Source organism: Azoarcus sp. DD4, from assembly GCF_006496635.1.
GTDB lineage: Bacteria > Pseudomonadota > Gammaproteobacteria > Burkholderiales > Rhodocyclaceae > Azoarcus.
This window is the reverse complement of the sequence record NZ_CP022958.1, coordinates 1,012,512-1,125,980: the sequence shown is the minus strand read 5'-3', so window position 1 is coordinate 1,125,980 and position 113,469 is coordinate 1,012,512. Positions and strand designations below refer to the sequence as shown.

Sequence of the window (113,469 nt, the reverse complement as noted above, 5' to 3'; positions counted from 1 at the left end):
CATCAGTTCGAGCGCACCCTGCACCGTGCCGTCCTCGCCGCCGCGGCCATGCAGCGCGATGAACACGCGGTCGTAGCCCTCCTCCTTGAGGATGTGGAGGTCGCGCTCAGCCGGATCGAAGGCATGGGCATCGACGCCCGCGCCCTGCAGCGCGGCCAGCACCGCCGCGCCCGACATCAGCGAAACCTCGCGCTCGGCGGACGATCCGCCGAACAGCACCGCAACCTTTCCGAACCGCTGCTTCACACCTGCTCCTCATTGCTGGCGAGCTTGCCCGGCACCGCGCCGATGCTGCCCGCACCCATCGTGATCACCACATCGCCGTCGCGCACCGTCTCCAGCACCGCCTGCGGCATGCCGGCGATGTCCTCGACGAAGATCGGCTCCACCTTGCCCGCCACCCGCAGCGCACGCGACAGCGCGCGGCCGTCGGCCGCGACGATGGGCGCCTCGCCGGCGGCATAGACCTCGGCCAGCAGCAGCGCATCCACCGTCGACAACACCTTGACGAAGTCCTCGAAGCAGTCGCGGGTACGGGTGTAGCGGTGCGGCTGGAAGGCCAGCACCAGCCGCCGCCCCGGGAAGGCGCCGCGCGCCGCCGCCAGCGTGGCCTCCATCTCGACCGGGTGGTGGCCGTAATCGTCGATCAGCGTGAACGTGCCCCCGGACGGCGCCGCGACCTCGCCATAGCGCTGGAAGCGACGACCCACGCCGCCGAACTCGGCGAGCGCCTTGACGATGGCCTCGTCCGGCACCTGCACCTCGGTGGCCACCGCGATCGCGGCGAGCGCATTCCGGACGTTGTGCAGGCCGGGCAGGTTGAGCACGACGTCGGACAGACGGCTGGTGCTGCCATTGACCCGCAGCACGTCGAAGACCATGCGGCCGCCCTCGGCGCGGATGTTCTCGGCGCGGATGTTGGCGGTCTCCGACAGGCCGTAGCGCACCACCTGCTTGGACACCAGCGGCATGATGGAGCGCACGTGTGGATCGTCCTCGCACAGCACCGCGACGCCGTAGAAGGGCAGACGCTGGAGGAAATCCACGAAGGCCTGCTTGAGGCGGGCGAAGTCGTGGCCGTAGGTGTCCATGTGGTCGGCGTCGATGTTGGTCACCACCGAGATCACCGGGCTCAGCATCAGGAAGGACGCATCGGACTCGTCTGCCTCGGCCACGAGGAAGTCGCCCTTGCCCAGACGCGCATTGGCACCGGCCGCGTTTAGCCGGCCTCCGATCACGAAGGTCGGGTCCATGCCGCCGGCGGCGAGAATGCTGGTGACCAGCGAGGTCGTGGTGGTCTTGCCGTGGGTGCCGGCGATCGCGATGCCGCTCTTCAGGCGCATCAGCTCCGCGAGCATCTGCGCGCGCGGCACGATGGGGATGTGACGGGCACGCGCTGCGATCACTTCCGGGTTGTCGTTCTTCACCGCGGTGGACACCACCAGGGCGTCGGCACCGTCCACGTTGGCCGCGTCGTGACCCTGCACGACCTTGGCGCCCATCGCGCGCAGGCGGCGCGTGGCCGCGCTGTCGCCGAGATCCGAACCGCTGACGGCATAGCCGAGATTGACCAGCACCTCGGCGATGCCGCTCATGCCGGCGCCGCCGATCCCCACGAAATGGATACGCTTGACCTTGTGTTTCATGCCTTGCCTCCCGCCGCCAGTTCCTCGCAGACCCGGGCGACCGCCTCGGTGGCGCGCGGCTTGGCCTGCGCGCGAGCGTGCTCGGCCATCTGCAGCAATTGCGGACGGTCCAGACTGGCGAGAATGCCGGCCAGTCGTTCGGCGTTGAGTTCGTTCTGCGGCAACAGGTAGGCACCGCCGTGCTCGGCGAGGAAACGCGCGTTGCCGGTCTGGTGGTCGTCCACCGCGTGCGGAAAGGGCACCAGCAGGCTGGCTACGCCGACCGCCGCCAGCTCGGCGACAGTAAGCGCGCCGGCGCGGCAGATCACGAGGTCGGCATCCGCATAGGCGGCAGCCATGTCCTGAATGAAGGGGCGCAGATCGCCCTCGACCCCGGCCGCGTTGTAGGCCGTGCGCAGCGCATCGATCTGCTTCTCGCCGGCCTGATGCACCACGGTCGGCCGGCACGCCAGCGGAATGCGCGCGAGCGCCTGCGGCACGGTGTCGTTGAGCACCGCCGCACCGAGGCTGCCGCCCACCACCAGCACGCGCAGCGGGCCGCTGCGTCCGGCGAAGCGCACGGCCGGCGGTGCCACCGCGGTGATTTCCTCGCGCACCGGGTTGCCGACCCAGCCCGCCTTCTTCAGCACCGACGGAAAACCGGACAGCACGCGGTCGGCCACGCCGGCGAGCACGCGGTTGGCCAGTCCAGCCACCGAGTTCTGCTCGTGCAGCACCAGCGGACGACCGATCAGCGCCGCCATCATGCCGCCCGGGAAAGTGATGTAGCCGCCCATGCCCAGCACCACGTCGGGCTTGATGCGACGCAGCGCTCCCAGCGCCTGCCAGAATCCGGACAGCAGGTTCAGCGGCAGCAGCAGCTTGCGCACCAGGCCCTTGCCGCGCAGCGCACCGAAACGCACCCAGGCGGTGTCGTAGCCGCGCGCCGGCACGATGCGCGCCTCCATGCCATCCGGGTTACCCATCCAGACGATGCGCCAACCCTTCGCGCGCAGCGCTTCCGCCACCGCGATTCCGGGGAAGATATGGCCTCCCGTTCCGCCCGCCATCACCAGCAGGGTCTTCATGTGGCCCCCCGCTTCATCTGGCGGACTTCCCAGTCGATCCGCAGCAGGATCGCCAGCGCCACGCAGTTGGCGACGATGCCCGACCCCCCGAAGCTCATCATCGGCAGGGTCAGGCCCTTGGTCGGGAGGAGCCCCATGTTCACGCCCATGTTGATGAAGGACTGCACCCCCATCCACAGGCCGATGCCCTGTGCGACCAGCCCGGAGAAGTAGCGTTCGAGCTTGATCGCTTCGCGGCCGATCGCGAAGGCGCGCTGCACCAGCAAGGCAAACATGGCTACGACCAGGACCACGCCGGCGAATCCGAGTTCTTCCGCGATCACCGCCAGTAGGAAGTCGGTGTGTGCTTCCGGCAGGTAGAACAGTTTTTCGACGCTGGCGCCGAGGCCCACGCCGAACCATTCACCGCGGCCGAAAGCGATCAGCGCATGCGACAGCTGGTAGCCCTTGCCGAACGCATCCTGCCACGGGTCCATGAAGCCGAAGATGCGCTCACGACGGTAGGGCGAGGTCCAGATCAGGATGATGAAACCGATCACCGCGACCACCGCCAGCAGGGCAAAAACCCGCACATTGACGCCACCGAGGAAGAGCACGCCGAAGGCGATGGTGGTGATGACGACGAAGGCGCCGAAGTCGGGCTCGCGCAACAGCAGGAAGCCGACGAAGAGGATTACCGTCATCATCGGCAGGAAGCCGCGCATGAAGCTACCCATCGCGTCGAGCTTGCGCACGGTGTAGTCGGCGGCATATAGCGCCGCGAAAACCTTCATCAGCTCGGACGGTTGCAGATTCACCGGCCCGAGCGATAGCCAGCGCTGCGCGCCATTCACTTCACGCCCCAGTCCGGGGATCAGCACGACGATCAGCAGCACCACGCCGCCGACGAAGAGCGCCGGCGCCAGGCGTTGCCACTTGGCCATCGGCAACTGGAAGGCGGCCAGGCCGGCACCGATGCCGATCGCCAGGAAGATCGCGTGGCGCAGCAGGAAGTAATGCGACTGATTGCCGGTGAAACGGCTGCCCTCGGCGATCGCGATCGAGGCCGAATACACCATCACCAGACCGATCAGCAGCAGGCCGACCGCCGACCAGATCAGCAGCAGGTCGAGCTCGCGCGCCGGCGCCGCGGGGCGTGCCAGACGGCTCACGACGCGCGCGGTCTCGCCACCGCCTGCCACCGCGGGACGCGAGGCGGGAGAGAACAGGCCGGAGAACATCGCAGCGAGCCTCATCGTGCGCTCACCCCCGGCAGACGCCGCACGGCGGCGATGAACACCTCGGCGCGATGGGCGTAATTGCGGAACATGTCGAGGCTGGCGCAGGCGGGCGACAGCAGGACCGCATCGCCCGCGTTTGCAAGCGCATTCGCACGGGCGACCGCAGTGTCGAGGTCGGCGGCGTGCTCCAGCGGCACACCGCGGCCGGCGACGGCGGCTTCGATCAACTTCGCGTCGCGGCCGATCAGCACCAGTGCGCGCGCGTGCTTCGCCAGCGCCGGTGCCAGCGGCGTGAAATCCTGCCCCTTGCCATCACCGCCGGCGATCAGCACGACCTTGCCGCGCAGTCCGTCGAGCGCGGCCACGGTAGCGCCGACGTTGGTTCCCTTGGAATCGTCGTAGTAGCGCACGCCGTCGGCGCGCTCGGCGACCAGTTCGACGCGATGAGGCAGACCGCGAAAGGCGCGCAGGCCGGCCAGCAGCGTGGCGGGCGACAGGCCCAGCCCGCCTTCGCACAGGGCGAGCGCCGCCAGCGCATTGGCTGCATTGTGGCGGCCGGCCAGGGCCAGTTCGTCGAGCGCCAGCAGCCGGTCGGCAGCGCGAACCAGCCAGCAGCGACCGGCATCTTCCACCAGCCCATAGCTGTCGCTCCCCCGGGGGACATCGGTACCGAAGTCGATCACCCGGCGCCCGGGCAGTGCCATCGCGGCGACACGTGCGTCGTCGCGGTTGAGCACCTGCACGCCGCGGCCCTGGAAGATGCGCGCCTTGGTCGCGGCATAGTCGGCCAGGTCTGCGTAACGGTCGAGGTGGTCGTCGGTGACGTTGAGCACGGTGGCCGCCTCGGGGTCGAGCGCAGCCATGGTCTCGATCTGGAAGCTCGAGAGTTCCAGCACCCAGCACTGCGGCAACGGCTGGCCGGCGTCGACGCGTGCCATCAGCACGTCGAGCGCGGCCGGGCTGATGTTGCCGGCCGCGACGGCATCCAGCCCTGCCGACTGCGCCAGCGCGGCGGTGAGCGCGGTGGTGGTGGTCTTGCCGTTGGTGCCAGTGATCGCGAGGATGCGGGTTGCGCCACGCGCGTCGAGTTCGGTCAGCGCCTCGGCCAGCAGCGTCATCTCGCCCGTCAGGGGCAGACAGCGGCGCTGCGCCTCGGCGATCACACCGACGCGCGGATCGAGCCCCGGGCTGACGGCCACGATGTCGACACCGTCCAACACTTCGTTGCCGAAGCTGCCAGTGACGAGTTCGGCCTGCGGAGCGGCCGCCTGCAACGCCTCCAGCCCCGGCGGCGTGGCGCGGCTGTCGGCCACGCGCAGGCGGGCGCCGCGACGCGCGCACCAGCGCGCCATCGCCAGACCGGACTCGCCCAGCCCGAGCACGAGCACGTGGCGGCCGGCAAGCGAGGAAGAAAAGGACGGCTGTGTCATCTCAGTTTCAGCGTCGAGAGGCCGAACAGCACCAGCATGAGGGTGATGATCCAGAAGCGGACGACGACCTGCGTCTCTTTCCAGCCGCTCAGCTCGTAGTGGTGATGCAGCGGCGCCATGCGGAAGATGCGCTTGCCGCCGGTCGCCTTGAAATAGAGCACCTGCAGCATCACCGACAGCGTTTCGGCGACAAAGAGTCCGCCCATGATGAAGAGCACGATCTCCTGACGTACCACGACCGCGATGGTGCCGAGCGCGGCGCCGAGCGCGAGCGCGCCGACGTCGCCCATGAAGACTTCCGCCGGATAGGCGTTGAACCACAGGAAGCCCAGTCCGGCACCGCAGATCGCGCCGCAGAACACCGCAAGTTCACCGGCACCCGCGATGTAAGGAACGCCGAGGTACTTGGAGAATCCGGCATGGCCCGCGACATAGGCGAAGATTGCCAGCGCGCCGGCGACCATCACCGTCGGCATGATCGCCAGGCCGTCGAGACCGTCGGTGAGGTTGACCGCGTGGCTGGTGCCGTTGATGACGAAGTAGGTCAACGCGATGAAGCCGTACACGCCCAGCGGATAGGCCACCGCCTTGAAGAAGGGCACGATCAGCTCGGTTTCGGCCGGAGTGGTGGCGCCGATGCCGAGGAAGACGGAGGCGCCCAGCGCGATGGCCGAGGTCCAGAAGTACTTCCAGCGGCTGGCGAGTCCCTTCGGGTCGCGGTGCACGACCTTGCGCCAGTCGTCCACCCAGCCGACTGCGCCGAAACCCAGCGTGACCAGCAGCGTCACCCACACGTAGGCGTTCTTGAGGTCGCCCCATAGCAGGATGGTGATGCCGATGGCGATCAGGATGAGCGCGCCGCCCATGGTCGGCGTGCCGGCTTTGGTCAGGTGCGACTTGGGACCGTCGTCGCGCACCGCCTGGCCGATCTTCTTGGCGGCGAGCCAGCGGATCACGCCGGGGCCGGCCGTCAGCGAGATCGCCAGCGCGGTGAGCGCAGCCAGCACCGTACGCAGCGTGATGTAGCCGAAGACGTTGAAACCGCGGATGTCCTGGCCGAGCCAGAGAGCGAGTTCGAGCAGCATGTTACGAGCCTGTTTCCTTGCGAGGGGCGCCATTGTGCAGTGCCGCAAGCGCGTCCGCCACCCGCTCCATCTTCATGAAGCGCGAACCTTTCACCAGCACCACCGCGTCGGCATCGAGCCGCTCGGTCAGCGCCGTGACCAGCGCATCGACGCTGTCGAAGTGGTGTGCCCCGTCACCGAAATTGCGCACCGCGATCGCACTCGCCTCGCCCAGCGCGTAAAGGCCGTCGATGCCCTTGCTCTTGGCGTAACCACCGATCTCGTCATGCACCTGGGCGCTGGTTTCGCCGACCTCGCCCATGTCGCCGAGCACCAGGAAGGTATGGCCCGGGGTCGAGGCGAGTACGTCGATGCCCGCGCGCATCGAGTCCGGATTGGCGTTGTAGCTGTCGTCGAGAATGACCGCGCCGCGCGGCCCGGCCCGACGCTGCAGGCGTCCGCGCGTGCCGGTATAGCTGGCGAGGCCTTCGAGCACCGCTTCGAAGCTGACGCCGGCGGCGAGGCAGGCGGCGGCTGCACCGACCGCATTGCGGGCGTTATGCAGCCCCGGCACCTGCAGATCGACCTCGCCACGGCCCTGGGCCGCATCGAGCGCAAGCTGGGCACCGAGCCCGTGCAGGGTACACCGGCCGGCGACGTCGGCCGGCTGGTCGATACCAAAGCTCACAATCCGGCGACCGGCATTGAGGTCGCGCCAGTAGGCCGCATGGGTGTCGTCGGCATTGACTATGGCGACGCCGTTCTCGCCCAGCCCTTGGTAGATCGCGCCCTTTTCCTGTGCCACTTCGGCCAGCGTCCCCAGACCCTGCAGATGGGCGCGCTGTGCGTTGTTCACAATGGCTACGGTGGGCCGCGCCAGCCCGGTGAGGTAGGCAATCTCGCCGGGGTGATTCATACCCATCTCGATCACCGCGGCGCGATGGTGATCGCGCAGTTCCAGCAGCGTGAGCGGCAAACCGATGTCGTTGTTTAAATTGCCGCGGGTGCCGAGCACCGCGTCGTCGTCGGCACCGTCGCTGCGCGCCTGGGCACGCAGGATGGCGACACACATTTCCTTGACCGTGGTCTTGCCGTTGCTGCCGGTGACGCCGATCAGCGGAATCGGGAAACGCGCACGCCACGCAGCCGCCAGGCTGCCAAGTGCGAGCCGGGTATCGTCGACCACCACCAGCGGCAGGCCGGTGTCGCCATGCTCCGCCGCCCAGCGGCTATCGACCAGCGCCGCCGCAGCGCCGGCTTCCCCGGCCGCGGCGACGAAGTCGTGGCCATCGAAACGCTCGCCGCGCAGGGCAACGAAGAGCTGGCCCGCGGCAATCGCACGGCTGTCGGTACCGACGCAGGAAAAGCGCGTCAGACCCGTCGCGCGCGCGCCGTGGGCGGCGAGGGCGCGCACGGCATCGACCAGACTCATCATGCTTGCGTCCCCCTGTCGTTCCATGCGGCGAGGGCGGCACGCGCCTGCTCGATATCTGAAAAAGGCAGCCTTTGGCCGTGGATTTCCTGGTAAGGCTCGTGTCCCTTGCCGGCCAGCACCACGATGTCGTCCGGCCCGGCCTCGCCGATGGCGACGCGGATAGCCTCGGCGCGATCGACGACCCGATCCGCCGCCGGCCCTGCCCCGGCCATCACCGCGTCGATGATCGCTTGCGGATCCTCGCTGCGCGGGTTGTCGCTGGTGACGACGACACGGTCGGCAAGCTGGCGCGCGACCTCGCCCATCAGCGGCCGCTTGCCCGGGTCACGGTCGCCGCCGCAGCCGAACACGCACACCAGCCGGCCGCCGCGCGTGCGCGCGGTATCGCGGACCGCTTCGAGCACTTTCGCCAGCGCGTCGGGGGTATGGGCGTAGTCGATCACCACCAGCGGTTCGCCGATGCCGCCGAGCAACTGCATACGACCTTCCGGTGGAGTCAGGCGGCCAACGACGGCGAGCACATCGTCCAGCGCCACGCCGCGCGCGATCAGCGCACCGATCACTGCCAGCAGGTTGGAAACATTAAAGGGCGCGACCATGCGCACCTGTACCTCGGCCTGGCGCCCGGCCCAGTGCAGCGTGAACTGAAGTCCGGAGGGTGCGGCATGGAGGCGATCGGCCACCAGCACGCGCGCGCCTGGCACTGCACCGGCATTGGAAGCCACGCGGGTGTATCCGATCACGTCGACCAGCCCACCGTCGACCAGGCGGCGCGCCTGACTCATGCCGAAGGCGTCGTCGAGGTTGATCACCGCCCGCGTCACCCCCGGCAACTGGAACAGCCGGGCCTTGGCTGCAGCGTAGGCTTCCATGGTCAGGTGGTAGTCGAGATGATCGCGCGTCAGGTTGGTGAACACCGCGACGTCGAACTCGGCGCCGTTCACCCGCCCTTGGTCGAGCCCGATCGACGACACCTCTATGGCCGCCGCGCCGGCGCCGTCGGCCAGGAAAGCCGCCAGCATGCGATGCAGCTCGAGCGCATCGGGGGTGGTATTCAAGCCGGCGGTCAGCTGATCGGGGAAACCGCTGCCCAGCGTACCGATGATGCCGCAACGGGTGCCGAGTTCGGCAAGCGCACGCGCCAGCCACTGGCTGACGGTGGTCTTGCCGTTGGTCCCCGTGACACCGGCGAGCCACAGGCGGGACGACGGACGCTGGTGGATTTCGTGCGCCAGATGGCCGGCGAGATCGCGCAGGCCGACGACGGGCAGCGAGGGCACCGGCAGACCATCGACACGGAAGTCGTCGCCACTTTCCCACAGCACCGCCGCAGCACCGCGCTCGACCGCCGCCCGGATGTAGCGGCGGCCGTCCGTCGCGTAGCCGGGCCAGGCAGCGAACACCTCACCGGGAGCGATCCGGCGCGAGTCGGCGGTGATGCCGGTGGGGCTCACGCCCTGGGCACGCAACTGGTCGAGCAGCACGAGACCGGGATTGCTCACATGCTCTCCCGTACCGGCGCCGGCGCCGGGCCCTCGTTCGACTTGCGGGCGAGCTGCAGCGGCGTCAGCGGTGCATCCGGTGCCACGCCGAGTGCACGCAACGAGCCTTCCATGATGCGGGAGAACACCGGCGCCGCGACCGTGCCGGCGTAGTAGCTGCCTGCGCTGGGTTCGTCGATCATCACCGCCACCACCAGGCGCGGGTTGGAAACCGGCGCAAAGCCGACGAAGGAGGCCACGTAGCGCTTGGTGTAGCGGCCGCCTTCAAGCTTGAGCGCAGTACCGGTCTTGCCGCCGACCCGGTAGCCGGGCACCTGGGCCTTGGTCGCCGTACCGCCCGCCAGCGTCACCGTTTCGAGCATCGCTCGCAAGCTCTGTACCGTCTGCGGCGAGAAGATGCGTTGCCCGTTGGTCGGCGGACCGTCGAGCTTGGTGAGCGACAGCGGTACCAGCTCGCCATCGCGGGCGAATACCAGGTAGGCGCGCGCCATCTGGATCAGGGTCACCGAGATGCCGTGACCGTAGGACATGGTTGCCTGCTCGATCGGCCGCCAGGTCTTGGCCGCGCGCACCTTGCCTCCCGTCTCGCCGGGAAAGCCGAGATTGAGCGGCATGCCGAAGCCGAGCTGGTGGAACAGCTGCCACATCTCGTTCGGCGTGAAATACTGCGCCATCTTGACGGTGCCGATGTTCGACGACTTCTGGATCACCTCGGCCACGGTCAGCGGACCACTGCGGTGGGAATCCGAAATCGTTGCGGTGCCGATGGTCAGGCGGCCGGCCGAGGTATCTATCACGGTCGTCGGCTTGACCTTGCCCTGGTCCAGCGCGAGGCCGGCGATGAAGGGTTTCATCACCGAGCCCGGCTCGAAGCTGTCGGTAAACACGCGGTTGCGCAACTGCGCACCGGTGAGATTGGCCCGGTTGTTCGGATTGTAGGTCGGCGCGTTGGCAAGCGCGAGGATCTCGCCGGTACGTGCATCGAGCACCACGGCGGCGCCAGCCTTGGCCTTGTGGAGCTGCATCGCGTCGCGCAATGCGGTGTAGGCGAGATACTGGATCTTGCCGTCCATCGCCAGCGAAATGTCCTCGCCGTCGCGCGGCGGACGAATGGACTCGACGTCCTCGACGATGCGTCCGCGCCGGTCCTTGATCACCCGGCGGGATCCGGGCACGCCGGCCAGCAGCTTCTCGTAGGCGAGCTCGATGCCTTCCTGGCCGCGATCCTCGACGCCCGTGAAACCCAGCATGTGGGCAGTCACTTCGCCGCCGGGGTAGTAACGACGGTACTCCTGCTGCTGATGCACGCCAGGCAGCTTGAGCGCGGCAATGCGGTCGGCCACCTCGGGCGGCAGCTGGCGCTTGAGATAGACGAAGTCGCGCCCCGGCGCCAGCTTCTCATTGAGCTCGCGGACATCCATTTCCAGGAGCGTGGCGAGCTTGCGCGCGTCCGCCGCTTCGAGCCGGGCATCGGCCGGGATCGCCCAGATCGAACGTACCGGCGTACTCACCGCGAGCATGTCGCCGTTGCGGTCGGAGATGCGCCCACGCGTGGCGGGCACTTCGAGGACACGGGCGTAGCGCATTTCGCCCTTGGCCTGCAGGAAGCTGTTGTTGACGCCTTGCAGATAGAGCGCGCGGCCGACCAGCGCGAGCGAGCAGCCCATCAGCATCACGAGCACGAAGCGCGCACGCCAGGCCGGGAGCTCGCGCTTGAGCAGGGGATTGTGATTGAAGGTGACGGTACGCTGCTTCTTCACGATTGCGGCTCCACCACCACGACCTGACCGGGCGCCGGCGGACGCATTCCGAGCTTTTCGCGGGCGAGTTTCTCGACGCGGGCATGCGCCGCCCAGGTGCTCTGCTCGAGCTGCAGCTGCCCCCACTCGACTTCCAGGCTGTGGGCACGCGCCATCTCGCGCTCCAACTCGATGTAGAGCTTGCGCGACTGGTGCTGGGCCGCCACCACGCCGAGCGCGCTGGCCACCGCGAGTGCGACCAGCATGGCGTCGAAACGGATCATACGGCCACCCCGCTGCGTTCGGCCACCCGCATCACCGCGCTGCGCGCGCGCGGATTGGCGGCCACTTCAGCCGGACCCGGACGCTGCGCCTTGCCGACCAGCAGCAGCCGCGGCGGCGGCAGGTCCGCAGCCCGCACCGGCAAGCGCGCCGGCAGCTGCGGCGGACGCGCTTCGTCACGCATGAAGCGCTTGACGATGCGGTCTTCGAGCGAATGAAAGCTGATCACCACCAGCCGGCCGCCAGCACGCAGGCGCGCCACGCAGTCCGGCAGGACGCGGCTCAGCTCCTCGAGCTCTTGATTAATGAAAATCCGTAAAGCCTGGAAGCTGCGCGTCGCCGGGTGCTGCCCCGGCTCGCGTGTCCGGACCGCTTTTTCCACGATCGCGGCAAGCTGTCCAGTGGTTGCAATAGCCCCCCTGTCCGAGCAGCTGCAATCGCCTTTGCAATCGCATGAGCAAACCGTTCTTCCCCATATTCCCTGATGACCTCCGTGATTTCGGCGACGGAGGCTTCCGCCAGCCAGTCCGCCACGGTCTGGCCGCGGCTGGTGTCCATGCGCATGTCGAGCGGCGCGTCGAAGCGAAAGCTCATGCCGCGCGCAGCGTCGTCCAGCTGCGGCGACGAAACGCCCAGATCGAGCAGCACGCCATCGATCTCGGTCACACCCAGCCGGTCGAGCACCTCGGCCAGCTCGCTGAAAGGCGCATGGACCAGTTCGAGACGGGGGTCGGCGATGGCACGACCCGCGGCAATCGCCTGCGGATCGCGGTCGAAAGCGATCAGGCGGCCGGTCGCGCCGAGGCGCGCCAGCACCGCACTGCTGTGACCGCCACGACCGAAGGTGCCATCGACGTAGATGCCATCCGGCTTCACCGCCAGGGCGTCCACCGCCTCGCCGAGGAGCACGGTGACGTGCTGCAGCGGAGCGTTCACTGAACTACCCTCCGGTCGCTGCGCGACATCCTCCCCGAGAGAGGGAGCGCCCCCTTTGGGCGGCCGTGCGGGGACGCTCATAGGACGAAGTTCTCCAGGCCGGCAGGCAGAGGATTGTCGGCCAGCGCCAGCATCGCCTCCTGCTGCTTCTGCCAGCCGGCATCGGACCACAGTTCGAAATGCGTCCCCTGACCGACCAACCAGACCTGCTTGTCCAGCCCCGCGAACTGACGCAGCGACTGCGCGACGAGCACGCGTCCGGCACCGTCCAGGGTTTCTTCCTGGGCGAAGCCGACCAGCATGCGCTTGAACGTGAGGGTGCCCTGGTCCATGCCGGGCAGATTGGTGATCTTCTCGCGGATCGGCTCCCAGGCCGTCAACGGATAGACGAGGAGGCAGCGATGCGGATGCACCGTCATCACCAGTGGCGCACCGTCAGGCGTCAGGGCGTCCCGATGCCGAGCCGGAATCGCCAGGCGACCCTTCGCATCGAGACTGAGCGCTGCGGCTCCCTGGAACATCCTTCCCCCTGAACGGCTTGGCAAAGCGTCGGAAATGACACTTTGCCCCACTTTTTTCCACTTGCCCCCACTCTAGTTGAAAGGAAAAACCCGGTCAAGCCTGCCTCCCTGGCTTTTTCTTTGTTACACAATGACTTACCCAAAGCAGGCAGCCTTGTATAAATCCTGAAAAATCAAGGCAAATAGCGTCGCCTCATGCGAAACGGCATGAACCGGTGGCGCACGGAAACATCGAAGTGGGAGGAAGTGGGAAAATTCAGCCGGAATCGGCCCGTCATTGCCCAGAACGGATAGGAAGCCAGGAATGCAGCCCCCGCGCCGCGAAGATTCAGCGCATCAGAGCGGGGTCAGCCCAGCCAAAGCCGGCATGCACCGGCGCATTGCCGGAAAATCGAAGGGAATCGGGAAGTTCGCCGATAAGCCGGGTTCTGTCGAACAGCCCCGGCGCAAACCGGAACCATCGGGCAGTCATTCCTCTGGGCGCCGCGTTACCACGGCGCTCTAGCAGCCTACCCGGGAGCGACGCGAGCCACGCCAATGCTCCCCTATTTGGCCTTGCCCCGGATGGGGTTTGCCGTGCCAGTCCTGTTGCCAGTCCTGCGGTGGGCTCTTACCCCACCGTTTCACCCTTGCCTGTGCGCCCGAAACGCAGACTCCCCGTTTCCGGAGAACCCACGCTTCGAAAAGGACCTTGCAGCCTTGCGGCAGCGAAGCCCATGCCATCGGCGGTCTGCTCTCTGTTGCACTTTCCGTCGCCTCACGGCGCCCGGCCGTTAGCCGGCATCCTGCTCTGCGGGGCCCGGACTTTCCTCCACGCACACGAGGTACGCAGCGACTGCCTGGCGAACTTCCCGCTGCGGATTATACCCGGGGCGGCTCACCCTACCCGGAAAATCAGTTCGCCGGCGCAGACGCAGCAGCCGCTTCGAAGACCGGAACGCCATCGCGCAAACGGAAGCTGCCAACTGCGGGACCGAGCGGGGCATCGGCGGGTTTGTCCCAGTCCTGCACCAGACAGCGTTCGGTACTGGCGAGATACCAGCGGTTTCCCTGCTGCAAGGCCCAGAGCCGGTCACCCGCTTCGTAGATGGACATTTCGACCAGCACCTTGCCGCCCGGATGGATAGCCACCCGCTTCTGGCACTGAGGCAGGCGCGACGCCACGATCGCCTGCTTGACCTGCGAATCCCAGAAGTAGCTCTGCTCACGCACCAGGATGAGCGCGTGCTGGCTGCCCTCTATCGAATAGGCAGTCGCCGAGTTCTCGCATGCGGAAAGCGCGGGAAGCAGTACGAGCGGTAATAACCGGCGCAGGGTACGGTAGCGCATCAGGCTCGTTCCGTCAGGCCAGCTTCCAGGCAACGCCTTCACCGGCACGCAAAGGCACCAATGGGTCGTCGCCGAAATAGTCGTAGCTGGCGGGCACCGTCCAGGTCTCGCGCACCAGCGTGATCTTGTCCGCATTCGGCTTGAGTCCATAGAAGGCCGGCCCGTTCAGGCTGGCAAACGCCTCCAGCCGATCAAGCGCATTGGCAGCATCGAACACCTCCGCATAGAGCTCGATGCCGGCGTGGGCGGTGTAGCAGCCGGCACAGCCGCAGGCTGCTTCCTTGGCGCTGCGCGCATGCGGCGCCGAATCGGTACCGAGGAAAAAGCGCGGACTGCCCGACGTCACCGCCTCGACCAGCGCCACGCGATGGGTCTCGCGCTTGAGCACCGGCAGGCAGTAGTGATGTGGACGAATCCCCCCCGCGAAGATGGCATTACGATTCAACAGCAGATGATGGGCGGTGACCGTCGCTGCAACGTTGGCGCCCGCCGCACGCACGAACTGCGCCGCCTCGGCGGTGGTGATGTGCTCGAACACCACCTTGAGACCGGGGAAACGGCGCACCAGCGGCGACAGGATCTTCTCCATGAACACCCGTTCGCGATCGAACACGTCGACCTCGCCGGCGGTCACTTCGCCATGCACGCATAGGACCATGCCGCATGCCTCCATCCGCTCCAGCACCGGATAGACCTTGTCGATTGCGGTAACACCGGCATCGGAATTGGTGGTGGCACCAGCCGGATAGAGCTTGGCGGCGATCACCGCACCCGAGGCGCGCGCGCGCTCAATCTCGTCGGGCGCCATGTTGTCGGTGAGATAGAGACTCATCAGCGGCTCGAAGCCCATGCCCTGCGGCACGGCGGCGCGGATGCGGTCGCGGTAGGCCAGCGCCTGGCCGGTGGTGGTCACCGGCGGACGCAGATTGGGCATGATCAGCGCGCGGCCGAAGCGCTGCGCGGTGTGCGGGACGACAACACCGAGCGCGGCATCGTCGCGCACGTGCAGATGCCAGTCGTCGGGACGGGTCAGGGTAATCGAATGCATACGGAAGTTCTCACGTCGGACACGCAATTATAGGCGCGATCGCGCTGGCCGCAGCCGTCGCTGCCGGTCGCCGCCAGCTTCACCCTACCCGCCCTTGAGTTCCAGTGCCCGGGCATACAGCGCATTCTTCGCCACACCGGTAATCTCCGCAGCCAGCCGCGCTGCGGTCTTGACCGGCAGTTCGGCGAGCAGCAGGCCCAGCACCCGTTCGGCTTCCCCATCCAGGCCGTCGCGCGCCGGCGCCCCGTCCACCACCAGCACGAATTCACCCCGTTCCCGATTCGGATCCGCCGCAAACCAGGCTTCCGCGTCGGCAAGAGGCATGCAGGCGATCTCCTCGTGCAGCTTGGTGAGCTCGCGAGCCACCAGCAGACGGCGCTCACCGCCGAGCTCAGCCGCAAGATCGGCGACACAGGCCGCGACGCGGTGCGGCGCCTCGTAGAACACCAGCACCGACGGATCGTCGCGCAGTCCGGCCAGCGCCGCCCGGCGCGCAGCGGACTTCGGCGGCAGGAAGCCGACGAACCGGAAACCGCCCTCGGCAAAACCGGCCACCGACAGCGCGGCTACCGCAGCGCAGGGGCCCGGCACCGGCACGACCGGATGACCCGCGGCTCGCACCCGCGCTACCGCGCGGGCACCGGGATCGGACACGGCCGGCGTGCCGGCGTCGGTGATCAGCGCCACGTTCTCTCCCGCAGCGAGGCGTTCTATCAATTGACCGGCGGCGGCCTGTTCGTTGTGCTGGTGCAGCGCGAAGAGCCTGGTGCGGATGCCGCAGGCATCGAGCAGGCGCTGGCTGTGGCGGGTGTCCTCGGCGGCAATCACATCCACCGCGCGCAGCACCCCCAGCGCCCGCAACGTGATGTCCTGCAGGTTTCCGAGCGGCGTCGCCACCACATACAATGACGGCGTCCTGGACAACGATACCGCCGCGGCGGAGGAAGAATCGGTCATGAAGGCGGATCGCAAGGCGGAAGAATCCCGGATTGTCGGCGTTCGCACGACGGCGGCGCAAGCCCGCGGCCGGCAGGCCGAAGCGCTGGCAGCCGCGCACCTCGTCAAGCACGGCGTGCGCCTGATCGCCCGCAACCTGCACTGCCGCGGCGGCGAGGTCGACCTCATCGGTCTTGAGCGCGACACCGTGGTCTTCGTCGAAGTACGCCTGCGCGGCAACCCGCGCTTCGGCGGCGCGGCAGCGAGCATCACCCCGGCCAAGCAGCGCCGCGTCATCCTTGCTGCGCAATGGTGGCTGAACGGCGAAGGCCGGCGCTACGCGCAGCACGCCTGCCGCTTCGACGCCGTACTGCTGGATGCCCTCGATGCGGGTGCGCTGTGCTGGCTGAAAGGCGCATTCGACGCTGCCTGAGCCGTGCCGAAAGATTCGTCCAAACGTAAAAAGGTGTAAGGTCACACCGCCCGCCGAATGCCGCCAGCAGGCCGCCTTCCTGTCGCATGCTAGACTTCAGCCCCCTTACCAGCACACCGCGAGCACCGGCAAGAATGGACCTGATCGACCGCATTTCCCGTCAGTTCGAAGACAGCGCGCAGACCAAGCTCGCCGCCGTAGAGTGGATGGCGGCGCCGATCGCCCAGGCGGTCGAACTGATGACCGGCAGCCTGATCAACAACGGCAAGATCCTCGCCTGCGGCAACGGCGGCTCGGCGGCCGACGCCCAGCACTTTGCCGCCGAACTGGTCAACCGCTTCGAGATGGAGCGTCCGCCGCTCGCGGCGGTAGCGCTCACGACCGACTCGTCCACGCTGACCTCGATCGCCAACGACTACGACTACACCCAGGTCTTCTCGAAGCAGGTGCGCGCGCTGGGCCAGCCCGGCGACGTGCTGCTGGCGATCTCGACCAGCGGCAACTCGCCCAACGTCATCGACGCCATCCACGCCGCGCACGAGCGCGAGATGCACGTTGTTGCACTTACCGGCAAGGGCGGCGGCCAGATGGGTGAACTTCTCGGCCCCGGCGATGTACATCTGTGTGTGCCCGCCGATCGCACCGCACGCATCCAGGAGGTCCATCTGCTGACCCTGCATTGTCTGTGCGACGGCATCGATTGCCTGTTACTCGGAGTGGAAGAATGAAGAACGCAAACCACCACACCCCTGCGTCCCGACGACAAGGACGCCGCACGCTGCTGATCGGCCTATTGACGGCAGCCACGCTGCCCCTGTTGCAGGGCTGCTTCCCGGTCGTGGCCACCGGCGCCGCCGCTGGCGCTGCAATGATCGCCGACCGGCGCACCTCAGGCGCCTACGTGGAAGACGAAGGCATCGAGTGGAAGATCACCAACCGCCTGCGCGAACGCTTCGGCGACGCCATCCACGTGAACGTCACTGCCTACAACCGCAATGTGCTGCTCACCGGCGAAGTGCCCAATGACAACATCCGCGGCGAGATCGAACGCAGCGCCGCAGCGGCTGAGCATGTGCGCGGCATCGTCAACGAAACCGTGGTTGCCGGGAATTCGGCGCTGTCCGCACGTGCCAACGATTCGCTGATCACCTCCAACGTAAAGGCCCGCTTCGTCGATGCCCAGCGCTTCAGCGCCCACCACGTGAAGGTCGTTACCGAAGCCAACGTGGTCTTCCTGCTCGGCCTTGTCACCCGCGAAGAGGCGGATGCCGCCACCGAAGTTGCGCGTACCAGCCAGGGCGTCCGCCGGGTGGTACGAGTATTCGAGTACATCAGCCAGGCTGAAGCCAACCGGCTGGACAACAAGAACCGCAATACCCAGTAAGACAAACGCCGGCCCGGCACAGCCCGGGCCGGCCTGCGATCAGACCTCGCGCCCGACCGCCAGCGCATCCAGCAGCTTCTGGTGCACTCCGCCAAAGCCGCCGTTGCTCATCACCAGCACATGATCGCCGGCGCTCGCCATGCCGGCGACCTCCGCCACCAGCACATCCAGATCCTGATAGGTCCGCGCCCGCTCGCCGAGCGGCGCCAGCGCCTCGGCTGCATCCCAGCCCAGCCCGCCGGCGTAGCAGAACACCGCGTCCGCCTGCGCCAGGCTGCCGGGCAGCTGTGCCTTCATCACGCCCAGCTTCATCGTGTTCGAACGGGGCTCCAGCACCGCGAGAATGCGGCCGCCGGGTTCGCGCCGACGCAGCCCCTCCACGGTCAGCGCAATCGCGGTCGGATGGTGGGCGAAGTCGTCGTAGACGGCGACGTCCCGCACGCACCCCCGCAACTCCAGCCGCCGCTTGATACCCTCGAAGCGGGCCAGACTGGCGATCGCGTGCTGCGGGGTGATACCGACGTGGCGAGCAGCCGCGATGGCGGCCAGGGCGTTCTCGCGGTTATGGCTGCCGGCGAGCGGCAGATCCACCCGACCGAGTTCGCGCCCGCCCAGCCGGAACACCGCCTCCGCGTCGCTCGCGCCGCTTGCGGCCGACCACCCGGCCTCGTCGTTGAACCACTCCAGCTCGGACCAACAGCCGCGTTCGATCACGCGCTTGAGACTATCCTCGCGCGCATTGGCAACGATGCGGCCGCTGCGCGGCAGGGTGCGGACCAGGTGATGGAACTGCGTTTCGATCGCCGCGAGGTCCGCGAAAATGTCCGCGTGGTCGAACTCCAGGTTGTTCAGGATAGCGGTGCGCGGCCGGTAATGGACAAATTTGGAGCGCTTGTCGCAGAAGGCGGTGTCGTACTCGTCGGCCTCGATCACGAAGAAGGACGAATCGGTCAGGCGCGCGGAAACACCGAAGTTCTTCGGCACCCCGCCGACGAGGAAACCCGGATTGAGGCCGGCATCCTCCAGGATCCACGCCAGCAGCGAGGTCGTCGTGGTCTTGCCGTGCGTGCCTGCCACCGCCAGCACCCAGCGTCCGGCGAGCACATGTTCGGCCAGCCACTGCGGCCCGGACACATAGGGCAGGCCACGATCGAGGAGGGTTTCGAGCAGCGGATTGCCACGTGAAATCGCGTTGCCGACCACGAACACGTCCGGCGCGAGATCGATCTGCGCCGGATCGAAGCCCTCGGTAAGCCTGATGCCCTGCTCTTCCAGCTGGGTGCTCATCGGCGGATAGACATTGCTGTCGCAACCGGTCACTGTGTGGCCGGCAGCACGCGCCAGCAGCGCAATGCCACCCATGAAGGTGCCGCAGATACCGAGGATGTGGATGTGCATGAAGACTCCGAAGAAACCGCCATCCGGGCCGTCATCTGTTTTCCGGCGGCCCGTGTAGAATGGCCGGCATTCTAACCGATGGCGCCTCACCCTCCCGGCTGACGGCGCCCCGGATCGTGCGTTGTCCGACTGGTCCTTCATCCGCCGCCACCATGCCTTCACGCACCAATCTGACCCGTTCCGGAAATCTGCGCCGTGAAATCGCCGCGCTCGCCGCCCGCATGATGGCCGAAGACGGCATCAGCGACTTCGGCTTCGCCAAGCGCAAGGCGGCGCGCCAGCTCGGCGCCAGCGAATCGGAAGCACTCCCGAACAATGCGGAGATCGAGGCGGAGTTGCGCGCCTGGCAGGCGCTCTACCAGGACGAAGAGCAGGCCGAACGCCTGCTCGAGATGCGCCAGGCGGCGATCAGCGTGATGCGGATGCTCGAAGACTTCCGCCCCTACCTCACCGGCGGTGCGCTGGACGGCACCGCCGGCCGCTATTCCGAACTCGAAATCGAGCTGTACCCCGAAAGCGCAAAGGAAGTCGAGATCTTCTTCCTCAATCGCGACTTCCCCTACGAACACCGCGAACCACGCCGCCCGGCGCCGGGCACACCGGAAGCCATACTCAGTTTCGACTGGGACGAGGTTCCGGTACGGCTCTCGATTTTCCCGTCTGGCGCCGAACGCAGCGCGCGCCGCCAGGACCGCGCCCGTCTCGCCCAGGTGGAAGCGCTGCTCGAAGCCTCCGCCACCCCGAGCGGGGACTGACCGCATGCATCGTCTCGCACAGTACGCACTGATCGCCGCGGTCGCGACGGCTGCCGCCGGCGCCGGATATCTCGCCAGCCGCAAGCTGACGCCGGAAGCGAGCCAACTGCCGGCTTCCGCGGCGGCCGCCACCGACGAACTCTTCGCCCTGCAGCTGCCCGACACCACCGGCACCCCGCAAGCCCTGTCGCAATGGCGCGGGAAGGTCCTCGTAGTCAACTTCTGGGCCACCTGGTGCCCACCCTGCCGCAAGGAAATCCCCGACTTCGTCGCCGCCAGCCGCAGCTTCGCCGGCGAGCCGGTCCAGTTCGTCGGCCTCAGCATCGACTCGACCGAGAGCGTCCAGGCCTTCACACGGGAATTCGACGTCCCCTACCCTCTGCTGATCGCATCCCCGCAGGTGCTTGGTCTGGCCGCACGCTTCGGCAACCCGGCGCAGGCCCTGCCGTTCACCGTCATCACCGATCGCAACGGAGCGGTCCGCCACATCAAGCTCGGCACCTTGAATCGCGCCGAACTCGAAGGCAAAATCCGCAGCCTGCTGACTGCCACCGCCGACTGAGATACATTGCCGCGCTGGACAACTTGCCGCCAACTGCGGCAAACTTGCCGCCATGACGCGCTCAAAACGCAGCCAAAAGCCGGAAACGCCCCCGCCGCCGCAAGGCCGCATCCTGGCGCTCCACGGCCCCAACCTCAACCTGCTCGGCACGCGTGAGCCCGACATCTACGGTCGGACGACGCTTGCCGATGTGCACGCGGCGATGGAATCGCGCGCGCGCGCCGAAGGTGTTGTGGTGGAGTCCTTCCAGAGCAATCACGAAGGGCAGCTGATAGACCGCGTCCAGGCCGCCGCATCGGAAGGCGTTGATTTCATCATCATCAACCCCGCTGGCTATACCCATACCAGCGTGGCACTGCGTGACGCCCTCGCGGCGGTCAACGTCCCCTACGTGGAAGTTCACCTCTCCAACATCCACGCCCGCGAACCCTTCCGCCATCACTCCTATTTCTCCGACCGGGCCGTCGGAGTGATCTGCGGGCTCGGCGCGTACGGCTACCTCGCTGCGACCGAGTTCGTGCTCGGCCGTCTGCGGGAACTACACAATTAATCATCCACAGCGGCGCCCGCCCCCCGGCGGCGCCGTCATGTCCGGAGTACAGCATGGATCTGCGCAAGCTCAAGAAACTCATCGATCTCGTCCAGGAATCGGGCATTTCCGAACTGGAAGTCACCGAAGGTGAAGAGAAGGTCCGCATCGCCAAGCACCTTTCCACACCGGTGCAGGCCACCTACTACGCGCCACCGCCGCAGGCCGCCGCCCCCCAGGCCGCGCCTGCCGCAGCGGCTCCGGTCGAAGCCGCTGCCGACGCACTGCCCGCTGGCCACATCGTGAAATCGCCCATGGTCGGCACCTTCTACCGCTCGTCCGCCCCCGGCGCCAAACCCTTCGCCGAACTCGGCCAGTCGGTCAGCGAAGGCGACGCACTGTGCATCATCGAGGCGATGAAGCTGATGAACGAGATCGAGTCCGACGCCAGCGGCACGGTCAAGGCCATCCTGGTCGAGAACGGTCAACCGGTCGAATACGGCCAGCCGCTCTTCATCATCGGCTGAACGCCACCATGTTCGAGAAGATCCTGATCGCAAACCGGGGCGAGATCGCCCTGCGCGTATTGCGGGCCTGCCGCGAACTCGGCATCAAGACGGTCGCGGTGCACTCCGAAGCGGATACCGAGGCGAAGTACGTCACGCTGGCGGATGAGTCCGTCTGCATCGGCCCGGCAGCCTCCGGCCTGAGCTACCTCAACGTGCCGGCGATCATCTCGGCCGCCGAGGTCACCGATGCCGAAGCCATCCACCCCGGCTACGGTTTCCTTTCGGAAAACGCCGACTTCGCCGAACGCGTCGAACAGTCCGGCTTCGTCTTCATCGGCCCGCGCCCGGAAACCATCCGCCTGATGGGCGACAAGGTCTCCGCCAAGGATGCGATGAAGGCCGCCGGAGTTCCGTGCGTGCCCGGTTCGGACGGAGCGCTACCGGAAGAACCGAAGGAGATCGTCAAGATCGCGCGCGCCATCGGCTACCCGGTGATCATCAAGGCGGCCGGCGGCGGCGGTGGTCGCGGCATGCGCGTGGTGCATACCGAAGCCGCCCTGCTCAACGCCGTCACCACCACCCGTGCCGAAGCCGGCGCCGCCTTCGGCAACCCGACGGTGTACATGGAGAAGTTCCTCGAGAACCCGCGCCATGTGGAAATCCAGGTGCTGGCCGACCAGCACGGCAACGCGGTCTACCTCGGCGAACGCGACTGCTCCATGCAGCGCCGCCACCAGAAGGTCATCGAGGAGGCCCCCGCGCCTGGCATCGACCGCAAGCTGATCGCCAAGATCGGCGAGCGCTGCGCCGAAGCCTGCCGCAAGATCGGTTACCGCGGCGCCGGCACCTTCGAGTTCCTGTACGAGAACGGCGAGTTCTACTTCATCGAGATGAACACCCGTGTCCAGGTCGAACACCCGGTCACCGAGATGATCACCGGTATCGACATCGTGCAGATGCAGATCCGCGTCGCCGCCGGCGAGAAACTGCCCTTCCTGCAGCGCGACATCCCCTTCCGTGGCCACGCCATCGAATGCCGGATCAACGCCGAGGATCCGTTCAAGTTCACGCCATCGCCCGGTCGCATAGACAACTGGCACACGCCGGGTGGCCCTGGCATCCGGGTCGACTCCCACGTGTACAACGGCTACACGGTGCCGCCACACTACGACTCGATGATCGGCAAGGTGATCGCCTATGGCGACACCCGTGAGCAAGCCATCCGCCGCATGCGCATCGCGCTGTCGGAAATGGCCGTGGCCGGCATCAAGACCAATATCGCGCTGCACCAGGAACTGATGATGGACGCCCGCTTCGTCGAAGGCGGCACCAGCATTCACTACCTGGAACACAAGCTGGCAGACCGCAGCGAAGTGAAGAAGGGTTGAACGGACAGGATCATGTGGATTTCGGTCACGCTGCAAGCTGACGCCGACAAGGCGGAAGCACTGTCCGAGGCCCTGATGGACGCCGGCGCACTGTCGGTGTCCATCGAGGATGCCGATGCCGGCACCGAGGCCGAGAAGCCGCAGTTCGGCGAGCCTGGCCATCTGCCCTCCAGCCTGTGGGATCACAGCCGGGTGATCGCGCTGTTCGACGCCGATGCCGATCTCGCCCCCGCGCTTGCCCAGGCTGCCGGTGCTGCCGGCTTCGATGCGGTGCCGCTTTTCACCACCAAAGAGGTGGCCGAACAGAACTGGGTGCAGCTCACCCAGAGCCAGTTCGACCCCATCCGCATCACCGACCGCATGTGGATCGTCCCGTCCTGGCACGAAGCGCCGGATGCGGGCGCGATCAATATCGAACTCGACCCGGGCATGGCCTTCGGCACCGGCTCGCACCCGACCACCCGGCTCTGCCTGGAATGGCTGTGCGACACCGTGCAGCCCGGCATGAGCGTACTGGATTACGGCTGCGGCTCCGGCATCCTCGGCATCGCTGCGGCGCGCCTGGGGGCAGGCGACGTGCTAGGCATCGACATCGACGAGAAGGCCGTCGAGGCTGCCCGCGACAACGCCGAACGCAACCGGGTGACGATGCGGCTGCAGCACTCGGGCGTACCGGTGGGCGACACCTTCCAGGTAGTCGTTGCCAATATCCTGACCAATCCGCTCTGCGTGCTCGCTCCGGCAATCGCCGCGCGTGTCGCCCCCGGCGGGCAGATCGCGCTCTCCGGCGTGCTGGAAACGCAGGCCCAGCAGGTGATCGACGCCTGGGCCCCCTATCTCGCCCTGACGGTAGGCGCCACGCAAGACGGCTGGGTCCGCCTCGAAGGGCAACGGTAGGGCGCAATGCTGACGCGCTGCCCGTCCTGCCAGACGGTCTTCCGGCTGCGTCCGGAACAGCTGCGCGCACGTCACGGCGAAGTACGCTGCGGCCATTGCTTCAATCCGTTCAACGCCTTGGAGCATCTGTTGGAAAGCCGTGGCGACGGCCCGTCGGCGCACGCTCCCGTAGCTCCCCCGGCGACGGATGCAAGCTCGCAGCCTACGGCCGCGGCCATCGAGCCGGCTGCGGGGCTCCCGCCGCCAGCGGCGCCGTCCGGATCTGCCGACTTACCTGCAAGCACGCCGCAGGAACCGCTGCCCGCACGCCCGTCGTTCAGCGACCTCGAATTCGATATCCCCGACAGCGTGCCGACGGTCGAGTTGACGCTCGATCACGACGACGTTCCCGCTTTCGGTCCCAGCGCCGTCGCGAGCTTTTCTCAGACGCCAGGCGCCTTGTCCGGCAGGCTGGAGCCTTCCACCTCGCCGCAGGCGCCCAACGCCGAACCGGCGATCGCCCCTGCCCTGGGCGCAACAGGCGCCGGAGATCTGCCGGAAACCGGACCACGCGTGGATTTCTCCGCCATGGTCATGGCAGCAGGGAATCGCCTCGGCGCCGCGAATGCCGTCGAAGCGCCCGTCTTCGCGCACGACGAACCGGCCCATCCGGCGAACTCGCCGGCACCGGACGTCCGCATCGAACCTCAGGACGCAGCGCAGCCGCTGGAGTCCGCCGCCGCGACCGCCGCGCCGGACGACACGGAATCGCGCGCCGACACCGGGCACCTCGACGCTACCTATGGTCCGCCCCCCGCCCACGGCCAGACCCACAGCGCCCTCTTCAGCGTCGGCATGATCGTGCTGGTACTCGGCCTGGCGCTGCAATCGGCCTACTTCTTCCGCGAAAGCATTGCCCGGCAACTACCCGGCCTGCGTCCGCTGTACGTCGCCGTGTGCACGCAGCTGGGTTGCGACATGCCCTTGCCGCGCGACGCGATGCTGATCAACATCGACAGCCCCGATCTGCAGTCGGAACCGGGACGCCCCGGGCGCTACATCCTGCACGCCACCATCCAGAACCGAGCCGACTACCCTCAGGCCTGGCCCCATCTCGAACTGACCCTGACCGACGCCAACGACACACCGCTGGTGCGGCGCGTGCTGGCACCGGCGGACTGGGTCGCGACGGACAAGCGGCAAGGGGAATTCAAGGCCCGCAGCGACGCCACCGTGCGCCTGACTTTCGACGCCCCCGACATCGCGCCGACCGGTTACCGGGTCTACGTGTTCTACCCTTGACCGCCGCCGTCACCGGCCGGTAACCCCGGCTGGCGATACTGCCCCGCTGCTCTGCCCACTCCTCGAACCGCACAGCCCCTGCGGCACCTGCCAGGAAGCCATGGAACCCAACGCCGACACCAAGCATGCAGAGAGTCCGTTCAAGGGCAAGACCGGCCTGCGCCGCATCTGGAACGCCTTCCGCTACTCGCTGGACGGATTGCGCGCGGCCCTCCGCCACGAGGACGCCTTCCGTCAGGAGTGCCTGCTGGCGATCGTGCTGATCCCGGCCGCGTTCTTCGTGCCGACCGATGGCACCGGCAAGGCGCTGCTGATCGGCAGCACCCTGCTCGTACTCGTCGTGGAACTGCTCAACTCGGCGATCGAAGCGACGGTGGACCGCGTGTCGCTCGAACACCATCAACTGGCCAAGCGCGCCAAGGACATCGGCAGCGCAGCCGTGCTGATCGCGCTGCTCAATCTCGCCCTGGTGTGGGGGCTGGTGCTGTTCGGCTGAAACGCCCCACGACGCCTGCTCAGCGCGTCACGCGCGTCGTGCCGGCATCACGCAGGATACGCACACGCTCGCCCTGCATGAAGCGCTCGCCTTCGTCCTCCTGCACCACGGCAAGATACTGACCGTTATCCATTTGAACGGTGACTTCGATACCGGGCTTGCGCGTCACACCCTCTTCGATGGCCGACCCGGCAAGGCCGCCGGCGACCGCCCCCAGCACGGCGCCGATCGCCGAACCGCGGTTGCCGCCGACCGAGCTGCCGGCGATACCGCCCACCGCAGCGCCCGACAGGGTGCCGACCGGCGACTTGGTGCCCTCGAGCTGCACCGGCCGCACGGATTCGATCGTGCCGAACTGGACCACCATCGCGCGGCGTGCCTCGCCGCGGGAATAGGTGCCACCCCCCAGGCCGGACGCACAACCGGACAAGGCCAGCGCGGCCGCTACCGCGATCGCGACGCTGCGCAAGGACAAAGCCTGTCTGCTCACCATAGGGATTCTCCGAAGGCCGCCTGATAACGGGCGGCAATCTCTCCACGCGTCGGGGCATGATTCTGACCGCCACGATGGGCGATCTTGATCGCGCCCATCACCGCCGCAAGCCGCCCCGTCTTGACCCAGTCCCAGCCCTGCGCCAGGCCATGCAGCAGGCCCGCGCGGTAGGCATCGCCGCAACCGGTCGGATCGACCACCGCGTCGGCTTCCACGACCGGGATGACCACCGCCGCCCCGTCTGCATGGATGCGCGAACCTTCCCCGCCCAGCGTCACCACCAGCGCGTCCACCTCGCCTGCCAACTGATCGATCGAGCGCCCGGTCTTCTCGCTCATCAGGCGGACCTCGTAGTCATTGACCGTGCAATAGGTGGCCAGTTTCAGGCAGCGCAGGAGTTCCTCTCCCGACAGGATGGGCAGCGCCTGACCGGGATCGAAGATGAAAGGCACCCCGGCAGCGGCGAGACCTTCGACGTGCTGCAGCATGCCGTCGCGCCCGTCGGGCGACACGATCGCCAGCCTGGCATCGGTTGCCTCGCGCGCATGATTGAGGTGCGACTGCATCATCGCTCCGGGATGGAAAGCGGTGATCTGGTTGTCGTCCAGGTCAGTGGTGATAAAGGCCTGCGCGGTGAAGGTGCCGGGTACATGGCGGACATGGTCCTGACGCAGACCGAGCGCCTCCAGACGCTGACGATAGGGGCCGGCGTCGTCGCCGACGGTGGCCATGATCAGCGGCTCGCTGCCGAGCAGCTTCAGGTTGTAGGCGATGTTCCCGGCGCAACCGCCAAATTCGCGCCGCAGATCGGGCACGAAAAAGGACACGTTGAGAATGTGGATCTGCTCGGGAAGGATGTGGTTCGAGAACCGATCCTGGAAAACCATGATCGAGTCATAGGCCATCGAACCGCAGACGAGTATGGACATGTGAGACCTTGCTGGACACAGGACACCGCCATTATAGGCGGGGCACGCCGACGACCGCAGGGGATCAGGCGGTCGCGACGCGGGTGGCGGCGGCGAGCCGTGACTCGTGACGCTGCACCACGCCCTCGATGACGCCGGCAAGGCGCTGGGCGATCATGCCCCAGTCGGCGTCGATCACGCTGGCGCGCGCATTGGCCGCCAGGCGGGCGCGCAGGTCGGTATCGCACCCGAGGCGAACGACCGCCTCGACGAAGGCGGGCTCGTCGCCCAGTGCCGCCAACCAGCCGTTATGACCGTTGCGCACCCGCTCGGCCGCAGCCGCGTAGTCGAAGCCGACCACCGGCAGACCACTGGCAAGCGCCTCGGTGGTGACGTTGCCGAAGGTCTCGGTCATGCTAGGAAAGAGGAACAGATCGGCCGAGGCATAGTGCGTCGCCAGATCGACGCCGGTACGCATGCCGGCGAACACGGCATCCGGACACGCAGCCGCCAGCTGCTCACGCGCCGGCCCATCGCCGACGAACAGCAGCCGGACGTCCGCCTGCCGTGCCCGCAGCACCTCGAAAGCGCGGATCGCGAGCGCGAGGTTCTTCTCCGGTGCGACGCGCCCCACCACCACCGCCACCAGGGTCTGTGGCGTCGCCCCCCAGGCCGCGCGGAGCGCTTCGCTGCGGCGATCCGGCGCGAACAACCCGGTGTCCACGCCACGCGCCACCACATCCACCTTACGCACGCCGCGCTCCCCCAGCTGCGCCGCCAGCTCCGCTGTCGGCGCCAGGCACAGATCGCCCTTGTTGTGGAAGCGGCGCAGGTAGGCCTCGACCGGCTGCTTCAGCCAGCCCATGCCGTAATAGCGGCTGTAACTGTGGAAATTGGTATGAAACTCGGTGATCACCGGCAGGCGCAGCTTGCGCGCCGCCGCCACCGCCGACCACCCCAGCGGCCCCTCGGTCACCACCTGCACCACGTCCGGCCGCCGCAGCGACCACATGCGGATCAGCGTGCTGCGCGCCGGCAGGCCCATCTTCAGGTGGTTGTACCTGGGGATCGGCAGACCACGCGCCAGCACTTCCTCGTAGCCCTCGCCGCTGGCCGGCTGGTCGTCCGCATTCTGGCGCGGCCTTACCAGCTGCAGGCGATGACCGAGGCGCAGCAAGCCGTCGACCAGGCGGCCGGTGGTCATGGCGACGCCATTGACCTCGGGCGGAAAGGTTTCGGTCACCAGCGCAATGCGCAACTGGCGGTGGGAACGGGCGAGATCCTGCAGGCTGAGCGGCGCATCCATGCGCGCATCCTGACCAGCGCAGGCGACAGGCGCGTGACTACCGGGTGACAGTTGAATGAATCACGTACGGCCGCAGGCGTCATCGCACCGTAACGGACGTGTCACCGCGACGCAATGCCGGCTTTCGAGAATGGCGCCATCCAGCACAGGGGACATGCCATGCTCCAGAAGAACCAGCAGCTCGCCACGCGCCCGGGACGCAACCTCCATGTCGGCCTTGCCAGCTGCGAGACCGAGATACTCGAAGCACAGAAGCTGCGTTATCGCGTGTTCGCCGAGGAAATGGGCGCCCGCCTGAACACCCGCACGCCGGGTGTCGACCGCGACATCTACGACCCCTTCTGCGAACACCTGATCGTGCGCGACGAGGACGCCGGCCGCATCGTCGGCACCTATCGCATCCTGTCGCCGGCAGCGGCGCGCAAGGTCGGCGGCTACTACTCCGAAAACGAGTTCGACCTGACCCGCCTGCACCACCTGCGCAACCGCATCGTCGAGATCGGCCGCTCCTGCATCGACGCCGATTACCGCAGCGGCGCGGTGATCACCCTGCTGTGGTCCGGCCTTGCCCGCTACATGCAGGAAAATGGCTACGATTACCTCATCGGCTGCGCCTCGGTGAGCATGGCCGACGGCGGGCATGCCGCGGCCAGCTTGTATAATCGTCTCAAGGACACCCATCTGGCACCGCTGGAATACCACGTGTTCCCGCGCTGCCCGCTGCCGCTGGATCTGCTCCGCTCGGACCTGCCTGCCGAAGCCCCGCCGCTGATCAAGGGCTATCTGCGCGCCGGCGCCTGGGTCTGCGGCGAGCCGGCCTGGGATCCCGACTTCAACACCGCCGATCTGCCCATCCTGATGCCGATGAGCAAGGTCGACGGCAAATACGCCAAGCACTTCCTGGGACGCAAAGACTGAACGCCATCACCCATGATCGCAGTGCCACCGGCCGCGCTGCCAGCTCATCGCTGGTGCGCAGCTGGCGCCATTTCCGCCTCGCCACCCACGTCCTGCAGGGCGTGCTGACGATCGCGCTGTGCTATCCGCTCTGCTCGGCCCACGTACACCGGCGCCTGCGCCAACGCTGGTCACGCCGTCTGCTCGGCATCGTCGGGGTCGAAGTACGGATCGATGGCCATGCCGTCACACCGGGCGCCTTGCTGGTATCCAATCATATTTCGTGGCTGGACATCTACGCGATCAACACGCTGACGCCGTCGGCCTTTGTTTCCAAGGCGGAGGTGCGCGACTGGCCAGTGATCGGCTGGCTGGCGGCAAAGAGCGAGACGGTATTCCTGCGTCGCGGCAGTCGCGGCCACGCCAGGATCGTCAACGGCGAGATCACCGCCCTGCTCGATGCCGGCCGCAACGTCGCGATCTTTCCCGAAGGCACGACCACCGACGGCAGCCATGTGTTGCCCTTTCACGCCGCACTGCTGCAGGCGGCGATCGAATCTGGCCATCCGGTGCAGCCGGTTGCGCTGTCCTATCACACCGAAGATGGTCGGCACACCACAGCCGCCGCCTACGACGGCGATATCAGCCTCGGACGCTGCCTGGCCAACATCGTGTCGCATCGCCGGTTGGTCGTCCGCGTGCATGTCGCCAGCGCCCGCGCGACCGGTCCGGCCACCCTTCGCCGCGAACTGGCGCATGCCACCCGTGACACCATCGCCGAACTCGCCAGCCGACCACTAAGCGCCCTCGCCCCCGCGACGGCGGTTGCGACCGGCTGCCAAGCGGCGTCGCAACAGCGCGACGCCGGCTGAAGCCCGAGCTAGCCCTGCACCTGGAAGACCGCGCCGCTTTCGAGCTGGACAGCGGTCAGCTTGCCGCCCCAGACGCAGCCGGAATCCAGTGCGATCACACCATTGCCCCGGTAATAGCCGAGCGCCGACCAGTGCCCGCAAACGATGGTGTGGGTGCGGCTGTAGCGGTCGGGCGCGAGAAACCACGGCACGGTGCCGGCCGGCGCCCGGTCCGGCGGCCCCTTGGCGCGCAGCGCCATGTGGCCGCCCGGCGTACAGAAGCGCATCCGGGTAAAGGCATTGACGATGACACGCAGGCGATCCCAGCCCTTGAGATTGTCAGCCCAGCGTTCCGGCCTGTTGCCGGCGAGATGAAGGAGGAACTTCTGCGCATCCGGCCCGGTTAGCGCCGCCGAGACTTCAGCCGCCAGTTCCTGCGCACGGGTGATGGTCCACATCGGCAGCAGGCCCGCGTGCAGCAACGCATAGTCGCCTTCGACGTGGATCAAGGGCAGGCCCGCCAGCCAGGCGAGCAGACTGTCGCGGTCGGACGCCTCCAACACCTGGAACAGCGTGTCGTCCTTGTCTCGCCGGTCGAAACCGGCAGCCACCATCAGCAGGTAGAGATCGTGATTGCCCAGCACCACGGTGGCGGCATCACCCAGGCCCTGAAGATAACGTAGCACCTGCAGCGACTCCGGCCCGCGATTGACGAGATCGCCCACGACCCACAGCCGATCGTGCTGCGGATCGAACGCCACCCGTTCGAGCAGTTGCAGCAAGGCCGAATGGCAGCCCTGGATATCGCCTATCGCGTATGTCGCCATCTGCCCCAGCTACCGTCGTGACCGCAGTCCCCGTCCGTCCGCCTCAGACCCGGTAATAGGCCCGATACCACTCGACGAAGCGGCTCACGCCGTCGGTCACGCTGGTCGCGGGGGCGAAACCGGTCCAGGCATTGAGTTCGTCGGTATTCGCGTAGGTGGCCGGAACGTCGCCGTCCTGCAGCGGCAGGAAGTTCTTCTCCGCCTTGCGGCCGAGGGCAAATTCGATGGCCTCGATGAAACTCATCAGCTCGACCGGATCGTTGTTGCCGATGTTGAACACCCGATACGGCGCCTTGCTGCGGCCAGGGTTGGGCCGGTCGGAGTCGAAGGTGGGATCGGGTTCGGCGACACGGTCCATGGTGCGCAGCACACCCTCGACGATGTCGTCGATATAGGTGAAGTCGCGCTTCATCCGGCCGTGGTTGAACACATCGATCGCACGGCCTTCGAGCATGGCCTTGGTGAACAGGAACAAGGCCATGTCGGGCCGTCCCCAGGGACCATAGACGGTGAAGAAACGCAGGCCGGTGGTCGGCAGGCCGTACAGATGGCTGTAGGTATGGGCCATCAGCTCGTTGGCCTTCTTGGTGGCGGCGTAGAGACTGACAGGGTGGTCCACGCTGTCGTGTTCCGAGAACGGCATCCGGGTGTTGCCGCCGTAGACGCTGGAGCTGCTGGCATAGACCAGATGCTCGACCTTGGTATGGCGGCAGCCTTCCAGGATGTTGGTGAAGCCCACCAGGTTGCTGTCGATGTAGGCGTGCGGATTCTGCAGCGAATAGCGCACCCCGGCCTGGGCGGCAAGATGGATCACGCGGTCAAACTTCTCCGCGGCGAACAAGGCCTCCATGCCCGCGCGGTCGGCGACGTCCATCTTCACGAAGCGGAAGGCGGGGTGGGGGGCAAGGCGCGCCAGCCGGTCTTCCTTCAGGCGCGGATCGTAGTAATCGTTGAGGTTGTCCAGTCCGACGACCTGGTCCCCCCTGGCAAGCAGGCGTTCGGAAGTGTGCATGCCGATGAAGCCGGCAGCTCCGGTAACGAGTATCTTCATGGGATAAGCCGCAAGAAAGGATCGCGCGGATTATCGCATGGCAATACCGTCTCCAGCATGACGAAAGCCGCGCAAACGCTATACTCGTCGCGCCGAATCGTAACCGGTTGTCGACGTTGCCCCCCACACCCCTCGCTTACCTGGCGTACACGCTGCCCTATTCCCTGCTCTGGATGCTGGCCTTGCCGCTGGTGCTGGTCCGCTTGCTATGGCGCGCGCGGCGCCAACCGGCCTACCTCGCGCATCTTGGCGAGCGCTTCGGCCACTACCGGGTGCGCGCCCCGGGCCCGGTGATCTGGGTGCACGCCGTGTCGGTAGGAGAAACACGCGCAGCGGAACCGCTGGTGCGCGCCCTGCTCGAGCACTGGCCGGCGCACACCGTGGTGCTGACCCATATGACGCCCACCGGCCGCGCCACGGCGAAAAGCCTGTTCGGCGGCGAATCGCGGGTCTTGAGCGTCTACCTCCCGTACGACCTGGGCCTGCTGGCCCGCCGCTTCCTGCGCCGCTTCCGCCCGCATTTCGGCGTGATCATGGAAACCGAACTGTGGCCCAACCTGCTGATGGCCGCCCACCGGCACAAGGTGCCAGTGATGCTGGCCAACGCGCGGCTGTCGGCCCGCTCCGCCAGCCGCTATGCACGCTTTCCGGCCCTGACCGGCCTGACGCTGGGGGCCCTCTCGGCCATCGGGGCCCAGACTGCAGCAGACGCGACACGGCTGTCGGCGCTGGGTGCCCGACGCGTGACGGTGACCGGCAACATCAAGTTCGATATCGCACCGCCGCAGGCCATGGCAGCGCTCGGGCGCGACTTTCGCAGCCGGATCGGCGAACGGCGGGTGCTGCTGGCTGCGAGCACCCGCGAAGGTGAGGAGGCGCCCCTGCTCGACGCCTTCTCCCGGCTCGCTCCCGTGGATACGTTGCTGATCCTGGTGCCACGCCACCCACAGCGCTTCGACGAGGTCGCAGCGCTGGCGGCGGGCCGTGAACTCAAGCTGCAGCGTCGCTCGGAAGCGGACCCGGTCGCCGCCGATACCCGCGTCTGGCTGGGCGACTCGATGGGCGAGATGTTCGCCTACTACGCTGCGGCCGACGTCGCGCTGATTGGAGGCAGTTGGCTGCCCTTCGGCGGTCAGAACCTGATCGAAGCCTGCGCGGTAGGTACGCCGGTCATCCTCGGCCCGCACACCTTCAACTTCGAACTGGTGGCGGACCAGGCCATTGCCGCTGGCGCCGCCCTGCGGGAAACCGACATCGACGCCGGCATCACGCGCGGCGTCGCATTGCTGCAGGATCCCGCTCGACGTGCGGGGATGGCAAAGGCAGGACGAATGTTCGCGGAGTCCCATCGGGGCGCGACTGGCCGAACGATCGCGGTGCTCGGCGCAATCGCATCCGACGGCGAAGGCTGAACGGGGCAGCGCAAGACTGCGCCGCGGACTACTGCTGAACGAGCAGCGCGTTCACCGCCTGCACATCTTCCTCGCCCAAAGTTCCCGCTGCCGCTTTCAGGCGCAACTGGGCAAGCAGGGTGTCGTAACGCGCGCGGGCCAGGCGCTGCAGCGTATCGGCCAGTTGGGTCTGGGCGTTGAGGACGTCGATATTGATGCGCACACCGACTTCGTAGCCGAGCTTGTTCGCCTCCAGTGCCGAAGCCGAAGACACGCGCGCCGCCTCAAGGGCGCGCACCTGCGCCATGCCGCTGGTCACGCCCAGGTAGGACTGGCGCGCCGCCAGCGCGGCGCTGCGCCGTGCATCCTCCAGATCGGCATCGGCCTTGATCTTCAGCGCCGCCGCCTCGCGCTCGCGCGAGGAGATGCCGCCACCCTGGTAGAGCGGCACGCTGAGCTGAAGACCGATGGAGGTGCTCTCGCTACGTTCGGTCGAAATGGCCGGCCGGTTGTTCAGGCCGTGCGATGCGACGAGGTCCAGCGTCGGCAGATGGCCGGCGCGGTTGCGCTCGACCTCGCGGGTCGCGATTTCGCGCGTCAGCTGCTGGGCCTGGACGCCATAGCTGCCTTGCTCGGCAGCGCTCACCCAGTCGGCGATGCTGTCCGGCTGCGGCCGCTGAAGCTCGATGCCGGGACGCAGGCCCGCCAGCGCCTCGGGCTCCTTGCCGATGATCTGGGCCAGTGTCTGGCGGCGCACGTCGAGATCGTTGCGCGCCGCGATCTCCTGCGCCGAGGCGAGGTCGAAACGCGACTGCGCCTCGTGCACGTCGGTGATGGTCACGGTACCGACTTCGAAGCTCTTGCGCGCGAGCTCCAGCTGCTCCGCCGCAGCCGTGCGCAGCTGCGTGACCGCATCGAGTGCATCCTGAGCATTGAGCACGTTGAAATAAGCCTCGGCCACCCTCAGGACCAGATCCTGCCGCGACTGGCCGTATTGGCTTTCGGACAACGCGGTCTGCAGTTCGCCCTGCTTGTACTGCACCCAGTTCTGCCAGCGGAACAGCGGCTGGGTGAGCTGCACGGCATAGCCGTTGCTGTTGTAGCGGCGCTCCAGCGAAGCAGCAGAGGTACGCGCTTCGCCATCGTTCCAGGCGGTCGACGCCGATGCCCCGATGTTAGGCAGCAAGCCGGCGCGCCCCTGCACCACCTTTTCCTGGCCCGCCTCGCGCTGGGCGCGGGCCGCGGCGAACCGAGCGTCGTTGGCGAGCGCATCACGGTACACCTGCATCAGGTCGGCCGCGGCTGCACCGCCTGAGCACGCCGCCGCCAGACACACCGCCAACACTCGCTTCATGCGCACGCCCCGACTCTCAGTAATGCGGCATCTTCGGATCGACGCGCGCGGCCCATTCCGCTACGCCGCCAGCAAGATTAATGACCTTGCCGAAGCCCTGGCGCTCCAGGAACATGCCGACCTGAGCGCTACGCCCGCCGTGGTGGCACACCACCACGGTGACGCGCTCGGGATCGAGTTCCGCGATACGTGCAGGCACCGCGCCCATCGGCATCGGCGTCGAACCCTCGATGTGGCAGAGTTGAAATTCCCAGGGCTCCCGCACATCCAGCAGCAAGGGCTGGACCTTGGCCGGATCGGCGAGCCATTCGGCGAGTTCGACGGGGGTGATCTGGTGCATGGCGGTCCTCAGAAACGGAAGCTGTCGTGGCGCGGTGCGTTCTTCAGCATCGGCACCAGGGTTTCGAAAATATCCTCGGTGCGAAAGCGGCCTTCGGCCTCGCAGGTAACGAGGCGCGCCTTCATCACCGGCGCTTCGCCGACGAAGGCGAACAGGCGACCACCGACCTTGAGTTGTTCGAGCAGCGACTGCGGCAAGGAGGGCAGCCCGCCGGACACGACGATGACGTCGTAGGGCGCGCGGCTCGCCCAACCCTGGGCGGCATCACCTTCCTCGACGATGACGTTCTCGACACCGTTGCGCGCCAGGTTGGCGTGGGCGAACTTCACCAGCTCCGGTTCGATGTCCACGGTGCGAACCCACTCGGTACGAGCCGCCAACAAGGCCGCGAAGTAACCGCTACCGGCACCGATCTCGAGCACCGAATCCGAACGATGTAGCTGAAGCGCCTGCAGGATCTTGCCTTCGATCACCGGCTTGAGCATCACCTGCCCCTGGCCGAGCGGGATCTCGACATCGGCAAAAGCCAGCGAACGCGCGCTGGCGGGAACGAATTCCTCGCGCTTGACAGTCATCAGGAGGTCGAGCACGACAGGATCCAGAACGTCCCACGGACGGATCTGCTGTTCGACCATGTTGAAGCGCGCTTTCTCGAAGTTCATCAGTCACTCCCGGCTGAATATTAGCACACGCTAATTAATAGCGTAATCGAATGCAAAACTTTCGTATTCTAGCGCTTTGCTGCGTCGCGATGTTCGCCCGCCCCTGCCGCGATCCCCCTCATCCGCCTGCCTGCTGCGCTGGCCGCACCCGATACCAGGCGGCATACAACGCGGGCAGGAATAGCATCGTCAGCACCGTGGCCACGGTCAGCCCGCCCATGATCGCCACCGCCATCGGCCCGAAGAAGGCCGAGCGCGACAGGGGCATCATGGCCAGAATGGCCGCCGCCGCGGTCAGGACAATGGGTCGAAAGCGGCGCACGGTCGATTCCACCACCGCATCCCAAGGCTCGCGGCCGGCCCCGATGTCCTGGCAGATCTGGTCGACGAGAATCACCGAGTTGCGCATGATCATGCCGGACAGCGCAATCGTGCCAAGCATCGCGACGAAACCGAAGGGCTTGTTGAAGATCAGCAGGAAGAGCGTGACGCCGATCATGCCGAGCGGCGCGGTAAGCACCACCAGCAGCGTGCGCGAGAAGCTCTGCAACTGCAGCATCAGCACCGTGAGCACCACCAGGACGAAGAGCGGCACACCGGCCGCCACCGAACCGCCGCCCTTGCCGCTTTCCTCGACCGAGCCGCCGACCTCGATGCGATAGCCGAGCGGCAAGCCGGCGCGGATCTCGTCCATCCGTGGCGCAAGCTGCTGCACCACCACCGCCGGCTGCACGGTGCCATACAGATTGGCCCTTACCGTCACCGTCGGGACACGGTTGCGTCGCCAGATCACGCCTTCCTCGAAGCCGTACTCCGGCGTTGCCAACTGAGCCAACGGCACACTGCGCCCGCCGCTCACCGGCACCGCCAGATCGGGCAGCAGGCCCAGATGCACACGCTCCGACTCCGCCCCGCGCAGCACGATCTGTATGGTCTCGCTGCCCTCGCGGAACTGGCTGACGGTCGTGCCTTGCAGCGATGTCGCCAGCAAGGTGGCGAGATCCTGGCTGGACACCCCCAGCAGGCGCGCCTTGTCCTGATCCACCTTCAGGCTGATGGACTTGGACGGCTCCTCCCAGTCGAGCTGGACATTCGACAGCTGTGACTGGGCCCGCATGGCCTCCGCGACGCGATGTGCGATGCGGCGCATCTCGCCGATGTCCTGGCCACTCACCCGGTACTGCACCGGGAACCCGACCGGCGGACCGTTCTCCAGCCGGTTGATCGCGGCGCGCAACGGCCAGGGCTCATCCTCGAACAGGCGGATGAGCCGGGCGCGCAGCGCCTCGCGTTCCGCGGTACCGCGGGTCAGGATGACGAACTGGGCAAAATTGGTCTGGGCCAGCTGCTGGTCGAGCGGCAGGTAGAAACGCGGGCTTCCCGCTCCCAGCCAGGCGACGTAGTTCTCGATCCCGTCCTGCTTGTCCAGCCAGGCCTCAAGCCGCTTCACCGATGCTTCCGTCGCCTGGTGGGATACGCCTTCGGCCAGCCGCAGATCAACCAGCAGCTCCGGCCGCGTCGAGTCGGGAAAGAACTGTTGCGGCACCAGCCGGACGAAGGCCACCAGCGACAGCGCGAAGATCCCCACGGTGAGCAGGATCACCAGCCAGCGATGCGTCACGCACCAGCCGACCAGCGCGCGAAAGCGGGTATAGAAGGCGGTGTGGTAGATCGCGTACTCGTCGTGCTGTTCGTGTGCGTGCACCGCGCGCTCGGCGAGCCGCCGACCGAGCGCCGGTGAAAGGCGGGCCGCGATGCGCGCCAGTACCGATGGCCGACCGTTCTTCTTGCGGAAATCCGGCAGCAGATGAAAACCCAGGTAAGGCACGAACAGCACCGCCGCTACCCAGGACACCAGCAGCGCAATCACCGTCACCTGGAAGATCGACCGTGTGTACTCGCCGGTGGAAGACGCCGCCGTGGCGATGGGCAGGAAGCCGGCCGCCGTCACCAGCGTGCCCGACAGCATCGGCATCGCGGTCGACGTGTAGGCGAAGCTCGCCGCCTTGGCGCGCTCCCAGCCCTGCTCCATCTTGGTCGCCATCATCTCGACGGCGATGATCGCGTCGTCAACCAGCAGTCCGAGCGCGATGATCAACGCACCGAGCGAGATCTTGTGCAGGCCGATGTCGAACAAGTCCATGAACAGGAAAGTGATTGCCAAAACCACCGGGATGATGATCAGCACCACCACGCCGGTACGAAAGCCCAGCGACAGGAGGCTGACCGCCATTACGATGATCACCGCCTCGGCCAGCACCCGGACGAACTCCCCCACCGAACTGCGCACCGCGCGCGGCTGATCGGCCACCCGTTCGAAGCGGATGCCGAGCGGCAGTTGCGCCTCGATGCGCTTGACCACTTCGTCGAGCCGGTGACCGAGGGCGACGATATCGCCCCCCGCCTGCATCGACACGCCGATGCCGAAGGCGTCTTCACCCATGAAGCGCATGCGCTCGCCCGGCGGATCGAGATAGCCGCGCTTCACGTCGGCCACGTCGCCCAAGCGGAACACGCGCCCCTTGGCTCGGATCAGCGTGTCGCCGATGGCGTCGAGATCGTCGAACTGGCCAGACGGCCGCAGCCAGATGCGTTCGTCCGTCGTCTCGAAGAAACCCGCGCCGGTCTTGGCATTCTGCTCGGACAGCGCACTGGCGATATCGGCAAGGTTAAGGCCGAAGGTAGCCAGCTTGGTGTTGGAAAGCTCCACGAACACGCGCTGCGGCTGTTCGCCGAAGAAACTCACCTTGGCGACGTCGGGCACCCGCAGCAACTCGTTCCGGATGGCGTCGGCATGTCGCTTGAGTTCGGCGTGCGACACACCCTCGCCCACCAGCGCGAAGATGTTGCCGTAGGTGTCGCCGAATTCGTCGTTGAAATACGGACCCTGCACGCCGCTCGGCAAGGTGGCGCGGATGTCCCCCACCTTCTTGCGCGCTTGGTACCACACCTCCGGAATCTCGAGCGCATGGGTCGAGTCCTTCGCCAGAAAGAACACCAGCGACTCGCCCGGCTTGGAATAGCTGCGGACCACGTCGATCTGGGCGATTTCCTGCAGCTTCTTCTCGATCTTGTCGGTGACCTGCCGCTCGACCTCTTGCGCACTGGCGCCCGGCCACTCGGCCCGCACCACCATGACCTTGAAGGTGAAAGGCGGATCTTCCGATTGCCCCAGCCGCGTGTAGGCCAAGCTGCCGATCAGTGTCAGCGCCACCAGGAAATACAACACCAGGGACGGGTGCTCCAGCCCCCACGCCGAGACGTTGAAACCGCGCTTGAAGCCGCGCCGCCCGCTCATCGTTGCACATCCAGCGCGACCGGCGCGCCCTCTTCGACGGAACGCACCTTTTCCCCCGCCACCAGCTTATGGACGCCGGCGACGACCACCCTCGCCGCATCCGGCAGATTCGCCCGCAGCACGGCGCCGTCCTCGCGGTAGGCAATCACATCGACCGCCTGCGGCCTGACAATGCCATCTCCATCGACCAGCCAGACCACGTCACGCCCCGCATCGCGACTGAGCGCAGCGCCGGGCAACACCACGGTGTCCGCGCTGTCCGTGGCGAAAGCCGCAGTCGCAGTCGCGCCGAGCTGCAGCGCGGCGTCAGCCGCAGGAACACTGACGCGCACGGCAAAGGTTCGCGTCGCCGCATCGGCCATCGGGGTCACTTCACGGACCACGCCCGGGTAGGCCTGGTCGGGCACGCTCCACAACCGCACGACCGCCTTTACGCCGGGCACAAGCTGGCGCACCCGGTTCTCCGGCGCATGGATCAACACTTCGCGCTCGCCCGGGCGTGCCAGGCGGAAAACGGCCTGACCGACTGCCACGACCTGGCCGACTTCTGCAGCCTGCCCCGTCACCACCCCGTCGCTGTCCGCCACGAGCTCGGCGTAACCGGCCTGGTTGCGTGCGGTTGCGGCCTGCGCGCGCGCCTGGCGCAGGCGCGCAGCAGCGGCATCGTGCGCGCTGCTGCGCGTGTCCAGCGCCGATGCGCTGATGAAATTCCGCGCGCGCAAACCTTGAGCACGCTCCAGCTCGGCTCGCGCCAGCGCCACATCCGCCTCGGCTGCGGCCACCTGCGCCACGGCTGCCGCCGCGGCCAACTCGGCATCCTGCGGATCGAGCCGGGCAAGCACTTGGCCACGCCTGACGACGGCACCGACATCGACCCGGCGCTCGACCAGTTTGCCGCCGATCCGGAAACCGAGATCGCTTTCGAAGCGGGCCCTGACTTCGCCGGTATAGACCTGCATCGCCGCAGCGCCACCGGCCTTTCCGACACTGCGGACGAGCACCGTAGGCAGCACAGCCTGAGGCGGCGCCGGCGGCGAACACGCGGTGAGGGAGAGCGTGACCAGAACGGCCATTGCAGACTTGCGCTTCATCTGACATCTCCCGCCCGGCCCGGCTGGGCTTTCAGTCCGTGCAAAACCAGATCGATGTGCGCGGCGACATAGGCCCGCGGCTCGATACCCTTGCCGCAACAGGCGGCGAAGGAATGGCGCCACATCGTCAGGTGGATCAGCGGCGCGATCAGCAGGGTGCCGATCAGGTCCGGATCGACCGGCCGGAACACGCCGATATCGATCCCGCGCTGCACGGCAATCCGCAGCAGACCGAGGCCGCGCTCGATCACCGCGTCGTTGTAGTAGCTGGCCACCTCCGGGAAATTGCCCGCCTCGGACATCATCAGCTTGGGAATGCCGCCGAATTCGGTCGACCCGATGCGCTCCCACCACCCTAAAAGGAAGGCGCGCAGCAGGCCGACCGGATCATTAGCGTAGTCCGCCAGCAGTGCTTCGGCCGCATCGATGGCCGGGACGATGCCTTCGTTGATGACCGCCTTGAACAGGGCTTCCTTGTTGTCGAAGTAGAGGTAGAGCGTGCCCTTCGACACCCCCGCGCGCGCCGCAACCTCATCCAGCCGGGTGGCCGCGAAGCCCTTCTCCACGAACAGTGCAAGCGCCGCCGCGGTCAGTTCCTGCGGCCGCGCCTCCTTGCGACGGCGCCGGACGGGCGCATTCCCGCCTGTGTCGGCGACCACTGCACCAGCTTGCTGCTTCCCGCCTTCCCTCCGACCTGCCATTGGATGCCTCGCCTTCCGCGCTAATAACTAACCAGTCAGTCATTAAATACGGAGATGGAACCTGGCGACAATAGATTTTTTCGATCCCTCTCAGGGCAGCGAGCCCTTTTCGGTCCGCACGAGCGCCACGCCTGTACCGCAGACGCCCCGGACCCTCGTCACCGCCAGGCCTCTACGTACCACGTCAGCCATGAGCACAGCATCTTCCGCATTGCTGCCCCACTGCCCGACGACGCGCAAGCTGCGACTGTCGACGGCGACACCTCCTTGGGCGCCCCACACCCACATCCTGCCGCCCGACTCATCCAGCGCCATGGCCTGCGGGCAGTCCAGCGACAACGGCACGCTGCCCAGCGGCGCCACGCCGCCGCGTATCGAATAGGCCTCCAGCCGCAGCGGCTGCGCCACCAGCCGGAACACCACCTGCCGCTCGGGCCATTCGAGATCGCCCAGTGCGCCGCCCGGCGCGCCTGCCGGGCCACCGCAAGCCGACAGCACAGTGCCTGCCAGCGCCGCGGTCACCACGGCCACCGCTCCGCCATGCCACCACCTCAACAACCGCGGCGCCACTTGCTGCGTGCCAACCGCCCGGTGTCCGTCCCGTCTGGTATCCATCCCTTGCATCCTTGACAATGCCTAACCTGGAACCAGACACTACCTGACACTTTTCAAATGAAAATGAACAGCTGCGTCAGCAACGGAGGCACCGTACCGGTGGAACGGGCAGTACAGTCCGCCCCCGCCGGACATGCACCGCGACGATGCTGGGAAAGGACATTGCCATGCTGATGGTCAGCCTAGACAGCAGCCACCCGACACCGCTGGTCGAGCAGATCGTCGAAGCCGTGCGCGGCCAGATCGACGACCGCATCCTGCGTCCGGGCATGCGGCTGCCACCGATCCGCAGACTGGCCGAAACGCAGCGCGTGAGCCGTTTCACCGTGGTCGAGGCCTATGACCGGCTGGTCGCGCTCGGCTACCTGCATTCGCGCCGCGGCTCCGGTTTCTATGTCGCACCGCGCCGCGACCCGGCAGGCGACCGCAGCACTGCCGCCACCGATCGCGCGGTCGACGTCGCCTGGCTGATGCGCCAGGTGCTGGACGACAAGCCGGGCGTGATCAAGGCGAGTACCGGCTGGCTGCCGGAATCCTGGCTGGACGAGGAAGGACTGCGTCGCCACCTGCGCACGCTGTCGCGGCGCGCCGACGCCCGCCTCACCGGCTACGGCACGCCGCAGGGCTATCTGCCGCTGCGCCGCCAGTTGCAGGTGAAGCTGGCGGAGTTCGGCATCGGCGCGCCGCCCGAGCAGATCGTGCTGACCGAAGGCGCAACCAGCGCGCTCGACATCGTTGCCCGCCACCTGGTGAAGCCGGGCGACACCGTGCTGGTGGACGATCCGGGCTATTTCAACTTCTTCGGCAACCTGCGCCTGCAGGGCGCCAAGCTGATCGGCGTGCCGCGCGGCAGTGACGGCCCTGACATCGCCGCGCTCGAGGCCTTGCTGGAGCATCACCAGCCGCGGGTCTTCTTCACCCACTCGGTGCTGCACAATCCGACCGGCGCCGACCTTTCGCCCAGCGCCGCCTTCCGCATCCTTCAGCTCGCGGAGAAGCACGACTTCCTCGTCATCGAGGACGACACCTACGCCGACTTCCATCCACATGCCAGCACGCGGCTGGCGACGCTGGACCAGCTGAATCGCGTGATCTTCGTCGGCAGCTTCTCAAAGACGCTGTCAGGCAGTCTGAGGGTGGGCTTCTTCGCGGCGCGGCCCGATCTCGTTGCCGAACTCACCGACGTCAAGCTGCTCACGACGCTGTGCTCCTCGGAATTCAACGAGCAGCTCGTCTACCAGATGCTCACCGACGGCCACTACCGCAAGTACCTGGAGCGTCTGCACGGCCGCCTCGCCCGCGCGACCGAAGCCACCCTGCGCATGCTGGAACGCACCGGACTCGAAACTTTCATCGAACCGCGCGGCGGGGTCTTCCTGTGGGCGCGGCCGCCCGGCATCGACGACGCCGCTGCGCTCGCCACCCGCGCCGCGACCCAGGGCATCATGCTGGCGCCGGGCAAGGCCTTCCGCCCCCAGATGCAGGCGAGCCCATGGATACGCTTCAACGTCGCCTTCTCGACCGACCCCGCGGTGGAGCGCTTCCTGGGCGAACACCTGGGCGCGGGCTGAAACCGCGCCAGCCCGGACCCCGCCGCCTCAACGCGATTCGAGGATGAGACGGCCGTTTGCCGGCTGGATGGGGCGGGAATTGCGAGGGTAGAGCCGCGCGAAGATGCCGAGCTGCTCGTCCGATACCGGTACCGGCGTCTTCATCACCACCCACAGCACCCCTTCGGTGCACGGCGGCGTCGTCTGCGAGCCCATGTAGAGGAAATGCGCCGGACTGGCCGGCAGAAAGGCGCCGAGATCTATCGTCGTCGCCGGCATGTAGCCGCTGCCCTTCTCCAGCGGCAGGTTGTTCCACAGGGCCTGCAACAGCGGATTGGCCTCGGCGCCGCGCTCCAGCATCACCGCCACCGTCGCCAGCCGGCCGTCGAGGTCGCGGTGGTGGAAATGCGCGGACATGTCGGCTGCACGTCCGCCGACGCGTTCTTCCGACGGCCGGTGCAAGGTGAGGTGGGTCAGCTCGTAGCGCCGCCCGCGCACCTCGATGCCCATACCTTCGCCGACATTGACCTGCAGCGTATTGCCGGTATCGGTGATGCGGAAGCGCGTCGTGCGGTAATCGAACCTGACCGGCTCCAGGTCCACGGCCACGCCTTCGCGCAGATCGACCGGCGACTGCCGGCTGCCCTCGCTGCAGAGTTTCCAGTCGGGCCGCAACTTCGCCCAATGCTCCGGGCCTGTGTCGCCTTCGTAGCTCCAGCGCGAATCGGTCAGCGCCGCAGCGGCACGCGCGGCCTGCGCCGCCGGCGTCGGCCGCGAGCTTTCGGCACGCGCCGGACTCGTCGCCGGCACACTCGCCGGCGGGCTCGATGACGCGCTGACCGCCGGACTGAGCGGCCGGGGCGCAGCGTCGGCCACAGACGCCGACTGCGTCGCAGGCGCCGGACGCTGGACTGGCATGGGCGCAGCGGCCGGTGTGCCGCCGCCCGCCGGCACCGCAACGGCCTCGGCCACCTTGTCGCGCGACGGCACAGACCCGGCATCCGCCGGCTTGTAGTCGGCCGCACGCACCGCCGGCTGGGGAGTCGGCGCAGGTTTGGCGGGCGCCGCAGCCGGTGTCGCAGCGGCGACGCCCGGCGCTGCCCTGACAGGCCCGTCCGGCTTGATCCCGGCCGACGCCTGCGGCTTGACCGCAGGCGCTGCCTTGGCCTTCGCCTCCGCAGCTACAGCAAGCTTTTCCAGGTCGCTCACCGTCGGCGGCCGGCAGACCTCGCGCCACATCCGTTCGTCCACCGAATTGCGCGCCACCAGCACCGGACTGGCATCGGTCACCGCCTCCTCGCGTATCACCCGTCCGGCACCGTCGAGATACACCCGCTTGATGGTGAAGAAACTGCGGTTGGCGCAGTCGTATCGATTGAGCGCGCGTATCGTCGCGTAACCCGACTTGCGCGCCTCGTCCGGCGACAGCACGACACGGCCCCACGACACCTTGGTGCCGCGATCCGAATCGAAGATGCTGGCGCGGTCGATCTCGACCCTGCGGTCGCGATCGCTGAGAACGAGCTGCCATTCGTCCGCGACCGCGGACGGAACAAGGCCCAGGCTCAAGGGCACACTCAAGGCGGCGACGATCAGGCGGAGCTTCATGGCGCTATCCGGGAGGCTTACATGCCTTGTTTCGGCACGGCGCGCGATATCTTGAGCCCGTCGTCCTCCCCGCAACGGGATCGCCGCACCGCTTGTCAGTCGCCGCACCATCCAGTATCTTCGGCCCCTTGCCGTTAGGGGTGCCCGAGCCGAGGTCGGCCACGGGCTGAGAGAGTCCCTCAACACCTGATCCGGATCGTGCCGGCGTAGGGAAACGCGTTCATGAGTTCATCCAGCACCAGTCCCCGTTCCATTCCGAATGTCCTGTCCATCGCCGGTGTCGATCCGAGCGGTGGCGCCGGCATCTTCGCCGACATCAAGACCTTTTCCGCGCTCGGCGCCTACGGCTGCGGCGTGATCGCCGCGCTCACCGCGCAGAACACCCAGGCGGTCACCGGCGTGCATGTGCCGCCGACCGACTTCCTGCGCCTGCAGCTCGACACCCTGTTCGCCGACGTCGCGGTGCATGCCACCAAGATCGGCATGCTCGGCAGCGCCGAAGTCACCGCCACCGTGGCCGACCGCCTGGCCCACTGGCAGGCGAAGAACGTGGTGCTCGATCCGGTGATGGTGGCCAAGAGCGGCGACACCCTGCTGGCGAAGAACGCGATCGCGATGATGCGCGAGGCGCTGTTCCCGCAGTCCTTCATGATCACACCCAACCTGCCCGAAGCCGGAGTGCTGCTGGAGCAGCGCGCGCCGGAATCGGTCAAGGAGATGTACCGCGCCGCCGAGCGCCTGCGCGAGTTGCTGCCACTGTCGAGCGAACGCTGGGTAATGCTGAAGGGCGGCCACCTGCCCAGCAGCGAGGTGGTCGACCTGCTGTTCGACGGCGACCGCATGATCGAACTGCCGGCGCCGCGCATCGACACAAAGAACACTCACGGCACCGGCTGCACGCTGTCGTCCGCGATCGCTGCGCTGCTGCCGCAGGCCGCCGGCGCGCAGTGGGGTGCCCTCCGCCCGGTCGAGGCGGCGGTACGCCAGGCTCGCCAATGGCTGCTCGGCGCCATCGCCCACAGCGGCGAACTCGCCGTCGGCAGCGGCCACGGCCCGGTGCATCACTTCCACGCGCTGTGGCGGCGCTGACGCCCACCATCCACACCGACAAGAAGCAGCCGCGAACCTGCCTCGACACCCCCAGCCCCGAATTCCCCAGGAGACCCGTATGAACGCCAAGGAACACTTCATCGCCACCCAGGCCAAGGTGGATGAAGCCGCCATCGCCCCGCTGCCCAATTCGCGCAAGATCTACGTCGAAGGCTCGCGCCCCGACATCCGCGTGCCGATGCGCGAGATCAGCCAGAGCGACACCCCGGCCTCCTTCGGCGCCGAGCCCAATCCGCCGATCTACGTGTACGACTGTTCCGGCCCCTACACCGACCCGCAGGCGAAGATCGACATCCGCTCCGGCCTGCCGGCGCTGCGCGCCGGCTGGATCGCCGAACGCGGAGACACCGAGCAGCTCGCCGACCTCAGCTCCGAATTCGGCCGCCAGCGTGCCACCGATCCGAAGCTGGACGAACTGCGCTTCCCCGGCCTGCACCGCAAGCCGCTGCGCGCCAAGGCCGGCGCCAACGTCACCCAGATGCACTACGCCCGGCGCGGCATCGTCACGCCGGAAATGGAATTCATCGCCATCCGCGAGAACCTGCGCCGCAAGGAATACGTGGAGTCGCTGAAGGCGGCCGGCCCCACCGGCACGCGCATGGCCGAACTGCTCGCCCGCCAGCATCCGGGCCAGCACTTCGGCGCCGCCATCCCGGCGGAGATCACCCCGGAGTTCGTGCGCGACGAAGTCGCCCGCGGCCGCGCCATCATCCCCAACAACATCAACCATCCGGAATCCGAGCCGATGATCATCGGCCGCAACTTCCTGGTGAAGATCAACGCCAACATCGGCAACTCGGCGCTCGGCTCCTCGATCAGCGAGGAAGTCGACAAGATGACCTGGTCGATCCGCTGGGGCGGCGACACCGTGATGGACCTCTCCACCGGCAAGAACATCCACGAGACGCGCGAGTGGATCATCCGCAACTCGCCGGTGCCGATCGGCACGGTGCCGATCTACCAGGCGCTGGAGAAAGTGGACGGCAAGGCCGAGGATCTCACCTGGGAGATCTTCCGCGACACGCTGATCGAGCAGGCCGAGCAGGGCGTGGACTACTTCACCATCCACGCCGGCGTGCTGCTGCGCTACATCCCGCTCACCGCCAAGCGCATGACCGGCATCGTCTCGCGCGGCGGCTCGATCATGGCGAAGTGGTGCCTGGCGCATCACAAGGAGAGCTTCCTCTACACCCACTTCGAGGAAATCTGCGAAATCATGAAGGCCTACGACGTGGCCTTCAGCCTCGGCGACGGCCTGCGCCCCGGCTCGATCTACGACGCCAACGACGAAGCCCAGCTCGGCGAACTCAAGACCCTGGGCGAACTCACCCAGATCGCGTGGAAACACGACGTGCAGGTGATGATCGAAGGCCCGGGCCATGTGCCGCTGCACATGATCAAGGAGAACATGGATCTCCAGCTCGAGCAGTGCCACGAGGCGCCCTTCTACACCCTGGGGCCGCTCACCACCGACATCGCGCCGGGCTACGACCACATCACCAGCGGCATCGGCGCCGCCACCATCGGCTGGTACGGCACCGCCATGCTGTGCTACGTGACGCCCAAGGAGCACCTCGGCCTGCCCAACAAGCAGGACGTCAAGGAAGGCATCATCACCTACAAGCTCGCCGCCCACGCCGCCGACCTCGCCAAGGGCCACCCGGGCGCGCAGATCCGCGACAACGCGCTGTCCAAGGCGCGCTTCGAGTTCCGCTGGGAAGACCAGTTCAACCTCGGCCTCGATCCGGACAAGGCCAAGGAATTCCACGACGAGACCCTGCCCAAGGAATCGGCCAAGGTCGCCCACTTCTGCTCGATGTGCGGCCCGCACTTCTGTTCGATGAAGATCACCCAGGACGTGCGCGACTTCGCCGCCAAGGAAGGCATCGCCGAAGAAGACGCGCTGAAGAAGGGCATGGAGGTGAAGGCGGTGGAATTCGTCAAGAGCGGTGCCGAGGTCTATCGCAACGTCTGAAACGCCCGCCGTTCAGTGAAGCAGGGGCCGCCCGCAAGCGCGGCCCTTTTTTCGTCCACCGCGCCACCGCCCCGTCCGCGCACCAAACCTACGCCGGCAAGCTTTCCGAATTCAGCCCGCGGCCCTTCAGCCATTCGTCCAGCAGCGGCATCACCCGCAGGTACTCGCCATGCCCCTGCCGGTACAGCAGGCTGCGATTGACCAGCCGCCGCAGCGCCTGCTGGGCGACGCCGCGGGAAAAACCCAGCCGCGAGTAGATCGCCAGCGACTCTTCGGAAAACAGATCCCTGCCTTCCAGCAGGCGCAGGTACACCGCCTTGTCCGACAGCGCGAGTCCGGCCCACAGGCGCTCGCACCAGCCGTCCTGGCCCACCAGGCTTTCCTCGATCTGCGCCCACACCAGGCGCCAGTCGTCGGTGGCCAGCAGCACCATGCGCTCGACCAGGCCGGTGACCAGCTGGGCGTTGCGGCCGACGCGCTCGAACAAGGCCCACAAGGCGTCGCCGTCGCAGGCGAGACCGGTGATGTGGCGGTGGATCGCGACCAGATGCTCGACGAAGGGCCGCTCCAGCGGCGGGAAGTCGAGCACCGTGGCGAAATTGAAGAAGGGGGCGCGCTGGTCTTCGAACAGGCGCTGCAGATCGGCCAGCGACGAGCCGGTGAACACCACCCGCATGGTCGACGGCGCCGTATCGAGCAAGGTGCGTAGCGAGGCGGCGAAGGTGGCGAACTGGGCCGACGTGGCGAGATGCTGGATTTCATCGAGCACGATCAGCGCGCCGCGGCCACCGAGGTGGCGCACCCAGGCGTCGAACAACCCGGCGACGGCCGTGAGCTGGTCGGGCGGCGCCGCCTGAGGCCGATCGGCGCGTTCCACCTCGGCGCTGAGATCGAGTCCGGCTGAGAAACCCAGGCGCAGCTTCGGCTTCCAGCGGCTTTCCGGCATGGCCGCCTGCAAGGCACGGGCAAAGGCCAGATGCGGCTGATCCTTGTTCTCCCAGAACGAGCAGTAAAGCGGCACTACGCCCTTGGCCTCGGCCGCGGGCAGCAGGTCGCGTTGCAGGAACTCGGTCTTGCCGATGCGCCGCCGCCCGAAGAAGGCCAGCCGCGCAATGCCCTGATCGAAGAGCTTCTCGAGATAATCGGAAGCGAGCCCGGTGCGCGGAAAGTGCCAGTCGATCGGCTGCATTCTTATACACCTCATGTATATAAACGTTTATATACACACGATGTATACTTCAGCGGCAAGGCTTGTCAAGCCAGCCGCCCCACCCCGGGGGTACGAAGCAAGACAGGCAAGCGCGCATTCCCGCGCGCAGCGCGGACGTCAGCCCCCCAATGCGGCTAAACTGGCGGGCTGACGTATCGATCCCGCCGCTTGCAAGCGGCGGGATCATCGAAATCCGCTTTCCGCCGAATGACCTCACCCGACAGCTACACCGAAGCCGACATCATCGGCTGGCTAGGCCAGCACGAAGTCGACAAGGGCCGCGCCTACCTGCCCGCCGTCTCGCAGCTCGAATGCAGCGGCGACATCCTGCATGCCCGCGTGCGCGGCACGCGCGCCACGCCCTATGCCGTGACCGCACAAGTGCGCTCGGACCCGTGGCGCGGGCCCTTCCTGCTGTCGCACTGCACCTGCCCGGTGGGCGACAGCTGCAAGCACGTCGCCGCCACCCTGCTCGCCTGGCTGGCCCGCCGCGAGGGCCCGGAGCGGCCGCGCGAGCAGGTGCTGGCCTGGATAGACGCCTTTCGCGAAGCCGCTGCCCCGCCCGCTGAAAAAGAAGCGCGCGCGCGCAAGGCGGCCAGTGCCGTCCACGCCCTGCGCTATCTGATCCAGCACGCCGGCAGCGGCGAATACCTGGTGAGCTGCCACAAGGTGCGCCTCGACAAGCACGGCCAGATCCGCGGCGCCGAGAGCTGGACCAACTTCGAACGCGCCTTCGAGGCGCCGCCCTCCTTCATCGACGATGTCGACCTCGACATCCTTGGTCTGCTATGGGCGCAGCGGCCACGTGGCCGCCATCTGCCGCATGCCCTGCCACTAGACGGCCGCCACGCTGCCACCCTGCTCGACAAGCTCGTCGCCAGCGGCCGCGCCCACCTCGATGCGCTCGACAAGCCCGCGCTCCACGCGGGCGGATCCCGCCCCGGCATACCGGAGTGGCACACCACCCGCGAAGGCCTGCGCGCCGCCAGCCTCAAGCTGACGCCGCCGGCCGACTGCGTGCTACCGCTGCAACCGCCCTGGTATGTCGACCGCGCCACCGGCCTTGCCGGCCCTGTGACGCTGGAGGCCCCCGTCGAACAGATCGTGCGCCTGCTGCGCCTGCCGCCGCTGACGCCGACCGAGGCCGAACTCGTCGCCGACGCCCTGCACGATCTTGCCCCCCAGCTGCCGGCCCCGCTCGCCACCGGCGAACCGCCGCTCAAGCTCGACGGCAAGCCGGTGCCGGTGCTGCGGATCGGCACCGTACCGGTCTACAGTGTCAATTTCCGCGACTACCCGGCCTACGGCGTCACCCGCTTCGATTACGCCACGCTGGCCTTCCGCTATGGCCCGCTCACCGTCGAGGCGGCCGACACCGCGCTCTTCCACGTACTCGACGACGGCCGCAGCGCGCGCCTGACGCGCGACCACCCGGCCGAAGCGGCCGCTGCCCGGCGGCTGACCCACGCCGGCTTCGCCAAGGTCGCGCCTGCCAAGGTGCATGCCGGCTATGCCGGCGCCCCGCCCCACATGCTCGGGCTGGCGTGCGAGTCCGACTGGGCGCGCTTCACCGCCGAGGACGTGCCGGCGCTGCGCGCCGAGGGCTGGGCGGTGGAGATGCCGGAGGATTTCCGCCACCACGCGATCGACATCGACGAACTGCTGCTCGACGTCGACGAGGGCGAAGGCGGCTGGCTCGACATCTCGCCCGGCATCGAGGTCGAAGGCCGCCGGTTGGCGCTGGCACCGCTGCTCGCCGAGCTTTTCGCCCAGGACCCGCGCTGGCTGTCCGGCGGTCTGGAGCGCATCGCCGATACCGAACCGGTCATCCTGCACCACGACATCCTCGGCCGCCTGCGCCTGCCGGCCGGACGCCTCAAGCCGCTGGTGCGCGCGCTGGTGGATCTCTTCGACCACGCTGCCGGCCCCAGTCTGCGGCTGTCGCGGCTCGACTCGGTGCGGCTGGCCGAACTCGCGCTGCCCGGTCGCGGCGCCGCCACGCTCGCCGCCTACGCCGCCCGTCTGCGCGACAGCAGCGGCGTGGCCGCGGTGGCGCAGCCGGCGGGGTTTCGCGCCGAATTGCGGCCCTACCAGCTCGAAGGCCTCGCCTGGCTGCAGCACCTTGTCCGCAACGATCTCGCCGGCATCCTGGCCGACGACATGGGCTTGGGCAAGACCGCTCAGACGCTCGCCCACCTGCTCGCGCTCAAGCAGGCCGGCAGGCTGGACCGGCCGGCACTGGTGATCCTGCCGACCTCGCTGGTGTTCAACTGGCAAGCCGAAGCCGAGCGCTTCACACCCGACCTGCGCGTGCTCAAGCTGCACGGCAGCGACCGCCACGGCCTCTTCGAGCAGCTCGATGCCGGCAAGCGCAAGTCACGCATCGACGTCGCCATCACCACCTATCCGCTGCTGTGGCGTGACGCCGAAGCCCTGCAGGCACGTGAATGGAGCCTGCTCATCCTCGACGAAGCGCAGACGGTGAAGAACGTCGCCAGCAAGGGCGCCCAGGTAATCCGTCAGCTGAAGGCGCGCCATCGCCTCGGCCTCACCGGCACGCCGCTGGAAAACCACCTCGGCGAACTATGGGCGCAGTTCGATTTCCTGCTGCCCGGCTTCCTCGGTGACCAGAAGCACTTCGTCAAGACCTGGCGCACACCGATCGAGAAACACGGCGACACCGTGCGCCGCGACCTGCTCGCCGCCCGCCTCAAGCCCTTCATCCTGCGGCGACGCAAGGAGGACGTGGCCAAGGAGTTGCCGCCCAAGACCGTGATCGTGCGCAGCGTCGGCCTCGAAGGCGGCCAGCGCGACCTCTACGAGACGGTGCGGGCCGCGATGAACGGCAAGATCCGCGACGAGATCGCCGCCAAGGGCTACGCGCGCAGCCAGATCGTCATCCTCGACGCCCTGCTCAAGCTGCGCCAGGTGTGCTGCGACCCGCGGCTGCTGAAAACCACCGCGGCAGCCGCCAAGGTCAAGGAACGCGCCAAGCTCGACCTGCTGATGGGCATGCTTCCGGAGCTGATCGACGAAGGCCGCCGCATCCTGGTGTTCTCGCAATTCACCCAGATGCTGGCGCTGATCGCGGCCGAGCTGGACAAGGCGAAGATCGGCTGGGTGGCGCTCACCGGCGATACCCGCGACCGCCGCATCCCGGTGGAGGACTTCCAGAAGGGCCGCGCGCCGGTGTTCCTGATCAGCCTCAAGGCCGGCGGAGTCGGCCTCAATCTCACCACCGCCGACACCGTGATCCACTACGACCCGTGGTGGAATCCGGCGGCCGAGAACCAAGCCACCGACCGCGCCCACCGCATCGGCCAGGACAAGCCGGTGTTCGTGTTCAAGCTGATCTGCGCCGGCAGCATCGAAGAGCGCATCCTCGCCCTGCAGGAAAAAAAGGCCGCGCTCGCCGCCGGCGTCCTGTCGGAAGACGCCAACGCGCTGGCGAAATTCGGCGAATCGGACATCGCCGCGCTGCTGGCGCCGCTGCCGGAAGCGTAAACGCCCACGGCCCGGAGGATTTCTCCACCGGGCCGTGGGTGTGCTGCGCGCAGCCGATCAGCGTGCCGCGGCAGGCTCCGCGACGAAGATTTCCACGCGTCGGTTCATCGCCCGGCCGCTGCTGGTCGAATTGTCGGCGACAGGCTCGCGCGAACCGCGACCGTCGATCGCAATCCGGCTGGACGCCACGCCGCGCCCAACCAGGTAGTCACGCGTCGCCGATGCCCGATTGACCGACAGCGGGTTATTCACCGCGTCGCTGCCGGTACTGTCGGTGTGCCCGATGATGGTCACCGAAGTCACCGTGTGCTGGTTGAGGCTGGTGGCGAAGCGGTCGAGCACCGGCCGCATGTTGGGCTTGATGTCGTAACGGCCGGTATCGAAGGAGATATCGCTCGGGATGTCGAGCTTGAGCCGGTTGTCGGCGGTCTGCGACACGCTGACGCCGGTACCTTGGGTGGCCTGCTCCATCGCGGCCTTCTGTTCCTGCATGCGCTTGGACCACAGGTAACCGCCACCGGCGCCGATCGCCGCACCGGCCGCCGCGCCGATGGCGGTGGCTTCGCCGCGGTTGCCCTTGCCCGAGGTCGCCGCACCGAGCACGGCACCGGCCACCGCGCCGATGGCGGCGCCCGTTCCGGTATCGCGCTGGGTTTCGTTCATGCCGGCGCAGCCGCTCAGGCCGGCGGTGGCAAGGGACAAACAGGTCAGGGAAATGATGATGCGTTTCATGGCAGCGGGCCTCCGTTCTTGTTCATTGCGATTCGTTCGACCACGGGTCGGGGCATAGATTCTCGAACGCTCCGGCACCAAATGCTGCCGGCCGAATGCAACAAAGCTTGAAGGCCGCCGCGACCTCAGCCGCGCATCGCGTTGAAGAGGCTGTACCCCGCCCAGGTCATCAGCACCGAGCCGGCAACATGGGCCAGCAGGTGCAGCGTCAGCCAGCCCCAGGCGCCGCGCTGAACGAAATGGAAAGCTTCCGCCGACCAGGTCGAAAAGGTGGTCAGCCCGCCGAGCAGGCCGGTGGTCAGCAGCAGCTTCAGGGCCGGCGACAGCGCCGGCCAGGCCTGGATCACGGCCAATGCGAGCCCCATCAGAAAACCGCCGATCAGGTTGGCGGCCAGGGTGCCCAGCGGCATCGCCGCGAACAGCGGATTGAGCCATACGCCCAAACCCCAGCGCAGCCAGGCGCCGACGGCAGCGCCGCCGCCGACGGCCAGGAAAGCGGATGCGTGCATTACCCCTCCGGAATGATTCAGCCGCCGCAGTTTAGCCGAGGCCTGTAACCCGGCGTCACAAAACCGGGGGGGCCGGCACGCCGCTCAGCGCCGGCAGGTGCTCGCCCAGCGCGCGCATGTCGGCGCCGCTGGGATGCTGGAACACCCGCAGGCCGAATTCCGGCAGGATGGCCAGCAGGTGGTCGAAGATGTCCGACTGTATGCCCTCGTAGGCCACCCAGGCGGTGGTGTTGGTGAAGCAGTAGAGCTCCAGCGGCAGTCCGTCCGACGTCGGCGCGAGCTGGCGCACCATCAGCGTCATCTGCTGATGGATGCCGGGATGCTTGCGCAGGTAGCGATCCACGTAGGCGCGGAAAGTGCCGATGTTGGTGACGCGGCGGCGGTTGACGATGTCGCGCTCGCCGCCCGGCAGGCTGGCGTTCCAGGCTTCCAGCTCGGCCTCCTTGGCCGGCAGGTAGCCGTCGAGCAGGGCGAAGCGGTCGAGCCGGTGGCGTTCCTCGTCCGTGAGGAAACGGATGCTCTGCTGATCGAGGAAGAGGCTGCGCTTGATGCGCCGCCCGCCGGCTTCGCGCATGCCGCGCCAGTTGCGGAAAGAATCGGAGATCAACCGCTTGGTCGGGATGTTGGTGATGGTCTTGTCCCAGTTCTGCACCTTCACCGTGTGCAGCGCGATGTCGATGACGTCGCCGTCGGCGTTCAACTGCGGCATTTCTATCCAGTCGCCGACGCGCACCATGTCGTTGGAGCTCAGTTGCACACTCGCCACCAGCGACAGCAGCGTGTCCTGGAAGATCAGCAGCAGCACCGCCGCCATCGCGCCCAGGCCGGACAGCAGGATGAGCGGCGAACGATCGACCAGGCTGGCCACCACCAGGATGGCGGCGATCACATAGACCGCGATCTTCACCACCTGGATGTAGCCCTTGATCGGCCGCAGATGGGCGTCCGGCCGACGCTGGTAGAGCGCGTTCACAAGGTTGAGCGTGCCGGACAGCGCCAGCGCCACCGTGAGCACGATGAAGGCGCTGGCCACGTTTTCCACCACCGTCGCCACGGCGGCCGGCAGCCCCGGCACCAGTCTGACGCCGATCGCCAGCACCAGGGCGGGGACCACGTTGGCCAGGCGGCCGATCACGCCCAGCGGCGTCAGCTCCGGGCTCTTCGCCAGCGCCGTGGCGCTGACCAGCCGGCGCAGGCCGCGCAGCAGGATGTGGCGCGTCACCCAGTTGGCCAGCCAGGCGGTCAGTACCAGGCCGGCGAGCGCAGCCAAGGTGTAGGTCAGCGGATGGCCTTGCAGCCATGCGAGCACTTCGGTGAGTTCATCGTTCATGCGTGATTCCTTGCCGCTTCCGGCCACGACGGGCATTCATTCGGCCAAACATTATAAACACGCAGGTTCGGCACCCCCGGCGGCCGGCCGGGACAGGGCATCGGCTACAATCACGCCCATCCGCATGCAACCCGGCTCAGTGCCGTCTTCCAGAATCTCACGAACCGATGAACCCGAACGACAACAAGGACGGCGCCCCCGTCGCCCCGAGCAACTTCATCCGTAACCTCATCGACGAGGACAACCGCAGCGGCAAGTGGGGCGGCCGGGTCGAGACCCGCTTCCCGCCCGAGCCCAACGGCTACCTGCACTACGGCCACGCCAAGTCGATCTGCCTCAACTTCGGCCTGGCCGAGTCTTACGGCGGCACCTGCCACCTGCGCTTCGACGACACCAACCCGGAGAAAGAAGAGCAGGAGTACGTCGATTCCATCATCGAGGCGGTGCAGTGGCTGGGCTTCGAATGGCGCGAACACCTCTACTTCGCCTCCGACTACTTCGACATCATGTACGCCTGCGCCGAGTCGCTGATCGAGGCGGGCAAGGCCTACGTCGATTCGCTGTCGGCCGAAGAGATGCGCGCGCTGCGCGGCACGCTCACCGAAGCGGGCAAGGACAGCCCCTACCGCAACCGCAGCGTGGACGAGAACCTCGACCTCTTCCGCCGCATGCGCGCCGGCGAATTCGCCGAGGGCGCGCACATCCTGCGCGCGAAGGTCGACATGGCCAGCCCCAACATCAACCTGCGCGACCCGGCGATCTACCGCATCCGCAAGGCCACCCACCACCGCACCGGCGACAACTGGTGCATCTACCCGATGTACACCTTCGCGCACCCGATCGAGGACGCGATCGAGAACATCACCCACTCGATCTGCACGCTCGAATTCGAGGACCAGCGCCCGTTCTACGACTGGCTGCTCGACGCGCTCGCCGCGGCCGGCCACTTCCCGCGCCCGCTGCCGCAGCAGATCGAGTTCGCCCGGCTCAACCTCACCTACGTGGTGCTCTCCAAGCGCAAGCTGATCCAGCTGGTGGACGAAGGCTATGTGAACGGCTGGGACGACCCGCGTCTGCCCACCTTGGTCGGCGCCCGCCGCCGCGGCTTCACCGCCGAGGGCTTCCGCCGCTTCGCCGAACGCATCGGCGTGACCAAGTCGGATTCGTGGATCGACATGAGCACGCTCGAGGAATGCATGCGCGAGCACCTCAACGAGGCCGCCGAACGCCGCGTCGCGGTGCTCGATCCGCTCAAGCTCATCCTCACCAACTACGCAGAGGGTGCCTCCGAGCTGTGCCAGGCGCCGAACCACCCGCTGAAGCCCGAACTCGGCAAGCGCGACATGCCCTTCGGCCGCGAGCTGTGGATAGAACGCGAGGACTTCATGGAAACGCCGGTGAAGGGCTTCCACCGCCTCTACCCCGGCAACACCGTGCGCCTGCGCTACGGCTACGTGGTGAAGTGCACCGGCTGCGAGAAGGATGCCGACGGCAACATCACCGCGGTGCTCGCCGAGTACATGCCGGATTCCAAGTCGGGCACCCCCGGCGCCGACAACTACAAGGTCAAGGGCAACCTGCACTGGGTATCGGCCGCCCACGGCTACGGCGCCGAGATCCGCCTCTACGACCGCCTGTTCGCCCATCCGCACCCGGGCCAGCGCCGCGAGGGCGATGTCGAAGGCGTCGAGCGCAGCTTCATCGACGACATCAACCCGGACTCCAAGCGCGTCATCCGCGCGTGGCTCGAACCCGCGCTGCGCGCCGCCAAACCGGAGGAACGCTTCCAGTTCGAACGCCACGGCTACTTCGTCGCCGACCGCCGCGACTCGATGGACGGCGCGCCGGTGTTCAACCGCACGGTGACGCTGAAGGACTCCTGGGCCAAGGGCGGAAAATGAGCGAGCGGTTGGCGCGGCAAGCAGTCTGCACGCAGCTGCGACGGCCCGCCGCCCGCGGCTGAAACCGGGGCGCGGGCATGGTCATTCACGCCATATGGATCAGACTTCGCTGATACACTCGCCGACATGACATTCGCCCGTCGCCTGCTGCCGTTCATCATCGTCCTCGCCGCCCTCAGCGCCGCCGGCTGGTGGTTCACCCGCCCCAAACCGGTGGCGGTAGTCGTGCATGAAGTCGGCCGCGGCCGGGTCGAGGCCAGCGTCGCCAACACCCGCGCCGGCGAGGTGGAGGCCTGCCAACGCACCAAGCTCGCCACCATTGCCGGCGGCCGCATCGATTACCTCGGCGTCAAGGAAGGCGACCGCGTCGAGGCCGGCCAGGTGCTGATGCGGCTGTGGCATGGCGACCTGCGTTCGCGCGCGGCCGTCGCCGAAGCCCAGCTCGCCACCGCCCGCCAGCGCAGTACCGAAGCCTGCACCGTAGCCGCCAACGCACACAGCGAAGCCGAACGCCAGGCCGCGCTCGTGAAACGCGGCTTCGTCTCGGCCAGCGTCGAGGAAAAGGCCCGTACCGAGGCCGCCGCACGCGCCGCCAGCTGCGCCAGCGCGAAATCCGACGTGAAGACGGCCGAACGCCAGCTCGAATCGATCGGCACCGACTTCAACCGGATCATGATCGTCGCGCCCTTCGCCGGCACCGTCGCCAAGATCACCGGCGAGCTCGGCGAGATCTCCACCCCGTCGCCCCCGGGCGTGCCGACGCCGCCGGCGATCGACCTGATCGACGACTCCTGCCTCTACGTGAAGGCGCCGATGGACGAGGTCGACGCCCCCAAGATCCACCCCGGCCAGCCGGCACGGATCAGCTTCGAGGCGCTGCCGGACAGAACCTTCGCCGGCAAGGTCAAGCGCATCGCGCCCTACATCACCGCGGTGGAAAAGCAGGCGCGCACCGTGGAGGTCGACGTCGACTTCGCCAACGCCGAGGAAGCACGCGGCCTGCTGGTCGGCTACAGCGCCGATGTCGAGATCGTGCTCGACACCCGCGAGGACGTGCTGCGCATTCCCACCGCGGCCATCCGCGAAGGCAACCGCGTGCTGGTGCTCGGCGGCGACGGCATCCTCACCGAACGCACGGTGAAGCCCGGGCTTGCTAACTGGGAACAGACCGAGGTGCTCGACGGGCTCGCCGCCGGCGACCGCATCGTCACCTCGCTCGAACGCGAAGGCGTCAAGGCCGGCGCGCGCGCCACCGTCGAAGGCACGCGCTGAGCGGAGCGCAGGCCATGGCGCAGATCGAGCTCGACGGCATAGAGCGCACCTTCACCCTCGGCGACAGCCAGGTGCACGCCTTGTGCAACGTGTCGCTCGCCATCGAGGCCGGCGAATACGTCGCGGTGATGGGGCCGTCCGGCTCCGGCAAGTCCACCCTGCTCAACCTGCTCGGCCTGCTCGACCGCCCCGACGCCGGCCACTACCGACTGGAAGGCCGCGACGTCACCACCCTGTCGGCCGACGAACAGGCCGAAGTCCGCCGCAACCGCATCGGCTTCGTGTTCCAGAGCTTTCATCTTGTGCCGCGCCTGACCGCTGCCGAGAACATCGCGCTGCCGCTGATGCTGGCCGGCATGCCGCTGGCCGAGCGCAATGCCCGCGTCGCCCGCGCCTTGAAGGCTTTCGGCCTGGAGACGCGCGCCGGCCACCGCCCGGACGAATTGTCCGGCGGGCAGCGCCAGCGCGTGGCGATCGCCCGCGCCACCATCATGCAGCCGGCGATGCTGCTGGCCGACGAACCAACCGGCAACCTCGACCGCGCCACCGGCCAGGAAGTCACCGAGCTGCTGGAGGCGCTCAACGCCGGCGGCACCACGCTGATCGTCGTCACCCACGACCCGGTGATGGGCAACCGCGCCCGCCGCCGGCTGATGATGGAAGACGGCGCGCTCCGGCAGGACCTGCGCGGCGAAGCGATGACGACCGCCGCTGCGCCCGCCTCATGACCCCCGCCGACACGCTGCGCTTCGCCACCCGCGCCGCGCTCGGCTACCCGCTGCGCACCGCGCTGATGGTGCTGGCGATGGCGATCGGCGTGGCGGCCGTGGTGGTGCTCACCGCCTTGGGCGACGGCGCGCGGCGCTACGTGGTAGGCGAATTCGCCTCGCTCGGCGCCAACCTCATCATCGTGCTGCCGGGGCGCAACGAGACCGGCGGGGTAAACGCCGGCAGCTTCATCACCAGCACGCCGCGCGACCTCACTGTCAACGATGCCAGCGCACTGCTGCGCGCGCCGCTGGTGAGCCGCATGGCACCGCTGTCGGTCGGCAACTCCGAGATCGCGGTAGGCGGCAAACTGCGCGAAGTGATGGTGCTCGGCACCAGCGCCGACTACGTGGACATCCGCCACTACAGCGTCGCCCAGGGCCGCTTCCTGCCGCGCGAGGATCTCAATCGCGCAAGCGCGGTAGCAGTGATCGGCGACACGCTGCGTGCCGAACTGTTCGGCTCCGAACCGGCGGTCGGCCGCATGGTCCGCGTCGGCGACACGCGGCTGCGCATCATCGGCGTGATGGCGCCCGGCGGCCAGGGCCTGGGGCTCAACACCGACGAACTGGTGATGGTGCCGGTGGCCACCGCCCAGGCGATGTTCAACACCAACACGCTCTTCCGCATCATGGTCGAGGCGCGCAGCCGCGAAGCGCTGGGGCCGGCGCAGAAGCAGCTGGAAGACATCCTGCGGAGCCGCCGCGAAGGCGAACTCGACGTCACTCTCATCACCCAGGACGCGGTGCTCGGCACCTTCGACCGCATCCTCGGCGCACTGACCATGGCGGTGGCCGGCATCGCCGCGATCAGCCTCGCGGTGGCGGGCATCCTGGTGATGAACGTGATGCTGGTGGCCGTCACCCAGCGCACCGGCGAAATCGGCCTGCTGAAGGCACTCGGCGCTACCGGCCGCAACATCCGGCTGGCCTTCCTCACCGAGGCGGCGCTGCTGTCCATCGCCGGCGCGATCGTCGGCTACGGCCTCGGCCAGCTCGGCGCCTGGGCCATCCGCCTCGCCTTGCCCGTGCTGCCGGCATGGCCGCCCGACTGGGCGGTGATCGCCGGGCTGGGCACCGCGCTCGGCACCGGGCTGCTGTTCGGCGTGCTGCCGGCCCGCCGTGCCGCCCGGCTCGACCCGGTGCAGGCGCTGGCCAAGCGCTAGCGGGAGCACGGCACATGCTCTGGCGCGACTTCCTCCAGCTCTCGCTACGTTCGCTCACAGCGCACCGCCTGCGCAGCTTCCTGACCCTGCTGGGCATCGGCGTCGGCATCGCCGCCGTCATCCTGCTCACCTCCATCGGCGAAGGCCTGCACCAATTCGTGCTGCAGGAATTCACCCAGTTCGGCACCAATATCATCAAGGTCACCCCCGGCCGCCAGGGCGCCCGCGGCGGCCCGCCCGGCCTGCCCTCGACCACCCGCGAGATCACCCTGGACGACGCTGCGGCACTTGAACGCGTACCCTTCGTCACCGGGGTGACGCCGGGCGTGTCGGGCAATTCCGAGGTCCGTGCCAACGGCCGCACCCGCCGCACCTTCATCCTCGGCGTGGGGCCCAGGATGGATCGCATGTTCTCCATCCGGGTGAAGAGCGGCCGCTTCCTGCCGCCCGACGCGGCGGGCAATGCACGCGCCTTCATCGTGCTCGGCGCCACCCTCAAGCGCGAGCTCTTCGGCAACGACAACCCGCTCGGCGAGCGCGTGCAGATCGGCAGCGAACGCTACCGGGTGATCGGCGTAATGGAGAGCAAGGGCCAATTCCTCGGCATGGACCTCGACGATGCCGCCTACATCCCCACCGCCCGCGCGCTGGCGCTCTACAACCGCGACGGGCTGATGGAGATCAACCTGACCTACGACGAGAGTGTGCCCGCCGCGCGCGTGGCCGCGGAGGTCAAGAAGGCGCTGATGATCCGCCACGGCCGCGAGGACTTCACGCTGACCACTCAGGAAGACATGCTCGCCACGCTGTCCAACATCCTTGGCATCCTCACCGCGGCGGTCGGCGCACTGGGCGGCATCTCGCTGCTGGTGGGCGGCGTCGGCATCGTCACCATCATGACCATCGCGGTGGCCGAACGCACCAATGAGATCGGCCTGCTGGTCGCACTCGGCGCCCGGCGCCGCACCATCCTCGGCCTCTTCCTCGGCGAGGCGGTCGCGCTCGCCGCCATCGGCGGCCTGCTCGGCCTCGCCATCGGCGCCGGCCTGGCGCAAGTGGTCGGGATATTCGTTCCTGCCCTGCCGGTGACGACACCCTGGCATTTCGTCTTCGTCGCCGAGGCGGTAGCGGTATTGATAGGCCTGACCGCCGGGGTACTGCCTGCCCGGCGTGCAGCCCGTCTCGACGCCGTCGACGCGCTGCGGGCGGAGTGAGCGATGCTCACGAAACCGGCCCGCGCCCTTGCCTTGCTCCCACTGCACCGGCTCGCCTGCATCCTGGCCCTCGGTTGTACTGCATCGGCGCTGGCGGCACCTGCACCGTGGTTCGTATGGCGCAGCAAACTCGACGGCCGGGAACACTGTGCGCAGACCTCGCCCGGCCAAGGCTGGGAACGCGTGCGCGGCCCCTATCGCGACCTTCGTTGCAGCCAGCCGGTCTCACCCCCGACTGCGCCTCCCGGCCTGCGCTGATCGCACCGCATTTGCGCTGGATCAAGCTTTCTCGATTCCGGCCGGCAAACCAGCGATGACCAGCCTAACTTGAAAACGAACAGTGGCGTCCGGTCCTGCGGCCGGTCGCAGCAGGGTCGTGGACAAGAAGCTTGACCACGCCCGAGCCGGGCGCCCCCGCCAAAAGAGGAGACCATCATGACATTCATCGACTCCCCGATCGGACGCTGCGAAGCCGTCAAGGAGATGGTTCTGCTGGACGAGACGCAGGCCGAATGCGCGCGTGAGCACAACTGTCCGCCAGGCCGCGTCTGCCCGCTGGAAGCTTGCTTCACACCGGTAAGTGGTATCTCGGAGGAACACGCGGTCGAGCTTGCCAAGGCAATGCGACGCACCGCGGCGAAGATGAGGCGGGAGCAGGCCAGGGCGGCCTGAACATCGAGCACTGCGCGAAAGAGGCGGATGGCGGGCGGGTGGAACCTCAGCCCGCCATCCGCCATTCGCAATCTCTACGACCAGACGACCGAACTCTGCAGAGCGAGGTTCAGAAGGCCTCGTCCTCGCGCAGATAGCGCCATTGGCCGAGCGGCAGGTCCCCCAGCTTGACGCGACCGATCCGCACCCGCTTTAAGCCGACCACCTTGAGGCCGACCAGCTCGCACATCCGGCGGATCTGACGCTTGCGGCCCTCGCGCAGCACGAAGCGCAACTGGTCGTCGTTGATCCACTCCACCGTGGCCGGACGCAGCGGCTTGTCGTCGAGCCACAAGCCATGATTGAGCAGCGCCAGGCCGTTTTCGGCGAGTTGACCTTCGACCCGCACCAGGTATTCCTTCTCGACCTTGGAATCGTCGCCTATCAACTGGCGGGCGATACGACCGTCTTGGGTGAAAACCAGCAGACCGGTGGAGTCGATGTCCAGCCGCCCGGCCGGCGCCAGCCCCTTCAGCTGCGAGGGGTGAAAGCGCTGCGCGGTGTCACGGTCGAACTGGGTGTCACTCCCGATCAGCACTACCGCCGGCTCGTAGCCCGGCTCCGGCTGGCCGGAAACATAGCCCACCGGCTTGTGCAGCAGGATGCTGACCCGTTGCGCCTGCGCCCGCTTCGCCTCGGGTGCGAGCACCACGCGGGCGTCGGGATCGATGCGGGTGCCAAGCTCGGACACCCGCTTGCCATCGACGAAGACCCAGCCGCGCTCGATCAATTCGTCGGCCTCGCGGCGCGAACAGATGCCGCGGTCGGCCATCACCTTGGAAAGACGGATGCCGGTGGGCGCCTCGCCCTCACCATGCCGCGCGACTGGCGCCGGACGCGGCCTCACCGTTGCGGGCGTTTCCTCGCGCCGGCGCGGGGCGCGGTCCGCGTCGGCTTGACGCGGTCGCGGCTTGCGCGCCTCGTCGGCGCCGGCGCGGTGCGACGCCCGCTCTTCCGCAGGACGGCCGCGACGATCGCCTTCCGGCGCGGGGCGGCTGCGCGGCGCCGGGGCGCGCTCGCCGCCACGCTCGACATTACCGCGTCCGCCGAACGGACGGGGGTCGGAGCGCTCGGTGCGACGGCCTTCGGCGCGCGCAGGCGCGGCATCGCGCCGCGGTTGCGAGCCATCCTCGCGGCGGCGCCGCACCGGCGCGCGCGCCTCGTCGGTCTGGGCCGAACGCGGTGCCCGCGCCCGCTCGCCATCGCGTGCCGGCCGTTCGCGCTTCGTTTGCGGGGCAGCTTCGCCCCGGCCGCCCGCCCGCGGGGCGCGAGCGCCCTCGCGCTGAGGCCTGGCACGCACGCCTTGGTCCGCGACGGGCTTCCCCACCGCGTTCTTGCCCGCGTCGACGTCTGGCCCCGCCTCGCCCCCTGCGTCGGATTCAGCTGCTGCCTTGCGCAGCTTCAAGGTACCGGCAATGCGCGACGGCGCCGGCTGGGGCGGATTCTTGCGGATGGAGCTCAAGGGAACCTCGGTGCGCCGGACGGCGCGATGCGGAAACAGGCGCGATTATGCGCCACCGGCCAGTGCGCGGGCCAGCATGCCCGGAAAGCAAACAGGGCAGCCCGCTGGCTGCCCCGTCCGGTTTCGGCGACGGCGACTCAAAGCACCTGGAAGGCCAGGATAGCCACAATGGTCGGCGGCAAGGCGGTAACGAACAGGCCCAGCGGGTTGATCGACTCGTCGTCGAAGTGACCACGCAGGATGGCGAAGCCCGCCGGGTTGGGCGCGTTCGCGATCACCGTCAGGCCGCCGCCGGTCACCGCACCGGCCACCAGCGAGTATTTGAAGGCATCGTCGGTACCTTCGACCAGCGAGCCGAGGTAGGTCAGCGCGGCATTGTCGGTGATCGCCGTCAGCGCGGTGGCGCCGAAATAGAGCGCAGTGTTGTCCATGCCCGCCAGCGCAGTCTGCAGCCACCACTGCTGCTGGGCACCAAGCGTGACCAAGCCGGCCAGGAAGAAGCCCACCATCAGGCCTTCGCGCAGCATCAGGCGATCGTGATAGTGCTTGTAGCCTTCGGCCACGCCGAGGAAGAGCAGGAAGAGGCCGACGAACACCACCGGGTGGTGGGCAAAATAGACGATGGCGACGAGAAAGAGCACGTGCAGCAGGATCAGTGTCCGCGGCACGGTGCGGTCGGCGGTACGCGCATCGACCTTCAGTGCCGTCAGCTCGCGGGCGAACAGCAGGGTAGCCACGCCGGCATTGATGAAGACGGCGATGGCCGACTTCCAGCCGAAATGACCCAGCATGTACCACATGTCCCAGTTCCACTTGGAAGCGACCATCAGCACCGGCGGTGCGGCGAAATGGGTCAGCGTGCCGCCGATCGATACATTCACGAACAGCGCACCGAGGGTAACGTACTTGAGCCGGTGCGAGATGTTCTTGCTGTAGAAGTTGTCGCGCAGCATCAGCGCAGCCAGCGTCATCGCCGCCGGCTCGGTGATGAAGGAGCCGAGCAGCGGGATCACCGACATGCAGACAAAGTAGAAGGCCAGGCTGTCGCTGACCGGGATATAGCGCGCCAGCATGCGCGCGCCCGCCTTGCACAATTCCAGCACCGGCCGGCTGGCCGCCACCACCATGATGATGAAGACGAAGGCGGGTTCGGTGTAGTTCAGCCCTTCCAGATAACGCGTGGCATCGGCCGCACTGCCCGACACGGCCATGAAGGCCAGCAGCACGAAGGCCCAGAACCCGAACACCACCTCGACCTCGCCGAGCAGGTGCCAGATGCCGGCATGATTGGGTTGAAGGTGGGCGAGATGCTCAAAATACTTGGTCAGGAAGGTGTGTGCGACCGCGACCGCGAACAGGCCGGTGCCGACCACCTCGAGCAGGGTGGGGTTCATTGTGAGTCCTTGCTGCAACAGGTACTGGGGTTGGGAATAGGGTTATGGGCCCGAATATAGGCGATAGGGTATAAACCGAACGTAAAAAAACGGCGCCTCGCGCCGTCGTCCGCCTCCCGGTGGCGCGCCTTATGCTCCACGCACCAGGATCAAGTGTACCCGATAGGGCCCGTGCGCCCCCAGCACGATGGTCTGCTCGATATCGCCGGTGCGCGACGGACCGGAGATGAAGTTCACCGCCCGCGGCAGGTCGCCAAGTTCAGCGCGCACCAGCGCCCAGCCCTCCTCCATGCCAGCCACGATGCGCGACGCCGGCACTACCGCGATATGGGTTTCCGGCAGCAGGCTGGTGGAAGCCGGTGCATCCGGCGCCGAACAGGTCATCAGCGTGCCGGTCTCGGCAAGCGCGCAGAAGCAGCCAGTGATGCCGACCAGGTCGGCATCGCGCGGCGCCCGGGCATGCACCGCGACACCCGCTTCCACCCACGGCAGACCGGCGAGCCGGGGCCAGACCACCGCCTCGCAGCCGAGCGCGTTGGCCTTGAGGTAGCGCGCGACGGCCGCCGGCACCTCGTCCAGGGTGGCGACCTCGTCCACCGTACTCGACATGACTTCCGACTCATGCCGGAAGCGAGCGCAGAGTTCGCTCCCGAGCTGCGGTCGCGGTCCCTGGCTGTGCGTTGCGAAAGCGGCCTGGACGTCGGCTTCGGCACCGGCGCGGTTGTGGTCGTTGCGGCCGAGCCCGGCACGAACCCGGCCGAGAATGTCTTCACGTGCGTTCATGGCATGCTCCGGATCAGGCCAAGCGGTTGCGCGGGGCGCCGGCAGCGAAGGCTTCGATGTTGTCTATCACCTGGTCCGCCAGTGCCTGCATGGCCTCACGCGAGGCCCAGGCCACATGCGGGGTCACGATCAGGTTGGGGATGTCGTCGGCCAGCAACGCATTGCCGTTGCGTGGCGGCTCGGCCGACAGCACGTCGGTCGCCGCGCCGGCAAGACGCCGCCGACGCAAGGCATCCGCCAGCGCCGCCTCGTCGACGAGTCCGCCGCGCGCGGTATTGACCAGAACCGCCGTCTGCTTCATCGCCGCCAGCTCCGCCGCGCCGATCAAGCCACGCGTCGCCGGGGTGAGCGGACAGTGCAGGGACAGCACGTCAGCCTCGGCAAGCACCGTCTCGAAGGCGGTATAGCCGCTTCGCACCGCGACCGCGCCTTTGTGCTCCGCATACAGGATACGCATGCCGAAGGCGGCGGCGAGCCTCGCGACGCCGTCGCCTAGACCGCCGCGGCCGACGATGCCCAGGGTCGCGCCGTGCAGGTCGCCGATAGGGTGATCCAGCAGGCAGAAGCTGTCGCTGCGCGCCCAGCGCCCGGCACGCACGTCGGCCACGTAATCGAGGAGCCGCCGACGCAGCGCCAGCATCAGCATCAGCGCGTGCTCCGGCACGGCATGCAGCGCGTAACCACGCACGTTGGAGACGACGACGCCGCGCGCGCGGCAAGCCTCGAGATCGACATTGTCCGCACCGGTGGCGGCTATCGCCACCATCTTCAGACGCGGCAGGCGGGCGATGTCGGCAGCGCCCAGCCTGACCTTGTTGACGATGGCGACATCGGCCTCGGCCAGACGGGTCAGGATGTCGGCCTCGGTGCTGACCGGGAACTCAGTCCAGCGATGATCGATCGCGGGGCGGCGGAAGGACGCATCCACCGCGTCGCGCTCCAGACACACGATATCCATGCTCATGCCCGCCCCCGTTGCCGCTCGGCATACAAATCGCGAAAGCTCCTGCCCTCGGGCGCCGGGAAATCCCGACCTCGCGTCCATTCCTGGGCCATGCCCAGCACCTGGATGCGATCGCTGCCATCGGCCAGCCACTTGAGGTACTTGATGCCGAATTTCACCGCCAGCGCGTACCACCTCGGCCGCGCCGCCATCCGGCCCCAGACGCGCAAGGCAAGCCGCTCGCCCCACGGCCGCAATGCAAGATCGACCTGCTTCTCGCGCAGGCTGCGCAGCAGGTCCGGCAGCGGGATCTTCACCGGGCACACCACGCCGCATTGATTGCACAGCGTGGCGGCATGCGGCAGGTCGAGCGCGTTGGCGATGCCGGTGTAGAGCGGCGTCAGCACGGAGCCCATCGGCCCCGGATACACCCAACCGTAGGCATGACCGCCCACGGTCTGGTAGACCGGACAATGATTCATGCACGCACCGCAGCGGATGCAACGCAGCATCTCCTGGAATTCGGTGCCGACCAGGCCGGCACGGCCATTGTCGACCAGGATGAAGTAAAGGTGCTCGGGTCCGTCGAGCTCGTCCTCGCGCTTCACCCCGGTGAGCACGGAAACGTAGTTGGAGATGTGCTGCCCGGTCGCCGAGCGCGGCAAGAGCCGCATCAGCGTGGAGAAATCCTCCAGCGTCGGAATCACTTTCTCTATGCCGGTGACCACCACGTGCACCTTGGGCATGGTCGTCACCATGCGGCCGTTGCCCTCGTTGGTGACGAGACCGACCGAGCCGGTTTCGGCGATCAGGAAATTGCCGCCCGACATGCCCACCTCCGCTGACAGGAAGTGGCCGCGCAAGGTCTCGCGGGCCTCGCGCGTCATGTCCTGGATGTCGGTCTTGCGCGCAGTGTGGTGGGTCCGCTCGAACAGCGCTGCAACCTCTTCCTTCGACTTGTGGAAGGCCGGCGCGATGATGTGCGAAGGCGGCTCGTTGTCGTTGATCTGCAGGATGTACTCACCGAGATCGGTCTCCACCGGCTGGATGCCGGCCGCTGCGAGCGCCTGGTTGAGTCCGGCCTCCTCGGACAGCATCGACTTCGACTTCACCACCTTGGTCGCGCCGTGCCTGCGGGCAATGTCGGTGACCAGCCGGCAGATCTCTTCGCCGTCGCGCGCGTACATCACCTGCGCGCCACGCGCCGTCGCCTTCGCCTCGAAGGTCTCCAGCCAGACGTCGAGATTGGCGAGCGCACGGTTGCGGATCGCCTTGCCCGCCTCGCGCAGCGCTTCGAAATCCGCCCCGTCATCCTCCTCGTACTCGGCGACGGCACGTCTGCGCGCGTCGACGAACTTACTCTTGGCCTTGCCCAGGTTTTCCTGCAGCACCCGGTCGGCAAGCTTGTCGCCGACCCGTGCCTTGAAGAACATCGCCTGGCTCTGCATCAGCGCTCTCCGGCAAACACTTCGGCGACATGCAGCACGCGGGTGCGTTCGTCCCCCATGCGCCGCAGCTTGCCTTCGATATTGAGCATGCAGCCGAGGTCGCCGAGCACCACCGCATCGGCGCCGCTCGCCTGGATGTTGCGGCATTTGCGTTCGGCGATCTGAGCCGAGATGTCGCCGAACTTGACCGCAAAGCTGCCGCCGAAGCCACAGCATTCCTCACAGGCATCCATTTCCTTCAACAGCAGGCCCGGCACCTTGGCGAGCAGTGCGCGCGGCTGCGCCTTGACGCCGAGTTCGCGCAGACCGGAACAGGAATCGTGGTAGGTGACCGTCGCCTCGAAGCGGCCGGGGACGGACTCGATGCGCAGCACGTTGACGAGGAAATCGGTGAGCTCGAAGGTGCGCTGCGCCAAGGCCTCGGCACGCGCCAGCCAGGCGGGGGCGTCCTTGAAGAGTTGCGGATAGTGCGCACGGATCTGGCCGCCACAGGAGCCCGACGGCGCCACCACGTAATCCAGCCCCTCGAACTCGGCGATGGTCTTCTGCGCCAGCGTCCGTGCCAGTCTGGTGTCGCCGGAGTTGAAGGCGGGCTGGCCGCAGCAGGTCTGTCCGGTGGGCACCACCACCTCGCAACCGGCTCCTTCAAGCAGATTGAGCGCCGCAAAGCCGATGCGCGGACGCATCATGTCGACCAGGCACGTCACGAACAAACCGACCCGCATCACCGCCCCCTGTGCCGGCTCTTGCCGTTTCATTTCACTAGGCGAAATTAAGCCAGCCGGTTACCATTCGCAAGTTACGGAAAACCCGCAGGGCCCAAGTGTCCGCCAGAAAACCAGAAAACGCACCCGCCACCGGCGAGGGCAAGAACCCCATCCAGGTCATCGAGCGCATGATGAAGCTGCTCGACGTCCTCGCTCACCATCCCGATCCGGTGCCGCTCAAGCAGCTGGCGCTGGAAACCGGCCTCCATCCGTCGACGGCCCACCGCATCCTCGGCGCGATGACGCAAAGCGGCTTCGTCGAACGTTCGGACGCCGGCGTGTATCGTCTCGGCATCCGCCTGCTCGAACTCGGCAGCCTGGTGAAGTCGCGCATCTCGCTGCGCGAAACCGCGATGCCGGCCATGCTCAAGCTGCACGCCGCCACCGGCGAAAGCGTCAACCTCGGCATCCGCGCCGGCGATGAAATCGTTTATGTGGAACGGACGTCCAGCGGTCGCTCCTCGGTGCGGGTGGTGCACATCGTCGGGGCACGCGCGCCGCTGCACACCACCGCCACCGGCAAGCTCTTCCTGGTCGAGGACGGTAGCGAAAAGTTACGCGACTACGCCAGGCGCACCGGCTTGCCGGCATCCACGCCGGCCTCGATCACGACGCTGCCGCTGCTGGAAAAGGAACTCGACAAGGTCCGACGCCACGCGGTGGCCTTCGACCTCGACGAGGTCGAAGCCGGCGTACGCTGCATTGCCGCCGGCATCCGCGACGACAGCGGCGAACTGATCGCCGGCCTGTCACTCTCCACACCGTCGGAGCGCTTCAACCCGGACTGGGCGCCGCTGGTACGCGACACCGCCGACGAGATCTCGAAGACGATGGGTTACATCAAGCGCTGAGGCGCCCCGCAGGGCGCCTCACAGGTTCAGCTTTCGCTCTTGCCGGCCGCGGCCGCGACATGCGGCACCGCGTGCGACTCGATCCACTTGCGCACACGCTGAGCGTCGGCCGTCCTCGTGTAGCGCCCGACCGAATCCATCAGCACGATCACCACCGGCTGATGGTGCATCCAGGCCTGCATCACCAGGCAACGCCCTGCCTCGCTGATGTAACCCGTCTTGGAAACGGCGATCTCCCAGTCGGGGCTGCGCACCAGGCTATTGGTGTTGGCAAAGCGCAACTGCCGGCCACCAACCTCGACGTGCCGCTCGGAGGTGGTCGAGAACTCGCGGATCAGGGGGTAGGTTGCCGCCGCCGAGACCATCTTGGCCAGATCGCGGGGGCTCGACACATTGCCCGGATTGAGGCCGGTACTGTCGTAGAAACGGGTATCCCAGGCGCCGAGCAGCCGTGCCTTGACGTTCATCGCCTCGATGAAGGCCTGCTCACCGCCGGGGTAATGGCGCGCCAATGCCGATGCCGCACGATTCTCCGACGACATCAAGGCCAGCCGCAGCATCTCCTCGCGAGGCAGACGGGTACCGAGGATCAAACGCGAACCGGTGCCCTTGAGCGTGTCGATGTCGGCATCGGAGATGGCCAGCTCGTCGCTGAGGCTCAAGCCGGCATCGAGCACCACCATCGCGGTCATCAGCTTGGTGATCGAGGCGATCGGCAGCACCGTGTTGCTGTTCTTCTCGAGCAACACCTCGCCCGTGGCCTGATTGGCCACGTAGAAGGCGGCCGAACGCAGCTGCGGATTGCCGCGCGCATCGAGCACCAGATCCGCCGGTTCGTCGTCGATGCTGGGCGGCGTGGGCCGCAGCGCGACCTTCTTCACCGACTGCTTGGACACCGGCTTCTTGGCAGTGGCTTTGCTGACGGCCTTGCGCGGCGTCTTCTTTGCGACCGCCTTCTTGGGCGCCGCCTTGACAGCCTGCGTGGATGACTTTGCTGGCGGCGTGGCGGCACTCGCCGCAGCGCTCCAGCCCATGTGGGCGAGCGACAGGCTGAGCAGTGCCGCGATCAGGATTCTGGATTTCATCGGACGAAGAACGCGAGGAATGTTCTTGGTGTAATTTTTAACAAAAATAAACAGATAGCAAGTTTTTTTGAAGCAAAGTGCAAAAAACCGTCACCTATTGTCACACAACGGCCGGCGGCTGCCGCGGGATGACGCGAATTGCGGTCCGCCAGACCCGACGAACGGCACTTTCGTCCCTCCTACAGACGCAGGAAATGCTCGACCTCGGCGCGACGCGCCATCGTATCGGCATGGCCGAGTTCCATCAGCGCACGGGTAAATCCCGGCTCGAACAACAGGTAGGACAGCAGCGTCGAACCCTCCCGCCGCATCGCGCCTATGCTGCGGAAGATCGCACGCAGCAGCGGCGGCAGGGCCTCGCGGTGATGGCCGGCAATCGTGTCCAGCCGCTTGGAGGGCAAGATCACCAGGGTTTCGATGGGACGCAGCGGAATGCCGGCGGTCGCCCTTTGCTCCGGCGTGAAGGCGCCCAGCGTCGCATTGATCCGCTCCATGCGCTCGAGATCGACCGCCAGACCATCGAGGAAGATGCTGGACATCGCATGGCCGGCGATCTGCGCCGGTGAAGGATAGCTTTCGGTACGCTGGCGTCCTTCCTCGTCGAGCCGGCCGGCACCCACGACCAGGATGCGATCCGCGCCGAGATGGATAGCCGGACTGATGGGCGCGAGCTGCCGCATCGACCCGTCGCCGAAGTACTCGCGGTTGATCTTCACCGCGGGGAACACGAAAGGAATGGCACTGGACGCCAGCAGATGCTCGACGCCGATGCCTGCACGCACGCCCACGCGCTGCGCACGCCGCCAGGGCAGCACGCCGGCGGCCGCCTCGAAGAATGAAAGACTTTCGCCCGAAGTGTAGCCGGACGCGGTCAGCGAAACGGCATGCAGGTAACCGGCAGCGACCGCGCGTTCGATCGCGGAGAAATCGAGCGTCTGCTCCAGCAGGTGTCGCAGCGGCGCATTGTCGAGCAGCGAGCGCGGAGTCTGCCGCATCGCCCAGCCGGTGAACAGCGCCGAGCCCCAGCGCAGGCCGCTGCCGAGCAGCGCTGCCGCATCCACGCGATAGACCTGGTCCACGTGGAAGTTGCGCCAGATGCGCGCAATCTTGCGCACGGCCGCATTGAAGTCGGCCGAATACACCGCCAGCGCCACGGCGTTGATGCCACCGGCCGAGGTCCCGCAGATGATGGGAAAGGGATTGCCCGGACGCGGCCCGCGTATCTCGCGGATGGCGGAGAGCACGCCGACCTGATAGGCCGCGCGCGCTCCGCCCCCCGTCAGCACCAGTCCTGCACGCCCACCGCCTTCGCTCATGCCATCTCCTCCCGCTGAAGATCATGGCACAGGCATCGGGCGGGCGGAACGCTCAGACGCCCTGCTGCCCGGCCTCGACCACCGTCAGCGCGGTCATGTTGATGATCCGTCGCACGGTGGCCGACGGCGTGAGGATATGCACCGGCTTGGCCGCGCCGAGCAGGATGGGCCCCACCGTCATGCCCTCGCCGGCGGCGCTCTTGAGCAGATTGAAGGCGATGTTGGCCGCATCCAGCGTCGGGAAAATCAACAGGTTGGCATCCTCGCGCATGCGCGCGTTGGGGAAGATCTGGGTGCGCAGCTTGGCATCCAGCGCCGAGTCGCCGTGCATCTCGCCTTCGACCTGCAGCTCCGGATGGCGCTCGTGCAGCAGCCGCAGCGCAGTGCGCATCTTCTCGGCAGTGGGCGAATCGGCCGAACCGAAGGAGGAGTGCGACAGCAGCGCGATGCGCGGCTCCATGCCGAAACGCTGCATTTCCTCGGCCGCCAGGCGCGTCATCTCGACCACCTGCTCCGGGGTCGGGTCGTAATTGACGTAGGTGTCGGCGAGGAACAGCGTGCGCTCCGGCAGGCTCAGCACATTGAGCGTGTAGCAGTGATTCACGCCTTCTCGGCGGCCGAGCACGGTCTCGACGAAGTCGAGGTGCAGGCGGTGCATGCCGTAGGTGCCGCAGATGAGGCCGTCGCCGTAGCCGAACTTGAGCAGCAGCGAGCCGATCAGCGTGGTGCGGCGGCGCACTTCCTTCTTGGCGTATTCGACCGACACGCCCTTGCGCTCGGTGAGCGCGTGGTAGTGGGTCCACAGCTCCTTGAAGCGCGGGTCGGACTCCGGATTGACCAGCTCGAAATCGCGCTCCGCTTCCATGCGCAGGCCGAAGCGGGCGATGTTGTTGGCGATGACTTCCGGACGGCCGATCAGGATGGGCCGCGCCAGGCCTTCGTCGATCACCGTCTGCACCGCGCGCAGCACCTTCTCGGATTCGCCCTCGGAGAAGATGATGCGCTTGGGCGTCTTCTTGGCCGCGGCGAACACCGGCTTCATCAGCAGGCCGGAGTGCCACACGAAGTTGTTGAGCTGGCTGCGGTAGGCGTCCCAGTCGGTGATCGGCCGCGTCGCCACACCCGAGCTCATCGCCGCCTCGGCCACCGCCGGCGCGATCTTGACGATGAGGCGCGGATCGAAGGGGCGCGGAATGATGTACTCGGTGCCGAAGCCGGAGACCTTCTCGCCGTAGGCGGCGGCGACGATGTCGCTCTGCTCGGCGCGCGCCAGTTCGGCAATCGCCCGCACCGCGGCGAGCTGCATCTCGTCGGTGATGGTGGTGGCGCCGACGTCGAGCGCGCCGCGGAAGATGAACGGGAAGCACAGCACGTTGTTGACCTGGTTCGGGTAGTCCGAACGGCCGGTGGCGATGATGGCGTCGTCGCGCACCGCCTTGACCTCTTCCGGCAGGATCTCCGGAGTCGGGTTGGCGAGCGCCAGGATCAGCGGCTTGGCGGCCATCTTGGCGACCATCTCGCCCTTCAGCACGCCGCCCGCGGAAAGGCCGAGGAAGACGTCGGCGCCCTCGATGACTTCGGCGAGCTTGCGCGCTTCGGTCTTCTTGGCATAGCGCGCCTTGATCGGGTCCATCAGCGCGGTGCGGCCTTCATAGACCACGCCTTCGAGGTCGGTCACCCAGATGTTCTCGACCGGCACGCCGAGCTTGACCAGCAGGCCCAGGCAGGCGAGCGCGGCGGCACCGGCGCCGGAGGTGACCAGCTTGACCTTCTTGAGATCCTTGCCCTGCATCTGCAGGCCGTTGAGGATGGCGGCGCCGACCACGATGGCGGTGCCGTGCTGGTCGTCGTGGAAGACCGGGATCTTCATCCGCTCGCGCAGCTTGCTCTCGATGTAGAAGCACTCCGGCGCCTTGATGTCTTCCAGGTTGATGCCGCCGAAGGTGGGTTCGAGCGCGGCGATCATGTCGATCAGCTTGTCGGGATCGGGCTCGGCGACCTCGAGGTCGAACACGTCGATGCCGGCGAACTTCTTGAACAGCACGCCCTTGCCTTCCATCACCGGCTTGGCGGCGAGCGCGCCGATGTTGCCCAGGCCGAGCACCGCGGTGCCGTTGGTGATGACGCCGATCAGGTTGCTGCGCGAGGTGAGGTTGGCGGCTTCGGCCGGGTCTTCGACGATCGCGTCGCAGGCGGCGGCGACGCCGGGCGAGTAGGCCAGCGACAGGTCGCGCTGGTTGGAGAGCACCTTGGTGGGCGTCACCGCGATCTTGCCCGGGCGCGGATAGCGGTGGTAGTCGAGCGCCGCAGCGCGTATCAGTTCGTCCATGTCTGTCTTCCGTCTCTGGTTATTGTGATTGTTGTGTTTTTCATTGACCCCAATACGGTCTGGCGGCCGCGGGATCGCGTGCGCGGAGCGAAGGATACTCCGTTGCGACTCTTCCCACATTACGAAAAACAAATTTGCAATATGGAATGAGCCGCTTGTTTTTCGCCAACGCCGGCCCGTGGCATAATCTTAGGCTTTCGCCGACTGCGGAAAACCCTAGTATTTTCCGCAAGTCGTGGCCGCACGATGGATGCCCTGCGGCCCACGGCCCGAATGCAACGCGCTCGATCGACGGAAAAGCCTGCATCCGCAATCAGGAGAGAGGAGAGCTCCAAGCCATGAATCAACGCTTTTCCGACGCAGCGATTGCTGCAGCCCCGGCGTATGTCCGCCACGAAGGCCTGAAAAAATGGGTCGCCGACATCGCAGCCCTGACCGAACCCGACAGCGTAGTCTGGTGTGACGGCTCCCAAGAAGAATACGACCGCCTGTGCGCCGAGATGGTCGAATCCGGGATGCTCATCAAGCTGAACCCGGAAAAGCGCAAGAACTCCTACCTCGCCTTCTCCGACCCGTCCGACGTTGCCCGCGTCGAGGACCGCACCTTCATCTGCTCGAAGGACAAGAACGACGCCGGCCCGACCAACAACTGGGAAGATCCGGAAACCATGCGCGGCACCCTGAACAACCTGTTCAAGGGCTGCATGCACGGCCGAACCATGTACGTGGTGCCGTTCTCGATGGGCCCGCTCGGCAGCCCGATCGCCCACATCGGCGTCGAGATCTCCGACAGCCCCTACGTCGTGACCAACATGCGCACCATGACCCGCATGGGCAAGGGGGCCATCGACGTGCTCGGTACCGACGGCGAATTCGTGCCCTGCATCCACAGCGTCGGCGCCCCGCTGGCGCACGGCGAGAAGGACAGCCGCTGGCCCTGCAACCCCACCACCAAGTACATCGTCCACTTCCCTGAAACCCGCGAGATCTGGTCCTACGGCTCGGGCTACGGCGGCAACGCGCTGCTCGGCAAGAAGTGCTTCGCGCTGCGCATCGCCTCCACCATGGCGCGCGACGAAGGCTGGCTGGCGGAACACATGCTGATCCTCGGCGTGGAAAACCCCGAGGGCGAGAAGACCTACGTCGCCGCCGCTTTCCCGTCGGCCTGCGGCAAGACCAACTTCGCCATGCTGATCCCGCCGCAAAGCTTCAACGGCTGGAAGATCACCACCGTCGGCGACGACATCGCCTGGATCAAGCCGGGCAAGGACGGCAAGTTCTACGCCATCAACCCTGAAGCCGGCTTCTTCGGTGTTGCCCCCGGCACCTCCGAGAAGACCAACTTCAACGCCATGGCGACGCTGAAGGAAAACATCATCTTCACCAACGTCGCGCTGACCGATGACGGCGACGTGTGGTGGGAAGGCATGAGCAAGGAAGCGCCCGCCCACCTCATCGACTGGCAAGGCAAGGACTGGACGCCGGAAATCGCCCGCGAAACCGGTCGCAAGGCCGCCCACCCGAACTCGCGCTTCACCGCCCCGGCCAGCCAGTGCCCGTCCATCGACTCCGCCTGGGAAAGCCCGGAAGGCGTGCCGATCTCGGCCTTCATCTTCGGTGGCCGCCGCGCCACCACGGTGCCGCTGGTGTACCAGGCCTTCAACTGGAACTTCGGCGTCTACATGGCCGCCACCCTCGGTTCGGAAACCACCGCAGCCGCCTTCGGCGCGCAGGGCGTGGTCCGCCGCGACCCGTTCGCCATGCTGCCCTTCTGCGGCTACCACATGGGCGACTACTTCAACCACTGGCTGAAGATGGGCCACGTCGTCGAGCAGACCCCGAAGATCTTCTGCGTTAACTGGTTCCGCATGAACGAGGAAGGCCAGTTCATGTGGCCGGGCTTCGGCGAAAACATGCGCGTATTGAAGTGGATCGTCGACCGCGTCAAGGGCAAGGTCGCCGCCAAGGAAACCACCCTGGGCTGGATGCCGAAGTTCGAGGACATCGACTGGACCGGCTCCGACGTCACCAAGGAGGAGTTCGATGCGCTCACCCAGGTCGACGCCGATGCCTGGAAGTCCGAACTGGCGCTGCACAAGGAATGGTTCGACAAGCTGCAGGACCGTCTGCCCAAGCAGCTGGTCCTGAAGCGCGAACTGTTCGAGCTCGCCCTCAACGTCTGACCCCCCGCGGCAGCGGCCACGCTGCCGTGACAATCGGTAAAAGCGCCGCACGCCGGCGCTTTTACTTTTTCGACGGCCGGCTTTCGACTAGCCTGAGGTCGAAGCCGTCCTGCAGGGAAACGCCATGCATCTCTCGAATCGCAGCCGGGACATCCAGCCCTTCCATGTGATGGAGCTGCTGCGCCGCGCGCGCGAGCTGGAAGCGGCGGGCCGCGACGTCATCCACATGGAGGTCGGCGAACCCGACTTCCCCACCCCGTCGCCGATGGTCGAAGCCGCCCGGCGCTTTCTCGCCGACGGCGACGTGCATTACACCGCCGCGCTTGGTCTGCCGGCACTGCGGGAAGCCATCGCCCGCTTCTACCGCGACCGCTTCAGCGCCGACGTCGCGCCGGAGCGCATCATCGTCACCGCCGGCGCCTCCGGCGCGCTGATGCTGGCACTCGCCGCAACCACCAATCCGGGCGACGAATGGCTGTTACCCGACCCCGGCTACCCGTCCAACCGCCACCTGGTGCGCAGCTTCGAAGGCGTGGCGCAAGCCCTGCCGGTGGACGCCGCGAGCCGCTACCAGCCGGCGCCCGAGGCGGTCGACGCGGCCTGGTCCGCGCGCACGCTCGGCCTGATGGTGGCAACGCCGTCGAACCCTACCGGCACCCTGCTCGACGGCGCCGAACTTGGGGCACTGCATCTCGCGACCCACAGGCGCGGCGGGCTGCTGATCGTCGACGAGATCTACCAGGGCCTGACCTATGGCGTCGACGCCTCCACCGTCCTGTCGCAGGCAGCGCTTGCGGCGGCCGACGACCTCTTCGTAGTAAACAGTTTCTCCAAGTACTTCGGCATGACCGGCTGGCGGCTGGGCTGGCTGGTAGCGCCGCAGGCCTATGTGCGCGAGATCGAGAAGCTTGCCCAACACTTCTTCATCGCGCCTTCGACCCCGGCGCAGCACGCCGCGCTGTCGGCCTTCGAGCCGGCAACGCTGGAAATCCTCGAAGCGCGCCGCCACGAATTCGCCACCCGCCGCGACGTGCTGCTGCCGGCGCTGCGCGAACTGGGCTTCGTCGTCGCCACCGAACCGCAGGGCGCCTTCTACATCTACGCCGACATTTCCGGGCTTGCGGACGACAGCGAAACGCTCGCCCGTCGCCTGATCGAGGAAGCCGGCGTCGCCACCACCCCTGGCCTGGACTTTGGCCATCACCACCCGCGCCGTCACCTGCGCATCGCCTACACGACACGACAGGAACGCCTGCTGGAAGCCGCCGAACGCATCACCACGGTCCTGCAGCGCCCCTGAAACGAAACGGGGCGCCCTTGGGCACCCCGTCCATTCAAGTGAACGACCTCACCCTCAGACCTTGAGCCGCATCTCCGCGGAGCGTGCATGGGCCTGCAAGCCCTCGCCGTGCGCGAGGATGGAGGCCACTTTGCCCAGATGCTGGGCGCCCGCCTCCGATATCTGCACGATGCTGGTCCGCTTCTGGAAGTCGTACACGCCCAGCGGTGACGAGAAGCGCGCGCTGCGCATGGTCGGCAGCACGTGGTTGGGGCCGGCACAGTAGTCGCCCAGCGCCTCCACCGCCCAGTGGCCGACGAAGATCGCGCCGGCGTGGCGGATGGAATCGATCCAGCGTTCGGCATTGTCCATCGACAGCTCCAGGTGCTCCGGTGCGATGCGGTTGGCGATCGCGCAGGCCTGCTCAAGACTTTCGACGTGGATGAGCGCGCCGCGATTCGCCAGCGACTTGGCGATGGTGTCGCGGCGCGGCATCGTCGGCAGCAGGCGATCGATCGCCGCATGCACTGCGTCCAGGAAGTCCGCATCGGTGCACAGCAGGATGGACTGCGCCAGCTCGTCGTGCTCGGCCTGGGCGAAGAGATCCATCGCCACCCAGTCGGCATGACCGGAACCGTCGGAGATGATCAGCACCTCGGACGGACCGGCGACCATGTCGATGCCGACGGTGCCGAACACCCGGCGCTTGGCCTCGGCGACAAAGGCGTTGCCCGGACCGACGATCTTGTCCACCTGCGGGATGGTCTGGGTACCGTAGGCCAGCGCCGCCACCGCCTGTGCGCCGCCAATGGTGAACACGCGGTCTACGCCGGTGATCGCTGCCGCCGCCAGCACCAGCGGGTTCTTCTCGCCACGCGGCGTCGGCACCACCATGATGAGTTCTTCGACGCCGGCGACCTTGGCCGGAATCGCGTTCATCAGCACGGAACTGGGGTAGGACGCCCGCCCACCCGGCACGTACAGGCCGACGCGGTCGAGCGGCGTCACCTTCTGGCCCAGGCGGGAACCGTCGGCCTCGACATAGTCCCAGGATTCGGCACGCTGGCGCTCGTGATAGACGCGCACGCGGTCGGCGGCAATGCGCAATGCCTCGCGCTGCTCTACGGTCAGGCTGTCGAGCGCGGCATGCAGCTCGGACTTCGGCAATTCGAGGTCCGCCATGGACCTGACCTCGAGCTGGTCGAAGCGACGCGTGTATTCGATCACTGCCGTGTCGCCGGTGTTGCGCACCGCGCGCAGGATCTCGGTCACGGCGCTGTCGATGCGCTCGTCGGCCTCGCTCTCGAAAGCGAGCAGCGCATCCAGGGTGGAGAGAAACTCCGGCTCGCGCGCGTCGAGGCGGCGGATGGCGGTGGCGAAGGACGAATCCGTCATGGCTTGATCGCTCCTGCAAAGGCCTCCAGCACCGGCTGGATGAGTTCGCGCTTGAGCTTGAGCGAGGCCTGGTTGACGATCAGGCGCGAACTGATCGGCATGATGTCCTCGACTTCTTCGAGATTATTGGCCCGCAGCGTATTGCCGGTCGAGACGAGGTCGACGATGGCGTCGGCCAGGCCGACCAGCGGTGCGAGTTCCATCGAGCCGTAGAGCTTGATGAGGTCGACATGCACGCCTTTGCCGGCAAAGTGGGCCTTGGCACTGTTGATGTACTTGGTCGCCACCCGGATGCGTCCGCCCGGGCGCGTCGCTGCAGCGTAATCGAAGCCCTTCTGCACGGCCACGCACAGACGGCAGCGCGCGATGTTGAGATCCAGCGGCTGGTACAACCCGGCCCCACCGTGTTCGATCAGCACATCCTTGCCGGCGATGCCGAGATCCGCCGCGCCGTACTGTACGTAAGTCGGCGTATCGGTGGCGCGCACGATGACCAGGCGCACATCGCGCCGGTTGGTACCGATGATGAGCTTGCGCGAAGTTTCGGGATTGTCGGTCGGCACGATGCCGGCAGCCGCGAGCAGCGGCAGGGTTTCCTCGAAGATACGGCCCTTGGAGAGGGCAAGGGTGATACTGGACACGGGCTGGACCTTGCTGGATCGGGCCGACATTGTAACCCGCCGCGCCTTCTGTTAGCCTTCGGCCACCTGGCTGAACCGCTCCGGCGGCTCGGCCATTTTTCTTTGCTGTGTCTTTTCTTCGACTTTGTGCAGGAGCCGGAACCATGAAACCGGAAATCGTCGTCTCGTCCCTCGACCTCGAACGCCTCGAAGGCCTGCTGGCCGCCCCGGCCGCCCGCGGCCGCAACGACCTGGACGGACTGCGCGCAGAGCTCGAACGCGCCGACGTGCGCGATCCCGAAGACATGCCGGCCGATGTGATCACCATGAACAGCCGCGCCCGCTTCCGCGAGGAAACCACCGGCCGCGAATACGAACTGACGCTGGCTTACCCGAAGGATGCCGACAGCACCGCCGGCAAGGTTTCGGTGTTTTCGCCCGCCGGCAGCGCGCTACTCGGGCTGGCGGCCGGCCAGGCGATCGACTGGCGCACGCCGGAAGGCAAGACCATCTGCCTGCAAGTGCTGGAAGTGACTTGGCAGCCGGAGGCTGCCGGCTGCCTGGCGCTCTGAACCAACGCGGCACCGGCCCCGTTGCCGGGGCCGTTCATGTCCGGGCTCAGCTCAGCCGGCGGACGCTGGCGCCGAGCGCGGCAAGTTTGTCTTCGAGCCGCTCGTAGCCGCGGTCGAGGTGGTAGATGCGTTCGATCACCGTCTCGCCCTCGGCCACCAGCCCCGCCACCACCAGGCTGGCGGAGGCGCGCAAGTCAGTCGCCATCACCGTGGCGCCCTGCAGCCGCTCGACCCCCTGCACCACCGCCGTGTTGCCGTCGATGCGGATGTCGGCACCCAAGCGCTGCAGTTCTACCGCGTGCATGAAGCGGTTCTCGAAGATGGTCTCGCGGATCATCGCGACGCCGCTCGCCACGCAGTTGAGCGCCATGAACTGCGCCTGCATGTCGGTCGGGAAGGCCGGATAGGGCGCGGTACGAAGATTCACCGCAGCGAGGCGGGCCGGAGCGACAAGACGAATCGCATCGCGCTCGGACACGATCTCGCAGCCCGCGTCCATCAGCTTGTCGATCACCGCGTCCAGATAGCAGGACGAGGTACCAATCAGCCGTACTTCGCCACCGGTAACCGCGGCCGCACAGAGATAGGTCCCGGTCTCGATGCGGTCAGGCATGATGCGATGGGTCGTGCCATGCAGCGCATCGACACCGCGGATGCGGATCACGTCGGTACCGGCACCGGAAATCTGCGCGCCCATCGCCACCAGACAGTTGGCCAGATCGACCACTTCCGGCTCGCGCGCAGCGTTTTCGATCACCGTCTCGCCCTCGGCGAGGCAGGCCGCCATCATCAGGTTCTCGGTGCCGGTGACGGTGACCATGTCGGTGAAAAGACGCGCGCCCTTCAGGCGCGGCACCTTGGCGTGCACATAGCCGTGCTCGACGCCCACCTCGGCACCCATCGCCTGCAGACCCTTGATGTGCTGGTCCACCGGCCGGGCGCCGATCGCGCAACCACCGGGCAGCGACACCCGCGCCTCGCCGCAGCGTGCGACCAGCGGCCCGAGCACGAGGATGGACGCCCGCATGGTCTTGACCATCTCATACGGGGCCACCGGGTTGTCCAGCTGCGACGCGTCGAGCGTGACCCGGTCGGCGTCGCGCTCGACCTTGACACCCATCTGGCCGAGCAGCTTGAGCAGCGTGCCGATGTCGTTCAGACGCGGCACGTTGGTGAAGGTCACCGGCTCGCGCGTCAACAGCGCCGCGCACAGGATGGGCAGCGCCGCGTTCTTGGCGCCGGAAATGGCGACTTCGCCGGAGAGCCGGCGACCGCCTTCAATCAACAACTTGTCCATGAAACCTCGAATGACGGGCCGGCTGGCGCCGGCCTTCTTACAGGCCCAGCTCGCCGCGCACCGTTTCCCACTTGGCGGGGGTGTAGGTCTGCAGCTGCAGGGCGTGGATCTCGTTGCCCATCAGCGAGCCGAGCGTAGCGTAGACCGCCTGGTGCTGACGCACCGGCAGCTTGCCCTCGAAGGCCGAGCTGACGACGATGCCGGTGAAATGGGTACCGTCGTCGCCCTCGATGGCAACGAATTCACAGGGCAGGCCCTGCTCGATGAGGCGCTTGACTTCGTTTGCGTCGAACATGGTTCTCTCTCAAAAAACGCCGGACCGCCCCACGGAACAGCCTTACCCGCGCAGCTTGTAGCCCCGTGCGAGCATTGCCAGGGTGAGCACGGCCAACAATACGAAACAGACCCCGACGACACCGAAGGACAACCACGGCGACACGTCGGACTGACCGAAAAATCCATAACGGAAGCCGTCAATCATAAAGAAGAACGGATTGACGTGTGACACATCCTGCCAGAGCTCGGGCAGCGAATGGATCGAGTAGAAGACGCCGGACAACATCGTGAGCGGCATGATCAGGAAGTTCTGGAACGCGGCGAGCTGGTCGAACTTCTCCGCCCAGATGCCGGCGATCACCCCCAGCGAACCGAGGATGGCGCCGCCCATGAGGGCAAACGCCAGCACCCAACCCGGGTGAGCAAGCTGAAGATCGACAAAGGGAATCGATACCAGCAGGACGCCAAGGCCGACGAACAGCCCGCGCAGCACGGCAGCGATCACATACGCCGCGTAGAACTCGCGATACGACAGCGGCGGCAGCAGGACGAAGATGATGTTGCCGGTGATCTTGCTCTGGATCAGCGAAGACGAGCTGTTGGCGAAGGCGTTCTGCAGCAGCGACATCATCACCAGGCCGGGCACCAGGAAGGCGGTGTAGCTGATTTCGCCGTACACCGTGATGTGGCGGTCGAGCACATGCGAGAAGATCAGCAGGAACAGCACGGCATTGAGGACGGGCGCCATCACCGTCTGGAAGCTCACCTTCCAGAAACGCAGCACTTCCTTGTAGAGCAGGGTGCGAAAGCCGGTGAAAGGCGAAACGCTGCCGGTCTGCACCTCGATGCGGGATTCAGGCACGATGCATCACCTCCACGAAGACCCGCTCCAGATCGGGTTCGCCGAGTTGCAACTCGACGATGCCCGCCTGCCCTTCGCGCAGGCGCGCCAGCAGTTGCTCGACATCGGCATAGGCGTCGAACCCGAACTCGATCCAGTCGTCATCGCCCGCCGCAACGCCACCCAGCGCCAGCGCCACCTCCGAGCGCTCGACGCGCACCCTCAGGTTGTGGGTGGCAAAGCGGCGCAGCAGGTTGTCGGTGGTGTCCAGCGCGACGATGCGACCGGCCTTCAGCATCGCGATGCGGCCACACAGGGTTTCGGCTTCTTCCAGATAGTGCGTGGTCAGCACGATGGTATGGCCGTCTCGGTTGAGCTTGCGCACGAACTGCCACAGGCCCTGGCGCAGTTCGACGTCGACGCCGGCAGTCGGCTCGTCGAGCACGATGACCGGCGGACGGTGCACCAGCGCCTGTGCCACCAGGACCCGGCGCTTCATGCCGCCCGACAGCGCACGCATGTTGGAGTCGGCCTTGGAAAGCAGGTCGAGGCTGGCGAGGATTTCGTCTATCCAGGCGTCGTTGTTGCGAATGCCGAAGTAGCCCGACTGGATGCGCAGCAGTTCGCGCACCGAGAAGAAGGGGTCGAACACCAGCTCCTGCGGCACCACACCGAGCGCACGGCGAGCGTTGCGATAGTCGCTGACGACGTTGTAGCCCATCACCTCGAGGGAGCCGCTGTCGGGCCGGATCAGGCCGGCCAGCGAGGAGATCAGCGTGGTCTTGCCGGCGCCGTTGGGGCCAAGCAGGCCGAAAAATTCGCCCTGCTGGATTTCGAGGTCGACGCCGCCGAGCGCCTTGAGCGCACCGTACTGTTTGGTGACGGCGGAAATGCGGATTGCGGGCAGGGACATGGGGTGTTCAGGCGGCTATCGGCAGCAGGGATTCGACACCGTAGAGTTCGGCCAGACTGGCCAGCCCGGCCGGCAAACCGACCAGGCTCAGCGCGTCCTTGCCACCGGCGAGCCGCTGCCACTCGAGCAGCACCGCCAATGCCGCAGAATCGGCCTCGGTCACCGCGGAGAAGTCGATGCGGCGTGCGCCAGCTGCGATAGCGGTCTGGCCGCGCTGGCGCCACTCCTGCGCAGTGCGCATGGTGAGCGGCCCGCTGACCTTCAGTACGCCGGCCTCGATCGCACTCATGCGCGTGGCGCACCGGATTCGAGCGAGCGGTTCTTCTCCTCGAGCGAACGGATCAGGCCGTCCATGCCGCCCTTGCGGATCTCGTCGCCGAAGCTGCCACGGTAATTGGTGACCAGGCTGACGCCCGCCACGACCACGTCGAACACCTTCCAGCCGGCCGGCGTCTTCTCGAGCGTGTAATCGATACCGATGGGCTGGGCGCCGGTCTGGCGCACTTCGGTGCGCACCTGCACCGTGGTGTCGGCATCGCTCATCCGTACCGGCTTGAAGTCTATGGTCTGATCGCGGTACTGGGTGAGCGCATTGGAATAGGTACGTACCAGCAGTGTGCGGAAGGCGCTTACCAGATGGCTCTGCTGGTCGGGGCTGGCCTGGCGCCAGTCGCGCCCGACCGCCAGCATGGTCATGCGACGGAAGTTGAAGTGCGGCAATACCTTTTCTTCAACCAGATTCAGCACCCGGCCGGTGTCGCCGGACTGGATGGCCTTGTCCTGACGCACGATGGCGAGCACCTCGTTGGTCACCTCGCGCACCAATACGTCCGGCGGAGCAGAGTCTGCCGCCAGCGCCATCGGCGTCAGCGCGAGCGATACCACGGCCATCAGGACCATCCGCAGGCGCACCAGAAAATTCCTCATACCATTCACCGTTCAGATTCGTTCACGGACGGTCCCGCCGACACCAGCAGGCGGTTGCCGACTCCGTACAGTTCAAGACGCTCGACCGCAGCCCGAGCTGCCGTATCGGCTGCGGTCTGCGGCATCAGCAGCGCACCTTCGTCGCCGTTGAAATCTTCATAGACACGCGGCGGATTGCCATCGAAAACTTTGTAACGACGCTGTTCGAGATAGAAATCGCGGACATAGACGTACTTGTCCAGCGTGCCTTCGTCCAGGGTTTTCTCAACGCCAAGCGCGGTCGACCGCGTATGAGTCACGCGCAAGGCCGTCATGCTGTTGCGGGTCGGAACATGCTGGATGGCCCAGACATCGTCACCCAACACGTCCAGCGGCAGGGCTGCAGCATCGCGCAGGGTACGCGGCCCGAAGAAGGGCAGCACGAAATACGCGCCGTCGCCCACGCCCCAGGCGCCCAGTGTCTGACCGAAGTCTTCATCGTGCTTGGACAAGCCCATCTCGCTCGCGATGTCGAGTACACCGACGAAACCCAGGGTGGAATTGACCAGGAAGCGCATCAGGTCGTTCAAGGCATCGGGAATCTTGCCCTGCAGCAGATTGTTGAAACCGATCCAGGGGTCGCCGAGATTGCCGAACACATTGCCCACTCCGGTCCGGACCGGATCCGGTACAACGGTCTGGTAGACCTCGGCCACAGGCTTGATGACCGCACGGTCCAGCTTGTCGTTGAAGCTGAACATCGCGCGGTTGTAGCCTTCCAGCGGATCGACCGGGTTGTGCGCGGTCGTCGCGCAGGCGCCGGCAAGGGCAGCAGACAGGACTACCACCACACATGTGTGCCGCGACAGAGGGCGGGACTGGTACGGCATGCTCGTTCTCCGTGTTGGCAGTTGCATCACTGTGCCGCGGGCTCTGCCGCCTTGTTGAACAGGAACTGGCCGATCAGCTTCTCGAGCACCACGGCCGACTGGGTGATCTGCACCCGGTCGCCTGCGGCCAGCATCTCGGCGTCCGCGCCCGGCTCCAGCCCCACGTACTGCTCGCCGAGCAGCCCGGAGGTGAGGATGGTGGCAATCGTATCGCGCGGGAATTGATAACGCGTGTCGAGATCGAGACGAACGATCGCGCGATAGCTCTGCGGATCGAAGCGGATATCGGCAACGCGCCCGACCAGCACACCGGCGCTCTTGACCGGCGCCCTCACCTTGAGGCCGCCGATGTTGTCGAACGGCGCCTCGATCGTATAGAGCACCGCGTTGTTGAGGCCGGAGAAATTGCCGACCTTCATCGCCAGGAAGATCAGTGCCGCGCAACCCATCGCGACGAAGATGCCGACCCACAGGTCGAGCGTGGTACGACTCATCATTGCCCCCGGAACATGAAAGAGGTGAGCACGAAATCCAGCGCGAGGATGACCAGCGCGGAGCTCACCACGGTGCGGGTGATCGCCCGCGACACGCCCTCGGCGGTGGGCGTGCAATCGTAACCTTCGAACACCGCGATCAAGGACACCGCCACCCCGAATACGAACGACTTGATCACGCCATTGACGATGTCGTAGCGAATATCGACCGCCGCCTGCATCTGCGACCAGAAGGCGCCATCGTCGACGCCGATGAAGACGACGCCGATCAGCCAGCCGCCGAACACACCCATCGCCGAGAACATGGCGGCCAGCAGGGGCATCGAGATCACTCCGCCCCAGAAACGCGGCGCGACGACGCGCGCGATCGGATTGACCGCCATCATGTCCATCGCTTTCAGCTGCTCGGTCGCCTTCATCAGGCCGATTTCCGCCGTCACTGCGGACCCCGCCCGACTGGCGAACAGCAGCCCCGCGACCACGGGCCCGAGCTCGCGGGTAAGCGACAGCGCCACCAGCACGCCCAGCGCGTCGCTGGAGCCGAAGCGTTGCAGCGTCTCGTAGCCCTGCAAGCCGAGCACCAGGCCGACGAAGAGACCGGACACCAGGATGATCAGCAGCGACAGCACGCCGGAAAAATAGATCTCGCGCAGGGTGAGGTTCAACCTGCGCACCGACTGGCCGGAATAGACCAGCACCATCAGGAAGAAGCGCGCGGCGAAACCCAGCCGCCAGACGCCGTCTATGGTCATCGCGCCCAGCTGGCGCAACGTCGATGCCAACCGGTTCATCGCCGCCCCCCGTCCAGCAGCGACTCGATCGGCGGCGCCGGGTAATGGAAAGGCACCGGCCCGTCGGCCTCGGCGTGGACGAACTGATGCACGAAAGGATCGCGCGAGGCGCGGATTTCGTCGGGCGTGCCACTGGCGACGATGCGGCCGTCCGACACGAAATAGACGTAATCGACGATCTCCAGCGACTCGTGGATATCGTGCGTCACCATCACCGAACTCGCCCCCAGTGCATCGTTGAGCTTGCGGATCAACTGTCCGATCACGCCGAGCGAGATCGGATCCAGGCCGGCGAAGGGTTCGTCGTAGAGGATCAGCATCGGATCGAGCGCCACCGCCCGCGCCAGCGCCACCCGCCGCGCCATGCCGCCCGATAGTTCGGCCGGCTTGAGCGCATGCGCGCCGCGCAGGCCGACCGCATTGAGCTTCATCAGCACCAGGTCGCGGATCAAGCCAGGTTCGAGATTCGTATGCTCGCGCAGCGGAAAGGCGACGTTGTCGAACACCGTCATATCGGTGAACAAGGCGCCGAACTGGAACAGCATGCCCATCCGGCGACGCATGTCGTAGAGGGCCCCGCTCGACAGCCGGGCAACGTTTTCGCCCGCCACCTCGACGACACCACCCGAGGCGCGCAGCTGCCCGCCGATCAGCCGTAGCAGCGTGGTCTTGCCGCAGCCGCTCCCGCCCATGATTGCAACCACCTGCCCCCGGTGCACTTCGAGGTCGATGCCGCGCAGCACCTCGCGCTCGCCATAGGCGAAGCGGACTTCGCGCAGACTGACAAGCGGCGGAGAAACGGATGGAGTCGAGGCCGGAGACATTGCCGGGCGGAATTCCTGCTGGATTTGCAAACGGCGCAGTTTATCAGACTGACGCCGGCGCTCGCGCTGCTGCCTGTTGCAACGCGACAACGCGTGCAAGTCCGGCCGCCGCGCCTCCAACGGCTCCCCACCCCACACGAGGCCCGAAAAATCTCATTTGCATAATTTCTTCTTGCCTGCGCGGCACAAGCCGGTATCATGACGACGGAATTTTCAAGACCTCTCGCCATGCGCTGGAACACCCACCTGACGCTCGCTGCCGCCCTGCTTGTTGCCGCCTGTGCGCAACTGCCGGCGCCCCGGTCGCCGGCAGGCCACCTCGGCACAGAGACTCAACCACAGACGCCGGGGGCACCGGCACCGCGGCCTCTCATGCGCAGCTTCGCATTACCCGCCCCGATACGGCCGACCACCATCGAGGCCGCGGAAACCTACTCCGTCGTAGTGAACAAGGTTGCGATCGAGTCACTGCTGTTTGCCCTTGCGCGCGACAGCGGACTCAATGTCGACATTCACCCCGGCCTGCAGGGCAGCGTCACCCTCAACGCCATCGATCAGACCCTGCCCCAACTGCTGACGCGCATCGCCCGTCAGGTCGACATGCGTTTCGAGCTGAATGGCCCGAACCTGATCGTCATGCCCGACAGCCCGGTCCAACGCACCTACCGGGTCGACTACGTCAATCTCAGCCGCGGGATGAACGGCACGGTCGCCACCAGCACCCAGATCGCCACCACATCCACGGCGGTGGGTGGGACGCGGACCGGCGGTGGCGGCAACGCCTCGGTCACGCAGATCGAATCCAGCTCGGCCAACCGCTTCTGGGAGTCGCTGGAATCCAGCATCCGCGCCGTTCTCGGGGTGCCGCCCGATTCATCCGCGGTGGTCGCCAATCGGGAGGGCGGAGTGCTGATGGTCAATGCCAGTGGCCGCCAGCATGAACGGGTCGGCGAATTCATCGACCACATCCAGCGCGCCGCCCGCCGCCAGGTGATGATAGAAGCCACCATCGTCGAGGTCGCGCTCGGCGACGGCTATCAGCAGGGCATCGACTGGCGCAGGCTCGGCTCGCCGGACTGGAAGGTCGAACCACGTGGCAGCGGCGACGGCAGCGGCATCGTGCCGACCCTGTCCTATCTGTCCGGCAACCTCGACATCAAGCTCGACCTGCTCGAAACCTTCGGCACCACCAAGATCCTTTCCAGCCCCAGGCTTTCGGTACTCAACAACCAGACGGCCATGCTCAAGGTGGTTGAAGAAGTCGTCTATTTCCTGGTCGATGCCTCGACCACCGAGTACGAAGACAGCAGCCGCGAGAAGATCACCGCGACCACCACGCCGCAATCGGTCTCGGTCGGCATGGTGATGGCGCTTACCGCGCAGATCAGCGAGAGCGGCGAAATCATCCTCAATGTACGGCCGACGATCTCCAGCATTTCCGGCTTCAAGGACGACCCCAATCCCTCGCTGCGCGACATTCCCAATCGCGTGCCGCAGATTCGCACTCGCGAAATCGAATCCGTGCTGCGCCTGCGCAGCGGCGAGATCGCGGTGCTGGGCGGTCTGATGGAAGACAAGATCGATTACGACACCGGCCGCATTCCGCTGCTCGGCCGCCTGCCCCTGCTCGGCGAAGCATTCACGCATCGCGACAACGCGGTGAAGCGCACCGAACTGGTCATATTCCTGCGGCCCGTCGTCATCGACGACCCCACACTTGCCGCGGGCTTCGCCGGCCAGCGCCGGCACCTGCCGGCAGCCGACTTCTTCCGCGTCGCCGCCCCCCACGGCCAGCCGCTGCAGTTTGGGGAGGCCGGACAATGATGGCAGGCCTCCTTCGCAGTGCCAGCTCGCGCCCGGGTCAGCGGCAGGCAGTGCTGCTCGGCATGCTCCTGATCCTCGCCGCAGCAGTTCCCGCCCTCGCCGACGATCCTGGCGGCCCGGCCCCGCCAACCGGCCTGGGACCGATCCAGCGCAAGCCCATGCCCGCCGACACGTCGTCACCGTCACAGTTGGCCTACGCTGCCTTCCGCGATGGAGATCTTGCAACTGCGCACCACCACTATCAGGAACTGCTGCGACGCGACCCCGCCAGTGTCGAAGCGAGCAACGGCCTGGCGAGTCTGGCGTTGCGCGAAGGCCGCCCGGATGAAGCCATCGCCTGGTTTCGCCACAGTCTCGTCCTGGCGCCCCTCGACGCGCTGGCGCACAGCCGGCTGGTCGACCTCGACCACACGCTCCACCCCCGCGACGCCGAATCGCGTCTGCGCCGGCTGATCGCCCACCAGACGCACGCAGCCGTACTTCACTTCGCGCTCGGCAATGCACTGGCGCGACAAAGTCGCTGGGCCGAAGCCCAGCAGGCCTACTTTCAGGCCCATACGCTGGACGCCGACGATCCCGACATCCTGTTCAATCTTGCCGCCAGCCTCGATCAACTTCACCAAAGGCTGCCTGCGGCCAACTTCTACCGTCTTGCCCTGGCTGCAGCGCGCCAGCGTCCCGCCTCCTTCGATCCACTGACGGCAAGCGGAAGACTGCAGGAGCTCGAACAGCCGTGACGAACAGCTCCGCCCACCTCGAGCCAGCCGGCGATAGCGGGACGCTGGACCAGGCATTGCTGGCGGCCGGCCTCGTCAGTAAAGACCAGCTGCGGATCGTCCGGCTGGAGCAGGAGCGCCGCCAACGCCCACTGGTGACACTGCTGGTGGAGCTCGGCTTCGTCTCCGAAGGCACACTGCGCGACACCTTGTCACAAGCAGTCGGCCGGCGCAGCATCGACCTCGCCCAAGTCATCGCCGACACCGAGGCGCTAGCCCGTGTCCCCTTCGAATTCGCCCGCCGGCACCGTGTCCTGCCGCTTCACTTCGACAGCCGACGTCGGGTGCTGACGATAGCAACCGCGGAGGCGGACGACAGCGTGGTGATCGACAAGCTGCGGTCCTTGCTGGCAGACGGCACCGATGTCGAGAGCATGCTGGCCGGCGCCGCCGAGATCGGTCGTGCGATCGAACGCTACTACGGACACCCCCGGTCCATCGACAGCATCCTGCACGAACTCGAGACCGGCGAAGTCGACCTGCGCAGCATGGCGACGGGCGCGGACAACTACAGCCAGCCGATAGTCCGTCTTGTGGACGCGCTGCTGATCGATGCCGTCAAGCGCGAAGCTTCCGATCTCCATTTCGAACCAGAAGCCCACTTTCTCCGCATCCGTTGCCGCATCGACGGCCTGCTGCGCCAGACCCACGCCCTGCACAAGTCCTACTGGCCGGCGATGGCGGTCCGGATCAAGGTCATGGCCGGCCTCAACATCGCGGAAACACGCGCGCCGCAGGATGGCCGCATCAGCCTCGACATCAACGGCCATGCGGTGGACTTCCGCGTTTCCTGTCTGCCCACCCTGCACGGCGAGAATGTCGTGCTGCGCATTCTCGATCGCAACAAGGGCATCGTTCCTCTCGACGCGCTCGGGCTCACTCCACCCAACTTCGACGCGCTCGAGCGCATGATCGCCCGGCCCGAAGGTCTGATCCTGGTCACCGGCCCGACCGGCAGCGGCAAGACCACGACGCTGTATTCCGTACTCGGCCATATCAACACCGAAGACCGGAACATCATGACCCTGGAGGATCCGGTCGAATACCCGACCCCGTTGCTGCGCCAGTCCTCGATCGCCGAAGCCAGCCGCCTGAATTTCGCTGACGGCGTGCGCGCCATGCTGCGCCAGGATCCGGACGTCATCCTGGTCGGCGAGATCCGCGACGCCGACACGGCGGCGATGGCGCTACGCGCCGCCATCACCGGCCACCAGGTCTATTCGACCCTGCACACGAATTCCGCGATCGGTGCCCTGCCGCGCCTGCTCGACCTCGGAATTCGCGCCGAACTGCTCGCCGGCAACATCGTCGGCATCATCGCCCAGCGCCTGGTGCGCAAGCTCTGCCCCCACTGCCTGGAAGCCGTCGAAGCCGAAGCCTGGACCGTGCCACTGCTCGGTCTCGCCGCAGATGGCCAACCAGCCACGCGCTACCGCGCGACCGGCTGCCGCCTCTGCGACTTCCAGGGCTACCGCGGGCGCGTGGCCATCATGGAAATCCTGCGCATGGACGCGGAACTCGACGAACTCGTCACCCGCCGCGCCAGTCAGCGCGAAATCCTCGCCCACGCCCGCAACCGCGGTTTTCGTCCGCTCGCCGAGGACGGCCTGCGGCGGGTACGCGACGGCAGCACCTCGCTGGAGGAGCTGCTGCGTGTGATTGATCCCGGCTTCACCGGACACTGACACCCATGCCGCGCCACCGCTACCGCGCCGCCAGAGCCGACGGTCGGCTCCAAAGAGGAAAGATGGACGCGCTCAACCTCGCCGAACTCGAGGCGCGCCTGGCGCGCATCGGCCTGGTCCTGATCAACGGCGAGCCGGTCCGCGCACGTCGCCTTCCCGGCCGGCGCATTCCACGGCGCGACCTGGTCAGCCTCTGCTTCCATCTCGAACATCTCCTGGCTGCCGGCGTGCCCATCCTCGAAGGACTGGCCGACCTGCACGCCTCCACCGCCGAACCACGCTTGCGCGAGATCGTCGGTACCGTCGCTGCAGGTGTCGAAGGCGGTCAGACACTGTCGGCGGCATGCGCCGCGCATCCCGAAGCCTTCGATGCCGTCTTCATCTGCCTGCTGCGTGCCGGCGAACAAGCGGGCCGCTTGCCGCAGGTGCTGCGCGACCTCGCCGCATCGCTTGAGCAGGCCGACGCACTGGCCGCCTACACCCGCCGCATAGCCATCTATCCCGCCTTCGTCGGCACCTTACTGCTGGCGGCCGTCGGCGTCGCACTGGTCTTCGTCATTCCCGAAGTGGCCCGTCTGTTCCAGAGCATAGGGCAGACGCTGCCGCTGCAAACGAGGATGTTGCTAGCCCTGTCGGCTTTCGTCGGCGAATACGGCGCCTTGCTCGTATTCGCCGCACTCGCGACGGTCATCGGATTGCGCGCCGCCATCGCCCACGCCCCCTCGGCGCGCGCTCGCTACGACGCGGCCTTGCTGCGTCTGCCGGTCTGCGGCCCACTGCTGAGCAAGTTGCTGCTGGCGCGCGTCTGCAAGCTGCTCGGGCTGATGTACGAGGCCGGTATTCCCATCATCGATGCCCTGCACACGGCAGCAGACACAGCCGGCAACACCGTCGTCCGGCGCAGCCTGCGCGAGGCCGGCGAGCGCATCGATTCAGGCCACGATCTCAGCAGCGCAATCGCCGCTGCGGCGCTCTTTCCACCGCTGCTGGTGCGCATGCTGCACGTCGGCGAACACAGCGGCGCCCTCGACGTCGCGCTCGGCCACCTCGTCCGCTACTACGAACGCGAGGTGCAGGACTCCATCCAGCGCATGCAGGCGGCCATCGAGCCGCTGCTCACGGTAGTGCTCGGCGGGCTGATGCTGTGGATCATGAGTGCCGTGCTCGGCCCGATCTACGACATTCTCGGCCGGCTACCCCTCTGAGGCACCGCACATGTCCGCCCCGCACCTGCTCCTGCTCGACACGCACGGCCTGACCATCTGGCAAGCCAGGGGGCGCAGCTTCGATGCGGTCGTGCACTTTTCGCCCGGCAGCGACGGCCCGCCGGCATTCGCCGAATGGCTAGCCGCGCGAGCCGGCTCCAGTCGCCTGACATTGATCGTCGACCTGCCGGACGAAACCTACGAGCTGGAGCACCTGCCCCGAGCCCGCGGCAGCGACCGCGAAGCACTGATTCAACGCCGCCTGGACCAGCACAGTTTCGGCAGTCCCTGTGGCGCAGCCCTCTCGCTTGGCACAAGCACCGAAGCCCCGCCCTATGAAAACGTGTTGCTGTGCTCTCTGCCCCGCCCCGAGCCGCTCATGCCCTGGCTGGCCGTCCTGGCCGAACAGCAGGCGCGCGTCACCGGTGTTCATCTCGTCGCCGTGGTATTCGACCGCCTGATGAGCCGGCTGGCGCGCCGTCACCCGGAACTGCAGGGGCGCTTCCTGCTCGTCAGCGAGCACGCCGGGAGCATGCGACACAGTCTTTTCGAACACGGGCGCCTGCGCTACTCAAGGCTACTTGCGGCCACCGACACGGGTGCCCTGCAACGCACGCATGCCTATCTCTACGCCCACGATTTGATCGAGCACGGTGCGAACCTACGTGTTGTCGAACTCCTGTCGCAACGACACGGCGCCCCCTGCCCCCCGCAGCCCGCGGTCAGCGCCGGGATCGAATACCAGACGCTGGAATCCCGGTCGCTGTGCCGCGAGCTCGGCATCGACTGCACCGACGAAGCAGATGCGAGCGTGCTGCTGCTCCTGAATCAGGCGCTCCGCCCTCGCGGCCTGCCCCATTGCGCGCCAGCGGCGGTGCGCCAGATCGATCGACTTCATCGCCTTGGCCGTCGCATTGGCGCGGCTGGCTTCGGCATTGGTATCGGTGCCGCACTACTCTCCGCCTGGCTGGCCGCCGGCAACCAGCATCATGCGGCGCGAATCAACGATCTGACTACGGCAGCCAACCGCCAGCAGCTCCGCCACGACAGCCTGCTCGCAAGCCTGCCGCCCCTGCCCGCCCCGCCGGGGGCCTTGGGTCAAGTACTCGACACGCTGACGCAGCAGACCGCGCTGGACGGCGATCCGCAGCACCTGCTCGCTGCGCTGGGCGACGCGCTCGACACGCATCCGGCCATCGCATTGCGGACGCTGACCTGGAGTCGCGCCCCGACGCCCAACGCGCGGGCCGGCGGGGCAATGACGCTTGCCGTCGCACTGGAAATTCCCCCAGCGGAGAGCGATCCCACCCAAAACCTGGCCACCCTGCGGAGCAGCATCCTGGCGCAGCTTGCCCGGCGTGACGACATCCGCACCGTCCTGCGACCGCGTCCGGCCAGCCATCCCCAGGCCCCCATCCTCGACCATCAGTCCGGCTCGTCTGGCGGACTGCATATCGAACTTCAGGATCGTCGCCAGGAGCAGGAGCCCTCATGATCAGCCGCATTCCGCTCCCGCTGCGCCTGCCATTGCTGTTCGCACTCATCACAGCGCTGGCTGGCGGTGCGCTGGTGGCAGCGACGCAGGCCGAACATCGCCAGCTGGATCACGCACTGGCCGACGCGCAAGCGGTACACGACAACGCTACCCTGCGGCTCGCACAGCTCGAAGCCAGCGCCGCCCAGCTGCGCGGCTTTGCGACACGCTACCGGGCACTCGTGGAGCGCGGCGTGGTTGCAGCCGACCATGAGGCGCTACGCGACGCCGCCTTGCATCGCATCCTCGCAGAGCACGGAATCGCTGACGGCGACTACACGGCAAGCACACCGCGCCCGCTGTCACCCCAGGGCGCGAATCTCCCGGTCCTGATGGCCAGCACCATCAAGCTGCACGCTACCGTGCGCCATGAGCAGGCCCTGCTGGATCTGCTGGATACACTGCGGCATGAAGCATCGGCCGCAGTGAGCGTCCGCGGCTGCGCCGTCGAACGCCTGCCATCAACGGAGGTGGCCGCCGCAATGGCGCTGCAGATTCGTTGCGAGTTTGCCTGGTTGAACATCCGACCGCCGGCCGGAGAGGCATCGTGATCCGCCGGCTGACGTTGCTGTCGCTCGTCCTGGTCAGCACGTCCGGAGTTGCCGAACCACGCGTCGCGCCAACACTCGGCCGCCTGTTCTTCACGCCGGCCGAGCGCGCTGCGCTCGACCGGCCGTCCGCTCCCGCGCCAGCCCCGGCGGCAACGGACACACTGCGCATCGATGGAGTACTCCGCAGCCGCAGTGGCCGCAGCACCATCTGGATCAACGGCAACGCGCAGCAGCCCGACGAACGCCTGAAGGTCGACGGTTCGCGCCAACTCCGGCTCATCGCCACCGATACACCGAGCCGGCCGCTGTACATCGGCGAAAACCACGTCTGGCCAGGCGGTGAGCGCATCGATCCGCTGCCCGACGTCCAACGGCACGACTCGACGGCTGTCGCCTCCGAACACAGGGTCGCCGCACCATGATCCGGGCGCCACGGGGAGCGTCCGAACAGGACGGTTTCGCCGCCATCGCCCTGTTGCTGCTGGGTGCGATGGCAGCCGTCGCCCTGCTGCTGGCACATCGGGATCTTGCCGCCATCGCGCGCGGCCACGCGCAGGCACGCAGCATCGCCGTCCTCGCCGAAGCACGCATGGCGCTCGCCGGCTACGCCCTCAGTTACCCGGAGCGCCACCCCGGCCAGGGCTATGGCTACCTGCCCTGCCCGGACGGCGACAACGACGGCTCCCCGGCCGGTGCCTGCGGCGCGCGCGGACTAGGGGCGATCGGCCGCCTGCCCTATCGGACACTCGGCCTTGGCGATCTGCACGACGGCTGGGGCGAATGCCTGTGGTATGCCGTCGCCGACAGCGTCAAGAACAACCCCAAGCCCCTGGTACTGAACTGGGATTCCGCCGGGCAGTTCGACGTCGTCGCGGCCAGCGGCGTCCGGCTCACGCTCGACGATTCGCCACCGGCACGTGCTGTCGGCGTTGTCCTCGCCCCCGGCGGCGCGCTTCCCATGCAGCAACGCCCCTACCTCCCCGGCAGCCGTTGCAGCGGCAGCACTTCGGCCGACACCGACCTTGCCGGCTATCTCGACGCGGCCTATCCCGCCAAACCTTCCGGCGTGCACAGCGTGCAGCAGGGCACGACGGACAGCGTCGCCAACAACGACCTGCTGTCCTGGCTGACGGTGGATGACATCTTCGACGCCTTGCGTCGCCGCAGCGACTTTGCAGCCTTCATCGACACGGTCATCGACCGCGCGGCAGCAGCGCTCGCCACCGCAAGCCACCAGCACGACTTTGTCGCCGTCCATGCCGACACACAGCTCGGTACCATGGCCGGCGGCGCACTCCCGACAGCCGCCGCACTCGGTCTCACCGACGCGGCGGCCGACGCCCACGACAACTGGCGCAACCAGTTCCGCTTCCTGCTCTGCATCGGTGGCGAGGCCTGCATTGCGGCCGAACTCAGCGAATCGGCCACGGCGCCGAACGAAACCATGATCGAGCACTGTCGGCTCGCCCTAATCTTCGGCGGCGAACGCATCCGCAGCCAGCCGGGCCGCCAGACCCGGGCTACGGTCGCCGACCGTGCCGACCACCGCAACTACTTCGAAGGACCGAACCCGGCCGTGCTGGCGAGCGGCGAAGGCCTGCTCGCCGGTCACCGTCATTTCGCGATCGCCGAGCCGGCGCGGCCTGCCCATGAGGACGTGATCCGGTGCCTGCCCTGACAAACCACCCCAGCTATCCCTCCCGTCACCACGCTGGCGGATTCACCCTCGCTGAGCTGGCGGTCGTGCTGGTTGTCATCACACTGCTGGCCGGCGGCCTGCTGCTGCCGCTGGAGGCCCGCCTCGACGAGCAAAAACGCCGCAGCACGCTCGGCCAGCTGCACGACATCGAACAGGCGCTGACGGGCTTCGCCATCATCCACGGCCGTCTGCCCTGTGCCAGCCTGGAGTCCGACCCAGCCAGCCCCGGCTACGGTCTGGAGAGCCCGCCCCCTTGCGACGACACCGTCGAAGGCCGCCTACCTTGGCGCAGCCTGGGCCTGGAGCCGACCGATGCCTGGGGCAGCCCCCGCGCCACTGCCACCGCCCCCTGGACCGGCCACTGGCGCTACCGGCCGGACGGCGCCTACAGCCGCGGCGACGCGCCGATACGCGCGGACACAGTCCCTGTCTCCAATCTGCAGATATACGACCACGACGACCACGCGATCACGGTCACCAGCGAATCGCGTGCGGTCGCCGTCGTGTACTCCACCGGACCGAACCAGCGCGCCGACGGCCGCAACGCGAGCTACTCGAGTGCGCATCCAGCCTACCAGGCCGGCGAAGCCACCGCCGAATTCGACGACCTGCTGATCTGGCTGGGCCAACCCTTGCTGATTGCGCGGCTGGCCCAGGCGGGCAGGCTGTGACGTGCACGCCGATCGTCTTCCCTTGCCACCTTCCCGGAGTCCCCTACATGCGAACATCCCAAACCGGTTTCACCCTGGTCGAGATCGCCATCGTCCTCGTCATCATCGGCCTGATGCTGGGCGGCGTCCTCAAGGGCCAGGAGCTGATCAACAGCGCCAAGGTCAAGAATCTCACCCAGGACTTCCGCAGCATCCCGCTGCTGTTGCACAGTTACCAGGACAAATTCCGCTCCGCCCCTGGTGACGACGCAAATGCAAGGCGCCATCTGTGCCAGGCTGCCGCTACCGAATGCACCACGAACGGAAACGGCGACGGCCAGATCGGTGGCAACTGGAACGACAGCACCAATTCGGAGGCCTTCCTGTTCTGGCAGCACGTCCGCATGGCCGGACTCGCGGCCGGCTCCACCGATGCGGCCGACGCGGGCTACCTGCCACGCAACGCGGAAGGTGGACGGCTTGGAGTGCAAAGCATCGGCGCAGCCGCACCGCTCGGCGTGCCCGGCACGCACACGATATGCTCGGCAGCCATTCCCGGGCGCTTCGTCCGCCAGATTGACCTCGCACTCGACGATGGCGAACCGGCGACCGGCAGTCTGCGCGCCGGCATCCAGGGCAGCACCGGCCTGAGCGCACTCGGAGCGGCAACACCGCTCGACGAAACGCTCAGCTACGTGCTCTGCCTCGGCTTCTGACCAAAGCCGACATGTCGTCCGCTCACCCGCCCTTGAGCAAGCGTTGTTCGGCCAGCTCCAGCCCCTGCGGCAGGCCGAGCAGCACGACGACATCGCCTTCGTGGATGCGCGTCTCCGGGCCCGGCGACAGCCCGCGGATGCCGTGCCGACGTACCGCCGACACGCCGACGCCGAACTCGTCGAGCCCAAGCTCGCCTATGGTGTGGCCAATCGAAGCTGCGGCCGACGGCACCGTCACCGAATGCAGCCGCGCCTGGCTGCTGTCCATGGCCTCGCCGACGTCCGTCGCGCCATGGAAGAAGCCACGCATCAGGGCATAGCGCTGATTGCGGATATCGCGGATGCGCTTGACCACCCGACTGAGCGGAACACCGATCAAGGCCAGCGCATGGGAAGCCAGCATGATGCTGCCTTCGAAGGCCTCAGGCACCACCTCTGCCGCGCCGCCAAGCGACAGCTTCTCCATGTCGGCTTCGTCGGCCGCCCGCACCACGATAGGCAAGCCAGGTCGCAAGGCATGGGCATGGTGCATCACGCGTAGCGCCGCCTCGACCTCGGCGAACGAAATCACCAGCGCACTCGCCCGCATGATGCCGGCGGCCATCAGCGTCTCGCGGCGGGCGGCGTCGCCGTAGACCACCGTATCGCCGGCAGCGCCCGCCTCGCGCACCCGTTCCGGATCGAGGTCCAGCGCGACGTAGCTGACGTTTTCCTGCTCGAGAAAACGCGCCATGTACTGGCCGCTGCGGCCGTAGCCGCAAACGATGATGTGCTTGTCGGTATTGAGCGACTGCGCCGCCACCCGCGTCAGCTCCATCGACCGCAGCAACCACTCGGACGCAACGAAGCGCATCACCAGCTTGTCGCTCACCTGCACGATCAGCGGCGCCAGCAGCATGGACAGGACCAGGGCGGCGACCGTCACCTGGATCAGTCCTGCCGGCATCAACTTCAGACCGACGATCTCCGACAGCAGCACGAAGCCGAATTCGCCGCCGGCGCACAGCCACAGGCCCGAGCGCATCGCGGTCCCCGGTGGCGAACCGAAGGCACGCGAAGCCGCGAACACGATCGCGAATTTGCACACCAGTAGCGCCAGCACCATGCCTATCACCGCCGGCAGGTTCCAGACGATGGTCTTGACATCGAGGAACATGCCTACGGTAACGAAAAAGAGCCCGAGCAGGACGTCGCGGAAGGGCTTGATGTCCTCTTCCACCTGGTAGCGGTACTCGGTCTCGGAGATCAGCATGCCGGCGAGAAAGGCACCGAGTGCGAGCGACAGCCCGACCAGTTCCGACAGCCAGGCCAGCCCCAGCGTGATCAACAGTACATTGAGCATGAAGAGCTCGCCGGAGCGCCGCCGAGCCACCACGGTGAACCACCAGCGCATGAGACGCGGCCCGAACACCAGCACCAGCGCCAGCAACACCGCTGCCTTGAGCGCGGCCAGGCCGAGCGTCACCGCCAGTTCCTCGGCCGGGCGCGACAAGGCGGGCAGCAGGATCAGCAGCGGCACTACCGCGATGTCCTGGAACAACAGCACGCCGATGATCTCGCGCCCGTGACGGCTGTCGAGCTCCAGACGGTCGGCGAGCAACTTGGACAGGATCGCGGTCGAGGACATGGCCAGCGTGCCGCCGAGCGCGAAACTGGCCACCCAGCCGAGTCCTGTCGTACGTCCGATCAGCAGCGTCAACGCGATACTGCCGAGCACCTGGGCGGAACCAAGGCCAAAAACGATGCGCTTCATCGCATACAGGCGCGGCAGCGAGAATTCCAGACCGATCGAGAACATCAGGAACACCACGCCGAACTCGGCAAGGTGACGCGCGCCCTCGGATTCCGGCACCAGCTTGAGGGCATGCGGTCCGACCATCGCCCCGACCAGCAGATATCCCAGCACCGGCGGCAGGTTGACGCTGCGCAGCACGGCCACCAGCACGACGGCGGCGGCCAGCAGGAGCAGGACGAGATCGAGGGTGTTCAGCATCTGGCGGGGCGGGCTCTTGTCTCGCCGGGCGGCCCGGGAGGGCACCCAAGTTGTTATACAATCGCGGGCCGGCCATCCGAAGCGGATACCGGGCACCAGCAGCCTTACCGACTGCCGATGCGGCGATGCAGCACGGCGGCCCGTTGTCCGGCAGGCCCTGTCCGTCAGGTCCGCAAAGCAGCAGGAAGGCTTTTTGCCGCGTTTTCACCAGTGTAACCGCTCCGCCTGTATGGACCCAATCGCGCCCGACGCTCCGTCACTGCCCCGTGTCGCCGACCTGGCCCGACGCGTACTCCGCATCGAAGCCGCTGCAGTGCTGGCGCTCGCCGAGCGCATCGGCACCGACTTCGAGCGCGCCGTCCAGCTCATTCTCGATAGGCGCGGCCGGGTGATCGTCACCGGCATCGGCAAATCTGGCCACATCGCCCGCAAATTCGCCGCCACGCTTGCCAGCACCGGCACCCCCGCCTACTTCGTCCACGCCGCCGAGGCTGCCCACGGCGACCTCGGCATGATCACGCCCGAAGACGTGGTGATCGCGCTGTCGAATTCCGGCGCCAGCGAAGAGCTGCTGATGATCGTGCCGCTGGTCAAGCGCCAGGGCGCCCGCCTGATCGCGCTCACCGGCCGGCCGGATTCGCCGCTGGCGCGCGAGGCCGATGTCCACCTGGACGCCGCCGTCAGCGAAGAAGCCTGTCCGCTCAACCTAGCCCCCACTGCCAGCACCACCGCCGCGCTGGCGCTCAGCGACGCGCTTGCGGTAGCCCTGCTCGATGCGCGCGGCTTCGGCGCCGACGACTTCGCCCGCTCCCACCCTGGCGGATCGCTCGGCCGCCGCCTGCTGACCCACGTCAGCGACGTCATGCGCCCGGCCGGAGCGGTGCCTGTGGTCGCCGGCGATGCCGCGCTCGGCGAAGCCCTGCTCGCCATGACGCGCGGCGGCATGGGCATGACGATGGTGGCTGATGCGGCCGACAGACCGCTCGGCATCTTCACCGACGGCGATCTTCGCCGTACGCTCGAGAAGGGCATCGACGTGCGCTGTGCTCGCATTGCCGAGGTCATGACGGCGAACCCGCGCCACATCGGCCCCGATGCGCTCGCCGTCGAAGCGGCCGAAATGATGGAACGCCTGCGCATCAGCCAGTTGCTGGTGCTCGATGGCGACGGCAGACTCGCCGGCGCGCTCACCACCCACGACCTCATGCTCGCCAAGGTGATCTGATGACGATGCGTGAAACCGCCGCCCGCATACGCCTGATGGGTTTCGATGTCGATGGCGTCCTGACCGACGGCAATCTCTACTTCACCCCACAAGGGGAAGAGATCAAGGTCTTCTCCAGCCTCGACGGCCACGGTCTCAAGATGCTGCAGCAGGCCGGCATCGAGGTCGTCATCATCAGCGGCCGCAGTTCCAAGGCGCTCGCACTCCGCGCCGCCAACCTCGGCATCTCCGAGCTGCACATGGGCGTCGAGGACAAACGCGCCTGCCTCGACGCGCTCCTCGCCCGTCGCGGCCTGGCCCGTGGCGACGCCGGCTACATGGGCGACGACGTGGTCGACCTGCCCATCCTGCGCGCCTGCGGCTTCTCTGCCACGCCAGCCGACGGTCATCCCTTCGTGCGCGAGCATGTCGGCTACGTCGCCAGCCTGGGAGGCGGTCGCGGTGCGGCGCGCGAGGTCTGCGACTTCCTGCTGGCAAGCCGCGGCGTACTCGATGCCATGCATGCACGCTACCTCGACTGAGCCGGACCTCCGATGCAGACCGCCTATCGACTCTACCCGGTAATCGCACTCGCCCTCCTTGCCGGCGCCTCGGTCTGGCTGGAACGCGTTTCCCGCGACGAAGCGCCAAGCACCGTCGCGCGCCAGCAGACCGGTCCGGATTTCGTCGCCGAGCAGGCCCGCATCGTCGGCTTCGGTGCCGACGGCAGCCAGCGCTACGAACTCGACAGCGAGCGCATCGCCCATTTCCCGCAGGGCGACATCACCCGCGTCGCCCTGCCGCGGCTGGTGCTGACATCCGAGGGACGCGCCACCCGCATCACCGCCGCCCAAGGCGAAGTCTCGCCCGGCGGTGAGCGCGTGGATCTTTCCGGCAGCGTCAGGGTACGCCGCGGAGGAGACGGCAACGGCTCGGATCTGAGCCTCGATACCGAAACCCTCAGCCTGTGGCCCGACGACCACCGCGCCGAAAGCCAGTCACCGGTATCGCTCGTCCAGGGTCGCAACACCGCACAGGCGCTCGGCCTGCGCGCCAACAACCTGTTCGGCACCCTGGAGCTCATCGGTCAAGCCCGGGTCCACCTGCCCCGCCGCCAAGGGAATCCTTCATGAAGACCCATCCGTCCCGCCCCCAGTTGTTCGCCGTCTTGCTCGCGCTCTGTGTCGTCAGCCCGCTCGCCCTGGCCGAACGCGCCGATCGCGACCAGCCGGTCAACATCGAGGCCAACAAGGTCACCGTGGATGATCGCAACAAGGTGCACATCTTCGAGGGCGACGTCGTCCTCACCCAGGGCACGCTCGTGATCAAGGGCGACAAACTCGTCGTCACCCAGGACGCCAGTGGTTTCCAGAACGGGGTTGCCACTGCCGCCGGCCAGCGCCTGGCCACCTTCCGCCAGAAGCGCGAAGGCAGCAACGAATACGTGAACGGCGAAGCCGAGCGTATCGAGTACAACAGCCGCACCGAGAAAGCCAAGCTCTTCGTCCGCGCCAAGGTCACCAGCGGCGGCGACGAAGTCCGGGGCCACTTCATCGAGTACGACTCGATGAGCGAGAACTACCTCGTCACCAACGCACCCGGCGCCGCCCCCACCGCAGCCAGCGGTGATGGCCGCGTGCGTGCGGTGATCCAGCCCAAAAGTGACAACAAAGCGGGCGCCGCAACCGACGGCAAGCCCTGAGAAAACCGCGCAAGAGCGCAGGAGATAGCATGACTTTCGAACTCATCCTTACCGAGACGCGCGGTCGCGTCGGCCTCATCACCCTGAACCGGCCGAAAGCGCTCAACGCCCTCAACGACAATCTGGTCGACGAAATCGGCCGGGCCCTCGACGCCTACGAGGCCGACGAGAACATCGGCGCCATCGTCATCACCGGCTCCGAAAAGGCTTTCGCCGCCGGCGCCGATATCGGCGCCATGGCCAGTTTCTCGTACATGGACGCCTACAAGGGCGACTACATCACCCGCAACTGGGAACGCGTCAAGACCTGCCGCAAGCCGGTCATCGCCGCGGTGGCGGGCTTCGCCCTCGGCGGTGGCTGCGAACTGGCAATGATGTGCGACATCATCATCGCCGCCGATACCGCCAGGTTCGGCCAGCCCGAAGTCAAGCTCGGCATCCTGCCGGGCGCCGGCGGCACCCAGCGCCTGCCGCGCGCGGTCGGCAAGGCCAAGGCGATGGACATGTGCCTCACCGCCCGCTTCATGGACGCCGCCGAGGCGGAAAGGGCTGGCCTGGTGTCGCGCGTCGTGCCAGCCGACAAGCTGCTGGACGAAACCCTGGCCGCTGCCGAAACCATTGCCGGCTTCTCGCTGCCGGTGGTGATGATGATCAAGGAGTCGGTGAACCGCGCCTTCGAAAGCAGTCTCAACGAAGGCCTGCTGTTCGAACGCCGCGTCTTCCATTCGGCCTTCGCGCTCAACGACCAGAAGGAAGGCATGGCCGCCTTCGTCGAGAAGCGCAAGCCCGATTTCCGTCACGACTGAACCAGTCCCCGGGGCCGCCGCACGGGCGGCCCCGGCCGCCTGGATGCGGCAACCGCCAGGCAACACGGATGCGCTTCCCGCTCCGCCCCCCTCTCCATCGGCGACGTCATCGCCCGGCAACATCGCAAGGCCATTCTTGGCACTGCAGCTTCCCGGCAGCTTCCGCCAGCCGGCGGAAATCGCACGGTGCTGCGCGGCATCGCGTCCTTGCCGAGCAAGTCTGTCAGGCAGACGTAAGGCATTGAATGCAATAATCCGCCCCGGATTGTGCGACGCACAAAGAAGGGGTTGACAGTGGGGTTTTCAACCTTATAATCAGCCTCAATGTTGCGATGCAACATCACAGCGTCGGCCCCAGGCCGCGATGTATAGACGTCCTACCAAGGAGATCACCATGACTGCTACCCCTGAGCAATTCGCCTCCGCCGCAAAAGCCAATGTCGAGACCCTCTTGACCCTGGCCAACTCCGCTTTCGCCAACGCCGAGCGTCTGGCCGCGCTGAACCTGAACACCGCCCGCTCGGTGCTGGAAGACGGCGTCGCCAACACCAAGGCCCTGTTCGCCGCCAAGGACGTCCAGGAATTCGTCAGCCTGCAGACCTCGTTGGCCCAGCCGCTGATCGAGAAGGCCGTTGCGTACAACCGCAGCGTCTACGAGATCGCCTCCCAGAGCCAGGAAGAAATCTCCAAGCTCTTCGAAGCCCAGGTTGCCGAGCTGAACAAGAACATCGCCACCGCCCTCGACAAGGCTGCCAAGTCCGCCCCGGCCGGCTCCGACGTCGCCGTCGCCGCTGTCAAGTCGGCCATCGCCGCCGCCAACAGCGCCTACGACAGCGTCAGCAAGGCCGCCAAGCAGGTTGCCGAGATCGCCGAAGCCAACGTGGCTGCCGCGACCAACGCCACCGTCAAGGCTGTCACCACCACCAGCAAGGCTGCTTCCAAGAAGGTTGCCTAAGCTGAACCCGCTCCCGGCTTCGGCCGGGTGAGGCAAAACGGCCCCGCCTGCGCGGGGCCGTTTGTTTTTCTGCTCGCGCAGGCGGGGCCACTATCGATCGAGCAGCTTCCAGCGGCCGTCCTCGACGGTTAGCACCTCGCAGCCGCATCCTGGAAAACTCGATCTGCGCAACAACGCCGAACTCGTGCAGTACGCGGTGCGTTACGGCGTCGGCACCGTGTAGCACGCCGCGCGAACGTGGGGGCCCATCACGACCCGGCGGGCTCGTCCTCGACGATCACGCCTTCGCCGCCGGCGTAGTGGTGGGGAAACAGGCGACGCATCTCGCCCTCGATCCACTCCTCCGCCTGACGGTTGATCTGCTCCACCTTGGCGCCCTTCACCTCGATCACCGGACCGATGCTGACAACGATCTCGCCCGGATACTTGAGGAAGGCGTTGCGCCGCCAGAACTCGCCGGCATTGTGCGCCACCGGCACCACCGGCACCCCTGCGCGCTTGGCCAGCCACGTGCCGCCCACCTTGTAGCGGCGCGTCGTGCCCGGCGCCACCCGCGTTCCCTCCGGAAACACGACCACCCAGAAGCCTTCCTTCAGGCGGGCACGCCCCTGCTCCACCACCTGCGCCAGCGCATCCTTGCCCGCGGCGCGGTCGATCGCGATGCCCGGGATCTGTGCCAGCCCCCAACCGAAGAACGGCACCTTCAGCAACTCGCGCTTGAGCACGAAGCACAGCGGCGGAAAGATCACCTGCAGTGCCATCGTCTCCCAGGCGGACTGGTGCTTGGAGAGGATCACCGCCGGCCCGGCGGGAATGTTCTCGGCGCCGACCACGCGGTAGCGGATGCCCAGCAGATGACGCACGAACCACATCACCAGCGGCGCCCACGAGGTGATCACGCGATGGCGCAGGTGCGGCGAGAACGGGAACATCAGCATGCCGATGATGGCATAGGGCGGCGTCACCACCGCGAGCACGATGGCGAACAGGAAGGAACGCAGAAAGATCACGGTATCGCTCGGACAGCTTCAGGCGGTGAGATCGGCGACCACGGAGGCCAGATCGGGATAGACGAGGGTTTGTTCGGGCAGCGCCGGATCCTCGCGCGTCTTCAGGCCCTTGCCTGTCAGCACCAGGTAGGGCTGGCAGCCTACCGCCACGCCGGCCTGGAGGTCGCGCAGGCTGTCGCCCACGGCCGGCACCGCGGTGAGATCGACGTTGAAGCGCTCGGCGATCTGCCGGAACAGGCCGGGCTTGGGCTTGCGGCAGTCACAGGTGGAATCGGCGGCGTGCGGGCAGAAGAAGATGGCGTCGAGCCGGCCGCCGACCTGGGCCAGGCTCTTCACCATCTTGTCGTTGATGGCGTTGAGCGTATCCATGCCGAAGAGTCCGCGGCCCACGCCCGACTGGTTGGACGCAACCACCACCCGCCAGCCCCACTGGTTGAGCTTGGCGATCGCCTCCAGCGAGCCCGGGATGGGCTTCCATTCGTCCGGCGACTTGATGAACTGGTCGGAGTCGTAATTGATGACGCCGTCGCGGTCGAGAATGATGAGCTTCATGCGTGCGCTCCGCGCGGAAGAAGAACGCGGCCCGGCGGCTGCCGGGCCGGTCGTGTCAGGCAGACAGCCGCGAGATGTCGGCCACCTGGTTCATCAGGCCGGCGAGCTGGGCGAGCAGCGCGAGGCGGTTCTGCCGCGTCAGCGGCTCCTCGGCCATCACCATCACGCCGTCGAAGAAGGCGTCCACCTCGGCACGCAGGCCGGCGAGCACGCACAGCGCGTCGGTGTAGTCCTCGTTGTTCACGTGCGACCTCACCAGCGGTGCGATCTCGATCACGCGGTGGAACAGCGCCTTCTCGGCGTCTTCCTGCAACAGCGCGACGTCGGGCTCGCCCGGCGTACCCTCCGCCTTCTTGAGGATGTTGACGATGCGCTTGTTGGCCGCGGCCAGCGCCTCGGCTTCCGGCAGCGCGCGGAAGGCCTCGACCGCGGCGAGCTTGGCCGGCACCAGGTCGATGCGGGTCGGCGCCAGCGCCAGCACCGCGTCCACCGCGGCCACTTCGCCGCCGTTCTCCCTCAGCAGGTTCTTCAGGCGTTCGCGCATGAAGTCGAGCAGTTGTGCCTGGAAGCCGTCGGCGGTGAGCAGGCCGGGCTTGAAGCCGGCGGCGGCATCCGCCACCAGCGCTGCCAGATCCAGCGGCAGCGGCGCTTCCATCAGGATGCGCAGCACGCCGAGCGCGGCACGGCGCAGCGCGAACGGGTCCTTGTCGCCGGTCGGCACCATGCCGATGCCGAAGAAGCCGACCAGCGCGTCGAGCTTGTCGGCCAGCGCCACCGCGCTGGCGACATTGCCCGCCGGCAGCGCATCGCCGGCGAAGCGCGGCTGGTAGTGGGCCTGCACCGCGTCGGCGACGACCGCGCCTTCGCCGTCGTGGAGCGCGTAGTAGCGGCCCATGATGCCCTGCAGCTCGGGGAACTCGCCCACCATCTCGGTAACGAGATCGGCTTTGGCCAGACGCGCGGCGCGACGGGCGGCAACCTCGTCGGCGGACAGCCGCGCGGCGATCTTGCCGGCGAGCGCTTCGAGGCGTTCGACGCGTTCGAGCACGCTGCCGAGCTTGTTGTGATAGACCACATTGGCCAGCCGCGGCAGGCGCGAGTCGAGCTTGTGCTTCTTGTCGGTCTCGAAGAAGAAGCGCGCGTCCGACAGGCGCGGGCGCACCACGCGGGCGTTGCCGGTGACGATGTTCACCGGGTCTTCCATGCGCATGTTGGAGACGATGAGGAAGCGGTTCTGCAGCTTGCCGGCGGCGTCGAACAGCGGGAAATACTTCTGGTTGGCGCGCATCGTCAGGATCAGGCATTCCTGCGGCACGGCGAGGAATTCGGCTTCGAATTCTCCGACGTACACCGTCGGATGCTCGACCAGCGCGGTGACCTCGTCGAGCAGGTCGGCGTAGTCATCCAGCAGCGCGCCCTGCCGGGCAGCCTCGGCCAGCAGCTGGCGCTCGATGTCGGCACGGCGCCCGGCGAAGTCCGGCACCACCTTGCCTTCGGCGAGCAGGGTCGGCTCGTAGGCGTCGGCGGTAGCGATGTCGATCTCGCCGCGGCTCATGAAGCGGTGGCCGCGGGTCGTGCGGCCGGCATCGAGGTCGAGCACCCGGCCCGGCACCACCTCGGCGCCATGCAGCATCACCAGCTTGTGCACCGGGCGCACGAAGGTGGCGTCGCCATCGCCCCAGCGCATCACCTTGGGGATGGGCAGCGCCTTGACCGCGTCGTGCACGATGGCGGCGAGCACCTCGGCGAGCTTGGCGCCGGCCACTGTGGCGGTGTGGAACAGCGCCTCGGCCTTGCCGTCCAGGCGACGCTCGAAGCCGGCGACCGCAGCGGCGGGGATGCCCTTGGCTTCCATCTTCTTCAGCAGCGCAGGGGTCGGCTTGCCTTCGGCATCGAGGGCGACCGCGACCGGCATCAGCTTTTCGGTGATTTCCTTGGCGGCAGCTTCGGCGGCGACGCCCGGCATCACGATGGCGATGCGGCGCGGGCTGGCGAACCAGCGGAAGGAGGCGTCGGCGGCGGCGAGCCCGCGCGCCTTGAGGCCTTCGGCGATCCGGGTGGCGAAGGTTTCACCCAGGCGCGGCAGCGCCTTGGGCGGCAGTTCCTCGGTGAGCAGTTCGACGAGCAGGGTATTGGCCGTCATTGCGCGGCCTCCTTGTTCTGTTGCGGCAGCATCGGAAAGCCGAGCGCCTCGCGGGATTCGAAATACGCCTGCGCGACCGCGCGCGACAGGTTGCGGATGCGGCCGATGTAGGCGGCGCGCTCGGTCACCGAAATCGCGCCGCGGGCGTCCAGCATGTTGAAGTTGTGCGCCGCCTTCAGCACCATCTCGTAGGCCGGCAGCGCCAGCCCGGCTTCCATCAGGCGCTTGGCCTCGGACTCGTAGTTGTTGAACAGCGAGAACAGGAAATCGACGTTGGAGTGCTCGAAGTTGTACTTCGACTGCTCGACTTCGTTCTGGTGATAGACGTCGCCGTAGGTGACCTTGGAACCGTCCGGATACACCGCCCAGGTGAGGTCATAGACGTTCTCGACTCCCTGCAGATACATCGCCAGGCGCTCCAGACCGTAGGTGATCTCGCCCAGCACCGGCTTGCAGTCGAGACCGCCGACCTGCTGGAAGTAGGTGAACTGGGTGACTTCCATGCCGTCCAGCCAGACCTCCCAGCCCAGGCCCCAGGCGCCGAGCGTCGGGTTCTCCCAGTCGTCCTCGACGAAGCGGATGTCGTGCGCGTTGGGGTCGATGCCGAGCGCGCGCAGGCTGTCGAGGTAGAGTTCCTGGATGTTCAGCGGCGACGGCTTGAGCACCACCTGGTACTGGTAGTAGTGCTGCAGGCGGTTGGGGTTCTCGCCGTAGCGGCCGTCCTTGGGCCGGCGCGAGGGCTGCACGTAGGCGGCATTCCAGGGTTCGGGGCCGATGGCGCGCAGGAAGGTGGCGGTGTGCGAGGTGCCGGCGCCGACCTCGAGGTCGTAGGGCTGGAGCAGCACGCAACCGCGATCGCCCCAGAATTTCTGGAGCGTGAGGATGACTTGCTGGAAGGTAGGCTTGGTGTGGACTGGCGACATGGTCTCGGGCGGCCTCCGGGCCGCGCAGCGAACACAAAGACCGGGATTTTACTGGGATTCGCCGGGGCACGGCGAAGTTTGGGACATTGGAATCGCCCCGGCGGCATGGCGCCGCCGGGTAAGGACCTTCGGCTAGCTGCGCCGCAACAGACGAAGCATGCGGTTCTTGAAACCGTCCACATAGGTGAACACCGCCGGCACTACCAGCAGGCTCAGTACCGTCGAGGTGATCAGCCCGCCGATCACCGCGATCGCCATCGGCGAGCGGAAGCTGGTGTCGGCAACGCCGGCACCGATGGCGATCGGCATCATCCCGGCGCCCATTGCGATGGTGGTCATGACGATGGGCCGCGCACGCTTGCGGCAGGCGTCGAGCAAGGCCTCGGTGCGCGACAGGCCGTGGTCGCGGCGCGCGACGATGGCGTACTCCACCAGCAGGATGGAGTTCTTGGTGGCGATGCCCATCAGCATGATCAGGCCGATCAGCGAGGGCATCGAGAAGCTCTTCTGCGCGATCAGCAGGCCGACGAAGGCGCCACCCAGCGACAGCGGCAGCGCCATCAGGATGGTCACCGGATGGAGCAGATCCTTGAACAGCAGCACCAGCACAATGTAGATGCAGAGCACGCCGGTCAGCATCGCCAGGCCGAAGCTGGCGAAAAGCTCGCCCATCACCTCGGCATCGCCGACCTCGACCACGCGCACGCCCGGCGGCAGGTTCTGCACCGACGGCAGCTTCGCCACCGCCACGGTGACCTCGCCCAGCGGCAGGCCGGACAGCTCGATCTCGAAGTTGATGTTGCGCGCGCGGTCGTAGCGGTCGATCACCGCCGGCCCTCCGGCCACTTCCAGCGACGCCACCTGGCCCAGCATCACCGGCCCGTCGGCGCCGGGCACCGCCAGCCGCTCCAGCACCGCGAGGTCCTGGCGGGCGCTTTCATCCAGCCGCACCAGGATGGGCACCTGGCGCTGCGAGAGGTTGAGCTTGGCCAGCGACATGTCGTAGTCGCCGAGGGTGGCCACGCGCAAGGTGTCGCCAATCGCCGTGCTGGTGACGCCGAGGTCGGCGGCACGGGCGAAATCCGGCCGCACGGCGATCTCGGGCCGGATCAGGCTGGCGGTCGAGGCCACGCTGCCCAGCCCGGGGATGGTGCGCAGGTCGCGCTCCACCGCCAGCGCCGCCTCCTGCAGCGCACGCGGATCCTCGCCGGTGAGCACCAGGATGTACTTTTCGCCCGAACCGCCCAGCCCGACTTTGCTGCGCACGCCCGGCAAGGCCTCCAGCACCGCGCGGATCTCGTTTTCGACCGCTTGCTTGACCGGCCGCTGCCCGCGCGGTGACAGCAGTACCGTGAGCGTTGCCTTGCGCACCTCGCCGGCGCTCTTGGGCGCAAAGGGATCGCCCCCCGCCGTGCCGCCGCCGATGGTGGTGTAGACGCTTACGACCTGCGGCACGCGCCCCAGCAAGGCGCGCGCGTGCTCGGCCGCGGCGCGCGTCTGGGCCAGCGTGGAACCGGGCGGCAGCTCGAGATAGACCTGGGTCTGGGAGTTGTCGTCGGGCGGGATGAAGCCGGTCGGCAGCAGCGGGATCAGCATCACCGAGCCGACGAAGAAGGCCGCCGCCGCGATCATCGTCAGGCCGCGATGCTTGAGGCAGCGCTCCGCCCAGCGCGCGTACCACTCCAGCCAGCGCGGTTCGCGGTGCAGGCCGCTGAGCGGCTTCAGGATGTAGGCGGCCATCATCGGCGTCAGCACCCGCGCCACCACCAGGGAGGCGAACACCGCGAGCGAGGCAGTCCAGCCGAACTGCTTGAAGAACTTGCCGGCCACGCCGCTCATGAAGGCAGTGGGCAGGAAGACGGCAATCAGGGTGAAGGTGGTGGCGATGACCGCGAGGCCGATCTCGTCCGCCGCCTCCATCGCCGCTTCGAACGGCGACTTGCCCATGCGCAGGTGGCGCACGATGTTCTCGACCTCGACGATGGCGTCATCCACCAGGATACCCACCACCAGCGACAGCGCCAGCAGGGTCACCACGTTCACCGAGAAGCCGAGCAGATACATGCCGATGAAAGCGGGAACCACCGACAGCGGCAAGGCCACCGCCGAGACGAAAGTAGCCCGCCAGTCGCGCAGGAACAGCCACACCACCAGCACCGCCAGCAGGGCGCCCTCGTACAGCAGCTGCATCGAGCCGGTGTACTCCTCCTCCACGGGCGCGACGAAATTGAAAGCCTCGGTGATCTCCATGTCGGGATGCGCGGCGCGCAGCTGCGCCAGCGCCGCCTGCACCGCCGCGCCGACTTCGACCTCGCTCTCGCCACGGCTGCGCGCGACCTCGAAACCGACCACCGGCTGACCGTTGAGCAAGGCGGCCGAGCGCGGTTCGGCGTAGGAGTCGGTCACCGTCGCCACTTCGGAGAGCCGGATGCGGCGGCCGTCCGGCAACGCCAGCTGGAGCGCCGCCAGTTCGGCGGCCGAGGCCACCGTCGCCAGCGTGCGCACCGGCTGCTCGCCGCCGCCGAGGTCGGTACGGCCGCCCGCACTCTCGGTCTGCACCTCGCGCAGCTGGCGCGAGATGTCGGCCGCGGTCGTCCCGAGCGCCTGCAGCCGGAGCGGATCGAGCGTGACCTGCAGCTCGCGGGTGACGCCGCCCACCCGCGTGACGGCGCCTACGCCGCGCACCGCCAGCAGGCGACGCGACACGGTGTCGTCGACGAACCACGACAGGGCTTCCTCGTCCATCTGCGGCGAGCGGATGGTGAAGGCGAGCACCGGCTGGCCGGCCAGGTCCACCTTGTTGACCACCGGGTCGCGCAGATCGCCCGGCAGGTCGGCACGCACCTTGGCCACGGCCGAGCGCACGTCGTCCACCGCCTCCTGCACCGGCTTCTCGAGGCGGAACTCGACGGTGAGGGTGACGCTGCCGTCCTGCGCCTTGGTGTAGATGTGCTTGAGCCCCTGCAGGGTCGCGACCGAATTCTCGATCTTGCGGGCGACGTCGTTCTCGAGCTGCGAAGGCGTGGCGCCGGGCAGCGAGGCCGTCACCGTCACCGTCGGCAGGTCGATATCGGGGAACTGCTGCACCTTCATCGCGCTGAAGGACAGCACGCCGGCGAAGCTGAGCAGCACGAACAGCATCACCGCGGGAATGGGGTTGCGGATCGACCAGGCGGAGACGTTCATCGTGCGCGCCCCTCCGTTCAGCGGCCGGCGGGCGTCGCCGCCCCGGCGCCCGCCTCGTCGACCACGCGCACCAGGTCGCCCTCGTTGAGGAAGCCCGCCCCCGTCGCCACTACCCTAGCGTCGTCGGCCAGCCCGCCGGTGATCTCGACGCGTTCGCCGACGCGCCGCCCTGTCTGCACCTTGAGCTGCGACACCCGATTGTCGGCGCCGACACGGAACACGTAGGTAAAGGCCTCGCGCACAACCACCGCCTGCTGCGGCAAGGTGAGCGCATCGGTGGCACCAAGCTCGAATTCGCCGCGCGCGAACATGCCTGCCTTGGGCCCACCCTCTTCCGCCGCCTTGCCGGTCGCGGCCGGCAGGTCGACGTACACCAACCCGGCGCGGGTGCGCGGATCGACGGTGGGCGCCACCATGCGCACCCGCCCGCTCACCCGGCTGCCGTCGGCCAGCGTGAGCTGCACGCGGGTTCCGCTGCGCACGCGGCCGAGTTCGGCGGCCGTCAGCTCCGCTCGCCACTCCAGCCGGCCCTGCCGGATCATGCGGAAGAGCTCGGCCCCGGCGC

104 protein-coding genes, 1 other RNA gene, 1 pseudogene and 1 riboswitch (2 of these 107 running past the window's edge) are annotated in these 113,469 nt (G+C 67.2%); of the genes and pseudogenes, 44 read left to right on the top strand and 62 right to left on the bottom strand.

Annotation, left to right across the window (positions count from 1 at the left end):
- The 16 genes and pseudogenes from CJ010_RS05380 to rsmI form a co-directional block, all read right to left on the bottom strand.
- On the bottom strand, positions 1–246 hold the 5' end (the start) of the coding sequence (locus tag CJ010_RS05380) for a D-alanine--D-alanine ligase (protein WP_141017086.1). The gene continues 669 nt to the left of window position 1, outside the view; only the first 246 of its 915 coding nucleotides appear in the window; it begins with the start codon at positions 244–246; its stop codon lies beyond the left edge, outside the window.
- Positions 243–1,646 (bottom strand): UDP-N-acetylmuramate--L-alanine ligase, encoded by a 1,404-nt coding sequence (murC, locus tag CJ010_RS05375; RefSeq protein ID WP_141017085.1) that lies wholly within the window; start codon positions 1,644–1,646, stop codon positions 243–245. Before murC ends, CJ010_RS05380 begins: the two co-directional genes overlap by 4 nt.
- Positions 1,643–2,713 (bottom strand): undecaprenyldiphospho-muramoylpentapeptide beta-N-acetylglucosaminyltransferase, encoded by a 1,071-nt coding sequence (murG, locus tag CJ010_RS05370; RefSeq protein ID WP_141017084.1) that lies wholly within the window; start codon positions 2,711–2,713, stop codon positions 1,643–1,645. The genes murC and murG overlap by 4 nt, the downstream gene beginning before the upstream one ends.
- Positions 2,710–3,948: a putative lipid II flippase FtsW gene (gene ftsW, locus CJ010_RS05365; RefSeq protein ID WP_141017083.1), complete on the bottom strand. Its 1,239-nt coding sequence runs from the start codon at positions 3,946–3,948 to the stop codon at positions 2,710–2,712. The genes murG and ftsW overlap by 4 nt, the downstream gene beginning before the upstream one ends.
- Entirely contained in the window at positions 3,945–5,363 is a 1,419-nt protein-coding gene (murD, locus tag CJ010_RS05360) for a UDP-N-acetylmuramoyl-L-alanine--D-glutamate ligase (protein WP_141017082.1), read from the bottom strand. The genes ftsW and murD overlap by 4 nt, the downstream gene beginning before the upstream one ends.
- Complete coding sequence (gene mraY, locus CJ010_RS05355; protein WP_141017081.1) at positions 5,360–6,448, bottom strand: phospho-N-acetylmuramoyl-pentapeptide-transferase; 1,089 nt, start codon at positions 6,446–6,448, stop codon at positions 5,360–5,362. The genes murD and mraY overlap by 4 nt, the downstream gene beginning before the upstream one ends.
- Before the next feature lies 1 nt (position 6,449).
- Complete coding sequence (gene murF / locus CJ010_RS05350; protein WP_141017080.1) at positions 6,450–7,862, bottom strand: UDP-N-acetylmuramoyl-tripeptide--D-alanyl-D-alanine ligase; 1,413 nt, start codon at positions 7,860–7,862, stop codon at positions 6,450–6,452.
- A complete protein-coding gene (locus CJ010_RS05345) occupies positions 7,859–9,364 on the bottom strand; it encodes a UDP-N-acetylmuramoyl-L-alanyl-D-glutamate--2,6-diaminopimelate ligase (protein ID WP_141017079.1) in 1,506 nt (501 codons plus the stop codon). Before CJ010_RS05345 ends, murF begins: the two co-directional genes overlap by 4 nt.
- A complete protein-coding gene (locus CJ010_RS05340) occupies positions 9,361–11,124 on the bottom strand; it encodes a penicillin-binding protein 2 (protein ID WP_141017078.1) in 1,764 nt (587 codons plus the stop codon). The genes CJ010_RS05345 and CJ010_RS05340 overlap by 4 nt, the downstream gene beginning before the upstream one ends.
- A complete protein-coding gene (gene ftsL / locus CJ010_RS05335; RefSeq protein ID WP_141017077.1) occupies positions 11,121–11,387 on the bottom strand; it encodes a cell division protein FtsL in 267 nt (88 codons plus the stop codon). The genes CJ010_RS05340 and ftsL overlap by 4 nt, the downstream gene beginning before the upstream one ends.
- Positions 11,384–12,321, bottom strand: a pseudogene (gene rsmH / locus CJ010_RS05330) (16S rRNA (cytosine(1402)-N(4))-methyltransferase RsmH). The gene ftsL and the pseudogene rsmH overlap by 4 nt, the downstream one beginning before the upstream one ends.
- A 77-nt stretch (positions 12,322–12,398) precedes the next feature.
- Entirely contained in the window at positions 12,399–12,842 is a 444-nt protein-coding gene (gene mraZ, locus CJ010_RS05325; RefSeq protein ID WP_141017076.1) for a division/cell wall cluster transcriptional repressor MraZ, read from the bottom strand.
- A 401-nt stretch (positions 12,843–13,243) separates the two neighbouring features.
- Positions 13,244–13,693: RNase P RNA component class A (gene rnpB / locus CJ010_RS05320), an RNA gene on the bottom strand.
- A gap of 43 nt (positions 13,694–13,736) precedes the next feature.
- Positions 13,737–14,171, bottom strand: a complete 435-nt coding sequence (locus CJ010_RS05315) for a hypothetical protein (protein WP_141017075.1) — start codon at positions 14,169–14,171, stop codon at positions 13,737–13,739.
- A 13-nt stretch (positions 14,172–14,184) separates the two neighbouring features.
- Complete coding sequence (gene pyrC, locus CJ010_RS05310; protein ID WP_141017074.1) at positions 14,185–15,219, bottom strand: dihydroorotase; 1,035 nt, start codon at positions 15,217–15,219, stop codon at positions 14,185–14,187.
- A gap of 84 nt (positions 15,220–15,303) precedes the next feature.
- Positions 15,304–16,176 (bottom strand): 16S rRNA (cytidine(1402)-2'-O)-methyltransferase, encoded by an 873-nt coding sequence (rsmI, locus tag CJ010_RS05305; RefSeq protein ID WP_141017073.1) that lies wholly within the window; start codon positions 16,174–16,176, stop codon positions 15,304–15,306.
- Here rsmI and CJ010_RS05300 point away from each other — a divergent pair.
- The 3 genes from CJ010_RS05300 (at position 16,175) to CJ010_RS05290 (ending at position 17,972) form a co-directional block, all read left to right on the top strand.
- Positions 16,175–16,588, top strand: a complete 414-nt coding sequence (locus CJ010_RS05300; protein ID WP_141017072.1) for a YraN family protein — start codon at positions 16,175–16,177, stop codon at positions 16,586–16,588. The genes rsmI and CJ010_RS05300 overlap by 2 nt on opposite strands.
- Positions 16,589–16,722: 134 nt before the next feature.
- Positions 16,723–17,316 carry a phosphoheptose isomerase gene (locus tag CJ010_RS05295; protein WP_141017071.1) on the top strand — a complete coding sequence of 198 codons (594 nt, stop codon included), beginning with the start codon at positions 16,723–16,725 and terminating at the stop codon, positions 17,314–17,316.
- A complete protein-coding gene (locus tag CJ010_RS05290) occupies positions 17,313–17,972 on the top strand; it encodes a BON domain-containing protein (protein ID WP_141017070.1) in 660 nt (219 codons plus the stop codon). The genes CJ010_RS05295 and CJ010_RS05290 overlap by 4 nt, the downstream gene beginning before the upstream one ends.
- Before the next feature lie 39 nt (positions 17,973–18,011).
- Here CJ010_RS05290 and mpl read toward each other — a convergent pair whose 3' ends face one another.
- On the bottom strand, positions 18,012–19,370 hold the full coding sequence (gene mpl, locus CJ010_RS05285; protein ID WP_141017069.1) for a UDP-N-acetylmuramate:L-alanyl-gamma-D-glutamyl-meso-diaminopimelate ligase: 1,359 nt from the start codon (positions 19,368–19,370) through the stop codon (positions 18,012–18,014).
- Between the two features lie 221 nt (positions 19,371–19,591).
- On the opposite strand from mpl, the gene CJ010_RS05280 reads away from it, so the two are divergent.
- The 8 genes from CJ010_RS05280 to CJ010_RS05245 all read left to right on the top strand — a co-directional run bounded on the left by CJ010_RS05280 (position 19,592) and on the right by CJ010_RS05245 (position 25,787).
- Positions 19,592–20,125: a hypothetical protein gene (locus CJ010_RS05280; RefSeq protein WP_371415704.1), complete on the top strand. Its 534-nt coding sequence runs from the start codon at positions 19,592–19,594 to the stop codon at positions 20,123–20,125.
- A 4-nt stretch (positions 20,126–20,129) separates the two neighbouring features.
- Positions 20,130–20,687 (top strand): TlpA disulfide reductase family protein, encoded by a 558-nt coding sequence (locus tag CJ010_RS05275; RefSeq protein ID WP_141017067.1) that lies wholly within the window; start codon positions 20,130–20,132, stop codon positions 20,685–20,687.
- 52 nt (positions 20,688–20,739) lie between these two features.
- Positions 20,740–21,237 (top strand): type II 3-dehydroquinate dehydratase, encoded by a 498-nt coding sequence (aroQ, locus tag CJ010_RS05270; protein WP_141017066.1) that lies wholly within the window; start codon positions 20,740–20,742, stop codon positions 21,235–21,237.
- 53 nt (positions 21,238–21,290) lie between these two features.
- On the top strand, positions 21,291–21,743 hold the full coding sequence (gene accB / locus CJ010_RS05265; RefSeq protein WP_141017065.1) for an acetyl-CoA carboxylase biotin carboxyl carrier protein: 453 nt from the start codon (positions 21,291–21,293) through the stop codon (positions 21,741–21,743).
- An 8-nt stretch (positions 21,744–21,751) separates the two neighbouring features.
- The gene (gene accC, locus CJ010_RS05260) at positions 21,752–23,113 is read left to right on the top strand and encodes an acetyl-CoA carboxylase biotin carboxylase subunit (protein ID WP_141017064.1); all 1,362 of its coding nucleotides are present in this window, start codon (positions 21,752–21,754) and stop codon (positions 23,111–23,113) included.
- 12 nt (positions 23,114–23,125) lie between these two features.
- Positions 23,126–24,010, top strand: a complete 885-nt coding sequence (gene prmA / locus CJ010_RS05255) for a 50S ribosomal protein L11 methyltransferase (protein WP_141017063.1) — start codon at positions 23,126–23,128, stop codon at positions 24,008–24,010.
- A gap of 6 nt (positions 24,011–24,016) precedes the next feature.
- Positions 24,017–25,291 (top strand): DUF3426 domain-containing protein, encoded by a 1,275-nt coding sequence (locus CJ010_RS05250; protein WP_141017062.1) that lies wholly within the window; start codon positions 24,017–24,019, stop codon positions 25,289–25,291.
- Between the two features lie 100 nt (positions 25,292–25,391).
- Positions 25,392–25,787, top strand: coding sequence for a diacylglycerol kinase (locus CJ010_RS05245; protein ID WP_141017061.1), 396 nt, complete (start codon positions 25,392–25,394; stop codon positions 25,785–25,787).
- A gap of 19 nt (positions 25,788–25,806) precedes the next feature.
- On the opposite strand, the gene CJ010_RS05240 is transcribed toward CJ010_RS05245, so the two are convergent.
- The 3 genes from CJ010_RS05240 to CJ010_RS05230 form a co-directional block, all read right to left on the bottom strand.
- Entirely contained in the window at positions 25,807–26,280 is a 474-nt protein-coding gene (locus tag CJ010_RS05240) for a glycine zipper 2TM domain-containing protein (RefSeq protein ID WP_141017060.1), read from the bottom strand.
- Positions 26,274–27,209: a carbohydrate kinase family protein gene (locus CJ010_RS05235; RefSeq protein ID WP_141017059.1), complete on the bottom strand. Its 936-nt coding sequence runs from the start codon at positions 27,207–27,209 to the stop codon at positions 26,274–26,276. Before CJ010_RS05235 ends, CJ010_RS05240 begins: the two co-directional genes overlap by 7 nt.
- A 64-nt stretch (positions 27,210–27,273) precedes the next feature.
- Positions 27,274–28,494 carry a glycosyltransferase family 1 protein gene (locus CJ010_RS05230; protein ID WP_141017058.1) on the bottom strand — a complete coding sequence of 407 codons (1,221 nt, stop codon included), beginning with the start codon at positions 28,492–28,494 and terminating at the stop codon, positions 27,274–27,276.
- Positions 28,495–28,653: 159 nt separating this feature from the next.
- On the opposite strand from CJ010_RS05230, the gene CJ010_RS05225 reads away from it, so the two are divergent.
- Both CJ010_RS05225 and CJ010_RS05220 read left to right on the top strand, forming a co-directional pair.
- Positions 28,654–29,412, top strand: a complete 759-nt coding sequence (locus CJ010_RS05225) for a GNAT family N-acetyltransferase (RefSeq protein WP_141017057.1) — start codon at positions 28,654–28,656, stop codon at positions 29,410–29,412.
- 53 nt (positions 29,413–29,465) lie between these two features.
- On the top strand, positions 29,466–30,263 hold the full coding sequence (locus CJ010_RS05220; RefSeq protein WP_240794506.1) for a 1-acyl-sn-glycerol-3-phosphate acyltransferase: 798 nt from the start codon (positions 29,466–29,468) through the stop codon (positions 30,261–30,263).
- A gap of 8 nt (positions 30,264–30,271) precedes the next feature.
- On the opposite strand, the gene CJ010_RS05215 is transcribed toward CJ010_RS05220, so the two are convergent.
- A complete protein-coding gene (locus CJ010_RS05215; RefSeq protein ID WP_141017055.1) occupies positions 30,272–31,069 on the bottom strand; it encodes a symmetrical bis(5'-nucleosyl)-tetraphosphatase in 798 nt (265 codons plus the stop codon).
- A gap of 43 nt (positions 31,070–31,112) precedes the next feature.
- Positions 31,113–32,120 (bottom strand): NAD-dependent epimerase, encoded by a 1,008-nt coding sequence (locus CJ010_RS05210; RefSeq protein ID WP_141017054.1) that lies wholly within the window; start codon positions 32,118–32,120, stop codon positions 31,113–31,115.
- A gap of 140 nt (positions 32,121–32,260) precedes the next feature.
- Here CJ010_RS05210 and waaA point away from each other — a divergent pair, with 140 nt between their 5' ends.
- Positions 32,261–33,532, top strand: a complete 1,272-nt coding sequence (waaA, locus tag CJ010_RS05205; RefSeq protein WP_141020582.1) for a lipid IV(A) 3-deoxy-D-manno-octulosonic acid transferase — start codon at positions 32,261–32,263, stop codon at positions 33,530–33,532.
- Positions 33,533–33,560: 28 nt separating this feature from the next.
- On the opposite strand, the gene CJ010_RS05200 is transcribed toward waaA, so the two are convergent.
- From CJ010_RS05200 to CJ010_RS05170, 7 genes are all read right to left on the bottom strand, one after another.
- Positions 33,561–34,865, bottom strand: a complete 1,305-nt coding sequence (locus CJ010_RS05200) for a TolC family outer membrane protein (RefSeq protein WP_141017053.1) — start codon at positions 34,863–34,865, stop codon at positions 33,561–33,563.
- A 16-nt stretch (positions 34,866–34,881) separates the two neighbouring features.
- Positions 34,882–35,205: a rhodanese-like domain-containing protein gene (locus tag CJ010_RS05195; RefSeq protein ID WP_141017052.1), complete on the bottom strand. Its 324-nt coding sequence runs from the start codon at positions 35,203–35,205 to the stop codon at positions 34,882–34,884.
- Between the two features lie 8 nt (positions 35,206–35,213).
- Entirely contained in the window at positions 35,214–35,867 is a 654-nt protein-coding gene (locus CJ010_RS05190; RefSeq protein ID WP_141017051.1) for a protein-L-isoaspartate O-methyltransferase, read from the bottom strand.
- Between the two features lie 118 nt (positions 35,868–35,985).
- Positions 35,986–39,165 carry an efflux RND transporter permease subunit gene (locus CJ010_RS05185; RefSeq protein ID WP_141017050.1) on the bottom strand — a complete coding sequence of 1,060 codons (3,180 nt, stop codon included), beginning with the start codon at positions 39,163–39,165 and terminating at the stop codon, positions 35,986–35,988.
- Complete coding sequence (locus CJ010_RS05180) at positions 39,162–40,256, bottom strand: efflux RND transporter periplasmic adaptor subunit (RefSeq protein ID WP_141017049.1); 1,095 nt, start codon at positions 40,254–40,256, stop codon at positions 39,162–39,164. Before CJ010_RS05180 ends, CJ010_RS05185 begins: the two co-directional genes overlap by 4 nt.
- The gene (locus tag CJ010_RS05175; RefSeq protein WP_305764625.1) at positions 40,253–40,915 is read right to left on the bottom strand and encodes a TetR/AcrR family transcriptional regulator; all 663 of its coding nucleotides are present in this window, start codon (positions 40,913–40,915) and stop codon (positions 40,253–40,255) included. Before CJ010_RS05175 ends, CJ010_RS05180 begins: the two co-directional genes overlap by 4 nt.
- 132 nt (positions 40,916–41,047) lie before the next feature.
- Positions 41,048–41,572: a hypothetical protein gene (locus CJ010_RS05170; protein WP_141017047.1), complete on the bottom strand. Its 525-nt coding sequence runs from the start codon at positions 41,570–41,572 to the stop codon at positions 41,048–41,050.
- 167 nt (positions 41,573–41,739) lie between these two features.
- Here CJ010_RS05170 and CJ010_RS05165 point away from each other — a divergent pair, with 167 nt between their 5' ends.
- Positions 41,740–43,143 (top strand): PLP-dependent aminotransferase family protein, encoded by a 1,404-nt coding sequence (locus tag CJ010_RS05165; RefSeq protein WP_141017046.1) that lies wholly within the window; start codon positions 41,740–41,742, stop codon positions 43,141–43,143.
- Between the two features lie 27 nt (positions 43,144–43,170).
- On the opposite strand, the gene CJ010_RS05160 is transcribed toward CJ010_RS05165, so the two are convergent.
- Positions 43,171–44,730 carry a carbonic anhydrase gene (locus CJ010_RS05160; protein WP_141017045.1) on the bottom strand — a complete coding sequence of 520 codons (1,560 nt, stop codon included), beginning with the start codon at positions 44,728–44,730 and terminating at the stop codon, positions 43,171–43,173.
- A gap of 126 nt (positions 44,731–44,856) precedes the next feature.
- Positions 44,857–44,960, top strand: a riboswitch (TPP riboswitch).
- On the opposite strand from CJ010_RS05160, the gene thiD reads away from it, so the two are divergent.
- Positions 44,953–45,819: a bifunctional hydroxymethylpyrimidine kinase/phosphomethylpyrimidine kinase gene (gene thiD / locus CJ010_RS05155; RefSeq protein ID WP_141017044.1), complete on the top strand. Its 867-nt coding sequence runs from the start codon at positions 44,953–44,955 to the stop codon at positions 45,817–45,819. It overlaps the preceding riboswitch by 8 nt.
- Before the next feature lie 79 nt (positions 45,820–45,898).
- Positions 45,899–47,815, top strand: a complete 1,917-nt coding sequence (gene thiC / locus CJ010_RS05150; RefSeq protein WP_141017043.1) for a phosphomethylpyrimidine synthase ThiC — start codon at positions 45,899–45,901, stop codon at positions 47,813–47,815.
- Between the two features lie 88 nt (positions 47,816–47,903).
- Here thiC and CJ010_RS05145 read toward each other — a convergent pair whose 3' ends face one another.
- The gene (locus tag CJ010_RS05145) at positions 47,904–49,004 is read right to left on the bottom strand and encodes a hypothetical protein (RefSeq protein WP_141017042.1); all 1,101 of its coding nucleotides are present in this window, start codon (positions 49,002–49,004) and stop codon (positions 47,904–47,906) included.
- 228 nt (positions 49,005–49,232) lie between these two features.
- Between CJ010_RS05145 and CJ010_RS05140 the strand changes: the two genes are divergently transcribed.
- Positions 49,233–52,529 (top strand): DEAD/DEAH box helicase, encoded by a 3,297-nt coding sequence (locus CJ010_RS05140; protein ID WP_141017041.1) that lies wholly within the window; start codon positions 49,233–49,235, stop codon positions 52,527–52,529.
- Positions 52,530–52,586: 57 nt separating this feature from the next.
- On the opposite strand, the gene CJ010_RS05135 is transcribed toward CJ010_RS05140, so the two are convergent.
- The 3 genes from CJ010_RS05135 to CJ010_RS05125 all read right to left on the bottom strand — a co-directional run bounded on the left by CJ010_RS05135 (position 52,587) and on the right by CJ010_RS05125 (position 55,100).
- Positions 52,587–53,261, bottom strand: a complete 675-nt coding sequence (locus tag CJ010_RS05135; protein ID WP_141017040.1) for an OmpA family protein — start codon at positions 53,259–53,261, stop codon at positions 52,587–52,589.
- Positions 53,262–53,386: 125 nt separating this feature from the next.
- Complete coding sequence (gene crcB / locus CJ010_RS05130; RefSeq protein WP_141017039.1) at positions 53,387–53,770, bottom strand: fluoride efflux transporter CrcB; 384 nt, start codon at positions 53,768–53,770, stop codon at positions 53,387–53,389.
- Positions 53,771–53,825: 55 nt separating this feature from the next.
- Positions 53,826–55,100, bottom strand: a complete 1,275-nt coding sequence (locus CJ010_RS05125; protein ID WP_141017038.1) for a mechanosensitive ion channel family protein — start codon at positions 55,098–55,100, stop codon at positions 53,826–53,828.
- Positions 55,101–55,267: 167 nt separating this feature from the next.
- On the opposite strand from CJ010_RS05125, the gene CJ010_RS05120 reads away from it, so the two are divergent.
- The 6 genes from CJ010_RS05120 (at position 55,268) to CJ010_RS05090 (ending at position 62,092) form a co-directional block, all read left to right on the top strand.
- Complete coding sequence (locus CJ010_RS05120; RefSeq protein WP_141017037.1) at positions 55,268–57,001, top strand: glutamine--tRNA ligase/YqeY domain fusion protein; 1,734 nt, start codon at positions 55,268–55,270, stop codon at positions 56,999–57,001.
- Positions 57,002–57,127: 126 nt separating this feature from the next.
- Positions 57,128–58,273, top strand: a complete 1,146-nt coding sequence (locus CJ010_RS05115) for an efflux RND transporter periplasmic adaptor subunit (protein WP_141017036.1) — start codon at positions 57,128–57,130, stop codon at positions 58,271–58,273.
- Positions 58,274–58,287: 14 nt separating this feature from the next.
- Positions 58,288–59,001 (top strand): ABC transporter ATP-binding protein, encoded by a 714-nt coding sequence (locus CJ010_RS05110; protein WP_141017035.1) that lies wholly within the window; start codon positions 58,288–58,290, stop codon positions 58,999–59,001.
- On the top strand, positions 58,998–60,206 hold the full coding sequence (locus tag CJ010_RS05105) for an ABC transporter permease (protein WP_141017034.1): 1,209 nt from the start codon (positions 58,998–59,000) through the stop codon (positions 60,204–60,206). Before CJ010_RS05110 ends, CJ010_RS05105 begins: the two co-directional genes overlap by 4 nt.
- A 14-nt stretch (positions 60,207–60,220) precedes the next feature.
- Positions 60,221–61,420 (top strand): ABC transporter permease, encoded by a 1,200-nt coding sequence (locus CJ010_RS05100; RefSeq protein ID WP_141017033.1) that lies wholly within the window; start codon positions 60,221–60,223, stop codon positions 61,418–61,420.
- Positions 61,421–61,855: 435 nt separating this feature from the next.
- Positions 61,856–62,092 (top strand): hypothetical protein, encoded by a 237-nt coding sequence (locus CJ010_RS05090; RefSeq protein ID WP_141017032.1) that lies wholly within the window; start codon positions 61,856–61,858, stop codon positions 62,090–62,092.
- Between the two features lie 109 nt (positions 62,093–62,201).
- Here CJ010_RS05090 and CJ010_RS25370 read toward each other — a convergent pair whose 3' ends face one another.
- The 6 genes from CJ010_RS25370 to CJ010_RS05060 all read right to left on the bottom strand — a co-directional run bounded on the left by CJ010_RS25370 (position 62,202) and on the right by CJ010_RS05060 (position 68,919).
- Positions 62,202–63,593: a pseudouridine synthase gene (locus CJ010_RS25370; protein WP_240794505.1), complete on the bottom strand. Its 1,392-nt coding sequence runs from the start codon at positions 63,591–63,593 to the stop codon at positions 62,202–62,204.
- A gap of 137 nt (positions 63,594–63,730) precedes the next feature.
- On the bottom strand, positions 63,731–64,987 hold the full coding sequence (locus CJ010_RS05080) for a putative Na+/H+ antiporter (RefSeq protein ID WP_141017031.1): 1,257 nt from the start codon (positions 64,985–64,987) through the stop codon (positions 63,731–63,733).
- Between the two features lie 129 nt (positions 64,988–65,116).
- A complete protein-coding gene (locus tag CJ010_RS05075) occupies positions 65,117–65,770 on the bottom strand; it encodes a lactate utilization protein C (protein WP_141017030.1) in 654 nt (217 codons plus the stop codon).
- 13 nt (positions 65,771–65,783) lie between these two features.
- Positions 65,784–66,734 carry a D-2-hydroxyacid dehydrogenase gene (locus tag CJ010_RS05070; protein ID WP_205754902.1) on the bottom strand — a complete coding sequence of 317 codons (951 nt, stop codon included), beginning with the start codon at positions 66,732–66,734 and terminating at the stop codon, positions 65,784–65,786.
- Complete coding sequence (locus CJ010_RS05065; protein WP_141017029.1) at positions 66,731–68,161, bottom strand: LutB/LldF family L-lactate oxidation iron-sulfur protein; 1,431 nt, start codon at positions 68,159–68,161, stop codon at positions 66,731–66,733. The genes CJ010_RS05070 and CJ010_RS05065 overlap by 4 nt, the downstream gene beginning before the upstream one ends.
- Positions 68,161–68,919, bottom strand: a complete 759-nt coding sequence (locus tag CJ010_RS05060) for a (Fe-S)-binding protein (RefSeq protein WP_240794504.1) — start codon at positions 68,917–68,919, stop codon at positions 68,161–68,163. Before CJ010_RS05060 ends, CJ010_RS05065 begins: the two co-directional genes overlap by 1 nt.
- 65 nt (positions 68,920–68,984) lie before the next feature.
- On the opposite strand from CJ010_RS05060, the gene CJ010_RS05055 reads away from it, so the two are divergent.
- Complete coding sequence (locus tag CJ010_RS05055) at positions 68,985–69,779, top strand: IclR family transcriptional regulator (RefSeq protein WP_141017028.1); 795 nt, start codon at positions 68,985–68,987, stop codon at positions 69,777–69,779.
- A gap of 26 nt (positions 69,780–69,805) precedes the next feature.
- Here the strand turns inward: CJ010_RS05055 and pbpG are convergent, their stop codons facing one another.
- From pbpG to CJ010_RS05040, 3 genes are all read right to left on the bottom strand, one after another.
- A complete protein-coding gene (gene pbpG, locus CJ010_RS05050) occupies positions 69,806–70,864 on the bottom strand; it encodes a D-alanyl-D-alanine endopeptidase (RefSeq protein ID WP_141017027.1) in 1,059 nt (352 codons plus the stop codon).
- A 179-nt stretch (positions 70,865–71,043) separates the two neighbouring features.
- The gene (locus tag CJ010_RS05045) at positions 71,044–72,180 is read right to left on the bottom strand and encodes a patatin-like phospholipase family protein (RefSeq protein WP_141017026.1); all 1,137 of its coding nucleotides are present in this window, start codon (positions 72,178–72,180) and stop codon (positions 71,044–71,046) included.
- Between the two features lie 52 nt (positions 72,181–72,232).
- Entirely contained in the window at positions 72,233–74,509 is a 2,277-nt protein-coding gene (locus CJ010_RS05040) for an NADP-dependent malic enzyme (protein WP_141017025.1), read from the bottom strand.
- A gap of 338 nt (positions 74,510–74,847) precedes the next feature.
- Here CJ010_RS05040 and CJ010_RS05035 point away from each other — a divergent pair, with 338 nt between their 5' ends.
- Together CJ010_RS05035 and CJ010_RS05030 are read left to right on the top strand one after the other, a co-directional pair.
- Complete coding sequence (locus CJ010_RS05035; protein WP_141017024.1) at positions 74,848–76,692, top strand: phosphoenolpyruvate carboxykinase (GTP); 1,845 nt, start codon at positions 74,848–74,850, stop codon at positions 76,690–76,692.
- Between the two features lie 124 nt (positions 76,693–76,816).
- The gene (locus tag CJ010_RS05030; protein ID WP_141017023.1) at positions 76,817–77,992 is read left to right on the top strand and encodes a pyridoxal phosphate-dependent aminotransferase; all 1,176 of its coding nucleotides are present in this window, start codon (positions 76,817–76,819) and stop codon (positions 77,990–77,992) included.
- A gap of 54 nt (positions 77,993–78,046) precedes the next feature.
- On the opposite strand, the gene hisD is transcribed toward CJ010_RS05030, so the two are convergent.
- Together hisD and hisG are read right to left on the bottom strand one after the other, a co-directional pair.
- A complete protein-coding gene (gene hisD, locus CJ010_RS05025) occupies positions 78,047–79,366 on the bottom strand; it encodes a histidinol dehydrogenase (RefSeq protein ID WP_141017022.1) in 1,320 nt (439 codons plus the stop codon).
- The gene (gene hisG, locus CJ010_RS05020; RefSeq protein WP_141017021.1) at positions 79,363–80,007 is read right to left on the bottom strand and encodes an ATP phosphoribosyltransferase; all 645 of its coding nucleotides are present in this window, start codon (positions 80,005–80,007) and stop codon (positions 79,363–79,365) included. The genes hisD and hisG overlap by 4 nt, the downstream gene beginning before the upstream one ends.
- Positions 80,008–80,150: 143 nt before the next feature.
- Here hisG and rnk point away from each other — a divergent pair, with 143 nt between their 5' ends.
- Complete coding sequence (gene rnk, locus CJ010_RS05015; RefSeq protein ID WP_141017020.1) at positions 80,151–80,558, top strand: nucleoside diphosphate kinase regulator; 408 nt, start codon at positions 80,151–80,153, stop codon at positions 80,556–80,558.
- 46 nt (positions 80,559–80,604) lie between these two features.
- Here rnk and murA read toward each other — a convergent pair whose 3' ends face one another.
- From murA to CJ010_RS04965, 10 genes are read right to left on the bottom strand one after another with little or no spacing between them, the layout of a single operon-like run.
- Positions 80,605–81,855, bottom strand: a complete 1,251-nt coding sequence (gene murA / locus CJ010_RS05010; RefSeq protein ID WP_141017019.1) for a UDP-N-acetylglucosamine 1-carboxyvinyltransferase — start codon at positions 81,853–81,855, stop codon at positions 80,605–80,607.
- 37 nt (positions 81,856–81,892) lie between these two features.
- Positions 81,893–82,150 (bottom strand): BolA family protein, encoded by a 258-nt coding sequence (locus CJ010_RS05005; RefSeq protein WP_141017018.1) that lies wholly within the window; start codon positions 82,148–82,150, stop codon positions 81,893–81,895.
- 42 nt (positions 82,151–82,192) lie between these two features.
- Positions 82,193–82,993, bottom strand: a complete 801-nt coding sequence (locus CJ010_RS05000; protein WP_141017017.1) for an ABC transporter permease — start codon at positions 82,991–82,993, stop codon at positions 82,193–82,195.
- Positions 82,986–83,885 carry an ABC transporter ATP-binding protein gene (locus CJ010_RS04995; protein WP_141017016.1) on the bottom strand — a complete coding sequence of 300 codons (900 nt, stop codon included), beginning with the start codon at positions 83,883–83,885 and terminating at the stop codon, positions 82,986–82,988. Before CJ010_RS04995 ends, CJ010_RS05000 begins: the two co-directional genes overlap by 8 nt.
- 7 nt (positions 83,886–83,892) lie before the next feature.
- On the bottom strand, positions 83,893–84,174 hold the full coding sequence (locus CJ010_RS04990; RefSeq protein WP_141017015.1) for a lipid asymmetry maintenance protein MlaB: 282 nt from the start codon (positions 84,172–84,174) through the stop codon (positions 83,893–83,895).
- Positions 84,171–84,812, bottom strand: coding sequence for a phospholipid-binding protein MlaC (locus tag CJ010_RS04985; RefSeq protein ID WP_141017014.1), 642 nt, complete (start codon positions 84,810–84,812; stop codon positions 84,171–84,173). The genes CJ010_RS04990 and CJ010_RS04985 overlap by 4 nt, the downstream gene beginning before the upstream one ends.
- A gap of 5 nt (positions 84,813–84,817) precedes the next feature.
- Positions 84,818–85,681, bottom strand: a complete 864-nt coding sequence (locus CJ010_RS04980; RefSeq protein ID WP_141017013.1) for a VacJ family lipoprotein — start codon at positions 85,679–85,681, stop codon at positions 84,818–84,820.
- A 26-nt stretch (positions 85,682–85,707) separates the two neighbouring features.
- Complete coding sequence (gene mlaD, locus CJ010_RS04975; RefSeq protein ID WP_141017012.1) at positions 85,708–86,175, bottom strand: outer membrane lipid asymmetry maintenance protein MlaD; 468 nt, start codon at positions 86,173–86,175, stop codon at positions 85,708–85,710.
- Entirely contained in the window at positions 86,175–86,966 is a 792-nt protein-coding gene (mlaE, locus tag CJ010_RS04970; protein WP_141017011.1) for a lipid asymmetry maintenance ABC transporter permease subunit MlaE, read from the bottom strand. Before mlaE ends, mlaD begins: the two co-directional genes overlap by 1 nt.
- Positions 86,963–87,790, bottom strand: a complete 828-nt coding sequence (locus CJ010_RS04965) for an ABC transporter ATP-binding protein (RefSeq protein ID WP_141017010.1) — start codon at positions 87,788–87,790, stop codon at positions 86,963–86,965. The genes mlaE and CJ010_RS04965 overlap by 4 nt, the downstream gene beginning before the upstream one ends.
- Positions 87,791–88,162: 372 nt before the next feature.
- On the opposite strand from CJ010_RS04965, the gene CJ010_RS04960 reads away from it, so the two are divergent.
- The 10 genes from CJ010_RS04960 (at position 88,163) to CJ010_RS04915 (ending at position 98,430) form a co-directional block, all read left to right on the top strand.
- Positions 88,163–89,614: a secretin N-terminal domain-containing protein gene (locus CJ010_RS04960; RefSeq protein WP_240794503.1), complete on the top strand. Its 1,452-nt coding sequence runs from the start codon at positions 88,163–88,165 to the stop codon at positions 89,612–89,614.
- Entirely contained in the window at positions 89,611–90,351 is a 741-nt protein-coding gene (locus CJ010_RS04955) for a tetratricopeptide repeat protein (protein WP_141017008.1), read from the top strand. The genes CJ010_RS04960 and CJ010_RS04955 overlap by 4 nt, the downstream gene beginning before the upstream one ends.
- A complete protein-coding gene (locus tag CJ010_RS04950; protein ID WP_141017007.1) occupies positions 90,348–92,075 on the top strand; it encodes a GspE/PulE family protein in 1,728 nt (575 codons plus the stop codon). Before CJ010_RS04955 ends, CJ010_RS04950 begins: the two co-directional genes overlap by 4 nt.
- Positions 92,076–92,137: 62 nt before the next feature.
- The gene (locus CJ010_RS04945; RefSeq protein WP_240794502.1) at positions 92,138–93,280 is read left to right on the top strand and encodes a type II secretion system F family protein; all 1,143 of its coding nucleotides are present in this window, start codon (positions 92,138–92,140) and stop codon (positions 93,278–93,280) included.
- Positions 93,281–93,290: 10 nt separating this feature from the next.
- The gene (locus tag CJ010_RS04940; protein WP_141017005.1) at positions 93,291–94,775 is read left to right on the top strand and encodes a hypothetical protein; all 1,485 of its coding nucleotides are present in this window, start codon (positions 93,291–93,293) and stop codon (positions 94,773–94,775) included.
- On the top strand, positions 94,772–95,365 hold the full coding sequence (locus CJ010_RS04935) for a hypothetical protein (protein WP_141017004.1): 594 nt from the start codon (positions 94,772–94,774) through the stop codon (positions 95,363–95,365). The genes CJ010_RS04940 and CJ010_RS04935 overlap by 4 nt, the downstream gene beginning before the upstream one ends.
- Positions 95,362–95,787, top strand: a complete 426-nt coding sequence (locus CJ010_RS04930) for a hypothetical protein (RefSeq protein ID WP_141017003.1) — start codon at positions 95,362–95,364, stop codon at positions 95,785–95,787. Before CJ010_RS04935 ends, CJ010_RS04930 begins: the two co-directional genes overlap by 4 nt.
- On the top strand, positions 95,784–97,043 hold the full coding sequence (locus CJ010_RS04925) for a hypothetical protein (protein WP_205754900.1): 1,260 nt from the start codon (positions 95,784–95,786) through the stop codon (positions 97,041–97,043). Before CJ010_RS04930 ends, CJ010_RS04925 begins: the two co-directional genes overlap by 4 nt.
- Positions 97,031–97,735: a type II secretion system protein gene (locus CJ010_RS04920; RefSeq protein ID WP_141017002.1), complete on the top strand. Its 705-nt coding sequence runs from the start codon at positions 97,031–97,033 to the stop codon at positions 97,733–97,735. The genes CJ010_RS04925 and CJ010_RS04920 overlap by 13 nt, the downstream gene beginning before the upstream one ends.
- A gap of 47 nt (positions 97,736–97,782) precedes the next feature.
- Complete coding sequence (locus CJ010_RS04915) at positions 97,783–98,430, top strand: type II secretion system protein (RefSeq protein ID WP_141017001.1); 648 nt, start codon at positions 97,783–97,785, stop codon at positions 98,428–98,430.
- A 22-nt stretch (positions 98,431–98,452) separates the two neighbouring features.
- Here the strand turns inward: CJ010_RS04915 and CJ010_RS04910 are convergent, their stop codons facing one another.
- Positions 98,453–100,423: a monovalent cation:proton antiporter family protein gene (locus CJ010_RS04910; protein ID WP_141017000.1), complete on the bottom strand. Its 1,971-nt coding sequence runs from the start codon at positions 100,421–100,423 to the stop codon at positions 98,453–98,455.
- A 229-nt stretch (positions 100,424–100,652) separates the two neighbouring features.
- On the opposite strand from CJ010_RS04910, the gene CJ010_RS04905 reads away from it, so the two are divergent.
- The 6 genes from CJ010_RS04905 to CJ010_RS04880 all read left to right on the top strand — a co-directional run bounded on the left by CJ010_RS04905 (position 100,653) and on the right by CJ010_RS04880 (position 105,090).
- On the top strand, positions 100,653–101,648 hold the full coding sequence (locus CJ010_RS04905; protein ID WP_141016999.1) for an SIS domain-containing protein: 996 nt from the start codon (positions 100,653–100,655) through the stop codon (positions 101,646–101,648).
- Positions 101,648–102,169: an HAD family hydrolase gene (locus tag CJ010_RS04900; RefSeq protein ID WP_141016998.1), complete on the top strand. Its 522-nt coding sequence runs from the start codon at positions 101,648–101,650 to the stop codon at positions 102,167–102,169. The genes CJ010_RS04905 and CJ010_RS04900 overlap by 1 nt, the downstream gene beginning before the upstream one ends.
- A gap of 12 nt (positions 102,170–102,181) precedes the next feature.
- Positions 102,182–102,760 (top strand): LPS export ABC transporter periplasmic protein LptC, encoded by a 579-nt coding sequence (gene lptC / locus CJ010_RS04895; protein WP_141016997.1) that lies wholly within the window; start codon positions 102,182–102,184, stop codon positions 102,758–102,760.
- Positions 102,757–103,329, top strand: coding sequence for a lipopolysaccharide transport periplasmic protein LptA (gene lptA, locus CJ010_RS04890; RefSeq protein WP_240794501.1), 573 nt, complete (start codon positions 102,757–102,759; stop codon positions 103,327–103,329). Before lptC ends, lptA begins: the two co-directional genes overlap by 4 nt.
- 29 nt (positions 103,330–103,358) lie before the next feature.
- The gene (locus CJ010_RS04885) at positions 103,359–104,135 is read left to right on the top strand and encodes an enoyl-CoA hydratase (RefSeq protein ID WP_141016996.1); all 777 of its coding nucleotides are present in this window, start codon (positions 103,359–103,361) and stop codon (positions 104,133–104,135) included.
- A 394-nt stretch (positions 104,136–104,529) separates the two neighbouring features.
- Positions 104,530–105,090 carry a phasin family protein gene (locus CJ010_RS04880; RefSeq protein ID WP_371415688.1) on the top strand — a complete coding sequence of 187 codons (561 nt, stop codon included), beginning with the start codon at positions 104,530–104,532 and terminating at the stop codon, positions 105,088–105,090.
- A 248-nt stretch (positions 105,091–105,338) separates the two neighbouring features.
- Here the strand turns inward: CJ010_RS04880 and CJ010_RS04875 are convergent, their stop codons facing one another.
- From CJ010_RS04875 to CJ010_RS04850, 6 genes are all read right to left on the bottom strand, one after another.
- Positions 105,339–106,100 carry a 1-acyl-sn-glycerol-3-phosphate acyltransferase gene (locus CJ010_RS04875; RefSeq protein ID WP_141016995.1) on the bottom strand — a complete coding sequence of 254 codons (762 nt, stop codon included), beginning with the start codon at positions 106,098–106,100 and terminating at the stop codon, positions 105,339–105,341.
- 18 nt (positions 106,101–106,118) lie between these two features.
- On the bottom strand, positions 106,119–106,652 hold the full coding sequence (gene gmhB / locus CJ010_RS04870; protein WP_141016994.1) for a D-glycero-beta-D-manno-heptose 1,7-bisphosphate 7-phosphatase: 534 nt from the start codon (positions 106,650–106,652) through the stop codon (positions 106,119–106,121).
- A 55-nt stretch (positions 106,653–106,707) separates the two neighbouring features.
- Positions 106,708–108,795: a glycine--tRNA ligase subunit beta gene (gene glyS / locus CJ010_RS04865; protein WP_141016993.1), complete on the bottom strand. Its 2,088-nt coding sequence runs from the start codon at positions 108,793–108,795 to the stop codon at positions 106,708–106,710.
- The gene (glyQ, locus tag CJ010_RS04860; RefSeq protein WP_141016992.1) at positions 108,792–109,718 is read right to left on the bottom strand and encodes a glycine--tRNA ligase subunit alpha; all 927 of its coding nucleotides are present in this window, start codon (positions 109,716–109,718) and stop codon (positions 108,792–108,794) included. Before glyQ ends, glyS begins: the two co-directional genes overlap by 4 nt.
- A 132-nt stretch (positions 109,719–109,850) precedes the next feature.
- Positions 109,851–112,904 carry an efflux RND transporter permease subunit gene (locus tag CJ010_RS04855; protein WP_141016991.1) on the bottom strand — a complete coding sequence of 1,018 codons (3,054 nt, stop codon included), beginning with the start codon at positions 112,902–112,904 and terminating at the stop codon, positions 109,851–109,853.
- Between the two features lie 17 nt (positions 112,905–112,921).
- Positions 112,922–113,469: the 3' portion of an efflux RND transporter periplasmic adaptor subunit gene (locus CJ010_RS04850; RefSeq protein WP_141016990.1), read on the bottom strand. It continues 616 nt past the right edge of the window; the window shows 548 of its 1,164 coding nt (coding positions 617–1,164); its start codon lies off the right edge, out of view — the gene reads right to left on this strand; it ends in the stop codon at positions 112,922–112,924.

Excerpts from the sequence above, each read along its gene's own strand:
- murC (WP_141017085.1), bottom strand. The coding sequence starts at position 1,646 with ATGAAACACAAGGTCAAGCGTATCCATTTCGTGGGGATCGGCGGCGCC.
- murG (WP_141017084.1), bottom strand. The coding sequence starts at position 2,713 with ATGAAGACCCTGCTGGTGATGGCGGGCGGAACGGGAGGCCATATCTTC.
- ftsW (WP_141017083.1), bottom strand. The coding sequence starts at position 3,948 with ATGAGGCTCGCTGCGATGTTCTCCGGCCTGTTCTCTCCCGCCTCGCGT.
- murD (WP_141017082.1), bottom strand. The coding sequence starts at position 5,363 with ATGACACAGCCGTCCTTTTCTTCCTCGCTTGCCGGCCGCCACGTGCTC.
- mraY (WP_141017081.1), bottom strand. The coding sequence starts at position 6,448 with ATGCTGCTCGAACTCGCTCTCTGGCTCGGCCAGGACATCCGCGGTTTC.
- murF (WP_141017080.1), bottom strand. The coding sequence starts at position 7,862 with ATGATGAGTCTGGTCGATGCCGTGCGCGCCCTCGCCGCCCACGGCGCG.
- ftsL (WP_141017077.1), bottom strand. The coding sequence starts at position 11,387 with ATGATCCGTTTCGACGCCATGCTGGTCGCACTCGCGGTGGCCAGCGCG.
- mraZ (WP_141017076.1), bottom strand. The coding sequence starts at position 12,842 with ATGTTCCAGGGAGCCGCAGCGCTCAGTCTCGATGCGAAGGGTCGCCTG.
- CJ010_RS05315 (WP_141017075.1), bottom strand. The coding sequence starts at position 14,171 with ATGCGCTACCGTACCCTGCGCCGGTTATTACCGCTCGTACTGCTTCCC.
- pyrC (WP_141017074.1), bottom strand. The coding sequence starts at position 15,219 with ATGCATTCGATTACCCTGACCCGTCCCGACGACTGGCATCTGCACGTG.
- CJ010_RS05300 (WP_141017072.1), top strand. The coding sequence starts at position 16,175 with ATGAAGGCGGATCGCAAGGCGGAAGAATCCCGGATTGTCGGCGTTCGC.
- rsmI (WP_141017073.1), bottom strand. The coding sequence starts at position 16,176 with ATGACCGATTCTTCCTCCGCCGCGGCGGTATCGTTGTCCAGGACGCCG.
- CJ010_RS05295 (WP_141017071.1), top strand. The coding sequence starts at position 16,723 with ATGGACCTGATCGACCGCATTTCCCGTCAGTTCGAAGACAGCGCGCAG.
- CJ010_RS05290 (WP_141017070.1), top strand. The coding sequence starts at position 17,313 with ATGAAGAACGCAAACCACCACACCCCTGCGTCCCGACGACAAGGACGC.
- mpl (WP_141017069.1), bottom strand. The coding sequence starts at position 19,370 with ATGCACATCCACATCCTCGGTATCTGCGGCACCTTCATGGGTGGCATT.
- CJ010_RS05280 (WP_371415704.1), top strand. The coding sequence starts at position 19,592 with ATGATGGCCGAAGACGGCATCAGCGACTTCGGCTTCGCCAAGCGCAAG.
- CJ010_RS05275 (WP_141017067.1), top strand. The coding sequence starts at position 20,130 with ATGCATCGTCTCGCACAGTACGCACTGATCGCCGCGGTCGCGACGGCT.
- aroQ (WP_141017066.1), top strand. The coding sequence starts at position 20,740 with ATGACGCGCTCAAAACGCAGCCAAAAGCCGGAAACGCCCCCGCCGCCG.
- accB (WP_141017065.1), top strand. The coding sequence starts at position 21,291 with ATGGATCTGCGCAAGCTCAAGAAACTCATCGATCTCGTCCAGGAATCG.
- accC (WP_141017064.1), top strand. The coding sequence starts at position 21,752 with ATGTTCGAGAAGATCCTGATCGCAAACCGGGGCGAGATCGCCCTGCGC.
- prmA (WP_141017063.1), top strand. The coding sequence starts at position 23,126 with ATGTGGATTTCGGTCACGCTGCAAGCTGACGCCGACAAGGCGGAAGCA.
- CJ010_RS05250 (WP_141017062.1), top strand. The coding sequence starts at position 24,017 with ATGCTGACGCGCTGCCCGTCCTGCCAGACGGTCTTCCGGCTGCGTCCG.
- CJ010_RS05245 (WP_141017061.1), top strand. The coding sequence starts at position 25,392 with ATGGAACCCAACGCCGACACCAAGCATGCAGAGAGTCCGTTCAAGGGC.
- CJ010_RS05240 (WP_141017060.1), bottom strand. The coding sequence starts at position 26,280 with ATGGTGAGCAGACAGGCTTTGTCCTTGCGCAGCGTCGCGATCGCGGTA.
- CJ010_RS05235 (WP_141017059.1), bottom strand. The coding sequence starts at position 27,209 with ATGTCCATACTCGTCTGCGGTTCGATGGCCTATGACTCGATCATGGTT.
- CJ010_RS05230 (WP_141017058.1), bottom strand. The coding sequence starts at position 28,494 with ATGGATGCGCCGCTCAGCCTGCAGGATCTCGCCCGTTCCCACCGCCAG.
- CJ010_RS05225 (WP_141017057.1), top strand. The coding sequence starts at position 28,654 with ATGCTCCAGAAGAACCAGCAGCTCGCCACGCGCCCGGGACGCAACCTC.
- CJ010_RS05215 (WP_141017055.1), bottom strand. The coding sequence starts at position 31,069 with ATGGCGACATACGCGATAGGCGATATCCAGGGCTGCCATTCGGCCTTG.
- CJ010_RS05210 (WP_141017054.1), bottom strand. The coding sequence starts at position 32,120 with ATGAAGATACTCGTTACCGGAGCTGCCGGCTTCATCGGCATGCACACT.
- CJ010_RS05200 (WP_141017053.1), bottom strand. The coding sequence starts at position 34,865 with ATGAAGCGAGTGTTGGCGGTGTGTCTGGCGGCGGCGTGCTCAGGCGGT.
- CJ010_RS05195 (WP_141017052.1), bottom strand. The coding sequence starts at position 35,205 with ATGCACCAGATCACCCCCGTCGAACTCGCCGAATGGCTCGCCGATCCG.
- CJ010_RS05190 (WP_141017051.1), bottom strand. The coding sequence starts at position 35,867 with ATGAACTTCGAGAAAGCGCGCTTCAACATGGTCGAACAGCAGATCCGT.
- CJ010_RS05185 (WP_141017050.1), bottom strand. The coding sequence starts at position 39,165 with ATGAGCGGGCGGCGCGGCTTCAAGCGCGGTTTCAACGTCTCGGCGTGG.
- CJ010_RS05180 (WP_141017049.1), bottom strand. The coding sequence starts at position 40,256 with ATGAAGCGCAAGTCTGCAATGGCCGTTCTGGTCACGCTCTCCCTCACC.
- CJ010_RS05170 (WP_141017047.1), bottom strand. The coding sequence starts at position 41,572 with ATGGATACCAGACGGGACGGACACCGGGCGGTTGGCACGCAGCAAGTG.
- CJ010_RS05165 (WP_141017046.1), top strand. The coding sequence starts at position 41,740 with ATGCTGATGGTCAGCCTAGACAGCAGCCACCCGACACCGCTGGTCGAG.
- CJ010_RS05160 (WP_141017045.1), bottom strand. The coding sequence starts at position 44,730 with ATGAAGCTCCGCCTGATCGTCGCCGCCTTGAGTGTGCCCTTGAGCCTG.
- thiD (WP_141017044.1), top strand. The coding sequence starts at position 44,953 with ATGAGTTCATCCAGCACCAGTCCCCGTTCCATTCCGAATGTCCTGTCC.
- thiC (WP_141017043.1), top strand. The coding sequence starts at position 45,899 with ATGAACGCCAAGGAACACTTCATCGCCACCCAGGCCAAGGTGGATGAA.
- CJ010_RS05145 (WP_141017042.1), bottom strand. The coding sequence starts at position 49,004 with ATGCAGCCGATCGACTGGCACTTTCCGCGCACCGGGCTCGCTTCCGAT.
- CJ010_RS05140 (WP_141017041.1), top strand. The coding sequence starts at position 49,233 with ATGACCTCACCCGACAGCTACACCGAAGCCGACATCATCGGCTGGCTA.
- CJ010_RS05135 (WP_141017040.1), bottom strand. The coding sequence starts at position 53,261 with ATGAAACGCATCATCATTTCCCTGACCTGTTTGTCCCTTGCCACCGCC.
- crcB (WP_141017039.1), bottom strand. The coding sequence starts at position 53,770 with ATGCACGCATCCGCTTTCCTGGCCGTCGGCGGCGGCGCTGCCGTCGGC.
- CJ010_RS05125 (WP_141017038.1), bottom strand. The coding sequence starts at position 55,100 with ATGAACGATGAACTCACCGAAGTGCTCGCATGGCTGCAAGGCCATCCG.
- CJ010_RS05120 (WP_141017037.1), top strand. The coding sequence starts at position 55,268 with ATGAACCCGAACGACAACAAGGACGGCGCCCCCGTCGCCCCGAGCAAC.
- CJ010_RS05115 (WP_141017036.1), top strand. The coding sequence starts at position 57,128 with ATGACATTCGCCCGTCGCCTGCTGCCGTTCATCATCGTCCTCGCCGCC.
- CJ010_RS05110 (WP_141017035.1), top strand. The coding sequence starts at position 58,288 with ATGGCGCAGATCGAGCTCGACGGCATAGAGCGCACCTTCACCCTCGGC.
- CJ010_RS05105 (WP_141017034.1), top strand. The coding sequence starts at position 58,998 with ATGACCCCCGCCGACACGCTGCGCTTCGCCACCCGCGCCGCGCTCGGC.
- CJ010_RS05100 (WP_141017033.1), top strand. The coding sequence starts at position 60,221 with ATGCTCTGGCGCGACTTCCTCCAGCTCTCGCTACGTTCGCTCACAGCG.
- CJ010_RS05090 (WP_141017032.1), top strand. The coding sequence starts at position 61,856 with ATGACATTCATCGACTCCCCGATCGGACGCTGCGAAGCCGTCAAGGAG.
- CJ010_RS05080 (WP_141017031.1), bottom strand. The coding sequence starts at position 64,987 with ATGAACCCCACCCTGCTCGAGGTGGTCGGCACCGGCCTGTTCGCGGTC.
- CJ010_RS05075 (WP_141017030.1), bottom strand. The coding sequence starts at position 65,770 with ATGAACGCACGTGAAGACATTCTCGGCCGGGTTCGTGCCGGGCTCGGC.
- CJ010_RS05070 (WP_205754902.1), bottom strand. The coding sequence starts at position 66,734 with ATGAGCATGGATATCGTGTGTCTGGAGCGCGACGCGGTGGATGCGTCC.
- CJ010_RS05065 (WP_141017029.1), bottom strand. The coding sequence starts at position 68,161 with ATGCAGAGCCAGGCGATGTTCTTCAAGGCACGGGTCGGCGACAAGCTT.
- CJ010_RS05060 (WP_240794504.1), bottom strand. The coding sequence starts at position 68,919 with ATGAAACGGCAAGAGCCGGCACAGGGGGCGGTGATGCGGGTCGGTTTG.
- pbpG (WP_141017027.1), bottom strand. The coding sequence starts at position 70,864 with ATGAAATCCAGAATCCTGATCGCGGCACTGCTCAGCCTGTCGCTCGCC.
- CJ010_RS05045 (WP_141017026.1), bottom strand. The coding sequence starts at position 72,180 with ATGAGCGAAGGCGGTGGGCGTGCAGGACTGGTGCTGACGGGGGGCGGA.
- CJ010_RS05040 (WP_141017025.1), bottom strand. The coding sequence starts at position 74,509 with ATGGACGAACTGATACGCGCTGCGGCGCTCGACTACCACCGCTATCCG.
- CJ010_RS05035 (WP_141017024.1), top strand. The coding sequence starts at position 74,848 with ATGAATCAACGCTTTTCCGACGCAGCGATTGCTGCAGCCCCGGCGTAT.
- CJ010_RS05030 (WP_141017023.1), top strand. The coding sequence starts at position 76,817 with ATGCATCTCTCGAATCGCAGCCGGGACATCCAGCCCTTCCATGTGATG.
- hisD (WP_141017022.1), bottom strand. The coding sequence starts at position 79,366 with ATGACGGATTCGTCCTTCGCCACCGCCATCCGCCGCCTCGACGCGCGC.
- rnk (WP_141017020.1), top strand. The coding sequence starts at position 80,151 with ATGAAACCGGAAATCGTCGTCTCGTCCCTCGACCTCGAACGCCTCGAA.
- murA (WP_141017019.1), bottom strand. The coding sequence starts at position 81,855 with ATGGACAAGTTGTTGATTGAAGGCGGTCGCCGGCTCTCCGGCGAAGTC.
- CJ010_RS05005 (WP_141017018.1), bottom strand. The coding sequence starts at position 82,150 with ATGTTCGACGCAAACGAAGTCAAGCGCCTCATCGAGCAGGGCCTGCCC.
- CJ010_RS04995 (WP_141017016.1), bottom strand. The coding sequence starts at position 83,885 with ATGTCCCTGCCCGCAATCCGCATTTCCGCCGTCACCAAACAGTACGGT.
- CJ010_RS04990 (WP_141017015.1), bottom strand. The coding sequence starts at position 84,174 with ATGAGTGCGATCGAGGCCGGCGTACTGAAGGTCAGCGGGCCGCTCACC.
- CJ010_RS04985 (WP_141017014.1), bottom strand. The coding sequence starts at position 84,812 with ATGAGGAATTTTCTGGTGCGCCTGCGGATGGTCCTGATGGCCGTGGTA.
- CJ010_RS04980 (WP_141017013.1), bottom strand. The coding sequence starts at position 85,681 with ATGCCGTACCAGTCCCGCCCTCTGTCGCGGCACACATGTGTGGTGGTA.
- mlaD (WP_141017012.1), bottom strand. The coding sequence starts at position 86,175 with ATGAGTCGTACCACGCTCGACCTGTGGGTCGGCATCTTCGTCGCGATG.
- mlaE (WP_141017011.1), bottom strand. The coding sequence starts at position 86,966 with ATGAACCGGTTGGCATCGACGTTGCGCCAGCTGGGCGCGATGACCATA.
- CJ010_RS04965 (WP_141017010.1), bottom strand. The coding sequence starts at position 87,790 with ATGTCTCCGGCCTCGACTCCATCCGTTTCTCCGCCGCTTGTCAGTCTG.
- CJ010_RS04960 (WP_240794503.1), top strand. The coding sequence starts at position 88,163 with ATGCGCAGCTTCGCATTACCCGCCCCGATACGGCCGACCACCATCGAG.
- CJ010_RS04955 (WP_141017008.1), top strand. The coding sequence starts at position 89,611 with ATGATGGCAGGCCTCCTTCGCAGTGCCAGCTCGCGCCCGGGTCAGCGG.
- CJ010_RS04945 (WP_240794502.1), top strand. The coding sequence starts at position 92,138 with ATGGACGCGCTCAACCTCGCCGAACTCGAGGCGCGCCTGGCGCGCATC.
- CJ010_RS04940 (WP_141017005.1), top strand. The coding sequence starts at position 93,291 with ATGTCCGCCCCGCACCTGCTCCTGCTCGACACGCACGGCCTGACCATC.
- CJ010_RS04935 (WP_141017004.1), top strand. The coding sequence starts at position 94,772 with ATGATCAGCCGCATTCCGCTCCCGCTGCGCCTGCCATTGCTGTTCGCA.
- CJ010_RS04925 (WP_205754900.1), top strand. The coding sequence starts at position 95,784 with ATGATCCGGGCGCCACGGGGAGCGTCCGAACAGGACGGTTTCGCCGCC.
- CJ010_RS04915 (WP_141017001.1), top strand. The coding sequence starts at position 97,783 with ATGCGAACATCCCAAACCGGTTTCACCCTGGTCGAGATCGCCATCGTC.
- CJ010_RS04910 (WP_141017000.1), bottom strand. The coding sequence starts at position 100,423 with ATGCTGAACACCCTCGATCTCGTCCTGCTCCTGCTGGCCGCCGCCGTC.
- CJ010_RS04905 (WP_141016999.1), top strand. The coding sequence starts at position 100,653 with ATGGACCCAATCGCGCCCGACGCTCCGTCACTGCCCCGTGTCGCCGAC.
- CJ010_RS04900 (WP_141016998.1), top strand. The coding sequence starts at position 101,648 with ATGACGATGCGTGAAACCGCCGCCCGCATACGCCTGATGGGTTTCGAT.
- lptC (WP_141016997.1), top strand. The coding sequence starts at position 102,182 with ATGCAGACCGCCTATCGACTCTACCCGGTAATCGCACTCGCCCTCCTT.
- lptA (WP_240794501.1), top strand. The coding sequence starts at position 102,757 with ATGAAGACCCATCCGTCCCGCCCCCAGTTGTTCGCCGTCTTGCTCGCG.
- CJ010_RS04885 (WP_141016996.1), top strand. The coding sequence starts at position 103,359 with ATGACTTTCGAACTCATCCTTACCGAGACGCGCGGTCGCGTCGGCCTC.
- CJ010_RS04880 (WP_371415688.1), top strand. The coding sequence starts at position 104,530 with ATGACTGCTACCCCTGAGCAATTCGCCTCCGCCGCAAAAGCCAATGTC.
- gmhB (WP_141016994.1), bottom strand. The coding sequence starts at position 106,652 with ATGAAGCTCATCATTCTCGACCGCGACGGCGTCATCAATTACGACTCC.
- glyS (WP_141016993.1), bottom strand. The coding sequence starts at position 108,795 with ATGACGGCCAATACCCTGCTCGTCGAACTGCTCACCGAGGAACTGCCG.
- glyQ (WP_141016992.1), bottom strand. The coding sequence starts at position 109,718 with ATGTCGCCAGTCCACACCAAGCCTACCTTCCAGCAAGTCATCCTCACG.
- CJ010_RS04855 (WP_141016991.1), bottom strand. The coding sequence starts at position 112,904 with ATGAACGTCTCCGCCTGGTCGATCCGCAACCCCATTCCCGCGGTGATG.